General features: G+C 63.0%; 103 protein-coding genes, 1 tRNA gene, 1 other RNA gene and 1 pseudogene (2 of these 106 running past the window's edge). 49 read left to right on the forward strand and 57 right to left on the reverse strand.

From position 1 onward, the window contains the following. From NKI10_RS04610 to NKI10_RS04630, 5 genes are all read right to left on the reverse strand, one after another. Window positions 1-1007 carry the 5' portion of an imelysin family protein gene (locus NKI10_RS04610; protein ID WP_352858877.1) on the reverse strand. The gene continues 73 nt to the left of window position 1, outside the view, so the window shows 1007 of its 1080 coding nt (coding positions 1-1007); the start codon lies at window positions 1005-1007; its stop codon lies beyond the left edge, outside the window. Continuing rightward, entirely contained in the window at window positions 1007-2596 is a 1590-nt protein-coding gene (locus NKI10_RS04615; protein ID WP_352858879.1) for a di-heme oxidoreductase family protein, read from the reverse strand. Before NKI10_RS04615 ends, NKI10_RS04610 begins: the two co-directional genes overlap by 1 nt. A gap of 12 nt (window positions 2597-2608) precedes the next feature. Then, a complete protein-coding gene (gene bfr / locus NKI10_RS04620) occupies window positions 2609-3094 on the reverse strand; it encodes a bacterioferritin (protein WP_352858880.1) in 486 nt (161 codons plus the stop codon). Next, the gene (locus NKI10_RS04625) at window positions 3060-3371 is read right to left on the reverse strand and encodes a (2Fe-2S)-binding protein (protein WP_023669536.1); all 312 of its coding nucleotides are present in this window, start codon (window positions 3369-3371) and stop codon (window positions 3060-3062) included. The genes bfr and NKI10_RS04625 overlap by 35 nt, the downstream gene beginning before the upstream one ends. Window positions 3372-3483: 112 nt before the next feature. Next, window positions 3484-4776, reverse strand: a complete 1293-nt coding sequence (locus NKI10_RS04630; RefSeq protein ID WP_352858882.1) for an imelysin family protein — start codon at window positions 4774-4776, stop codon at window positions 3484-3486. A gap of 491 nt (window positions 4777-5267) precedes the next feature. On the opposite strand from NKI10_RS04630, the gene NKI10_RS04635 reads away from it, so the two are divergent. Next, complete coding sequence (locus NKI10_RS04635) at window positions 5268-6521, forward strand: NAD(P)/FAD-dependent oxidoreductase (RefSeq protein WP_352858884.1); 1254 nt, start codon at window positions 5268-5270, stop codon at window positions 6519-6521. 121 nt (window positions 6522-6642) lie between these two features. On the opposite strand, the gene NKI10_RS04640 is transcribed toward NKI10_RS04635, so the two are convergent. Then, the gene (locus tag NKI10_RS04640; protein WP_023703491.1) at window positions 6643-7920 is read right to left on the reverse strand and encodes a 4-aminobutyrate--2-oxoglutarate transaminase; all 1278 of its coding nucleotides are present in this window, start codon (window positions 7918-7920) and stop codon (window positions 6643-6645) included. 264 nt (window positions 7921-8184) lie between these two features. Here NKI10_RS04640 and NKI10_RS04645 point away from each other — a divergent pair, with 264 nt between their 5' ends. Beyond that, window positions 8185-8886: an efflux RND transporter permease subunit gene (locus NKI10_RS04645; protein ID WP_352858886.1), complete on the forward strand. Its 702-nt coding sequence runs from the start codon at window positions 8185-8187 to the stop codon at window positions 8884-8886. Here the strand turns inward: NKI10_RS04645 and NKI10_RS04650 are convergent. From NKI10_RS04650 to ffs, 12 genes are all read right to left on the reverse strand, one after another. Beyond that, entirely contained in the window at window positions 8883-9233 is a 351-nt protein-coding gene (locus tag NKI10_RS04650) for a hypothetical protein (protein ID WP_352858888.1), read from the reverse strand. The genes NKI10_RS04645 and NKI10_RS04650 overlap by 4 nt on opposite strands. Before the next feature lie 38 nt (window positions 9234-9271). Next, the gene (locus NKI10_RS04655) at window positions 9272-10021 is read right to left on the reverse strand and encodes an ABC transporter ATP-binding protein (RefSeq protein WP_352858890.1); all 750 of its coding nucleotides are present in this window, start codon (window positions 10019-10021) and stop codon (window positions 9272-9274) included. Beyond that, the gene (locus tag NKI10_RS04660) at window positions 10018-10854 is read right to left on the reverse strand and encodes an ABC transporter ATP-binding protein (RefSeq protein WP_023682023.1); all 837 of its coding nucleotides are present in this window, start codon (window positions 10852-10854) and stop codon (window positions 10018-10020) included. The genes NKI10_RS04655 and NKI10_RS04660 overlap by 4 nt, the downstream gene beginning before the upstream one ends. A 10-nt stretch (window positions 10855-10864) precedes the next feature. After that, window positions 10865-11785, reverse strand: coding sequence for a nickel transporter permease (gene nikC / locus NKI10_RS04665; RefSeq protein WP_023682024.1), 921 nt, complete (start codon window positions 11783-11785; stop codon window positions 10865-10867). Beyond that, window positions 11782-12849: an ABC transporter permease gene (locus NKI10_RS04670; protein WP_023669524.1), complete on the reverse strand. Its 1068-nt coding sequence runs from the start codon at window positions 12847-12849 to the stop codon at window positions 11782-11784. Before NKI10_RS04670 ends, nikC begins: the two co-directional genes overlap by 4 nt. Window positions 12850-12868: 19 nt before the next feature. Further along, on the reverse strand, window positions 12869-14512 hold the full coding sequence (locus NKI10_RS04675) for an ABC transporter substrate-binding protein (protein WP_352858892.1): 1644 nt from the start codon (window positions 14510-14512) through the stop codon (window positions 12869-12871). 265 nt (window positions 14513-14777) lie between these two features. Next, window positions 14778-16055 carry a lytic murein transglycosylase gene (locus NKI10_RS04680; RefSeq protein ID WP_352858894.1) on the reverse strand — a complete coding sequence of 426 codons (1278 nt, stop codon included), beginning with the start codon at window positions 16053-16055 and terminating at the stop codon, window positions 14778-14780. A 175-nt stretch (window positions 16056-16230) separates the two neighbouring features. Next, a complete protein-coding gene (recR, locus tag NKI10_RS04685) occupies window positions 16231-16836 on the reverse strand; it encodes a recombination mediator RecR (protein ID WP_023669521.1) in 606 nt (201 codons plus the stop codon). A gap of 97 nt (window positions 16837-16933) precedes the next feature. Then, window positions 16934-17902: a cell wall hydrolase gene (locus tag NKI10_RS04690; protein ID WP_023736155.1), complete on the reverse strand. Its 969-nt coding sequence runs from the start codon at window positions 17900-17902 to the stop codon at window positions 16934-16936. A gap of 218 nt (window positions 17903-18120) precedes the next feature. Then, window positions 18121-18444: a YbaB/EbfC family nucleoid-associated protein gene (locus NKI10_RS04695; RefSeq protein WP_023669519.1), complete on the reverse strand. Its 324-nt coding sequence runs from the start codon at window positions 18442-18444 to the stop codon at window positions 18121-18123. Window positions 18445-18475: 31 nt separating this feature from the next. Then, window positions 18476-20287: a DNA polymerase III subunit gamma/tau gene (locus NKI10_RS04700; protein ID WP_023703500.1), complete on the reverse strand. Its 1812-nt coding sequence runs from the start codon at window positions 20285-20287 to the stop codon at window positions 18476-18478. A 204-nt stretch (window positions 20288-20491) separates the two neighbouring features. Continuing rightward, window positions 20492-20588, reverse strand: an RNA gene (gene ffs / locus NKI10_RS04705) — signal recognition particle sRNA small type. A 157-nt stretch (window positions 20589-20745) separates the two neighbouring features. Between ffs and NKI10_RS04710 the strand changes: the two genes are divergently transcribed. The 3 genes from NKI10_RS04710 (at window position 20746) to NKI10_RS04720 (ending at window position 22523) form a co-directional block, all read left to right on the forward strand. Beyond that, a complete protein-coding gene (locus NKI10_RS04710) occupies window positions 20746-21165 on the forward strand; it encodes an HIT domain-containing protein (protein ID WP_023669517.1) in 420 nt (139 codons plus the stop codon). 35 nt (window positions 21166-21200) lie between these two features. After that, window positions 21201-22142: an NAD(+) diphosphatase gene (nudC, locus tag NKI10_RS04715; RefSeq protein WP_023751922.1), complete on the forward strand. Its 942-nt coding sequence runs from the start codon at window positions 21201-21203 to the stop codon at window positions 22140-22142. A gap of 75 nt (window positions 22143-22217) precedes the next feature. After that, window positions 22218-22523: a Dabb family protein gene (locus NKI10_RS04720; RefSeq protein ID WP_023669515.1), complete on the forward strand. Its 306-nt coding sequence runs from the start codon at window positions 22218-22220 to the stop codon at window positions 22521-22523. A 7-nt stretch (window positions 22524-22530) separates the two neighbouring features. Here NKI10_RS04720 and NKI10_RS04725 read toward each other — a convergent pair whose 3' ends face one another. Beyond that, the gene (locus NKI10_RS04725; protein ID WP_023682034.1) at window positions 22531-23394 is read right to left on the reverse strand and encodes a prephenate dehydratase; all 864 of its coding nucleotides are present in this window, start codon (window positions 23392-23394) and stop codon (window positions 22531-22533) included. 23 nt (window positions 23395-23417) lie between these two features. Beyond that, a complete protein-coding gene (locus NKI10_RS04730; protein ID WP_023669513.1) occupies window positions 23418-24143 on the reverse strand; it encodes a 3-deoxy-manno-octulosonate cytidylyltransferase in 726 nt (241 codons plus the stop codon). A 193-nt stretch (window positions 24144-24336) separates the two neighbouring features. On the opposite strand from NKI10_RS04730, the gene NKI10_RS04735 reads away from it, so the two are divergent. The 7 genes and pseudogenes from NKI10_RS04735 to NKI10_RS04765 all read left to right on the forward strand — a co-directional run bounded on the left by NKI10_RS04735 (window position 24337) and on the right by NKI10_RS04765 (window position 33897). Continuing rightward, entirely contained in the window at window positions 24337-25002 is a 666-nt protein-coding gene (locus NKI10_RS04735; RefSeq protein ID WP_023669512.1) for a c-type cytochrome, read from the forward strand. A gap of 151 nt (window positions 25003-25153) precedes the next feature. Further along, window positions 25154-27031, forward strand: coding sequence for an extracellular solute-binding protein (locus NKI10_RS04740; protein WP_023692606.1), 1878 nt, complete (start codon window positions 25154-25156; stop codon window positions 27029-27031). Beyond that, window positions 27031-28899, forward strand: a complete 1869-nt coding sequence (locus tag NKI10_RS04745; RefSeq protein WP_352858897.1) for an extracellular solute-binding protein — start codon at window positions 27031-27033, stop codon at window positions 28897-28899. Before NKI10_RS04740 ends, NKI10_RS04745 begins: the two co-directional genes overlap by 1 nt. A 174-nt stretch (window positions 28900-29073) precedes the next feature. Next, on the forward strand, window positions 29074-30171 hold the full coding sequence (locus tag NKI10_RS04750) for a microcin C ABC transporter permease YejB (RefSeq protein WP_023745250.1): 1098 nt from the start codon (window positions 29074-29076) through the stop codon (window positions 30169-30171). Then, on the forward strand, window positions 30171-31310 hold the full coding sequence (locus tag NKI10_RS04755; protein ID WP_352811565.1) for an ABC transporter permease: 1140 nt from the start codon (window positions 30171-30173) through the stop codon (window positions 31308-31310). Before NKI10_RS04750 ends, NKI10_RS04755 begins: the two co-directional genes overlap by 1 nt. Further along, window positions 31307-32935: an ABC transporter ATP-binding protein gene (locus NKI10_RS04760; RefSeq protein ID WP_352858899.1), complete on the forward strand. Its 1629-nt coding sequence runs from the start codon at window positions 31307-31309 to the stop codon at window positions 32933-32935. Before NKI10_RS04755 ends, NKI10_RS04760 begins: the two co-directional genes overlap by 4 nt. A gap of 19 nt (window positions 32936-32954) precedes the next feature. After that, window positions 32955-33897 (forward strand): annotated as a pseudogene (locus NKI10_RS04765) (2-hydroxyacid dehydrogenase). A 12-nt stretch (window positions 33898-33909) separates the two neighbouring features. Here the strand turns inward: NKI10_RS04765 and NKI10_RS04770 are convergent. Then, on the reverse strand, window positions 33910-34269 hold the full coding sequence (locus NKI10_RS04770) for a hypothetical protein (protein ID WP_352858901.1): 360 nt from the start codon (window positions 34267-34269) through the stop codon (window positions 33910-33912). A gap of 104 nt (window positions 34270-34373) precedes the next feature. Beyond that, on the reverse strand, window positions 34374-35306 hold the full coding sequence (locus NKI10_RS04775) for a class I SAM-dependent DNA methyltransferase (protein WP_023732464.1): 933 nt from the start codon (window positions 35304-35306) through the stop codon (window positions 34374-34376). Window positions 35307-35411: 105 nt separating this feature from the next. Between NKI10_RS04775 and NKI10_RS04780 the strand changes: the two genes are divergently transcribed. Continuing rightward, window positions 35412-36422, forward strand: coding sequence for a ligase-associated DNA damage response exonuclease (locus NKI10_RS04780; protein WP_352858903.1), 1011 nt, complete (start codon window positions 35412-35414; stop codon window positions 36420-36422). A gap of 244 nt (window positions 36423-36666) precedes the next feature. Further along, on the forward strand, window positions 36667-38265 hold the full coding sequence (locus NKI10_RS04785) for a cisplatin damage response ATP-dependent DNA ligase (RefSeq protein ID WP_352858905.1): 1599 nt from the start codon (window positions 36667-36669) through the stop codon (window positions 38263-38265). A gap of 7 nt (window positions 38266-38272) precedes the next feature. Here NKI10_RS04785 and NKI10_RS04790 read toward each other — a convergent pair whose 3' ends face one another. Continuing rightward, the gene (locus NKI10_RS04790) at window positions 38273-39514 is read right to left on the reverse strand and encodes a hypothetical protein (protein ID WP_352858907.1); all 1242 of its coding nucleotides are present in this window, start codon (window positions 39512-39514) and stop codon (window positions 38273-38275) included. 352 nt (window positions 39515-39866) lie between these two features. Between NKI10_RS04790 and NKI10_RS04795 the strand changes: the two genes are divergently transcribed. The 6 genes from NKI10_RS04795 to NKI10_RS04820 all read left to right on the forward strand — a co-directional run bounded on the left by NKI10_RS04795 (window position 39867) and on the right by NKI10_RS04820 (window position 45751). Beyond that, window positions 39867-39942 (forward strand) — tRNA-Thr (locus NKI10_RS04795). 491 nt (window positions 39943-40433) lie between these two features. Then, window positions 40434-40622, forward strand: coding sequence for a hypothetical protein (locus tag NKI10_RS04800; RefSeq protein ID WP_023682045.1), 189 nt, complete (start codon window positions 40434-40436; stop codon window positions 40620-40622). Next, on the forward strand, window positions 40622-41803 hold the full coding sequence (locus NKI10_RS04805) for an acyltransferase family protein (RefSeq protein WP_023669499.1): 1182 nt from the start codon (window positions 40622-40624) through the stop codon (window positions 41801-41803). Before NKI10_RS04800 ends, NKI10_RS04805 begins: the two co-directional genes overlap by 1 nt. After that, window positions 41800-42912, forward strand: a complete 1113-nt coding sequence (locus NKI10_RS04810; protein WP_023669498.1) for a glycosyltransferase family 2 protein — start codon at window positions 41800-41802, stop codon at window positions 42910-42912. Before NKI10_RS04805 ends, NKI10_RS04810 begins: the two co-directional genes overlap by 4 nt. Continuing rightward, window positions 42909-43955 carry a glycosyltransferase family 2 protein gene (locus NKI10_RS04815; RefSeq protein ID WP_023682048.1) on the forward strand — a complete coding sequence of 349 codons (1047 nt, stop codon included), beginning with the start codon at window positions 42909-42911 and terminating at the stop codon, window positions 43953-43955. The genes NKI10_RS04810 and NKI10_RS04815 overlap by 4 nt, the downstream gene beginning before the upstream one ends. Beyond that, entirely contained in the window at window positions 43955-45751 is a 1797-nt protein-coding gene (locus tag NKI10_RS04820; RefSeq protein ID WP_027049321.1) for an ABC transporter ATP-binding protein, read from the forward strand. The genes NKI10_RS04815 and NKI10_RS04820 overlap by 1 nt, the downstream gene beginning before the upstream one ends. Window positions 45752-45874: 123 nt before the next feature. Here NKI10_RS04820 and NKI10_RS04825 read toward each other — a convergent pair whose 3' ends face one another. Genes NKI10_RS04825 through NKI10_RS04845 form a run of 5 tightly spaced genes read right to left on the reverse strand, consistent with a single transcriptional unit; the run spans window position 45875 to window position 51114 of the window. Next, window positions 45875-46705, reverse strand: a complete 831-nt coding sequence (locus NKI10_RS04825) for a dipeptide ABC transporter ATP-binding protein (protein ID WP_023669495.1) — start codon at window positions 46703-46705, stop codon at window positions 45875-45877. Then, on the reverse strand, window positions 46705-47550 hold the full coding sequence (locus NKI10_RS04830) for an ABC transporter ATP-binding protein (RefSeq protein WP_023696764.1): 846 nt from the start codon (window positions 47548-47550) through the stop codon (window positions 46705-46707). Before NKI10_RS04830 ends, NKI10_RS04825 begins: the two co-directional genes overlap by 1 nt. Then, the gene (locus NKI10_RS04835; RefSeq protein ID WP_050485757.1) at window positions 47550-48434 is read right to left on the reverse strand and encodes an ABC transporter permease subunit; all 885 of its coding nucleotides are present in this window, start codon (window positions 48432-48434) and stop codon (window positions 47550-47552) included. The genes NKI10_RS04830 and NKI10_RS04835 overlap by 1 nt, the downstream gene beginning before the upstream one ends. A gap of 26 nt (window positions 48435-48460) precedes the next feature. After that, the gene (locus NKI10_RS04840; RefSeq protein ID WP_023669492.1) at window positions 48461-49468 is read right to left on the reverse strand and encodes an ABC transporter permease subunit; all 1008 of its coding nucleotides are present in this window, start codon (window positions 49466-49468) and stop codon (window positions 48461-48463) included. 47 nt (window positions 49469-49515) lie between these two features. Further along, a complete protein-coding gene (locus tag NKI10_RS04845) occupies window positions 49516-51114 on the reverse strand; it encodes an ABC transporter substrate-binding protein (protein WP_023669491.1) in 1599 nt (532 codons plus the stop codon). Window positions 51115-51589: 475 nt separating this feature from the next. On the opposite strand from NKI10_RS04845, the gene NKI10_RS04850 reads away from it, so the two are divergent. Together NKI10_RS04850 and NKI10_RS04855 are read left to right on the forward strand one after the other, a co-directional pair. Next, window positions 51590-53578, forward strand: coding sequence for a long-chain fatty acid--CoA ligase (locus NKI10_RS04850; protein ID WP_352858909.1), 1989 nt, complete (start codon window positions 51590-51592; stop codon window positions 53576-53578). A gap of 28 nt (window positions 53579-53606) precedes the next feature. Then, window positions 53607-54314, forward strand: a complete 708-nt coding sequence (locus NKI10_RS04855; protein WP_352858911.1) for a class I SAM-dependent methyltransferase — start codon at window positions 53607-53609, stop codon at window positions 54312-54314. Window positions 54315-54358: 44 nt separating this feature from the next. On the opposite strand, the gene NKI10_RS04860 is transcribed toward NKI10_RS04855, so the two are convergent. Beyond that, entirely contained in the window at window positions 54359-55399 is a 1041-nt protein-coding gene (locus NKI10_RS04860; RefSeq protein WP_352858913.1) for a LacI family DNA-binding transcriptional regulator, read from the reverse strand. Between the two features lie 181 nt (window positions 55400-55580). Between NKI10_RS04860 and NKI10_RS04865 the strand changes: the two genes are divergently transcribed. Both NKI10_RS04865 and NKI10_RS04870 read left to right on the forward strand, forming a co-directional pair. After that, window positions 55581-55910 (forward strand): MoaF-related domain-containing protein, encoded by a 330-nt coding sequence (locus tag NKI10_RS04865; protein WP_352858915.1) that lies wholly within the window; start codon window positions 55581-55583, stop codon window positions 55908-55910. Window positions 55911-55943: 33 nt separating this feature from the next. Next, complete coding sequence (locus tag NKI10_RS04870; RefSeq protein ID WP_352858917.1) at window positions 55944-56330, forward strand: hypothetical protein; 387 nt, start codon at window positions 55944-55946, stop codon at window positions 56328-56330. 135 nt (window positions 56331-56465) lie between these two features. Here NKI10_RS04870 and NKI10_RS04875 read toward each other — a convergent pair whose 3' ends face one another. Together NKI10_RS04875 and pgi are read right to left on the reverse strand one after the other, a co-directional pair. Continuing rightward, the gene (locus NKI10_RS04875; RefSeq protein ID WP_352858920.1) at window positions 56466-57197 is read right to left on the reverse strand and encodes an HAD family hydrolase; all 732 of its coding nucleotides are present in this window, start codon (window positions 57195-57197) and stop codon (window positions 56466-56468) included. After that, a complete protein-coding gene (gene pgi, locus NKI10_RS04880; RefSeq protein ID WP_502897531.1) occupies window positions 57194-58837 on the reverse strand; it encodes a glucose-6-phosphate isomerase in 1644 nt (547 codons plus the stop codon). The genes NKI10_RS04875 and pgi overlap by 4 nt, the downstream gene beginning before the upstream one ends. A 427-nt stretch (window positions 58838-59264) precedes the next feature. Here pgi and pdxR point away from each other — a divergent pair, with 427 nt between their 5' ends. Together pdxR and NKI10_RS04890 are read left to right on the forward strand one after the other, a co-directional pair. After that, the gene (gene pdxR, locus NKI10_RS04885) at window positions 59265-60758 is read left to right on the forward strand and encodes a MocR-like pyridoxine biosynthesis transcription factor PdxR (RefSeq protein WP_352858922.1); all 1494 of its coding nucleotides are present in this window, start codon (window positions 59265-59267) and stop codon (window positions 60756-60758) included. Between the two features lie 208 nt (window positions 60759-60966). Next, complete coding sequence (locus tag NKI10_RS04890) at window positions 60967-62571, forward strand: trimethylamine methyltransferase family protein (RefSeq protein ID WP_352858924.1); 1605 nt, start codon at window positions 60967-60969, stop codon at window positions 62569-62571. 17 nt (window positions 62572-62588) lie between these two features. Here the strand turns inward: NKI10_RS04890 and NKI10_RS04895 are convergent, their stop codons facing one another. From NKI10_RS04895 to NKI10_RS04905, 3 genes are all read right to left on the reverse strand, one after another. Beyond that, on the reverse strand, window positions 62589-62987 hold the full coding sequence (locus NKI10_RS04895) for a hypothetical protein (RefSeq protein WP_352858926.1): 399 nt from the start codon (window positions 62985-62987) through the stop codon (window positions 62589-62591). Between the two features lie 74 nt (window positions 62988-63061). Continuing rightward, a complete protein-coding gene (locus NKI10_RS04900) occupies window positions 63062-64543 on the reverse strand; it encodes a flavin monoamine oxidase family protein (RefSeq protein WP_352858928.1) in 1482 nt (493 codons plus the stop codon). 332 nt (window positions 64544-64875) lie between these two features. Continuing rightward, on the reverse strand, window positions 64876-66681 hold the full coding sequence (locus NKI10_RS04905) for an IlvD/Edd family dehydratase (RefSeq protein ID WP_023688786.1): 1806 nt from the start codon (window positions 66679-66681) through the stop codon (window positions 64876-64878). Window positions 66682-66824: 143 nt separating this feature from the next. Here NKI10_RS04905 and NKI10_RS04910 point away from each other — a divergent pair, with 143 nt between their 5' ends. Continuing rightward, on the forward strand, window positions 66825-67283 hold the full coding sequence (locus NKI10_RS04910; RefSeq protein ID WP_023692623.1) for an SRPBCC family protein: 459 nt from the start codon (window positions 66825-66827) through the stop codon (window positions 67281-67283). Window positions 67284-67442: 159 nt separating this feature from the next. Here the strand turns inward: NKI10_RS04910 and NKI10_RS04915 are convergent, their stop codons facing one another. The 3 genes from NKI10_RS04915 to NKI10_RS04925 form a co-directional block, all read right to left on the reverse strand. Next, window positions 67443-68633, reverse strand: a complete 1191-nt coding sequence (locus tag NKI10_RS04915; protein WP_023692624.1) for an Mrp/NBP35 family ATP-binding protein — start codon at window positions 68631-68633, stop codon at window positions 67443-67445. Between the two features lie 77 nt (window positions 68634-68710). Continuing rightward, window positions 68711-69715 carry an inorganic phosphate transporter gene (locus NKI10_RS04920; RefSeq protein WP_023688789.1) on the reverse strand — a complete coding sequence of 335 codons (1005 nt, stop codon included), beginning with the start codon at window positions 69713-69715 and terminating at the stop codon, window positions 68711-68713. A gap of 3 nt (window positions 69716-69718) precedes the next feature. After that, complete coding sequence (locus NKI10_RS04925; protein ID WP_023673429.1) at window positions 69719-70360, reverse strand: DUF47 domain-containing protein; 642 nt, start codon at window positions 70358-70360, stop codon at window positions 69719-69721. Window positions 70361-70518: 158 nt separating this feature from the next. On the opposite strand from NKI10_RS04925, the gene NKI10_RS04930 reads away from it, so the two are divergent. The 10 genes from NKI10_RS04930 to NKI10_RS04975 all read left to right on the forward strand — a co-directional run bounded on the left by NKI10_RS04930 (window position 70519) and on the right by NKI10_RS04975 (window position 81137). Beyond that, window positions 70519-71418 carry a LysR family transcriptional regulator gene (locus NKI10_RS04930; protein WP_023688790.1) on the forward strand — a complete coding sequence of 300 codons (900 nt, stop codon included), beginning with the start codon at window positions 70519-70521 and terminating at the stop codon, window positions 71416-71418. Window positions 71419-71612: 194 nt separating this feature from the next. Next, a complete protein-coding gene (locus tag NKI10_RS04935; protein WP_023688791.1) occupies window positions 71613-72092 on the forward strand; it encodes a formate dehydrogenase subunit gamma in 480 nt (159 codons plus the stop codon). Continuing rightward, a complete protein-coding gene (locus tag NKI10_RS04940; protein WP_023703520.1) occupies window positions 72089-73645 on the forward strand; it encodes a formate dehydrogenase beta subunit in 1557 nt (518 codons plus the stop codon). The genes NKI10_RS04935 and NKI10_RS04940 overlap by 4 nt, the downstream gene beginning before the upstream one ends. Window positions 73646-73655: 10 nt before the next feature. After that, the gene (gene fdhF / locus NKI10_RS04945) at window positions 73656-76568 is read left to right on the forward strand and encodes a formate dehydrogenase subunit alpha (protein WP_023673425.1); all 2913 of its coding nucleotides are present in this window, start codon (window positions 73656-73658) and stop codon (window positions 76566-76568) included. A 349-nt stretch (window positions 76569-76917) separates the two neighbouring features. Next, complete coding sequence (fdhD, locus tag NKI10_RS04950) at window positions 76918-77748, forward strand: formate dehydrogenase accessory sulfurtransferase FdhD (protein ID WP_023692627.1); 831 nt, start codon at window positions 76918-76920, stop codon at window positions 77746-77748. Next, a complete protein-coding gene (locus NKI10_RS04955; RefSeq protein WP_023688796.1) occupies window positions 77738-78052 on the forward strand; it encodes a formate dehydrogenase subunit delta in 315 nt (104 codons plus the stop codon). The genes fdhD and NKI10_RS04955 overlap by 11 nt, the downstream gene beginning before the upstream one ends. Window positions 78053-78186: 134 nt before the next feature. Then, window positions 78187-79740, forward strand: a complete 1554-nt coding sequence (locus tag NKI10_RS04960) for an alpha/beta fold hydrolase (RefSeq protein WP_352858933.1) — start codon at window positions 78187-78189, stop codon at window positions 79738-79740. 110 nt (window positions 79741-79850) lie between these two features. After that, on the forward strand, window positions 79851-80330 hold the full coding sequence (locus tag NKI10_RS04965; protein ID WP_023828556.1) for a carboxymuconolactone decarboxylase family protein: 480 nt from the start codon (window positions 79851-79853) through the stop codon (window positions 80328-80330). 74 nt (window positions 80331-80404) lie between these two features. Continuing rightward, window positions 80405-80767 carry a nuclear transport factor 2 family protein gene (locus NKI10_RS04970; RefSeq protein WP_023688799.1) on the forward strand — a complete coding sequence of 121 codons (363 nt, stop codon included), beginning with the start codon at window positions 80405-80407 and terminating at the stop codon, window positions 80765-80767. 55 nt (window positions 80768-80822) lie between these two features. Next, window positions 80823-81137 (forward strand): hypothetical protein, encoded by a 315-nt coding sequence (locus NKI10_RS04975; protein ID WP_023738143.1) that lies wholly within the window; start codon window positions 80823-80825, stop codon window positions 81135-81137. Between the two features lie 28 nt (window positions 81138-81165). On the opposite strand, the gene NKI10_RS04980 is transcribed toward NKI10_RS04975, so the two are convergent. The 10 genes from NKI10_RS04980 to NKI10_RS05025 all read right to left on the reverse strand — a co-directional run bounded on the left by NKI10_RS04980 (window position 81166) and on the right by NKI10_RS05025 (window position 90879). Beyond that, window positions 81166-81864, reverse strand: coding sequence for a DUF3592 domain-containing protein (locus NKI10_RS04980; protein ID WP_023755750.1), 699 nt, complete (start codon window positions 81862-81864; stop codon window positions 81166-81168). Window positions 81865-82017: 153 nt separating this feature from the next. After that, entirely contained in the window at window positions 82018-83445 is a 1428-nt protein-coding gene (locus NKI10_RS04985; protein WP_352858936.1) for a gamma-aminobutyraldehyde dehydrogenase, read from the reverse strand. Window positions 83446-83550: 105 nt separating this feature from the next. Next, entirely contained in the window at window positions 83551-84366 is an 816-nt protein-coding gene (locus NKI10_RS04990; protein WP_352858937.1) for an ABC transporter permease, read from the reverse strand. Next, window positions 84356-85321 (reverse strand): ABC transporter permease, encoded by a 966-nt coding sequence (locus tag NKI10_RS04995; protein WP_352858939.1) that lies wholly within the window; start codon window positions 85319-85321, stop codon window positions 84356-84358. The genes NKI10_RS04990 and NKI10_RS04995 overlap by 11 nt, the downstream gene beginning before the upstream one ends. A gap of 220 nt (window positions 85322-85541) precedes the next feature. Next, the gene (locus NKI10_RS05000) at window positions 85542-86540 is read right to left on the reverse strand and encodes an ABC transporter ATP-binding protein (protein ID WP_023831169.1); all 999 of its coding nucleotides are present in this window, start codon (window positions 86538-86540) and stop codon (window positions 85542-85544) included. 207 nt (window positions 86541-86747) lie between these two features. Beyond that, window positions 86748-87902, reverse strand: coding sequence for an ABC transporter substrate-binding protein (locus tag NKI10_RS05005; protein WP_023692632.1), 1155 nt, complete (start codon window positions 87900-87902; stop codon window positions 86748-86750). A gap of 210 nt (window positions 87903-88112) precedes the next feature. Continuing rightward, window positions 88113-89024 (reverse strand): LysR family transcriptional regulator, encoded by a 912-nt coding sequence (locus NKI10_RS05010; RefSeq protein ID WP_023673412.1) that lies wholly within the window; start codon window positions 89022-89024, stop codon window positions 88113-88115. Window positions 89025-89104: 80 nt separating this feature from the next. Further along, window positions 89105-89716: a DedA family protein gene (locus tag NKI10_RS05015; RefSeq protein WP_352858941.1), complete on the reverse strand. Its 612-nt coding sequence runs from the start codon at window positions 89714-89716 to the stop codon at window positions 89105-89107. A 55-nt stretch (window positions 89717-89771) separates the two neighbouring features. Beyond that, window positions 89772-89957: a hypothetical protein gene (locus NKI10_RS05020; RefSeq protein ID WP_156933986.1), complete on the reverse strand. Its 186-nt coding sequence runs from the start codon at window positions 89955-89957 to the stop codon at window positions 89772-89774. 157 nt (window positions 89958-90114) lie between these two features. After that, window positions 90115-90879 (reverse strand): DeoR/GlpR family DNA-binding transcription regulator, encoded by a 765-nt coding sequence (locus NKI10_RS05025; RefSeq protein ID WP_023685103.1) that lies wholly within the window; start codon window positions 90877-90879, stop codon window positions 90115-90117. A 420-nt stretch (window positions 90880-91299) separates the two neighbouring features. On the opposite strand from NKI10_RS05025, the gene NKI10_RS05030 reads away from it, so the two are divergent. Both NKI10_RS05030 and NKI10_RS05035 read left to right on the forward strand, forming a co-directional pair. After that, window positions 91300-92184 (forward strand): phosphotransferase, encoded by an 885-nt coding sequence (locus tag NKI10_RS05030; RefSeq protein WP_352763628.1) that lies wholly within the window; start codon window positions 91300-91302, stop codon window positions 92182-92184. Then, window positions 92181-94634 carry a GcvT family protein gene (locus NKI10_RS05035; protein WP_352858944.1) on the forward strand — a complete coding sequence of 818 codons (2454 nt, stop codon included), beginning with the start codon at window positions 92181-92183 and terminating at the stop codon, window positions 94632-94634. Before NKI10_RS05030 ends, NKI10_RS05035 begins: the two co-directional genes overlap by 4 nt. 12 nt (window positions 94635-94646) lie before the next feature. Here NKI10_RS05035 and NKI10_RS05040 read toward each other — a convergent pair whose 3' ends face one another. Further along, on the reverse strand, window positions 94647-95279 hold the full coding sequence (locus NKI10_RS05040; RefSeq protein WP_352858946.1) for a class I SAM-dependent DNA methyltransferase: 633 nt from the start codon (window positions 95277-95279) through the stop codon (window positions 94647-94649). A gap of 106 nt (window positions 95280-95385) precedes the next feature. Here NKI10_RS05040 and NKI10_RS05045 point away from each other — a divergent pair, with 106 nt between their 5' ends. Next, entirely contained in the window at window positions 95386-96288 is a 903-nt protein-coding gene (locus NKI10_RS05045) for a phosphotransferase (protein WP_352858947.1), read from the forward strand. A gap of 1 nt (window position 96289) precedes the next feature. Here NKI10_RS05045 and NKI10_RS05050 read toward each other — a convergent pair whose 3' ends face one another. Both NKI10_RS05050 and NKI10_RS05055 read right to left on the reverse strand, forming a co-directional pair. Further along, window positions 96290-97213: a DMT family transporter gene (locus NKI10_RS05050; RefSeq protein ID WP_352496895.1), complete on the reverse strand. Its 924-nt coding sequence runs from the start codon at window positions 97211-97213 to the stop codon at window positions 96290-96292. A 72-nt stretch (window positions 97214-97285) separates the two neighbouring features. After that, entirely contained in the window at window positions 97286-98566 is a 1281-nt protein-coding gene (locus NKI10_RS05055) for an amidohydrolase family protein (RefSeq protein WP_352858949.1), read from the reverse strand. A 175-nt stretch (window positions 98567-98741) separates the two neighbouring features. Between NKI10_RS05055 and NKI10_RS05060 the strand changes: the two genes are divergently transcribed. Beyond that, entirely contained in the window at window positions 98742-100499 is a 1758-nt protein-coding gene (locus tag NKI10_RS05060; RefSeq protein ID WP_352811522.1) for an ABC transporter ATP-binding protein, read from the forward strand. Between the two features lie 67 nt (window positions 100500-100566). Here the strand turns inward: NKI10_RS05060 and ilvD are convergent, their stop codons facing one another. Beyond that, window positions 100567-102411 (reverse strand): dihydroxy-acid dehydratase, encoded by a 1845-nt coding sequence (ilvD, locus tag NKI10_RS05065; RefSeq protein WP_352858951.1) that lies wholly within the window; start codon window positions 102409-102411, stop codon window positions 100567-100569. 270 nt (window positions 102412-102681) lie between these two features. Between ilvD and NKI10_RS05070 the strand changes: the two genes are divergently transcribed. Further along, window positions 102682-103152, forward strand: coding sequence for a VOC family protein (locus tag NKI10_RS05070; RefSeq protein WP_023743207.1), 471 nt, complete (start codon window positions 102682-102684; stop codon window positions 103150-103152). Window positions 103153-103331: 179 nt separating this feature from the next. Here the strand turns inward: NKI10_RS05070 and NKI10_RS05075 are convergent, their stop codons facing one another. Beyond that, window positions 103332-104924: a peptide chain release factor 3 gene (locus NKI10_RS05075; RefSeq protein ID WP_023755673.1), complete on the reverse strand. Its 1593-nt coding sequence runs from the start codon at window positions 104922-104924 to the stop codon at window positions 103332-103334. A 140-nt stretch (window positions 104925-105064) separates the two neighbouring features. On the opposite strand from NKI10_RS05075, the gene NKI10_RS05080 reads away from it, so the two are divergent. Continuing rightward, the gene (locus NKI10_RS05080) at window positions 105065-106138 is read left to right on the forward strand and encodes an NAD(P)/FAD-dependent oxidoreductase (RefSeq protein ID WP_352858953.1); all 1074 of its coding nucleotides are present in this window, start codon (window positions 105065-105067) and stop codon (window positions 106136-106138) included. Here NKI10_RS05080 and NKI10_RS05085 read toward each other — a convergent pair. The 4 genes from NKI10_RS05085 to NKI10_RS05100 all read right to left on the reverse strand — a co-directional run bounded on the left by NKI10_RS05085 (window position 106132) and on the right by NKI10_RS05100 (window position 108869). Then, complete coding sequence (locus NKI10_RS05085) at window positions 106132-107505, reverse strand: amidase (RefSeq protein WP_352858955.1); 1374 nt, start codon at window positions 107503-107505, stop codon at window positions 106132-106134. The genes NKI10_RS05080 and NKI10_RS05085 overlap by 7 nt on opposite strands. Before the next feature lie 45 nt (window positions 107506-107550). Beyond that, a complete protein-coding gene (locus NKI10_RS05090) occupies window positions 107551-107724 on the reverse strand; it encodes a hypothetical protein (RefSeq protein WP_352858957.1) in 174 nt (57 codons plus the stop codon). A gap of 80 nt (window positions 107725-107804) precedes the next feature. Further along, window positions 107805-108599, reverse strand: coding sequence for a class II glutamine amidotransferase (locus NKI10_RS05095; protein ID WP_352858959.1), 795 nt, complete (start codon window positions 108597-108599; stop codon window positions 107805-107807). Window positions 108600-108614: 15 nt separating this feature from the next. Then, a complete protein-coding gene (locus NKI10_RS05100; protein ID WP_023685117.1) occupies window positions 108615-108869 on the reverse strand; it encodes a DUF6356 family protein in 255 nt (84 codons plus the stop codon). A gap of 114 nt (window positions 108870-108983) precedes the next feature. Between NKI10_RS05100 and NKI10_RS05105 the strand changes: the two genes are divergently transcribed. The 6 genes from NKI10_RS05105 (at window position 108984) to NKI10_RS05130 (ending at window position 113571) form a co-directional block, all read left to right on the forward strand. Next, entirely contained in the window at window positions 108984-109454 is a 471-nt protein-coding gene (locus tag NKI10_RS05105; protein WP_352858960.1) for an Lrp/AsnC family transcriptional regulator, read from the forward strand. A gap of 85 nt (window positions 109455-109539) precedes the next feature. Continuing rightward, a complete protein-coding gene (dut, locus tag NKI10_RS05110; RefSeq protein ID WP_023698959.1) occupies window positions 109540-110025 on the forward strand; it encodes a dUTP diphosphatase in 486 nt (161 codons plus the stop codon). Then, a complete protein-coding gene (locus NKI10_RS05115) occupies window positions 110026-110685 on the forward strand; it encodes an HAD family hydrolase (RefSeq protein ID WP_352858963.1) in 660 nt (219 codons plus the stop codon). It begins immediately after the preceding gene. A gap of 176 nt (window positions 110686-110861) precedes the next feature. Continuing rightward, window positions 110862-111680 (forward strand): hypothetical protein, encoded by an 819-nt coding sequence (locus NKI10_RS05120; protein WP_352858964.1) that lies wholly within the window; start codon window positions 110862-110864, stop codon window positions 111678-111680. 76 nt (window positions 111681-111756) lie between these two features. Further along, window positions 111757-112560, forward strand: a complete 804-nt coding sequence (locus NKI10_RS05125) for an isocitrate lyase/PEP mutase family protein (RefSeq protein WP_352670767.1) — start codon at window positions 111757-111759, stop codon at window positions 112558-112560. Window positions 112561-112572: 12 nt separating this feature from the next. Then, window positions 112573-113571, forward strand: a complete 999-nt coding sequence (locus tag NKI10_RS05130; RefSeq protein ID WP_352858967.1) for a proline racemase family protein — start codon at window positions 112573-112575, stop codon at window positions 113569-113571. A 5-nt stretch (window positions 113572-113576) separates the two neighbouring features. Here NKI10_RS05130 and NKI10_RS05135 read toward each other — a convergent pair whose 3' ends face one another. Next, window positions 113577-114153: the 3' portion of a sulfate transporter family protein gene (locus NKI10_RS05135; protein ID WP_023692652.1), read on the reverse strand. 125 nt of this gene lie beyond the right edge of the window; the window shows 577 of its 702 coding nt (coding positions 126-702); the start codon falls outside the window, past its right edge — the gene reads right to left on this strand; it ends in the stop codon at window positions 113577-113579.

Genomic DNA, 114153 nt, shown 5'->3' on the forward strand with positions numbered 1-114153 from the left:
GACAGGCTGGAGGTGATCAGCGCGAAATGTTCGAGTTTTCCGCGCTCCGCGGGATCGGCGAGCGTCTTGTCGATCCGACCCTGGATGGATTTGGCAGTGGCAACGCCATTGATGAGCTGGATATGGATGGATTCCGCCATCCATCTGCTATCCTCGGGCAGCGCGTCGCCGAGCTTCGAGGCCTGGAACAGCGCATCAATGCCGGAGAGGTTGCCGGCTAATGAAAGGCCGGTGTTTTGCGAGCGCCAGTAGATCGCCTGCCTTGGCTTGTCAGCCTCCGGCTTGGCGCCGAAAAAACCTTTGAGGCGCACGTCGCGGACCATTTCCAGCTCGTTGATGAAGACGCCGACCAGTTCGGTCACCGCTTCGGTGCCGTCGCGGTAAAGCGCATTGTCGGGTCCGGGATTAGCCCACAAGGCTGCAAAACCGTCCGGTTTTTTCCAGGCCGCGTCGACATCGGCCGCCATGGTCTCGATGTTCTTGGCGACTGCCGCGCCATAGGCGCAGCGATAGGGCTCGTCCTTGCCGACGAGCGTCTCGGCGCCGTCGCCGTAAAGCACGAACTCAAGCGCCCCTAATCCCTGCATCGCGACACTCTTGCCCGCCAGCTGCGCCGGATCGGTGGCGGTCGGATCCTTGCCGGCCAGCGCCGCCTGCACCTGCTTCAGGCCGATGCTCTTTCGGTCCGGCCAGTAGAGCATGCGCTCCAGCCGGTTGTTCTCCTTGATTGGCCCGAAGCCGATGATTTCAGCCGACGACCAGGCTGCGACCGTGGCCGAGAATCCGGCATGCGCGGCATCGAGGTTGCCCTGCGACGGCGCCTGGCAGAGCGCGTCCATGGCCTTCGCCAAGGTGCCGGCATGGCCATGCAGGCTGGCATAGGCGGGGCGGACAAATCCGTCGATCGCTCTTTGGATCACGTCGGAGGCTTTCACCGAGGCCGATACCGGGGACGCACCGAACAGAGCCAATGGGAGGAGTAGAACAGGCAAAACCCGCTTGAGCATCAGAATGACTCCAGGAATTTGATGAGAGCATCGCGGTCGGCCGTATTGGCGGCGGCAAAGCGATCGCGCGCCTTCTGCCCCTCGCCGCCATGCCACAGGATCGCTTCGGCAAGCGTGCGCGCACGCCCGTCATGCAGGAAGAAAGCGTTGCCGTTGACGGTCTTTGTCAGGCCGATGCCCCATAGCGGCGGGGTGCGCCATTCACTGCCCGTGGCATCGCCCACCGCCTGGCCGTCGGCAAGGCCAGGCCCCATGTCGTGCAGCAGAAAGTCGGAATATGGCCAGATCAGTTGGAACGCCTGCGCCTTGTTCCCGCGCATGGTGACGAATTTCGGCGTATGGCAGGCAATGCAGCCCATCTCGTAGAACAGCTTCTTGCCGGCGAGCACGGCGGGTGCGCCGACATCGCGCCGCGCCGGCACCGCAAGGTTCTGCGAATAGAAGGTGACGAGGTCCATCACCGGTGGTGGCGCCTCGATCGGGCCAAGCCGCTTCTGCACGCCGTTCGGCATGTCGAGGCAGGCCTTTTCAGCCGCGGTGCAATCGCCCCAGTGACTGGGCTCTTCCGGCGTCGAAATGCCGATATCGCCGGCAAAGGCGTCCGCCGCCTGCTGGCGGATCGACGCGGTCTGGGCCTTCCAACCGAAGCGGCCAAGCGTCAGTTGCCCACTGCTGAGGTCACGCACCATGTTGGGCTTGCCGGAAATGCCGTCGCGGTCGCCGGGATCGGCATGGGCAAGGATGTCGGCCGGCGCGATCTGTTCGATCAGGCCAAGGCCGATCATTGGCGGCGTCAGGCGCGGCGACAGCGTGGTGCGCGGGTCAAGCGGGGCGTAGCCAAGCCCGTCGACCGAATAGCTCGGCTTGCGCAGCCAAACCACGCTGCCGTCGCCGAGCGTGACCTTTTCCTCGCGATAATGGACATACATGCGGCCTTCGCCCTTGAGGCCGGGCACCGCCAGTTCCTGCAACTGCGTGCCGTAGACCGGATCGGGGAAGTTCAGCACCTTGTGCGCGGCGATCTCGGCCTTTTCCTCGGCCGTGCTCGCATCGCGCGCCAGCCGCAGGAACATCGACGTGGTGCGGCTGTCGGCGGCCGGCGGGCGGCCGCGGCCATCCTTCAAATGGCAATTCTGGCAGGCGCGCTCGTTGAACAGGGGTCCGAGACCATCCGAGGCCTGGGTCGAGGATGGCGACGACACCCAGTTCTTGCGGAAAAGCGCATTGCCGAGCTTGAAATTGCCCTGTTCCTCGAAGGTGATGTTTTCAGAGGGTTGCGAGAAAGCGTCGCGGTCGACCTGCCTGCGCGACGTGCCGGCGCCGCCTTGCATCGTTTCGAAGGATTCGGGCTTGGAGAAATCCTGGGTTGGCCTGGTAACGGCAAGGACGCGGGACCGGTCCTTCGGCGTCAGGTCGGTGCGGCTCGTGGCGAGGCCGACCGGTTCCGACGATCCGGCCAGGGCCGGGGCCAAAATTGCCGCCAGGATTACACCCGAAAGCCCACGAAACGCCTGATATCCCAGGTTTTTAAGGCGCAGCGGGCCGTTAGCCCGCCGCACGCGGCGCAGAATATCTAGGGGGCGCCGCATTCCTGCATGGTCCTATTCCGCCTCGTCCGCCGATGCGGCGTTGAGCTGGCCGTATTTTTCCTCGCCGATAGAGGCAAGGAGGTCGAGCTGCGTCTCGAGGAAGTCGATGTGACCTTCCTCATCCGCCAGCAATTCCTCGAACAGCTTCATCGTCACGTAGTCGCCGGCTTCGTTGCAGATCTCGCGCGAACGCTTGTAGGCGGTGCGTGCGTCATATTCGCCGGCGAGATCGGATTCGAGCACTTCCTTGACGTTCTGGCCGATGCGCAACGGCGCCACGGACTGCAAATTGGGATGCCCTTCGAGGAAGATGATACGGGCCACCAGCCGGTCGGCATGGTGCATCTCCTCGACCGATTCGGCGCGTTCCTTCTTTGCCAACTTGGCGTATCCCCAGTCTTCCAGCAGGCGGAAATGCACCCAGTATTGATTGACGGCGCCAAGCTCCAGGAACAGAGCCTCGTTAAGCCGCTCGATGATCTGCGGTTCGCCTTTCATGGATTCTGCTCCCATATTGGACGCGCAGGCCTCTGACGCGATCCAGGTGTGAAACGATGTCCACGCCGCTCGCCTCCGAACGGGTGTGGTAATTTTCGGTGACCCGAATGATCGTTTCGACCACATTTGGGAAGCAGCCGCAACAGCGACCGCGCTTTTGCATCGTGTGATAGACCTTCGCCGGCACGATCAGCTGCCAGGGGTCCTGATCCAGCAGATCGACGATCGTCTGCTCAATCTCCTTTTCGGTGATGATGTTGCAATGGCAGATCAGCATGGATTGGCTCTGGCTGACGGCGCCCCTCCGCGCCGTTTGGCTGGTGGTACGTCTTAGTTGAGCATGACCTTTTCCGAAAACCGGCTTCCACTTTTCGGGGTCATGCTCGCGGCTACTTGAACACCTTGTCCGGTGCGTCGAGGCTGTCGGACCCCTCGAAGGCTATGTTGTTCAGCTTCAGCGCGCCGACGGCGCGTTCGATCGACTTGGTCTGGTCGACCAGCGCGTCGATTGCCGCTTGCACGGTAGCATTGCCTTCGGTGTTGCCCTCGGCGATCTGCTGGTCGTAGGCCTCGCCGGCCACTCCCCGCGCCTTGATCGCCTCCATCTTGGCGACCGAGACATCGAGCTTGTCGTACAGTTCCTTGTCGATCGCCGGATCGGCCGCCTTGACCATATCGTGCACCGACGGGCCTGAAACGACGGCGCCGTCGGTGCGCGTGTAGCTGGCGAGATAGGCGGCGCGGATGCCGATGGCGTCATAGAGATGCGAGTTGTAGGTATTATCCGAGAAGCAGTCGTGCTCCTCTTCGGGATCTTGCAGCAGCAGGCCGAGTTTCATGCGCTCCCCGGCCAGTTCGCCGTAGGACAGCGAGCCCATGCCGGTGAAGATCACCGAGATAGCGGTGTTCGGCTGGCGATCGACGAGGTTCTTGCGGGCGGCGCCGTCTTCCTTCCAGTTGCCGACCATCTCCTGCAGGTCGGAGACCAGAAGATCGCTGGCCGACTTCAGATACTCGGCCCGGCGATCGCAATTGCCGCCGGTGCAGTTCTTGAGGTCATAGTCGGTGTACGGACGCTCGCCGGCGCCCGGGCCGGTGCCGTGCAAATCCTGGCCCCAGAGCAGGAATTCGATGGCGTGATAGCCGGTGGCGACATTGGCCTCGATGCCGCCGGCCTCCTGCAGCGTGCCGGAGAGGAATTCCGGCGTCAGCCTGGAGGCGTCGACCTTCTTGCCGTTGATCTCGATTTCCTTGTTGGCGATGACATTGGCGGTGTAGAGCGCGTTGGCGTCGGACTCGGTGCCGTAGCTCTTGGCGACGTAGTCGATCAGCCCTTCGTCCAGCGGCCAGGAGTTCACCTTGCCTTCCCAGTCGTCGACGATCTTGTTGCCGAAGCGGTAGACCTCGGTCTGCTGGTAGGGCACGCGCGACGCCTTCCAGGCATCGCGGGCGGCATTCAGCGTGTCCGCCGACGGGTTGGCAAGCAGCGCGTCAATAGCCTTGTCGAGTGCCTGCGCCGTGGTCAGCGAATCCTCGTACTTGGCCAGCGCGATGTCGGAATAGGTCTTGATGACCGCCTTGGCATCGATCTCCGCCGCTTTGGCCGGCAGGATGAAAACCGCCGCCGTCAACATAGCCGTGGCACCGATCGCAGCCAGCCTGCCGCCATATCGCGCTGTCATCATCATTCTCCAGTTCAAAGGGAATTCGGTAAAAGGCGCGCGTGCCAAACGGTGCCAAGACATAGGCATGCCGTAGGTCACGACAGATGCCGCGCCGCTCTGCGGCTCACGGAAGAAAGACACCAAATGCCTCCAATCGAACGGGTTCAAGGCCCAAACATCAAAGGGATGCGCTGACGCGCGAGCCTCCATAAAACGATGGCGAGGCCGGAAGTCAACTGGTGAGCCTTAGAAAATTCAATTGAAACAACAGTTTAGAATTATTCTAAACTAGGACTGTCAACTTTAAATCGTATAGCCAGCAGCCAAGATGAGAGACGGCGCGATTGACAAGCGACCGTTCCGGGTGCGACCCGGACCGGGGCTCTTGCGACGGCGGCAGACAATCGCCATCTGGCGGAACGGCTCACAATCAAAGCATGATGTCGTCCGAAAACCGCTTCACACTTTCGGCATCATGCTCCAGATTTGAAACAGGAATTCGGTTTGCGATGAAGAACGGGGTCGTCATTCTCGGTGCGGGTCATGCGGGCGTGCAAGCGGCCGCCAGCCTGCGCGAGGAAGGCCATGACGGGCCTGTCGTACTGATCGGCGACGAAACCGATCTGCCCTATCACAAGCCACCGCTGTCGAAGACCTTCATCAAGGACGCCGATGCCAAGCCGCAACCCTTGCGCGGCGAGGCCTTTTACACCGGCAGCGCCATCGACTTCAGGCCGGGCGTCCGAATCGACAGCATCGATACGGCAGGCCGCAAGCTGGACATGGCAGGCGGCGGCGTGCTGCCGTTCGACCGGCTCATCCTGGCCACCGGTTCGCGGCCGCGGCTCCTGCCGCTGCCGGGCGCCGACCTCTCGGGCGTGCTGTCGCTGCGCTCGATCGCCGATGCGCGGCTGATCCGCCAGCTCAGCGCCCAAAGCGAAGACGTGGTCATCCTCGGCGGCGGCTTCATCGGGCTGGAGATCGCGGCTACGCTGAGGGCCGCCGGCCGCAACGTCACCCTGGTCGAGGCTGTCGACCGGCTGCTTGGCCGCGCCGTGGCGCCGGTGGTGGCGAGCCATGTCCGCCAACGGCTGGAGGCGATCGGCGTGCGTATCCTCACCGGCACCACCATTGCCAGGCTGGAAGGGGAAAACGGCCATGTCTGCGCTGCCATCACCTCCACCGGCGAAAGGCTGCCCGCGCGCATGGTCATCGTCGGCATCGGCGCCGTGCCGAATGTCGAACTTGCTCAGGCTGCCGGACTGACTGTCGCCAATGGCATCCGCGTCGACCAACAGATGCGCACCTCAGTGCCTGATATTCTGGCCATCGGCGACGCCGCTTCCTACCGCCACTGGTCGACCGGCGGCGACGTGCGGCTGGAATCGGTGCAGAACGCCACCGACCAGGCGCGGCTTGCCGCACGCACGATCACCGGCCATACGGACGCCTATTCGGCGGTGCCGTGGTTCTGGTCTGACATCGGCGACATGAAACTGCAGATGGTCGGGCTGACCTCGGGCGGCGACAGCCATGTCGTGCTGGGCGACCTCGCTGAGAACAAGTTCTCGATCTACCACTATGCTGGAAGCCGGCTGCTCGGCATCGAATCCGTCAACAGGCCGGGCGACCATATGCTGGGCCGCAAGATGCTCGGGGCCGGGTTTTCGCCGATGGCGCAGACTGTTGCGGAAGGGCCTGATGGGCTGAAGGCGGCGCTGGCCGCGTTCCAGCAGGATGAGCCGGCACGGGCTGCGGGCTAGACGCACTTACCCTCCCCCTTGTGGGGAGGGTCGCTGCGAAGCAGCGGGGTTGGGGTCGGCGCGAGGCCCCCACCCGGACCTGCGGTCCGACCTCCCCACAAGGGCGAGGTAGGGGTTTGCACTAGGCAGCGCAGACTTCGCGGATCGAGCTTTCCAGAATGTCGAGCGCCTCGTTCATGACATTGTCCTGGATGGTGATCGGAGCCAGGAAACGGATGACGTTGCCGTAGACGCCGCAGGTCAGCAGGATCAGCCCCTTGTCGAGCGCCTTCAGCCGGATCGCATTGGCGATCTCGGCCGACGGCAGGCCCTTCTTGACGTCGTTGAACTCGACCGCGTTCATGAAGCCGAGACCCCTGATGTCGACAATCTCGGGCACGTCGTCGCGGATCGACTGCAGCCGCTGCTTCAGCCGGGCGCCCAGCGTATTGGCGCGGTCGCACAGCTTTTCGTCCTCGATGACGTCAAGCACGGCGTGTGCTGCGGCGACACCGATCGGGCTGCCGCCATAGGTGCCGCCGAGCCCGCCAGGACCGGGCGCATCCATGATGTCGGCGCGGCCGGTGACCGCCGCCAGCGGGAAGCCGCCGGCCAGGCTTTTCGCCATGGTGGTAATGTCGGCCGCGACCTCATGATGATCCATGGCGAACATCTTGCCGGTGCGGGCAAAGCCGGTCTGCACCTCATCGGCGATCAGCAGCATGCCGTGCTGGTCGCAGAGCTTGCGCAGCGCCGTCAGGAATTCGCGCGGCGCGTCGTAGAAGCCGCCCTCGCCCTGGACCGGCTCGATGATGATGGCGGCAACGCGAGCCGGATCGACATCGGCCTTGAACAGTTTGTCGAGTGCGGCCAGCGAATCGGCTGTAGACACGCCGTGCAGCGGCACCGGAAACGGCGCGTGGTAGACGTCGCCCGGCATGGCGCCGAAGCCGACCTTGTAGGGCACGACCTTGCCGGTCAGCGCCATGCCCATGAAGGTGCGGCCGTGGAAGCCGCCGGCAAAGGCGATGACGGCTTGGCGGCCAGTGGCGTTGCGGGCGATCTTGATGGCGTTCTCGACGGCTTCAGCGCCCGTGGTGACGAAGATGGTCTTCTTCTCGAACTTGCCGGGCAGCATGCCGTTCAGCCGTTCGGCCAGCCGCACATAGCTCTCATAGGGCACGACCTGGTGGCAGGTATGGGTGAAGCGGTCGAGCTGTACCTTGACCGCCTCGATCACCCTGGGATGGCGGTGGCCGGTGTTGACGACGGCGATGCCCGAGGAGAAATCGATGTATCGGCGGCCTTCTACATCCCAGATCTCCGAATTCTCGGCGCGGTCGGCATAGATCTGCGTCGTCATGCCGACGCCGCGCGAGATCGACTGGTTCTTGCGCTCGGAAATGGCTGCGTTCTTCATTTCGTCCCTCATCGGGCCGACGCCCGTTCTCGTTAGATGAATGCCAAGGCCTCTTCTGACCTTATTTCACGTTTTCCTCAAGTTGGCACCGCCGCCGGGCGATTGGGCCTGTCGTCGATGCGGGCCACTTCGACAGACCGGGTCTTAACCAGCCGACCGATACACGTACGGGGCAGTCCGTGACAGCTCACCCGTCACCGGGAACGGCGAAGCGATCCCGCTCGCGGCAGTGGCGACTTCCGCTACGACCTCGAACAGCCGACGGTGTGGCGGCGCAACCGCATCCCGACGATCACCGTTCGCGCAGGCCTCGTTGGCGACGTGCTGCCGGCCACCGTGGTCAACGAATTGAAGCCGTCGGTCGACGCCTTCATCGCCAAACTGCCGCCCGCTATTCCGTTGCAACCGCCGGCTCGGTCGAAGAAAGCGCAAAAAGCCGCAGCGGTGGTGCCGCTGATGCTGTTCGTGATGGCGACCATCCTGATGATCCAGTTGCAAAGTTTTCAGCGCCTGTTCCTGGTGGTGGAGGTGGCGCCGCTTGGCCTGATCGGCGTGGTCGCGGCCCTGGTGCCGAGCGGCGCACCGCTCGGCTTCGTCGCCATTCTGGGCGTCCTGGCGCTGATCGGCATCCTGATCCGCAACTCGGTGATCCTGATCGTGCAGATCGAGGATCTGGTGGCCGAGGGCCAAGACCGCTGGGAAGCCGTGATCGAAGCGACCGAGCACCGCATGCGGCCGATCGCGCTGACGGCCGCGGCCGCCAGCCTGGGGCTGATCCCGATCGCGCGCGAAGTGTTCTGGGGCCCGATGGCCTACGCCATGATGGGCGGCATCATCGCCGGCACGGCGATCACGCTGCTGTTCCTGCCGGCGCTTTATGTGACGTGGTTCAGGATCAAGGAGCCTAAGCAGGGGGACGAACCATCTGTTCCGGAGAACGGCGAACTGGCGCAAGACCCCGCTTAAGGCTTTGCCGGATCATTCGTTATCGTTAGAGGGGGGCGCGATTTCGCTCGCTGCCATGGCGATGATTTTGAGGTCCGCCAAGCATGCCAGCCTTTTGGCAAGTCGGCCAATGCCAGGATGCTTTCATCCTGCTGCACCACCTCTTGCAGGCCAACGAGCATTATCTCGCGTTCATCCCAATCTCGAGAGTCGCTGCTATAGAATTGCCAACTGCCCCCTTCATCGTTGTAGTTCTCGTCATCGTCAGCTTCATGCACAACGTATGCGATCCAGTCGCCCCGTTTGAATATGCTCTTGTCCGATAGCACCGCGACATTGGGCGGATCTGCAAACTTCCATTCTTCCATGGAATTCCCCAAGCGATTATTCTGCGGAAGAAACTAGTTCACGCCGTCCGAACAAACCCCTCGCTCGCCCTAAGCAAATTGCGTGTGTAATCCTTCTCCACGCGGTGCCCGATCAGCTGGCCCGCTGTCAGGTTCTCCACCGCTTCGCCATTCTGCATCACCATCAGGCGCTCGCACATATGGGTGATGATGGCGAGGTCGTGGCTGACCATCAGGAAGGTCAGCTTGCGCCGACGGCGAACCTCTTCCAGCAGGTTGAGCACTTCCGCCTGCACCGAAGCGTCGAGCGCCGAGGTTGGTTCGTCGAGCAGCAGGATCGACGGTTCGAGGATGAGCGCCCGCGCGATCGCCACGCGCTGACGCTGACCGCCGGAGAGCTGGTGCGCGTAGCGGAAACGGAAACCGTTGCCTAATCCGACCTCGTCAAGGGCGCGCTGGATGCGTTGCTCGCCATCGGCAAAGCCGTGAATGGCGAGCGGTTCCTGTAGCAGGCGGTCTACGGTCTGGCGCGGGTGCAGCGAACCATACGGGTCCTGGAAGACCATCTGCACTTCGCGATAAAAAGCCTTGTCGCGGCGCGCTCCCAGCGTCTTGCCGTTGACCGTGATAGTGCCGGATTTGGCCGGCACCAGGCCGGCAATGGCTTTGAGCAGCGTCGACTTGCCGGAACCGCTCTCGCCGACCAGGCCGAAGGATTCGCCGGACTTCACCTCGAGGTTCGCCCCTTTCAGCGCGCGAAAACGGTCGAACACCACCTCCAGCCCTTCAATCGAAATGGCTGGCGTCATGCCGCCCACTCCGGCTTGCGGTCGAGCACCGGCAGCGGGTGGCGTTCGTAACCGATCCTGGGCATGCAGTTGAGCAGGCCGCGCGTGTAGGGATGCTGGGCGTCGCGCAGCTCCGACGCCTTGAGCTGCTCGACCACCTTGCCGGCATACATGACGATGACGCGGTCGCAGAAGGAGGCGACCAGCCGCAGATCGTGCGAGATGAAGATCAGGCCCATGCCGCGCTCACTGACCAAGCGGTCGAGGATGCCGAGCACATCGAGCTGCACGGTGACGTCGAGCGCCGAGGTCGGCTCGTCGGCGATCATCAGTTCCGGTCCGGCGATCAGCATCATTGCGATCATGGCGCGCTGGCCCATCCCGCCGGACACCTCGTGCGGATGCAGGTCGAAGACACGCGAGGGATCGCGGATCTGCACAGCTTCCAGCATGGCCAGCGCCCGCTCGCGCGCTTCGGCCTTGGAGACCTTTTCATGCGTGCGCAGCGTCTCGACGATCTGGCGGCCGATGCTCATCACGGGGTCGAGCGAATATTTCGGATCCTGCAGGATCATGGCGATGCGTTTGCCGCGCAGCGCCCGGCGCTGACGGGCCGGTATGGCCAGAAGGTCGATGCCGTCGAGGGCGAGCTTCTTGGCCGACACTAGCGCCTGCGGCGGCGTCAGGCCCATGATGGCGCGGCCGGTCTGCGACTTGCCGGAGCCGCTTTCGCCGACAATGCCCAGCCGCTCTCGGCCAAGCGAAAAAGTGACGCCGCGCACCGCCTGGATGAGGCCGGTCCGAGTCGGGAAGGTGACGCGCAGGTCGTCGACATCGAGAAGTGCACCGCTCATTGGTCACCACTCATTGGTCGCCACTCCGGGGATCGAGCGCATCGCGCAGGCCGTCGCCAAGCAGGTTGAAGCCGAGGCTGACGATGAGGATGGCGAAGCCCGGCGCGCCGGCCACCCACCATTGGTCGAGCACGAAGCGGCGGCCGGACGCGATCATGGTGCCCCATTCCGGCAGCGGCGGCTGGGCGCCCAGGCCGAGGAAGCCGAGGCCGGCGGCGGTGAGGATGATGCCGGCCATATCGAGCGTCACCCGGATGATCAGCGAAGAGATGCAGAGCGGCATGATGTGGCGCAGCACGATGCGGAACGGAGAGGCGCCCATCAATTGCACCGCCTTGATGTAATCCGAATTGCGCACGGTCATCGTCTCGGCCCGCGCAATTCGCGCGTAAGGCGGCCACGAGGTGATGGCGATGGCCAGCACCGCGTTTTCGATCCCGGGACCAAGGGCGGCGACAAAGGCCAGTGCCAGGATCAGCTTGGGAAAGGCGAGGAAGATGTCGGTAATGCGCATCAGAATGGCATCGGTCCAGCCGCCGGCATAGCCGGCGACGGTGCCGACCAAAAGGCCGATGGGGGCTGCGATGACGGCGACGAGAATGACGACATAGAGCGTCCAGCGCGAGCCGAAAAGAATGCGCGAATAGATATCGCGGCCGAGATCGTCGGTGCCGAACCAATGCGCCGCACTCGGCGCCAAAAGCCGGGCATTCTTGAGATCGCCGATGGTCGGCGAATAGGGCGCCAGCACATCGGCAAAGGCGGCGACCAGTAGCAGCGCGATGATGATGAGCAGGCCGAGAAACGCCAGCCGGTTGGCGGAAAAGCGCCGCCAGGCGACATAGGCGCGGCCGAGCCGTGCCTGCATGCGCGAGGCAGGCCGATCGCTGAGCAGCCAATCGCGGCGCGTTTGGATTGCTTCGGCGCTCATCCTGTCTTCGTCCTCGGATCGAGCACCTTGTAGAGAACATCGGACAGGAGATTGATGCCGATGAACACCGAACCGATGACGATGGTGCCGCCGAGCACGGCGTTCATGTCGGCGTTCTGCAGCGAATTGGTGATGTAGAGGCCGATGCCGGGCCAGGAGAACACCGTCTCTGTCAGCACCGAACCTTCGAGCAGCCCGGCATAGGACAGCGCGATCACCGTGACCATCGGCACCGCGGCGTTGCGCAGCGCATGGCCCCAGATGATTCGCGTTTCAGACAGGCCCTTGGCGCGCGCGGCGACGATGTATTCCTGCGACAGCTCATTCAGCATGAATGAGCGCGTCATTCGGCTGATATAGGCGAGCGAGAAATAGCCCAGCAGCCCTGCCGGCAGGATGATGTGGCGGTAAGCGTCGTAGAAGACATCCCACTGGCCCTGCAGCGCGGCGTCGAGCAGGTAGAAGCCGGTGATCGGTGTGAATGTGTACTCGTAGACGATGTCGAGGCGGCCGGGAAAAGCCACCCATTGGAGCTTGGCGTAGAACAGGACAAGCCCCAAAAGCCCGATCCAGAAGATAGGCACGGAATAGCCAATCAGGCCGACAATGCGAACGATCTGGTCGATGAGACTGCCGCGTTTTACCGCTGCCAGCACGCCGAGCGGCACGCCGATCAACGAGCCTATCAGAGTGCCCAAAGTCGCCAGTTCGATCGTTGCCGGAAAGGCACGGCGGATGTCGGTCATCACAGGATTGGTGGTCAGCACAGAGGTGCCGAAATCGCCGTTCAGCGCATGCTTGAGATAGATATAGAATTGCTCGATCAACGGCAGGTCGAGCCCCATCTCGCGGCGGGTGCGCTCGACGACATTGGCCGGTGCGCGGTCGCCGAGCACCGCCAGCACCGGATCAATCGGGATGACGCGGCCGATGAAAAAGGTCACCGCGAGGAGGCCGAGATAGGTGGTGACGGCGATGACCAGGAAGCGGCCGATGGCCAATAAAATAGCGACGGCGCGGGCGCTTCCCTGCCCCGCCGTCGCCTGGTTTTCAATCGCGCTCATCAGGGCGCGTCCGCCGGCGCTATTCCTTGGAGACCGGGCCGACGAAGTTGGTGTCGAAGCTCGGACCGAGGGCAAAGCCTTTCAGGTTTTTGCGCAGGCCTGCCACTTCCAACTGCTGGTGGATGATGACGAAGGGGCTGGTGTCGAGGATCGTCTTTTCAAGGCTCTTGTACATATCGGCGCGCTTGCCGGCATCCTTCTCCAGCAAGGCTGCTTCGGTCTGCTTTGTCAGGTCCGGGATGTCCCAGGCATTGCGCCAGGCCAGCGTCTTGGTCTTGCCTTCATCCGAATTGTCCGGGTTTGAGGCAAAGGTCTGGGCGTTGGAGTTCGGATCGAAATAGTCCTGGCCCCACTGGCCGATATAGATGTCATGATTGCGGGCGCGGTATTTGGTCAGCGTCTGCTTGCCGTCGCCGGGGATAATTTCCAGCTTGATGCCGGCCTGGCCAAGCGTCTGCTGGATCGATTCCGCCATGCCGGTGGTCGGCTGTCCCGTGCGTACATCCATGGTTACGCTGAAGCCGTCGGCCAGGCCGGCCTTGGTCAGCAGTTCTTTGGCCTTGGCGACGTCGAACTTGAACGGATTTTCGTCCAGTTCGCCCAGCACGCCCTTGGGCAGGAAGGTCTGGTGAATCTCGCCAATGCCCTTGAGGATGGTCGTGCTCAGCGCATCGTAGTCCACCAGATATTTGAACGCCTGGCGAACCTCGGGCTTGGCGAGGTTCGGATTCTTCTGGTTGAGACTGATGTAAAAGACCGTGCCCTTCGGCGCGCTGGTCGTGGTGAGATCGGCATTCTTGGCGATGGCGTCGAGATCGTTCGGCTCGAGGTTGCGGGCAACGTCGATGTCGCCTGCTTCGAGCGCCAGGCGCTGTGCCGAGCTTTCCTTCATGTTGCGGTAGATGACGCGGGCGAGCTTGGCCTTCTCGCCATTGTAATTGTCGTTGCGCTCCAGCACGACGACCTCATTGGCCCGCCATTCGCGCAGCTTGTAGGCGCCGGAGCCGGCATAACCGGTCTTCAGGAAGGCGTTGCCGAAATCGTTGTCCCATTTGTAGTCGGCACTCGGCGTCACCGCGGCGACATGTTCCTTGACCAGCTTTGCGTCGACGACCGAAGCGACCGTTGCCGACAGGCAGTTTAACACGAAGCTCGGCGCATAGGCCTTGTCGACGGTGAACTGGAAGGTGGTGTCGTCGACGGCCTTGGCCTTGTCGGCAACATTGTCGCCGCTGATGCCGAACTGGTTGATGATGAATGCCGGCGGCTTATCCAGCTTGATGGCGCGCTCGAAGGAATAGGCGACATCGGCGGCCGTCAGTGGATTGCCCGAAGCGAACTTTAGGCCGGGCTTGAGCTTGAACGTATAGACCAGGCCGTCGTCGGAGACGGTCCAGCTCTCGGCAAGGTCGCCCTTGACCTTGGAGGTGTCGCTGAGGTCGAGGCGGACCAGCAGATCATAGGTGTTGCCGGTGACTTCGGCGGTCGACAGTTCGAACGCCTCGCCCGGATCCATGGAGATGATGTCGTCGATGGCAAAACCTTCGACCAGCGTGTCGGCGGGGGTCGCGGCAAAGGCCGGCGCGACGCCAATGAGCAGAGCGGACATGGCAGCACCTGCGAGCCAGACGCGCGAACGTAGAGCAAACTTTTCCATCATCATGATTATTGTTCCCTGTTTTGTTGATTGTTGACCCCGAGTTCCCGGCTCAGGCTGCAGTAATCTTTTTCGCGGCCGGAGGACGACCGTTAGACCCCATACCGTGTTGATTTTTTTCCAGTTGGTCAACACCCTATCCGGCAGCCCTCCAACCGGCAACGGGCATTTTTGCGAGCCGGCATACTGGACCGGAATATGCTGTGCGCGTCGAAGCATGGGCGAGCCAATTGCAGCCGCCGATGGGGGAAAAATCTGGCTCTTTTCGGTGTTACTTGATGGCAGCAACCAGATCGGCGTCGGGGAAGCAGGTGGCGGGGCGGCCGTTCTTTTCCTGCCAGGAGCCGATCGAGCGGCGGGTCTTGAAGCCGGGCAGACCATCGGCGCTGCCGACATCGTAGCCCTTGGCCTCCAGCGCCCGTTGCAGCGCGGCGATGTCGGAACGATGCAGGCCGCCGACCGCACCCCAGATGCCGACGAAATCAGCATCGCCATGGGCGATGCGGTCAGCGCCATGGCCGATGAACAGGGCGTACAGGTCGCTGGTGTTGTACTGTTTCAGCACGTAGAAATTGGGCGTGGCGATGAAGGCCGGACCGCTGCGTCCGGCCGGCATCAAAAGGAACCCTTCCGCCTTCAGTTCGTTGGCCGGAAAGGCTTTGCCGCCGACGCGGCTGATTCCCATCGCCGCCCAGGCTGAGATCTTCTTGCCCTGGTCGGGACCTTCGAGCGAGCAGGAAACGCTTTCCGGCACCGTCACCTCGAAACCCCAGCCACGCCCCTTCACCCAGCCATAGTGGACGAGATAGTTGGCGATCGAGGCCAGCACGTCCGGCGTCGAATTCCAGATGTCCGGGTGCCCATCACCGTCGTAGTCGACGGCGTGCTTCAGGAACGAGGTCGGCATGAATTGCGGCTGGCCGAGCGCGCCGGCCCAGGACGATTTCATGGCGCCGATCGGCGCCAACCCATGCTCGACGATCTCGAGCGCCGCCAGCACCTCGGTGCGGAAGAAGTCCTTCCTGGTCGACATGAACGCCTTGGTGCCGAGAACCTCGAAGGCGTCGTAGGGCATTTTCGCCGCGCCGAAGCCGGTCTCGCGGCCCCAGATCGCCAACAGTATCTCGCCCGGGACACCGTAGCGCTTTTCGATCGCAACCAGCGTCCTGGCGTTGGCCGCCTCGCGCGTGCGCCCACCTGACGTGACGGCGCGCACCGTCTTTTCGGCGAAATAGGCGCCGGGCGAACCGAACTCCGCCTGATGCTGCTTCTGCGGCGTGTTGGGCTTTTCGCCGGGCAGAACGAGGTCGGGCAGTTTGAGGTTCGGCTTCACGCCGTCGAAAGCGGCGTCGAAGGTGGATTTGGAGATGCCTTTGGTCTGGGCTTCCGGCCAGAGATCGGTTTGCAGCCAGGCGCGGAACTGGTCGTCGATTTTGGCCGCGGAGGCGGGGGCTACAAAAAGCAGGGCAACAAGGGATGCGAGGAGCGCAACGAGCGCCAATCCGAAAGATCCGCGTTCTGTCGCGCCCCCCTCTGTCCTGCCGGACATCTCCCCCTCAAGGGGGGAGATTGGCTGTCGCTTCGGTTTTCGCCAACCACCAGCGTTGAAAGAAGAATGCCGCCCGAGAAGCTGCTGATCTCCCCCCTTGAGGGGGAGATGTCCGGCAGGACAGAGGGGGGCCCGAAGGAATGCTGTCATCTCCGGAGCATCCCCGCCAATTGCGTCAAAACGCCGTCCGCGATCGCAACGCGGCTGCCAGCGTACCCTCATCCAGATAATCAAGCTCGCCGCCAACCGGCACGCCATGGGCAAGTCGTGTCACCTTGACCTCGAAGCCCGACAACTGGTCGGTGAGATAATGCGCCGTCGTCTGGCCCTCGACGGTGGCGTTGACGGCGAGGATCACCTCCTTCACCTCGCCGCCGGCGACGCGGTCGACCAGCGAGCGGACATTGAGCTGGTCGGGGCCGATGCCGTCGAGCGGCGACAGCGTGCCGCCGAGCACGTGGTAGCGCACATTCATGGCCGCCGCCCGCTCCAGCGCCCAGAGGTCGGAGACATCCTCGACGACGATCAGCGTCGAGGCATCGCGGCGCGGATCGGTGCAGATCATGCAAGGGTCGGAGGTATCGACATTGCCGCAGGTCGTGCAGATGCGCACCTTGTCGGCGGCTTCAGCCATGGCGGCGGCGAGCGGCGACAAAAGCTGCTCCTTCTTCTTGATGAGGTGCAGTGCCGCACGCCTGGCCGAACGCGGCCCTAGTCCCGGGACCTTGGCCAGGAGCTGGATCAGGCGTTCGATCTCGGGACCGGCGATTCGCTTCGACATCGCACTGATCTAGGATTTTTCCGCGCGCTTTGAAACATGCCGCATACGCACCGAGCCCGCCATGCTACCATGGCGGGCTCGGAAACTGTTTTAGGCGTCAGTAGGCTGAGAGCGGCCGGGTTTGATCGACGATCATTGCGCCGATAGCGTCGGTGTTCTCAGGCGTCGACTGGAAGCCCATCGACGCTTCCTGCGTCGCCGATGGAACCGAGGTGATGTAGCGGGCGTTCAGCGTGCCGCCGAAACGCGAGGCATCCGGCTCGGCCATCGGCTCCTGCATCGCCACCTCCGTCTGCTTGGCGGCGACGCGGGCGCTCTTGGCGGGCGCCGCGGAAGCCGTCACATAGGTCTGCTCGGCCGGGGCACGTGTCGCCTTGGCTGCGCGAACCGCCGCGGCCTGCTTGGCAGGATCTGGACGGACAATGGTCTTCACCACCGGCTCGGCGTAGGCAACCTGCACCGGCGCTTCAGGCACAGGCGCGCGCGGCGTCCCCGAGGCAACCATGGTCGTGGATTCATCCGGCAGCGGCTGCCAGTTGCGGCCGCGCTTCTCGTAGAAGGCGTTGCCGCCGGCAACCATGGTGTAATGCATGTTCTTGTAGGGGAACCTCAGGCCGGCGGTGTGGAAGTACATCGTGTTCTTCAGCTTGGCCTTGCGCTCGCCCTTGAGCACCGCATCGGCGGCCTCCTCGACATCGGGCATCGCTTTCGAATTCATCGCCCGCGTCATCACGCCGGGCGCGAACTGGCCCGGTTCGCCAACCACTTGGCAAATGGTGCTGCCATGATTGCCGGAGCGCAGCCGGTTCATCACCACCGTGCCGACGGCGATCATGCCGTCACGGCTCGAGCGGTTGGACTCGAAGAACATCGCCCGCTCCAGGCATTCCTTCTCCTTCGGCGTGTTGCGGTAGGCGCGCGTCGAAAGGAAACTGGGCGTGATGGCGTCGGTCAGGCTGGCGACCGACAGGCCGTGCGAAGACGTGGTCTGGCTGCAACCGGCCAGGAACATAGGGGAGAAGATGATGCCGAGCAGAAGCGGCGTCTTCCATCGCGTCGCGATCAACAAAAATGCCTCATTGTCCAGATGCCAGCCCGCCCCGAGATGTGGCAAGAATGAGACTCTTAAAGGCAAAAAGATGGCTAAAGGATTAGCTTTCGTGCAGCATAGGTAAAACTTTATAAATGCCCGGATATGTCCGCGTGAGCAAAGCCGGAGAAAGTCTTAACAACAGCCCCCGCAGCCGATTTCCCTTCATAATCAATTAACTGGTTGGAGCCGGCTCAGAACGGCAATTTCATTCCGGGCGGGATCGGCAAGCCTGCCGTCAGCGCCTTGGTCTTCTCCTGCATAATCTGCTCGACCTTATTTTTGGCGTCATTGTGAGCGGCCAGCAGCAGGTCTTCGAGAATCTCGACCTCGTCCTCCTTGAACAGCGACGGATCGATCTTCAGCGACTTCATTTCGAACTTGCCGGTCAGCGTGACATTGACCAGCCCGCCGCCCGCCTGCCCGCTTGCTTCAATCGTCGCGATCTCGTCCTGCATGGCCTGGAACTTGGCCTGCATTTCCTTCGCCTTGCCCATCAGGCCGAGAAGATCTTTCATGGTCGGGTCCTTTGCGGATTCGTGGCTATGGTCAGGTTTCGTCGTCGTCGGACGGCGGCTCGACCGGCGCTTCGGCCTTGTCGGTGTCGACTTCCGGCGCGTCGGGAATGCGCACGTCGATGATCTTGGCGCCGGGAAAGCGCGCCAGGATGGCGGCCACCGCCGGATCGCTTTTCGCGTCGGAGAAAGCGGTCTCGCGCCTGGTCGATTCCATCTCGGCCAGCGTTTGGCCGCCCTCTTCCTTCGACAATGACACCAGCCAGTTGCGGCCGGTCCAGGCCCGCAGCTTCGTCGTCAAGTCGTTGAGCAGCATCTTGGGCGCATCGGCGGTCAGGCCGACGTCGATACGGCCGGGCTCGATGCGCACCAGGCGAATACAGCTCTTGACCAGCACCTTGAAGGCGATGTCACGCTGCGCGTCGGCAAGAGCGACAATATCGGCCAGCGATTTCAGCGGCGGCGATTGCGGCTCGACGACCGGCTGCGGAGGCGCGACAAAGGCGACCGGGGGCGCGTCGACCAATCGCATGGTTTGCGCACCGGCTGGCCCGGACGGCATCCGGGTCTGCGCTACCGCGCTGGCGCCGCCGCCATTGCCGGCATTTACCGGCGCACCATTCGGGCGTGAAACACCACCGGACGCCGGAGCGCCGCTCTCTAGAGATTTCAGCGCCTCGTCCAGCGTCGGCAGGTCGGCGGCATGCGCCAGCCGGATCAGCACCATCTCGCCGGCGCTGACCGGTCGGTTGGATGACTGCACCTCGGGAATGCCTTTCAAGAGCATCTGCCAGGTTCGCGACAGAACCTTGACCGACAGCGTGCTGGCGAAGTCGGCGCCGCGGCGGCGCTCATCCTCGGACAGGGAAGCGTCGTCGGCAGCCGTCGGCACGAAGCGCAGCCGGGTGACGAGGTGGTTGAATTCGGCCAGATCGGTCAGCACGGCAGTCGGATCGGCGCCGGTGTCGTACTGGTTGCGGAATTCGGCAAGGGCGGCCGCCACATCGCCTTTCATGACATGTTCGAACAGGTCGACGATGCGGGCGCGGTCGGCGAGACCCAGCATGGCGCGCACCGCTTCGGCGCTGACGGCGCCGCCGCCATGGGCGATTGCCTGGTCGAGGATGGAGAGCGAATCGCGGGCCGAGCCTTCGGCGGCGCGCGCGATCATCGCCAGCGCGTCGTCGTCGACCGATATGCCTTCCTTGCCGGCAATCGAGGAGAGGTGCGCGACCAGTGCGCCGGCATCGATGCGTCTCAGGTCGAAACGCTGGCAGCGCGACAGCACGGTGATCGGCACCTTGCGGATTTCGGTGGTGGCAAAGATGAATTTGACGTGCGGCGGCGGTTCTTCCAGCGTCTTCAACAGGCCGTTGAAGGCCTGGGTGGAGAGCATGTGCACTTCGTCGATGATGTAGACTTTGTAGCGCGCCGACACCGGGGCATAGCGCACGCGCTCGATAATGTCCCTGATGTCGTCGATGCCGGTATGCGACGCGGCGTCCATCTCGATGACGTCGACATGGCGGCCTTCCATGATCGCCTGGCAGTGCTCGCCCAGGAAGGCGAGGTCGACCGAGGGATGGTCGACCGTCGGCGTCTTGTAGTTGAGCGCCCGTGCCAGGATGCGCGCCGTCGTGGTCTTACCGACGCCGCGCACGCCGGTCAGCATCCAGGCCTGGGCGATGCGGCCTGTGGAGAAAGCGTTGGTCAAAGTGCGGACCATCGGCTCCTGGCCGATCAGTTCGGAGAAATTCGACGGACGATATTTGCGCGCCAGCACGCGATAGGCGACGGCCTTTTGCTTCTCCAGGTTTTCGGGGTCCGAATTTCCGGCTTCGCTCATTCGCCCGTAAAGCTCCAAAAGGCCGCGTCTCAGCGTAGCCGATTCCTGCTAGATCGTTTCACCGTTTTCTGAAACGGCAAACCGCTCTACCCTTTGCTTTAACGCAATTCCGGACGGGAAACCGCTCACACTTTCCCTGGAATTGCTCCAATAGTCTCGCCCGCGCTGCAATGCGTCGTCAATGTCGCGAGAGGGGCCGATGAGGTGGGAGGCTGGAACAATGACCCGTTCCGGGCTCGTTAGGGCTGCTTCCTTCCGGACCTGACCCGGTTGGCGAGTGGATCGTCCACCACCAACCTCCCGCGTTCCATATCGGCAATTCAGCGATCAAATGCAAGGGTGCATTGAGAATCGGATGCCCGTGAACTCCGCCGCTCAATGAATCGCTTGCAGCCCCCGTGCAGCCGCTCTAGCGTGATGAGTTTGGGAATAATGCGAGAAGCGCAAGGGAAACGCCAATGCTACCGGGCCTCAAGGCCGGATTCACGCTCGACTCCAGGCTGGAGGCGGATAGCGAGCAGCTGATGTGGCTCGGCCTGTGCGAGCTCAGGGTGATGAACGATAGCCGCTGGCCATGGCTGGTCCTGGTGCCGCAGCGGCCGGGGGCCGAAGAAATCCACGACATGACGCCGCTCGACCAGGCGATGTTGACCTTCGAAACCAACATGGTGGCGCAGGCGCTGAAAAGAACCACGAGCTGCACCAAGATCAACACCGGCGCGCTCGGCAACATCGTTCGGCAATTGCATGTCCACGTCATCGCCCGCTCGGAAGGCGATCCGGGCTGGCCGGGGCCGGTGTGGGGGCACGGCATGCGCGAGCCCTATGAGCGTTCAGGCATCCGCCAGTTTGCGCAACAGATCAAGGCGGCGCTATAAGCCGCCTGTGTCCATCCCTAGACGTTCGAGCTTCCATGACCCTTCGCCTTTTTGACGCGCCCTTGCGCGAACCGAGCCAGTTCGTCGGCTTCGCCGGAAACACGATTGATCGGCAATCCGAGAACCGCGCCGACGATTCCGTCGAAAGGGCGTTGGCCGATCCCTCGGCACGTCTTCTGCCGATGCATGGCGGACGGCTGTATCTGAAATTGCACGATGGCAGCTTCGACCCTTGGTTCGATCTGGCTGAGAGCCAGAAGCTGCAGCCATCACTCGCACAAGGCGTGCTGCTTGGCTTTGCCGAGAGCGGCCCGGTACTTGCCGTGCCGGTCGGCCTCGATCCCGAACAGCTGCCGGAGACCATGAAGGCGATCGATTATCGCTCGGTCTATATGCAGGGGCTGATCGACGAGGCGGCAGCGGGCGCGCTGGCGCAAGGCGCCGCCCTGCTTGCCTGGCATGCCACCCATCGCTTCTGCAGCAAATGCGGCCATGAATCGCAAATGCGGGCCGGCGGCTACAAGCGCCATTGCCCAAATTGCGGCACCGAGCACTTTCCACGCACCGATCCGGTGGCGATTATGCTGACGGCGACGCGGGAAAAATGCCTGCTCGGCCGCGGCCGGCATTTCGGGCCCGGCATGTACTCGGCGCTTGCCGGCTTCATCGAGCCGGGCGAGACGATCGAGGCGGCGGTGCGCCGCGAAACGCTGGAGGAAGCCGGCATCCGGCTCGGCCGCGTTGTCTACCATGCCAGCCAACCCTGGCCGTTCCCCTATTCGCTGATGATCGGCTGTTTCGGCGAACCGCTCAGTGACGACATCCAGGCCGATCTCAACGAGTTGGAAGATTGCCGCTGGTTTTTTCGCGACGAGGTGCGTTCCATGCTGGAGAGGACGCACAAGGACAATCTGGTCACGCCGCCGAAAGGCGCGATCGCGCATCATCTGATCCGCGCCTGGGTCGACAGCGAATAAGACTTGTTATTTTACGCAATTCCGGACGGAAAACCGCTTCACACTTTTCCTGGAATTGCTTAACGGGAGCAAAAAATGATCCGTCACACCGTGGTTTTCACCCTGAAGCACCCGCAGTACTCGCTGGAGGAAAAGCGGTTCCTCTCCGATGCCAAGCGCATTCTCAGCGCAATCAAGGGCGTCACCCATTTCGAGCCGCTGCGGCAAGTCAGCCCGAAGAACGACTATCACTTCGGCTTCTCGATGGAGTTCGTCGATCAGGCCGCCTACACCAGATATAACGAGCATCCCGACCACGTTGCCTTCGTGCGCGACCGCTGGATCCCGGAAGTCGAAACCTTCATGGAAATCGACTATGTGCCGCTGACCCTGCTGGTTTAGGGGAACCTTAGTCCGCGACCTTCCACTGCTCGCGCGACTCGCTGGCGGGATAGACACCCAGAATGCGCACTTCGCGCGAGAAGAAGCGCAGTTCGTCCAGCGCCAGCTTGACCAGTGGATCGTCGGGATGGCCCTCGATATCGGCGTAGAACAGCGTCGCGGTGAAGGCGCCCAACTGATAGCTCTCCAGCTTCGTCATGTTGACGCCGTTGGTGGCGAAACCGCCCATTGCCTTGTAGAGCGCAGCCGGCACGTTGCGGACACGGAACATGAAGGTCGTCATCATCTTGGTGTCGGCCGAGGGCCGTTCGGCCAATCGCTTGTCCTTGGTCAGCACGACAAAGCGGGTGACATTCGAATCCGTGTCCTCGACGTTCTTCTCGATGATGTCGAGGCCGTAGAGTTCTGCGGCTAGCGCCGGGGCGAGCGAGGCCATGGTGCGGTCCTTGAGCTCCGAGACCAGCTTCGCAGAGCCCGCCGTGTCGCCGGCGATCACCGGCTTCCAACCGTTCTTGCGGATGTATTTGCGGCACTGTCCCAGCGCATGGATATGGCTGTGCACGGTCTTGATCTCTTCGCGTTTGACGCCTGGCAGCACCATCAGCTGGAAGTGGATCGGCAGAAAATACTCGCCGACGATGTGGAGTTTCGATTCCGGCAAGAGATGATGAATGTCGGCGACGCGGCCGGCGATGGTGTTTTCGATCGGGATCATGGCGAGGTCGGCCTTGTTGGTCTCGACCGCGTTGAAGGCATCCTCGAAGGTGGGGCACGGCAACGGCTCCATCGAAGGGAACATGTTGCGGCTGGCGGTGTCGGAATTGGCGCCCGGTTCGCCTTGGAAGGCTATTCTGTTGGTCTTGTCAGGCATGCCGATATCTCAGGTTGAAGGTCTCAGGAAAGAATTTGTCGGGCGCGTTCGAGGTCTTCCGGCGTGTCGACGCCCAGCGGCAGCGATTGCACGATCTCGGCATCGATGCGCATACCGGCCTCCACCGCCCGCAACTGCTCCAGCCGCTCGCGCCGTTCGAGCGGCGAAGGTTTTAGCGCGACGAAGCGTTCGAGGGCTGAGCGCCGATAGGCGTAGAGGCCGACATGGTGATAGAGCGGCCCCTCGCCCCAGGGCGCGGTGGCGCGGGTGAAATAGAGCGCCTTCAGCCGTGTCGCCGACAACGGCGAACCGACGATCTTGACGACGTTGGGGTTGGCCTTTTCCTCGTCGCGGACGATCTCGACGCCGAGCGTGGCGATGTCGACCGCAGCGTCCTCGAACGGTTTCAGCGCCGCACCGATGATCTTGGGATCGATGGTCGGCAGGTCGCCCTGCACATTGACGATGGTTTCGACCTTGCGATCGGGGTCGAGGGCGGTCAGCGCCTCGAAGATACGGTCGGAACCGGATTCGTGGTCGGTGCGCGTCATCACCGCCTCGAAACCGTGCGCGCGCACCGCTTCGGCCACGTTGCGCGTGTCGGTTGCCACCACTACCCGGCCAAGCCCAGCCTCAGCGGCGCGGCGGGCGACATGGACGATCATCGGCGCGCCGGCTATGTCGGCCAGCGGCTTGCCCGGCAGGCGCGTCGAGGCCATGCGGGCCGGGATCAGGATGAGCGTGGACATCGAGGTTGCAAGGCGTTCGAAAGAGGATGGGGAAAGTGGCAAAAGGTCTCACTGGAAGCGCCCTTATAGGTGTTGCAACGCCCAAGCAAAAGACCTAGTTTCCGCCCGATTTGACCGGCTCGACGGGGTGGGTCACGATACCGACGGACGGAGTGGACGGAGAGGTCCGCCGGAAAAGGGAGCCCTGGGGCGTATGGATTCCAACGAAGTCAACAAACTGCTCGCCGGGTTGCTTGGAACCTGTTTCGTCGTCTTCTCGGTCGGTTTGGTGTCCGACGCCCTGTTTGCCTCGCCGGCGCCGGAAAAACCCGGCTTTGCCATCGAGGCGACGGAGCCTGCCGAAGGCGGCGCCGCCGGACCCGCAGCAGAGGCGAAGCCGATCGCCGACCTTTTGGCCACCGCCAATGTCGAGCAAGGTGCGGCCGTCTTTAAGAAATGCCAGGCCTGCCATTCCGGCGAAAAAGGCGGCCCCAACAAGGTCGGCCCGGATCTCTGGGACATCGTCGACCGCCCCGTCGCCGAGCATGAGGGCTTTGCCTATTCGGCCGGCATGAAGGAGTTTTCCAAGGGCGGCGCCGAGAAGTGGACCTATGACAATCTCAACCACTTCATCACCTCGCCGAAGAAATTCGTGAAGGGCACGGCGATGGGCTTTGCCGGCCTGCCGAAGGACGAGGACCGCGCCAACGTCATTGCCTATCTGCGCACGCTGTCGGATAGCCCGAAGCCGCTGCCGACGCCAGGTGCCGCCGCCGATGCAACGGCGCCGGCCAAGCCGGCCGAGGGTGCCGCTCCGGCCAAGCCGGCTGAAGGTGCAGCTCCCGCCCCTGCGACGCCGGCACCGGCGCCCGCCAAATAACCGAATTGTCATCTCCATGACCTCAAAAAAGCCGGGTTCAGCCCGGCTTTTTGTTAGGAAAATCGCATATGCGGCGACAAAGCCGCCGCATGGCGGTTTTCACCGGCGTCAAATCATTTAGGATTGCCGGGCATCGCGACGAGGAGAACGCATGACGGTTGGCCGAACGCTTCTGAGGTCCTTTCTGGTTGTGGGCGCCCTCGCAGGCGGCCTGCAGGCATCCTTCCCCCAGGAATGGCACACCACCTCTTCGCTGATCGGCCCCTCCAAATATGGCGAGAACTTCCAGCGCTACGATTATGTGAATCCGGATGCACCGAAGGGCGGTACCTACAATTCGGTCGTTTCCGGCACGTTCGACAGCTTCAATCCCTATATCGTTCAGGGATCGCCGGCGGCCGGCCTGCAGCCATTTGGCGGCGGCCTGCTCTACGACACGCTGATGGACCAGGCGACTGACGAAGGCAGCGTCAGCCACCCGCTCGTCGCCGATGCCTACAAGTACCCGACCGACTATTCCTCGGCCACCTACCGGCTCGACCCGCGGGCGAAATGGCATGACGGACAGCCGATCACAGTCGACGACGTGATCTGGTCGTTCCAGGTGCTGAAGGCCAACAGCCCGATGTACAGCCGCTATTTCGAAAACGTCACCGACGCCGTCGCTGTCTCGGACCGTGAGGTCGAGTTCCACTTCGACCAAAAGGGCAATCGCGAACTGCCCAAGATCCTCGGCGACCTTGTCGTGCTGCCCAAGCATTGGTGGGAAGGCACCGACGCCAATGGCAAGAAGCGCGACATCACCAAGGGGACGCTGGAGCCGCCGCTGGGCTCGGCTGCATACAAGATCGCCAGCTTCAAGGCGGGGTCGGAAATCGTCTGGCAGCGCGTCCCCGACTATTGGGGCGCCAAGCTGGCTGTGAAGATCGGTCGGGAGAATTTCGACACGCAGCACTTTACCTACATTCTTGACGACAACGCCTCCTGGGAGGCGTTCAAGAAAGGTGGCCTCGACGATATCAAGCCGGAAAACAGCTCGAAGCGCTGGGCGACATTTTATGATTTCGCGGCGATCAAGGCCGGCGATGTGATCAAGCAGGAGTTCAAGACCACCTCGCCCGAGCCGATGCAGGCTTTCATGCTCAACCAGAGACATAGGTTGTTTGCCGATCGTCTGGTCAGGGCCGCGCTCACCTACCCGTTCGATTTCGAATCGATGAACCGCACGCTGTTCTTCGGTTTCAACACTCGCACCCACAGCTATTTCCAGGGCACGGACCTAGCCTCTAGCGGCTTGCCGCAAGGCAAGGAATTGGAGATCCTGGAGAAGTACCGCGACAAGCTGCCGCCGGAAGTATTCACCCAGGAATTCAAGTTGCCGGTCTACGATTCGCCGCAGGCGGAGCGCAAATATCTGAAGCAGGCGGTCGACCTGTTCGCCCAGGCCGGCTGGGTGATCAAGGGCGGCAAGATGGTCAACGCCAAGACCGGCGAGCCATTCAAGTTTGAAATCCTAGGCTCGAATGAAACCGACCAGGTCATTTCCAGCCCCTGGATCGCCAATCTGCGCAAGATCGGCGTCGATGCGACACTGCGCATCGTCGACCCGAGCCAGTACACCAACCGCGTCAGAAATTTCGATTACGACGTCATCACAGGACAGCTCCAACAGTCGGAATCGCCCGGCAACGAGCAGCGCGATTTTTGGAGCTCCAAGTCCGCCGACACACCGGCATCGCGCAATTATTCCGGCATCAAGAACCCGGTCGTTGACGCCCTTGTCGACCGCATCATTTTTGCCACGGATCGCGATGACCTCGTCGCCACCACCCATGCGCTCGATCGCGTGCTGCTGTGGAATTACTATGTGGTGCCGCAATACTATCGCGCCGTTGTGTGGCTGGCTTACTGGAACAAGTTCGGCATCCCGGAAAAGCAGCCCGGCTACCGTGGCGCCGATATCGATTCCTGGTGGATCGATGCGGACAAGGAAAAGGCCCTGGCCGCCAAGTACAAGGGCAGCAATTGATGGCGGGGCTCCCTCGCCGCGATTTCCTGGCCCTCAGTGGCGCCGCGGCTGTTGCTGCGCTGCTGCCGGGCAAGGCTTTCGCCGCCAGCCCAACCGGCGTGAAACTGCATGGACTGTCGGCTTTCGGCGACCTCAAATACAAGCCGGACTTCACTCATTTCGACTATGTCAATGTCGATGCGCCGCAAGGTGGCGTCTTCAACTTCCTGCCGCGCAACTGGCTTGCCAACCAGACGCCGCTGACCTTCAACACGCTGAATTCGTTCGTCCCCAAAGGCGATTCGCCCCAGCGCACGGAGATGTGCTTCGATTCACTGATGGTGAGAGCCTACGACGAACCTGACGCCGTTTACGGGCTGATCGCTGACGGCGTGACGATTTCCGACGACCGCAACGACTTCACCTTCTCGCTGCGCCCGCAGGCCCGCTTCCATGACAGCACGCCATTGACCGCAGAGGATGCCGCCTTCACCTTCAAGCTGCTCAAGGACAAGGGGCACCCGTACTATTCCCTGCCGCTAACGCATCTGGATGACGGGATCGCCGTGGATGCCCACACGCTGCAGCTTAGGTTTTCCGGCAAGCAGACAAGCCGCACCATCCTCAACGTCGTCGAGTTCCCGGTCCTGTCGAAGGCGTTCTACACGACCAACCCGTTCGATTCCTCGCAGATGAACCCGCCGTTGGGGTCAGCCGCCTACAAGGTCGGTCGCTGGTCGGCAGGGGCCTGGATCGAATATGAGCGTGTGGCTGATTATTGGGGCAACGACCTGCCGGTCAATCGCGGCCAGAACAATTTTCAGCGGATTCGCGTTGAGTTCTATCAGGACCGTAGCGTTGCCTTCGAAGCGTTCAAGAAGGGAGAAATCCTCTACAGGGAGGAATTCACCTCGCGCGTCTGGGCGACCGGCTACGACTTCCCAGCCTTCACTGCCGGCAAGGTGGTGAAGCACGAATTCCCGGCCGAAACGGTGCCTTCGATGCAGGGCACCGCCGTCAACCAGCGGCGCGAGCAGTTTCGCGACTCGCGCGTGCGGCAGGCGATCGGGCTGTGCTTCGACTTCGAATGGACGCGGCGCAATTTCTTCTACGGTTCCTATGAGCGCTCGCAATCCTGCTTCGAGAAATCCGAATTTCGCGCCGAGGGCAGACCGTCGCCACAAGAATTGGCTCTTCTTGAGCCGCTGCGTGAGCAGATTCCCGCCGAGGCTTTTGGCGAAGCCGTGATCCAGGACGCGTCGAACGGCTCCGGCCGCGACCGGCAGTTGCTTGGCAAGGCGGCCAAGCTTCTGACCGAGGCCGGCTGGAAACGGTCCGGCAATTTCGTCGTGAACGACAAGGGTGGTCGGTTGTCCGCAGAGTTTCTTGTCGACGACGAAGTCTTCGAACAGGTCTACTCGCCCTGGGTCGAAAACATGAAGGCGGTCGGCATCGATGCCTCGATCCGGCTGGTGGATGCCGCGCAATATCAGCTGCGGCAGAATTCGTTCGACTACGACCTCGTCTCGGTCGCGGCCTCGTTTCCGGCGACGCCAACCCGTGATGACCTCGAAACCATTTTCCATTCGCGAGCAGCTACCGTATCGGGCTCTCGCAATCTGCCGGGAACGTCGAGCCCGGCCATCGACGCCCTGGTTGACGCCGCAGGTGCCGCCGAGGGTCGCGAAGGCCTGACAATTGCCATGCGCGCGCTCGACCGGGTCTTGCGTGCACGGAGGGATTGGATTCCAAGTTGGTTCCTGGCGAATCATCGAAGCGCCTATTGGGACATGTTCGGTTTTCCCGAGCGGAAACCCGATTTCGACTTCCCGGTCGAAGCGCTGTGGTGGGTCGACAAGGGCAAGGCGGCAAAAATTGGCAAAGGGTAGGCTGTTGCGCGGCACTTTACCCTCCCCCTCGTGGGGAGGGTCGGTGAGCACTTCGTGCGCAGCACGAATGGCGAACCGGGGTGGCGGTGTGACGGCGTACGCCGGATCGAGACTACCCCCACCCCGCCCCGCTTCGCGGATCGACCCTCCCCACAAGGGGGAGGGTGAAAGCTGATGGGCGCCTACATACTGCGCCGTATCCTACTGATGATACCGACCCTGTTCGGCATCATGGCGGTTGCTTTCGTCGTCACTCAATTCGCACCGGGTGGACCGGTCGAGCAGGTCATCGCCAGCCTGACCAACCAGGGCGGCAGCGACCGCCTCGGCAGCGGCGGTGGCGATGCAGGAGGCGGCGGCAATTTCGATGTGGCCGGTGACGTCGGCTCGAAGTATCGCGGCGCGCAAGGGCTCGATCCGGAATTCATCAAGAAGCTGGAAAAGCAATTCGGCTTCGACAAACCACCGCTCGAACGCTTCGTCATGATGCTGTGGAACTATGCCCGCTTCGATTTCGGCGACAGCTATTTCCGTGACATCTCGGTTCTTGACCTGATCCTGGAGAAGATGCCGGTGTCGATCTCGCTTGGGCTGTGGATCACGCTGTTGTCCTATCTGATCTCGATCCCCCTTGGCATCCGCAAAGCGGTCAAGGACGGCTCCGCCTTCGACGTCTGGACCAGCGGCGTGATCATCGTCGGCTATGCCATACCGGCCTTCCTGTTCGGCATATTGCTGATGGTGCTGTTCGCGGGCGGCTCCTTCTGGGACTGGTTCCCACTGCGCGGCATCGTCTCCGACAATTGGGACCAATTGTCGTGGCCCGACAAGATCGTCGATTATTTCTGGCACATGACCTTGCCGCTGACGGCGCTGGTGCTGTCGGCCTTCGCGACGACGACGCTGCTGACCAAGAACTCCTTCCTGGAAGAGATACGCAAACAGTATGTGGTGACGGCCCGTGCCAAGGGCCTGTCGGAGCGGCGGGTGCTTTACGGACATGTGTTCCGCAACGCAATGCTGATCGTCATTGCCGGCTTTCCAGCGGCCTTCATCTCGGCCTTCTTCACCGGCTCGCTTTTGATCGAGAACATCTTTTCCCTCGACGGTCTCGGGCTGCTCGGCTTCAGGTCCGTGTTGGCGCGCGACTATCCGGTCGTCTTCGCCAACCTCTATATATTTTCGCTGCTTGGCCTGTTCGTGACGCTGTTGTCCGACCTGATCTACACATGGGTCGATCCGCGCATCGATTTCGAGCGGAGAGACGTCTGATGACGCAGGCTGCAGCCGAGATCACACCGACAAGGATCGCCCGCCCCTGGCTGTCGCCGCTCAACAAGCGGCGCTGGCAGAACTTCAAGGCCAACCGGCGCGGCTACTGGTCGTTGTGGATATTCCTCGCTCTGTTCGTGCTGTCGCTGTTTGCCGAACTGATCGCCAACGACAGGCCGATCGTCGCCTACTACAAAGGTGAGATCCTATTTCCGGTGGCGGTCGCCTACCCCGAAGAAAAATTCGGCGGTTTCTACGCCGTCACCGACTATCGCGATCCGGTCATCCGCGACGAGATCAACGCCAATGGCTGGATGATCTGGCCGCCGATCCGCTATTCCTACCGCACCGTCAACAATGCGATCCCCGACGCCGCTCCGGCAAAACCATCATGGGAATATGACGCGCAGAAGCGATGCAGCCAGTATCCACAAGGTGCTGCCGATCCTGACTGCATTGTCGGCAACTGGAACTGGCTGGGCACTGACGACCAAGCGCGCGACGTGCTGGCGCGCATCATTTACGGGTTCAGGATTTCCGTGCTGTTCGGACTGATCCTGACCGCGGGCTCGTCGGTTATCGGCGTCGCGGCCGGCGCGCTGCAAGGCTATTTCGGCGGCTGGACCGACCTTCTCTTTCAACGCTTCATAGAAATCTGGTCGGCGATACCGCTGCTGTATCTGCTGCTGATCGTCGCCGCCATCCTGCCGCCGGGCTTCTTCATCCTGCTCGGGCTGATGCTGCTGTTCTCCTGGACGTCGCTTGTCAGCGTGGTGCGCGCCGAATTCCTGCGCGCACGCAACTTCGAATATGTCAACGCGGCCCGCGCGCTTGGTGTGTCCAACCGCACCATCATGCTGCGCCATCTTCTGCCTAATGCCATGGTGGCGACGCTGACCTTCATGCCTTTCCTGGTCAGCGCCTCGATCTCGACACTGACCTCGCTCGACTATCTCGGCTTCGGCCTGCCGCCCGGCACCGCGTCGCTCGGCGAACTGCTAAAACAGGCGCAGAGTAACCTCAATGCCCCCTGGCTCGGTATATCGGGCTTCATCGTCATCTCGCTGATGCTGTCGCTGTTGGTGTTCATCGGTGAAGCAACGCGCGATGCTTTCGACCCGCGCAAGGCGTTCCGATGAGCGAACTCCTGCTCTCCGTCCGCGATCTCAGCGTTGCCTTCACCCAAGGCGGCAACGAGTCGACCGCCGTCGACCACATCTCCTTCGATCTCGCCAGGGGCGAGACGGTGGCGCTTGTGGGCGAATCCGGTTCCGGCAAATCGGTCTCGGCGCTGTCGGTGCTGAAGCTTCTGCCCTACCCGACGGCCAGCCATCCCTCGGGCAAGATCCTGTTCCAGGGCGCCGACCTTTTGGCGATGAACGAAAAGCAGTTGCGCAGCGTGCGCGGCAACAAGATCACCATGATCTTCCAGGAGCCGATGACCTCGCTCAATCCGCTGCACACGATCGAGCAGCAGATCGTCGAGATCCTGGCGCTGCATCAGGGCATGGGCGACCGCCAGGCCAAGGCGCGCACGCTGGCGCTGCTCAACGAGGTCGGCATTCGCGAACCGGAAAAGCGGCTCGACGCCTATCCGCACCAATTGTCCGGCGGCCAGCGGCAGCGCGTCATGATCGCCATGGCGCTGGCCAACGAACCGGAACTGCTGATCGCCGACGAGCCGACGACGGCGCTCGACGTCACCGTGCAGGCGCAGATCCTCGAATTGCTGGCGGAGTTGAAGAGCCGTAAGGGCATGTCGATGCTGTTCATCACCCATGATCTCGGCATTGTCAAAAAGATCGCCGACCGCGTCTGCGTGATGACCAAAGGCAAGATCGTCGAGACCGGGCCGACCAGGGACATCTTCGCCAACCCGCAGCACGCTTATACCAAGCACCTCCTGGCCGCCGAGCCGAAGGGCAAGCCGCCGGCCGCCAACGATGCCGCCAAGCCGGTGATGACAGGCAAGAACATCAAGGTTTGGTTCCCGATCAAGAAGGGTTTCTTTCGCACCACCGTCGACAATGTGAAGGCAGTTGACGGCATCGACGTCACCGTGCGCGCCGGCCAGACCCTCGGCGTCGTCGGCGAATCCGGCTCCGGCAAGACGACGCTCGGGCTGGCGCTGGCGCGGATGATCTCATCGACCGGCACCATCCAGTTCAATGGCAGCGACATCAACCAGCTTTCCTTCAACGCCATGCGGCCGCTGCGCCGCGAGTTGCAGATCGTTTTCCAGGACCCGTTCGGCTCGCTCAGCCCGCGCATGTCGGTCTCGGAGATCATCGAGGAAGGCTTGAAGATCCACGAGCCGAAGCTGTCGCCCGATCAACGCGACGACAAGGTCGTCGCCGTGCTGAAGGAGGTCGGGCTCGATCCGGGGACCAGGAACCGCTATCCGCATGAATTCTCGGGCGGCCAGCGCCAGCGCGTCGCCATTGCGCGCGCCATGGTGCTCAATCCACGCTTCGTCATGCTGGACGAACCGACCTCGGCGCTCGACATGAGCGTGCAGGCGCAAGTGGTCGACCTCTTACGCAATCTGCAGGCCAGGCACGACCTTGCCTATCTGTTCATCAGCCACGATCTGAAAGTCATTCGCGCCCTTGCCAATGACGTCATCGTCATGCGCAATGGCAAGATCGTCGAAGCCGGCCCTTCCGAACAGATTTTCGAGCGGCCGCAGACCGACTATACGAAGGCGCTGATCTCGGCCGCGTTCAAGATCGAGACGGCGCCGGTCGGTATCGTCAGCGAATAACAGGGAATACAATCCGCAAATGGAAAAAGGCAAAATCCTGCTTGCCGTCACCGGCTTTCATCCGCAGCGCTGGCGCGAGCTGCTGTCGGCCGAGCGCGAAGTGGTGCTGGAGCCGGACGGCGCTTCGGATCCGTCGATCACCTATGCGGTGGTGTGGAAGCAGAAGCCGAACCTCTTGAAATCGCTGCCCAATCTACGCGCAATCTTCTCGATCGGCGCCGGCGTCGACCATATCTTCGCCGATCCCGGCCTGCCCGATGTGCCGATCGTCAAAGTGGTAGCCGACAACCTCACCCAATACATGACCGAATATGTCGTCTGGCGGGTGCTCGACCATCATCGCCAGGGCATGCTCTATCGTGCCCAGCAGCCGAAGAAGACCTGGCACGAACCGCCGCAGCGGCCGGCCGGCGACATCTCGGTCGGCATTATGGGGGCTCGGCAATCTCGGCCGCGCCGCGGCGTCGGTGCTGTTGTCGCTCGGCTTTGCCGTCAATGGCTGGTCGCGCAGCGACAAAGCCATGAAAGGCGTTGCGACCTATGCCGGAGAGGCCGGGCTGATCCCCTTCCTCAACGCCACCGACATACTGGTGGTGCTGCTGCCGCTGACGCCGGACACGCACGGCATCATCAATTACGGCGTGCTGAAGGAATTGCGCAAGCGCAACGGCCTCGGCGGCTCGGTGCTGATCAATGCCGGGCGCGGCCGGCTGCAGAAGGACGCCGACATCTTGCGCGCGCTGGACGACGGCACGCTGAAGGAGGCGAGCCTCGACGTGTTCGAGGTCGAGCCGCTGCCGAAGACCAGTCCGCTATGGAGTCACCCGAAAGTGTTCGTGACGCCGCACGCGGCGGCGACCTCCGACCCTGTCCACCTGGCACCGAGCATGTTGCGGCAGATGGATGCCTTCGAGCGCGGCGAAAAGCTTGATAACGTGGTCGACCGCAAGGCGGGGTACTGAGCAAGTTCAGGTTCAGCTCGGCAGACTGAACTTCTTCTGCTTGTTGGGCTTGCCGCAGTCGCGGCGGACGATCGAGCGGTTCATGGCGTCGATCTTGCCACTTGCCAGATCAGTATCGCGCTTGCTTTTGGAGCGCATATCCGGCGTGAACGGGCCGAAGCCCATCGCCGGATTGGAGAAGCTCGGCTTGGCGTCCGTCGACAGATGGTATTGCTGCGCCAGTTCGTTGCGTTGCGCCAGCAACTGGTCGCAAGGCACGTTGTCATATTGCAGCGACGATTGCACGTCCTGGTCCTGCCGCTCCGACATCGAACTGCCCATGCAGCCGGTCATTGCCAGGCAAGACACCAAGACCATCATGTTCCAGCGCATGTGTTCCTCCTCAATGCCTGCCGAGGGCTTTTCCCGGCTTGTATCCTACCTGATGCCGCGCCAGCCGCAAAAATCCTATTCACGTTTTCGAACAAGACGAGACATCAACCCTTGGACGAGGGCACCGCCAGCGCGGCAAGCCCGTCGACCGGCTGGCGGCGATCCCAGCGGATGACGGTCGGCTGCATCGACAGCACCGACAGGCCGTTTGCGGCAAGCACCCGCTCGACATAGGCTTGAGAATGGGCGTAGCGACGAGACGGCTGCAGCGCGAAACCGGCGTCGCCGCCCGCCCCGCCCTTGGCTGGCTTTTCGACGGAAAAGGCAAACAGGCCATTGGTGGCCAGAATGCCTGCGACGGTCTTCATCACGCGATCGAGCGCGCCGACATAGATGAACACGTCGGCCGCCACCACCAGATCGGCTTTCGGTCCGGCATAGGCGAAATCCTGCAGATCGGCCTTGGCGAGCAGATCGTAGACGCCTTTGGCGCGGGCCTTTTTCAGCATGGCGGCGGAGATGTCGTAGCCCTCCAGCCGTTCGGCGACCGGCCGCAGTTTCTCGCCCATCAGACCGGTGCCGCAACCAAGGTCGAGCGCCAGCGAAAAGCGGCCCGCCCTTGCCGCTCGAATGGCGCGATCGAGAAACTCCGGCAGCCGGTAGCCGAGCTTGCCGACCAGCGAATCTTCGAAAGTTTCGGCATAGTGGTCGAACAGCGTTTCGACGAAGGCGCTGGGTGGCGCCGCGGCAGCCGGCGCCTTGCCGATGAGTTGCAGCTTCAGCGCAGCGCCAAGGCGATCCGCCGGGTCGAGTTTCAGCGCCGTCGCCCAGGCTTGAGCCGCCACGTCGAGCCGCTCGGCCGTCTCCTGCATCTCGCCAAGACGGAACCAGCCCGCCGCCCATTGCGGCGCCAGTTCCAGCGCGCCGAGCAGCAGCTCCGCCGCTGCCGCGTGCTCGCCCGAGCCGAAAAGCATCTCGGCATAGTCGGCGCGACGGTCGGCGGTCAGGTCGCCGGACGAGATTTTCAGCGGTTGCATGGCGATGGCCCCGCCGGCTGATGCGGCCGGTGGCTGGCTGTAGGCCGAGTCAGCAGTCTCTTGCAACAGGCTTCCCGCGCTGGAATTAGCCACTATCTTGAGTGGATGCGCGCCAGCGAACTGCTTCATCCCCGGCCTGAAGGCCTTTATTGCCCATCCGGCGATTTCTTCATCGACCCGGTGCGGCCAGTCGACCGGGCGTTGATCACGCATGGCCATTCCGACCATGCCCGCTCCGGCCATCGTTCGGTGCTGGCGACGCAGCAGACGCTCGACATTATGGGGTTGCGTTATGGCGAGGATTTTGCCGGGACAACGCAAGCGGCCGTGCTTGGCGAAGCGATGGCGCTGAACGATGTCAGCGTCACCTTCCATCCGGCCGGCCATGTGCTGGGCTCGGCGCAGATCGCGGTCGAGCACAAGGGCAGGCGCATCGTCGCCTCCGGCGACTACAAGCGCCAGAAGGACGCGACCTGCGCACCGTTCGAACCGGTCCGATGCGATGTGTTCATCACCGAGGCGACCTTCGGCCTGCCGGTGTTTCACCATCCGCCCGACACAGAGGAGATCGCCCGGCTGCTCAAATCGGCGGCGCAGTTTCCCGAGCGATCGCATCTGGTCGGCGCCTATGCGCTGGGCAAGGCACAGCGGGTGATGCGGCTGCTGCGCGATGCCGGTTATGACAGGCCGATCTATATCCACGGCGCGCTGGCCAAGCTCAGCGAATATTACCAGAACCAGGGCATCGACCTCGGCACGCTGGAGCCGGCAACCGTCGACAGCGGCGGCAAGCAGGATTTCACCGGGGCCATCGTTGTCGGCCCGCCATCGGCCTTCGCCGACCGCTGGGCGCGGCGCTTTCCCGACCCGATCTCGTGCTTCGCCTCGGGCTGGATGCGCATCCGCCAGCGCGCCAAGCAAGGCGGCGTCGAACTGCCGCTGATCATTTCCGACCACGCCGACTGGGACGAACTGACCGCCACCGTCAAGGAGACGGGCGCCGGCGAAATCTGGGTGACGCATGGCCGCGAGGAAGCGCTGGTGCGCTGGTGCGAGCTGAAAGGCATCGCCGCCAGGCCACTGCACCTGGTGGGATATGAGGACGAGGGCGATTGATGGTGATTTTTGATCCAGAAATCGCCGGCGCGGCGATCCTTCCCACCCCCCTCTGGCCTGCCGGCCATCTCCCCCGCAAGGGGGGAGATCAGATGTCACCTCCGCTTTCGCCAATCGCCAACCTCGCAAGATGGGCGGCAAGATCAAGGCTGCCAATCTCCCCCCTTGCGGGGGAGATGTCCAGCAGGACAGAGGGGGGTGTGCCAGAGCGCAAACCTCTGCCGTCAACGCGGTCCTTGCATCCATGAACCGCTTTGCCGAGCTCCTCGACCGCCTGGTGCTGACGCCGTCGCGCAATGGCAAGCTGACGCTGCTCGTCGATTATTTCCGCAGCGTCGAGGACCCCGACCGCGGGCTGGCGCTGGCGGCTATCACCGGCGACCTCAACATTGCGGCGGTCAAGCCGGCGATGCTGCGCACGCTGGTCACCGAGCGCATGGATCCGGTGCTGTTCGGCTATTCCTACGACTATGTCGGCGACCTCGCTGAAACCGTGTCGCTGGTCTGGCCGCAAACGCCGGGACATATCCCCAACCGGGAGCCGACGCTTGGCGACGTCGTGACAAAGCTGCAGGCGGCGAGCCGCTCGGACGGACCCAGGGTGCTGGCCGGGCTGCTCGACAGCGCCGGCATTTCGGCGCGCTTTGCCATCATCAAGCTGGTCACCGGCGGCTTGCGCATCGGCGTTTCGGCGCGGCTGGCCAAACAGGCGCTGGCCGATTTCGGCAAGGTCGATGTCGCCGAGATCGAGGAGCTGTGGCACGGGCTGACGCCGCCCTATATCTCGCTGTTCGCGTGGCTGGAAGGCAAGGCCGAGAAGCCGAAGCGGACCGCACTTGCCCTGTTCAGTCCGGTGATGCTGTCGAACCCGGTCGGCGACGGCGACCTCGAAAAGCTCGATCCGGCCGCCTATGCCGCGGAATGGAAATGGGACGGCATCCGCGTTCAGGCGGTGTGCGAGGGCGGCGTGCGCCGGCTCTATTCGCGCACCGGCGACGATGTGTCCGGCGCATTCCCCGATCTCGCCCAGGCGATGAATTTTTCCGCCGCGCTCGACGGCGAATTGCTGGTCGGCGAGCCCGCGGCGACCGGCACGTTTTCGGACCTGCAACAGCGGCTCAATCGCAAGAGCGTGGCCCCGAAGATACAGCAGCAATACCCGGCCTTCATGCGCTGCTACGATGCGCTGCAGATCAACGGCGAAGATTTGCGCGCGCTACCTTTCCGCGAGCGGCGGGCCCGTCTTGAGGCCTTCATCACAACGCTGGACCCGCACCGTTTCGATCTGTCGCCATTCGTCGAATTCCGGGATTGGCAAACGCTGGAGGAACTGCGCCGCGCGCCGCCGCACCCGATTATCGAAGGCGTGATGCTGAAGCGCTGGGATTCGCCCTATCTCGCGGGACGGCCGAAAGGGCCGTGGTTCAAGTGGAAGCGCGATCCGCACACGGTCGATGCTGTGCTGATGTATGCGCAGCGCGGTCATGGCAAGCGGTCGAGCTTTTATTCCGACTATACGTTCGGCGTCTGGTCGGGGCCGGAAGGCGCGGAGGAATTGGTGCCGGTCGGCAAGGCCTATTTCGGCTTCACCGACGAGGAGTTGAAGCAGATCGACAAATTTGTCCGCGACAATACGGTCGAGCGTTTCGGCCCGGTGCGCTCGGTGCGCGCCGACCGCAGCCAAGGCCTGGTGCTGGAGGTGGCGTTCGAAGGTCTCAACCGTTCGACCCGCCACAAATCCGGCGTTGCGATGCGATTTCCCCGCATCTCACGGCTGCGCTGGGACAAGCCGACCGCCGAAGCCGACCGCATCGAGACGCTGCAGGCGCTGCTTGATCGCTAGGCGGCGCTTACGGTTCGATCGAGACGCGGATCTCGTAGATGTCGACCGCCTTGCCCTGCTTGTCGAAGTCGGAGTTGATGGCGATGCTGCCGGCGGCGCCCGGGGGCTTGTCGGGGAATTTCACGTCGAACAGATATTCGTTACGCTGCTGGCCGACCGCATAGCGCTTGCGGCCGCAATCGCCGAGATCGCCGAAATTGCAGTCGACGGAGATCTGCGTGTCCTTGCCGTCCTCGGCGCGGGCGACGATGTCGAACACGGCATGTTTGCCGGCAAGCTTCTCCAGCACGCCCTGCCCGACATCGAAGCTGATGGCCGAGCCGGAAGCACCGGAGCGGATGCGCAGGAAGGAGCCGGTGTCGTCCTGCACGACATCGGCCTTGGCGTCGGACGGGGTCGCCACATGCGTTGGATCGGTGGGTGTAAACACGTTGATCCAGTCGCGCGTCTGTTCGGCGACACCAGGCTGCTGCGGCGCGCCAGGCTGCTGCGGCTCAGTTGTATCGGCAGGCGGCGTGAAGTCGTCATCGTCGACGGTCGGCGGCGCTTCGGGCGGCGCCGTGTCGAGCTGCGCCGGCGTCTTGAAGACCCCGGTCTGCACGGCGAAATAGAGGCCGATGCCGGCGGCGGCGAGCAACGTCACGCCAAAGAAGATCGCCGTCAGCGGCAGGCGGCGGCCCCTTATCCGCCTTTCATCGCGGTCAGGCGCCACTTCCGCCGCGGCCTCGGCCGGCGCGGAATCGGCCATATCGATCGCCGGGGCGCCGGGCAGCGTGGCGTCAGGCATGATGTCGGGGACGACCGGCAGCACGCGCGAACGCGGCGCGTCGGATGCCTCGGGCTGAACCGGTCCATCAACGACGATCGCCGGCGACGGTCCGACCGCGACACCTGTCGGGGCATCGACCGCGGGCGCTTCGGCGGCGCCCTGTACGGCGTCTTGCGGCTGCGCAACGCGTTGCGTCAGCGCGGTATCTTGTGTCTGCGCAGCGCTCTGCGTCTGCGCAGCGCTCTGCGTCGGCGCGGCGACATCGGGGACCGCGGGCAGGAATTCGGATTCGATCTCGGCGATCTTTTCCTGCACCGCCTTGCGGCGCTTGATGGCGGCTTCCACCGTCACGCCGGGATTGGCCTGGAGCACGCGGTCGAGCGCCGCGAAAGCCGACCGATAGACCCTCTCGCGAAATGCCCGGTCCTCGGCGTTGCCTTTCTCGAAGGCGTTGCGGATCGCTTTTTCGATCGCGTCCAAGCGAATTTCCCCTGTCCGTTCGCTTACATTGCCATGATCGTTAGCCGCAGGCGACCAATCAATCAACGGGCGAGCGCCCGCATTCTGCCTTACAGGCCTGTTCAAGGCCCATTTCGATGCGTTTTGGCAATAAAATCAGTCCGTTTTGCCGCCTTGCCGGGCAGTTTGTGCGCAGTCCACCGCGACGTCTCCGCGTAGCCGAAAAAGCAAATGAGGCGGTGGCTCATTGCGCGCCAATGGAAAATGCCGGGACGAATTGCCGGATGCCGGCTCGAAATCGCGGTTGCCCATCTTGAATTAGCGGCCGGTTGAGTCTATCACCCAGCCGATCCTGGAACCTCGCGCTTCCCGGGCCGCTTTAGCTCAGTTGGTAGAGCACATCATTCGTAATGATGGGGTCAGGTGTTCGAGTCACCTAAGCGGCACCAGTTCTCCATCCGACGCAAGCGTGACGGCAGGTGCAAGGCTAATGCACGTCACTCCCTACGCCAACACCGGCACTTCCTGTCTGCCTCGTCGACGTGCGCCATATGGCCGCCGCCACAGGATTGCGTCGTCAGACGCTTGACCATCGACTATGCTGCATCGCGCAAGATCGACAGCCTAGAGAACCCGACAATACAAGCATAATTTATAAGATACAAAACCACTATCTTAGAATAATCTTCGTCAATTTTGACCTATATCAGACACTCCGGATTATAGTTGTGTAATTAAACGGTGCCTTTTCTGCCAGGTACTACTGCTCATGCAGCATTGCGGACGTGGAAAACCCTGAGCGACGCAACGCACTCGCAAATCATACGCATTTTTAGCACTAATTCACACAAATATTACAGCTCGATAGATATTTTGTATTGCACTGCACCATTGCCCGGTTGCACCATTTCTTGGGGGATTTGGTACTGGGAAGTGCGCCGTGGAGGATTCCGCCAAGTTGATCAGCTTGAATTTTTCGCTGGCCAGCACCGATTTCGAGGCTGCCCCGCGCACAAGGCGCGGGTTTGATGTTGTCGGCGCACTCTCGACGCTGGCAGGCCTCGACCTGAGGCCCGGAATGCAGGGCCGCTGGCTTCATCGGAGATTTCAGACCGGCGGAAATGGCTGATGGCGGTCGCGCGTGACAATCAGTTGGACGCTCTGCGCGCCATCGCTGTCACGATGGTTCTCTATTCCCATTTCCTTGCACCCAACGGGTCCTCCTTTTGGGGCCACATCGGGGTGCGGCTTTTTTTTGTGCTGAGCGGCTTCCTGATCACACGACTGCTGCTCGAAGCGCGCGCCGCGGCCGAATTCAAAGCCGGCCCTGCATTGAGTTCCTTCTACATCAGGCGCGCGCTGCGCATATTCCCGCCCTATTTCGCCGTGCTTGGGTTCGTCTGGCTGACCGATCTGGAGCAGTCCAGTGGATCGCTCGTCTGGCATGCGCTTTACCTGTCGAATTTTTGGTACGCGCTGCGCAACGAATGGACGCCCTGGCTACTCTGCCATTTCTGGAGCCTGAGCATCGAGGAGCAGTTCTATATCGCCTGGCCGCTGGTCGTGCTTCTCGCACCCCGCCGGCGGGTGGAAGCGATCACTATCGGCGTCATCCTGTTGTCGCTGGCCTATCGCTTCTACTGGCCGATCACCGCCACCCCGGCGCTAGCGCGCGACCTGCTGCCGCCAGCATCGATGGACGCGCTGGCGTTTGGTGCTTTGCTTGCCTGCCGGCGGACCAGAGGCGCCGGCCTGCCGCAATGGATGCGGCTAGGCTGGCCAGCCCTTGCGGCTGTCTTCCTGGCGATTGAGTGGCTTATCCCTGCGCCGGCCGATCCTATGCTGGAATGGGCCCGCTGGGCGTTGCTGCAGATCCTGCCCCTGGTGCCGCTGGTGGCCGTTGTCGCCGCCTGTTCAGCCGGCCTTGGCGGCGTCCTCGGCAGGGTTTTCGAACTGCCACCGCTGCTGTCACTGGGCCGCATCAGCTACGGCGTCTATCTTTACCATCCGATCCTTCTGTCGCTCGCCGTCAAGTCACAGCCCTGGATCCCGCTCAATGTCTCGGAGCAGGGGCCAGGGCGTTTCCTGGTCGCGAGCGCCGCCACGATCGCCGTCGCTTCGATCTCGTGGACGGCTTTCGAAAAGCCGCTCAACGGCCTCAAGCGCCGCTTCCCCTATGTAGCGCGCCGCCGCTCCCAGGCACGCTCTGGCGATGCCGGCTGGCTCGGCAGGGCGGCGGACGCCTATCCCGGCGGATCCCCCGATGGCCGCGCCGCACTCGAACTCCGGCGAACGGATGCGCAGAGATGACCACCGCGCCGCTCGTCTCCGTCCTGCTGCCGGTCTACAATGCCGGGCCTTATCTCACCGCTGCGCTGGAGAGCATTCTGCGGCAAGACTACGATCGCCTGGAGGTCATCGCTATCGATGACGGATCGACTGACAACTCGCTCGAGATTCTCGAACGATACCGCCGGGCAGACAATCGCGTTTCTGTCATCTCGCGTGAGAACCGCGGCCTCGTCGCCACCCTCAATGAAGGGCTACGACTGGCCCAGGGCGAGCTTGTTGCGCGAATGGATGCGGACGATGTCGCCTATCCCCGGCGCCTCTCGCGCCAGGTCGCACTGTTCGAGCGGCGGCCCGATCTCGGCTTCTGCGGCGCCTGCGTTGATACCTTGCTTCACGGCCGTATCGCCAAAGGCAGGCTAGACCCGGTGTTCCGGCTCGGCCGGCTCGACATATTGTCGATGTTCTTTACGATATTCTTACATCCGACGGTGATCTACAACAGGAATGTCATTGGGAACAACGATCTCTATTACGATCCCAAATATAGACATGCCGAGGATTTTGATCTCTTCAGACGGCTTGCCGGCCGTTTCCCGGCGACCATATTGCCCGATAGCCTGCTCGTCTATCGCATCCATGCGGGAAGCGTAACCATGCGGCATGCCAAGGAAATGCGCAGGACGCATTTGCGGATCGTGGCCGAAAATCTCGAGCGTGAGGGGCTTGCGGAAACCACAGCGGATCTGCGCGACATCGGCGAGGCCGTCTCTTTCGACACGGTTTCGCGCGCAGCCGATTTCATCCGTGCGCTCGAAGAGCGGATTTCCGAGCTGCCGACCGACACACGGCCAAGCTTCGAGGCAGGCGCGCTGAACCTGTTCTATTTCCTCTACCAACTCGTCGGCGACGAAGGAGAACCGCCGCTGACCCACGAATTGCTCACGCGGACGGCGAGATGGAATTTCATCCGGCGCCGCGAACAATATGCGCTGCGTCCCGGCGTCTGGGCGCCTTGGCTCAGCCTGCTCTCGATAAGGGCCGGAAAGCGGGCGGACGCGGTGGCCTACTTCTTCAAAACCACGCCGGCCGAAGCGGTGCTTGCGCGTTATCAGCGGGGACTGGTATGACCGACAGGCCCCACCCGCTCCTGCGCGATCACCAGTTTGCGAGTGCGCCGGTCCCGACATCTCCCCGATCGGAGCGGCCGTCGCTCGAGGTCAGTTTCATCGTCTGCACGCGCGACCGCGCCGCTGTGCTGGAGGCTTGCATAGCCTCGATCCAGGCCGCATGCCGGGTGCACGCCACCTTCGCGGCAGAGTTGGTGGTGGTCGATAATGGTTCACGGGACGGCACGTCAAAGCGGCTGGCCGCTATCGCCGAAACTTCCGACATCCCAGTCACAGCCGTCTCGGAGACTCGCCCCGGACTAGCCGCTGCCCGCAATGCCGGATTGGCGCGAGCGCGAGGCCGCGTGCTGGTCTTCGTCGACGACGACTGCAAGCTCGACCGCGACTATCTCCGCGACCTGGAGCGGCACTACCGGAGTGGCGAGAAGTGGCTGATCCGCGGCGGCCGGGTCGAACTCGGTGATGCCCGGGACCTGCCCTTCACCATAAAGCTCTGCGAGGCAAGCGAGCGGCTGACCCCGGCGGTCCACCCCGGCGGCTTCGTGCTCGGCTGCAACATGACCATGCACCGCGACGTCGCGGCCCGCATCGGGTCGTTCGACGAACGCTTCGGCGCTGGCGGCCCGCTACGCTCGGCTGAAGATACTGATTATCTCGTGCGGGCGATGCTGCTCGGCATGCCGGTCGAGTATGTGCCCGACATGACGGTCTTGCATCATCACGGCCGGCGAGACCGCAAATCGATCGACAGGCTGCACCGCGACTATAGCCTCGGTAATGGTGCGCTGTGCCTGAAACATGTCCGCCACGCCCCTTGGCTGCTTCGCCATGTCTATTGGTCCGCGCGGGCCGCGTTCAGGGAACTGGCGGGCCGTCCTCGCTTTGACCGCGACCTCGATCTGTCGCACTGGCCTATTGTCGTAATGAATCTGGCAGGTGCCGCCAGATTTGCGCTGCTCGTCATGATGGGATGGCCAAAACGGCTGCCGCTGCGCCACGACCGAGAAGCCAGCGAAGCCAATGCGGAGGCCAGAGCGCGATAATGTCACTGATTCCGTCAGCCCTGCCAATGCTGCGCCGCGCGCTTGGTGGCAGGCTGTTGCGGCTCGTTCCCGTCGTGGTGGGGCTCGGGCTTGCGGGCGCCGCGCTGGAAGGCCTCGGCATCGGTCTCATCATTCCGCTGCTCGGCATCATTATGGGACGTGGCGAAACATCAGGCATGGCCGGTTTCTCCGCCCTCCTCCAGCAGGTTGGAGCGGACCTCGGCGAGCGCCAGCGGCTGATCGCCATTTCGGCCGCGATCCTCGGTTCGATCGTACTGAAAAATGTCTTTGCCTTCGCCAACACTCTGCTGACCAGCTACATCTACGGCAAGGCAGGTTATTCGATCCGTAGCGCACTGTCGGAGCAGTTGCTCAGGGTCGGCTACCCCTTTTTCCTGCAGCAAAGCCCCGGGCGGCTGCTCAACATCATCTCCAACGAATCCTGGCGAGCATCCGACGCTATCCAGGCCCTGCTCGGCGCGATCGTCAGTGCCTCGGCCGCCGTCATCCTGCTCGCCTTCCTCCTGCTCCTCTCTTGGCAGATGACGCTGCTGGTGACTCTAGGGCTGGCGCTTGTCCAGCTGGCGCACGGGGTTTTGTCGTCCAATCTGAAGGCGCCGAGCCGCAGCGTCGTCTCGCGCAACAGCGCACTGGCGTCGCAGATGCTGCATCTGGTGCATGCCGGGCGCCTGATTCGCATCTTCGGGCAGGAGAACCGTGAAAAGGCGGTCTTCGCCAAAGCGTCCGACGGGGTGCGGCGGGCGGCTTTCGTGCTTTCAATCCGCCAGGGCGTCTTGCCGCCACTGACCGAGGTATTGCACGCGATGCTGTTCCTGGCGGTGGTGATCGGAGCCTGGCTGGCGAATGTAAGCTTCCCGCTGACCGTCGCCTTCCTCATCCTGCTCTACCGACTGCAGCCGCATATGCGGGCCTTGCAGATGTCCTGGAGTCAGTTGCAAGGCATGAGCGGCTCGCTGGAGGAGGTACAATGGCTGCTCGATCCTTCCGACAAGCCCGAGGCGCCGCAGGGCAGCCTGCCGTTCGACGGCTTGCGCCAAGGGATCAGCTTCGATGATGTGAGCTTCGCCTATTCCGGTCCCCTGTCAGGCCCCGACGCGCGCGAGGCGGTGCTGCATAAGGCGGTGTTCGACATCCGCAGCGGCCGCTCGACGGCGCTGATCGGCCGCTCGGGCGCCGGCAAGACGACGATCGTCAATCTCCTGTGCCGCTTCGTCAAACCCGACAGCGGCAGGATCCTCGTCGATGGGGCACCGCTCGATGAAGTGGACCCAAGCCAATGGCGGCGGAACATTGCCTTGGCCAGTCAGGAGCTGGAACTGGTCGATGGCACCATTTTTGAAAACATTATCTACGGCTACGACACGGCGTCGGCCAGCGACGCCATGCGCGCCGCAAGGCTGGCCGAGGCACATCAATTCATCGAGCACCTGCCGCAGGGCTACGCGACACTGGTCGGATACCGGGGCATCAACCTGTCAGCCGGACAAAGGCAAAGGATCGCCCTGGCGCGGGCGCTGGTGCGCGATCCCGATATTCTCATCCTCGACGAAGCCACCAGTGCGGTGGATGGGTTGTCAGAAGCCGCTATTGTCGAGACGCTGAAATCGCGGGCCGGCCGCCGCACCACCATTGTCATCAGTCATCATTACAGCACCATATCGTTCTGCGACGACGTGGTGATCTTGAGCCGCGGTCGGGTGAAAAAACAGGCCCCCTTCGCAACCCTGGCAATGCTCAGCATGGACGAGCTTTACCAGCACGGAGCGGGTGAGTGATGGGGCGCACCCCAACCTGCGACGCGGCTTGCGCCCGGCAGCTCGCAGATCGCGATCAATCCTGCCGGCAAACCACCGCCGCGACGCATTTCCGATTGTTCAAAAACAATTCTCGGTGAGAGGTCAGGCGGCCTTCTTCTTCGCCAGCCGCGCCTTGATCGAGGCGACGTCGGCGCGCGGCGTCGCGGCGAACAGCGTCCTGGTGTAGTTGTGCTTGGGGTCGGCGAAGACCTCCTCGCGCGAGCCGTATTCGACGGCTTCGCCGAAATACATCACCATCACATCGTCGGCGATGTAGCGCACGACCGACAGATCGTGGCTGATGAAGACATAGGTCAGCTGGAATTCGTCCTGCAGGTCGGCGAGCAGGTTGAGCACCTGCGCCTGCACCGAAAGATCGAGCGCGGAGACCGGTTCGTCAAGCACCAGCAGGCTCGGGTTCAGCATCAGCGCGCGGGCAATGGCGATGCGCTGGCGCTGGCCGCCCGAGAACATGTGAGGATAGCGATTGTAGTGCTCGGTTCCGAGGCCGACTTTCTTCAGCATCCTCATGGCGAGGTCGCGCCGCTCTTCGGCCGGCTTGTCGGTGTTGATGAGCAGCGGCTCGCCCAGCACATCGCCGATCTTTTGGCGCGGATTGAGCGATCCGTAAGGGTTCTGGAAGACGATCTGCACCTTGCGGCGCATCTCCCTGGTCAGGCCGTTCCTTGCGATGTCGACCTTGTTGCCGTCGATGAACAGTTCGCCCGACGTTGCCGGATCGATCAGCGTGATGATGCGCGCCAGCGTTGACTTGCCGCAGCCCGATTCACCGACGATGGCCAGCGTCTTGCCCTTGTCGACGCTGAACGAGACGCCCTTGACCGCATGCAAGGTGCGCGCGCCGCGAAACAGGCCGCCGCCGACGTGATAGTCGCGCACGATGTCCTTGCCTTCGACGACCTTGATGCTCATCAGACGCCCCCGGCAGCCGGTTCGAACAGCATGTCCGAGACGGTCGGCAGCCGGTCGCCGACGGCATTATCCGGCAGCGCCGACAACAGCGCGCGGGTGTAATTGCTCTTCGGCGATTCAAACAGCGACAGCACGTCGGCCTCTTCCATCTTGCGGCCCTTGTACTGGACGATGACGCGGTCGGCCGTCTCGGCGACCACGCCCATATTGTGGGTGATCATGATCAGGCCCATGCCGTATTTAACCTGCAGCGACACGAGCAGGTCGAGGATCTGCTTCTGGATGGTGACGTCGAGCGCGGTGGTCGGCTCGTCGGCGATCAGAAGCTTCGGATTGCAGGCGATGGCGATGGCGATCATCACGCGCTGGCACTGGCCGCCCGACATCTGGTGCGGAAACGAGTTCAGCCGTTCGGCCGGCTCGGCAATGCCGACCTGCGTCAGCAATTCGATGGCGCGCTCGCGACGCTGGGCCTTGTCCATGCCCATATGGAAGCGCAGCACCTCCTCGATCTGAAAGCCGACGGTGAAGCACGGATTGAGACTGGCCATCGGCTCCTGGAAGATCATCGACATGTCCTTGCCGACGATCTTGCGCCGGTCGGCCGGGCTCATCTTCAGGAGATCGCGGCCGTTGAAGCTCATCTCGTCGGCAGTGACCGTCGCCGTCCACGGCAACAGCCCCATCACAGCCAACATCGACACCGACTTGCCGGAGCCGGATTCGCCGACGATGGCCAGCACTTCACGTTCGTTCACATGGAGCGAGACGCCATCGACCGCGCGGAACGGGCCGGATGCGGTCTGGAACTCGACGACGAGATTGCGGATGTCGAGCAGCGCCATTACGACCTCCTCAGCTTCGGATCGAGCGCATCGCGCAGACCGTCGCCGATCAGGTTGATGGCAAGCACGGTGATGAGGATGGCCAGACCGGGGAAGGTCACCACCCACCAGGCGCGCAGGATGAATTCACGCGCCGAGGCGAGCATGGTTCCCCATTCCGGTGTCGGCGGCTGGGCGCCAAGGCCGAGAAAGCCGAGAGCGGCCGCCTCCAGGATGGCGTTGGAGAAGGACAGCGTGCCCTGGACGATCAGCGGCGCCAAGCAGTTGGGCAGGATGGTGCGCAGCATAAGCCTTATATGGCCGGCGCCGGCGACCTTGGCGGCGACCACATATTCGCGGCTCTTTTCGGCCATGACGGCAGCGCGCACCAGACGGGCAAAGTGGGGTTGCAGGACAAGCGCGATGGCCAGCATGGCGTTGAACAGGCCGGGGCCGAGGATGGTGACCAGAACCAGCGCCAAGAGCAGCGACGGGAAGGACAGGATCAGATCCATGACCCGCATGATCGCCACGTCGACCCAGCCCCGGAAATAGCCGGCCAAAAGGCCCAGCGTGATGCCGCCGACAAGCGCCAGCGTGACCACGACGGCGCCGATGAGCAGCGAGAAACGCGCGCCATAGAGCAGGCGCGAGAGCATGTCGCGGCCGACGGCGTCGGTGCCAAGCAGATATTCCATGCTGCCGCCTGCCTGCCAGGCCGGCGGACGCAGGAAAGCTGTCTTGTCCTGGATGTCGGGCGCATAGGGTGCCAGCAGCGGTGCAAAGAGCGCGGCCAGCACCAAAAGGATGAAGACGAACAGGCCGATGACGGCGCCGCGGTTTACCGAGAAATAGTGCCAGAAGGTCCTGAAGCCGGTCAGACGGTCAGGGTTGCCGGCGGCCATCGGGGCGATTTCGGTCGACTGGCTCATCACGCCGCCCTGATGCGCGGGTTGATGACGGCATAAAGCACGTCGACAATCAGGTTCACCGCCATGACGATAAGGGCGATCAACAGCAAGCCTGACTGCACGACGACATAGTCGCGCTTGGATATGGATTCGACCATCCACTTGCCGATGCCCGGCCAGGCGAAGATGGTTTCTGTGAGAATGGCGCCGGCGAGCAGGGTACTGACCTGCAGGCCGATGGTGGTGACCACCGGGATCAGCGCATTGCGCAGCGCATGCACGCCGATGACGCGGGACGACGACAGGCCCTTGGCGCGGGCGGTCCGCACATAGTCTTCGCCCAGCACTTCGAGCATGGCCGAGCGCGTCTGGCGCGCGATCACCGCCAGCGGGATGGTGCCGAGCACAATTGTCGGCAGCACCAGGTGACTCAATGCCGAGCGGAAAGCATCCCACTTGCCGTAGAGCAGGCTGTCGAGGGTCAAGAAGCCGGTGATCGGCTTGATAAAGAACTGAAGGCCGATGCGGCCTGAAACCGGGGTCCAGCCGAGATAGCCGGAGAAAAAGATGATCAGCAGCAGGCCCCACCAGAAGATCGGCATGGAATAGCCGACGAGGGCGGTGCCCATAAGCCCCTGGTCGAACCAGGAGCCGCGTTTGACCGCAGCAATGATGCCGGCCGGGATGGCCAGCACCATGGCGAAGATCATGGCGAAGACTGAGAGCTCGATGGTTGCCGGGAAGAGCGTCATGAAATCTTCGATGACCGGCCGCTTGGACGAAATCGACACGCCGAAATTACCGGTCGCGGCATCGCGAACATAATGCGCGTATTGCTGCCAGATCGGCAAATTGTAGCCGAACTGTTCCTTCAGTTCCGCGTAACGCTCGGGCGACACGCCATGCTCGCCGGCCATGGCAAGAATGGGATCGCCGGGCAGCAGCCTGACGAAAGCGAAGGCGCAGATGGTGATGCCGATCAGCGTCGGCAGCACCAAGACGATTTTGTTTAGGAGATATCGGAGCATCTTGAAAAGCGGGCGGCGCCTGATTGCGCGCCGCCCGCCTAACAGTTCTATTCGGCCTTGTCGACGCCGTCGAAGCGATGAATGCCGAGCGGGTCCATCATGAAGCCGCTGACATTCTTGCGCACGACTGCGTAGACTTGGCTGTGTGCCATGAGGAAGGCCGGAGCCTGCTTCTGGAAGACAACCTGCGCCTCTTCATAGAGCTTGGTGCGTTCGGCCTGGTCGCTGGTCTTCTTGGCCTTCTGGATCAGATCCTCGAAGTCCTTGTCGCACCAGCTGGAGTAGTTCGACACGCCGATGGCCGAGCAGGCGAACAGCGTGGCGAAGAAATTGTCCGGATCGCCATTGTCACCGGTCCAGCCGATCTGGAAGGCGCCCGGGCGCTCCTTCTTCTTGCCTTCTTCGCGGTACTTCGTCCACTCGTAGCTGACGATCTCCGCCTTGACGCCGACCTTGGCCCAGTCAGCCTGGATCAGTTCCGCGGCGCGCTGGAAGTTCGGGTTGTAGGGACGGACGCGGTCGGAGGCCCAAAGCTGGATCTCCTTCAATCCGGCATCGGCCAGCACCTTCTTGGCTGCTTCCGGATCATAGGCGTCGGACTTCACGTCCTTGTTCCACGACCACATGGTCGGCGGGATCAGGTTTACGGCCGGCGTGGCGCCGGCGTCCTGGAACAGCGACTTGATGAGCGATTCCCGATCGATCGCCTGGTTGAGCGCATGGCGCACTTCAGGCTTGTCGAGCGGCGGGATGGTGGTGTTGTAGCTCATATAGCCGATGTTGAGGCCAGCCTGATCCATCAGGGTCACGTCGGCGTTGGCCTTGATCGTGCCGATGTCGGCAGGATTCGGATAGGGCGCGATATCGCATTCGCCGGCGAGCACCTTCTGGATGCGGGCGGTGGCATCAGGCGTGATCGCGAAGACGAGATCGTCGATCTTTTCCTTGCCCTTGAAGTAGTCCGGGTTGGCCGCATAGCGGATGACCGAATCCAGCTGGTAGTCGACGAACTGGAACGGACCTGTACCGACCGGCTTGGTCGAGAAGTCGGCCATCTTGCCGTCTTTTTCCAGCTGGTCGGCATATTCCTTCGACACGATCGAGGCGAAGTCCATGCCGAGATTGGCCAGCATCGGCGCGTTCGGCTCGGTCAGCGTCAGCTTCACGGTCAGGTCATCGACCTTTTCCCACTTGGCGACGTATTTCGGCATGTCCATGCCGGTGTAGTAGTCCCAGGTCAGGTTCGGCAGGTACTTCTCGCCGTTCCAGGGGTTTTCCTTGTTGAACTGGCGATCGAACGAAAAGACGACGTCGTCGGCATTGAAATCACGCGTCGGCTTGAAGAAATCTGTCGTCTGGAACTTCACGCCCGGATGCAGGTGGAAAGTATAGACCAGGCCGTCGTCCGAAATCTCCCATTTGTCGGCGAGACCGGGCACAACTTCGGTGCCGCCATGCTTGAACTCGACCAGGCGCGAATAGACGGTGCGCGACGAGGCGTCGAAGTCGTTGCCGCCCGTCGTGGTACCCGGGTCGAAGTTGGCCGGCGAGGCCTCCGAGCAATAGACCAGCGTCTTGGCATTGGCCACACCGCCGAGGACGCTTGCAGCCAGCAACGCGGCTGCAAAAGTCAGTTTCTTTTTCATTGAGCACTCCCTGATGTTCTTCCAAGCCCCTCTATAGGCTCGCGAAGCGCGCATATAAGCACCGTTTTTCCGGCTTTGGAACACCCTGTTTGCCTACCCCACCGTAAGCAGAAAATATTTCTCGGTCTTTGACGAACTGCAGAAACAAATAGCAAAATCTGCTAATCACGGGATTGTTAACGACCGCATTTTTTCATTGATCGCAGCAATCGTAAGCCAAAAATCCACAAGCCTGGGTTTCGCCACCGACACGACAGGACGGCATTGCCGAGCCGGCGTCGCGGGAAGGATTTCGACGGCAAATCTTTGCCGTCCTGCCGCTGGGGCAAGACTTGCACGGCCGCCGATAGTCGCAATAGATAGATGACACGCTGGATTTTCCGGGATCCGCGACATCGCTGCAGCGGAGGACGCCTCACCACATCGAGGCGGCGCAGCATGGAGCAGGCAACAGAACGACTTAGGGAGGCTAGAGGTGGCGAAAGCAACAAAGTCAACGGCCCCGGCGAAAGCAAAAGCGGCGAAAGCTTCAAAACCGGCCGCCGCTGCCGCCAAGTCGAAAGCGCCACCGGCCAAAGCCACTCCCGCCGTCAAGCCAACGGCAACCTCGACGCCGGCGAAGGCAAGCGCCAAGCCGGCAGCGAAACCTGCGGTCAACCGCGCTGCGAAGACAGCACCCGCTGCAAAGCCCGCCCAGCCGCCAGCCGCCAAGACAGCCGCGGCGAAGCCCGCCTCGAAGCCGTCGACGGGCGTGGCCAAAAAACTGCCGAATACGCTGACGGCGCTTGCCGCGGGCTTGCCGGAAAAGCCATGGCTAAAAAGCTATTCGAAAGTCGTGCCGGCGGAGATCGGCGCCCTGCCCTACAGTTCGATCGGCGACTTCCTCGTCGGCGCCTGCAAGCAGTTTTCCGGCCAGCCGGCATACGTCTGCATGGGCAAGTCGATCTCCTATGCCGAACTCGAGCGGCAATCGGCCGCCTTCGGCGCCTATTTGCAATCGAAGGGCCTGCAGAAGGGCGAACGCGTGGCGCTGATGATGCCGAATGTGCTGCAATATCCGGTGGCGATGATGGCCGTGCTTCGCGCCGGCTATGTCGTGGTGAACATCAATCCGCTCTACACGCCACGCGAGCTCGAACATCAGCTCAAGGATTCCGGCGCGCAGGCGATCGTCATTCTGGAGAATTTCGCCAGCACCCTGGACGCGGTGATTGCCAGGACGGCGGTCAAGCATGTGGTGGTCGCGGCGATGGGCGACATGCTCGGCCTCAAGGGCACGATCGTCAACCTCGTCGTGCGCCGGGTGAAGAAGATGGTGCCGGCCTGGTCGCTGCCCGGCCATGTCAAGTTCAATGCGGCGGTGAAGGCCGGCGCCGGCATCGCCTTCAAGCCGGCCAAGATGGAAGCCAGCGACGTCGCCTTCCTGCAATATACAGGCGGCACCACGGGGATTTCCAAAGGTGCTGTGCTGCTGCACTCCAATGTGCTGTCCAATGTCGCGCAGAACACGCTATGGCTGCAGGACGCCTACGCGATCAAGCCGAAACCGGCGCATCTCAACTTCATCTGCGCGCTGCCGCTCTACCATATCTTCGCGCTGACGGTGAACGCGCTGATGGGCATGCAGCAGGGCGCCCAGAACGTGCTCGTTCCCAACCCGCGCGACATTCCCGGCTTCGTCAAGGAGCTGCAGAAATACCCGATGCACATTTTCCCAGGCCTCAACACGCTGTTCAACGCGCTGCTCAACAACGAGGATTTCCGCAAGCTCGACTTCAAGCCGCTGATCATGACGCTGGGTGGTGGCATGGCGGTACAGAAGGGGGTTGCCGAGCGCTGGAAGGCGCTGACCGGCAATTCGATCACCGAGGGCTACGGGCTGTCGGAGACCTCGCCGGTGGCCACCGCCAACAAGTTCAGCGACAGCAATTTCACCGGCACGATCGGCCTACCGCTGCCGTCGACCGAGATCGTCATCCGCGACGATGACGGCAACAACCTGCCGCTGGGCGAAGTCGGCGAGATCTGCATCCGCGGGCCACAAGTCATGGCCGGTTACTGGAACCGGCCGGACGAGACCGCCAAGGTGATGACCAAGGACGGCTTCTTCAAATCCGGCGACATGGGCTTCATGGACGAGCGCGGCTACACCAAGATCGTCGACCGCAAGAAGGACATGATCCTGGTCTCCGGCTTCAACGTCTATCCCAACGAACTCGAGGAAGTCGTCGCCCAGCATCCGGGCGTGCTCGAAGTGGCGGCGGTCGGCGTGCCGGACGAGCATTCGGGCGAAGTGCCGAAGCTGTTCATCGTCAAGAAGGATCCGGCGCTGACCGTTGAGGCAATCACTGCGTATTGTCGCGAGAACCTGACCGGCTACAAGCGGCCGAAATACATCGAGTTCAGGACCGAACTGCCGAAGACGCCGGTGGGCAAGATTTTGCGCCGGGCGCTGCGGGAATAGTTTGAACGGCGAGCCAAGCGACGGCGGGATGGCGGACGATAGTCGGCGTCCCGATGCAGTAGTGTTCATCAAGGCGAACCTGCGGCTTGCGCCCGTCCCCGCGCTTCCTGAAATCCAGCTCTATACGGCTCATCCCGGCAGCGGCCTGAGGCGGCTTGTCGAGTGGCGAGCTCATGGACCGGAAGACGGCAGCCAGACCGAGGAGCACGAAGCTGAGCCGCAGCCGCCCTACTGGGCCTATGCCTGGGCCGGCGGCGCCGTGCTGGCGCGCTATATACTCGACCATCCGCAAATCGTGGCCGGTCACCGCGTGCTCGACCTCGGCGCCGGCTCGGGCCTCGTCGGCATCGCCGCCGCCAAGGCCGGCGCCAGCGCGGTGATCGCGGCGGAGATCGATCGCAACGGCGTCGCCGCGATCGGCCTCAACGCGTTGGCCAACGGCGTCGAGATCACCATTGTCGACCAGGATATCACGACGGGCCCGCCGCCAGCGGTCGACCTCGTGCTTGCCGGCGACGTGTTCTACGGCCGCGAGGTTGCTCTGCGGATGATCCCGTTCCTCGACCGCTGCCTGGCAGCCGGCATCGAGGTGCTGGTCGGCGATCCCCGCCGCGCCGATCTGCCGCTGTCGCGGCTACGATTGCTCGCCGAATATCAGGTGCCGGATTTTGGCGACGCGAAGGGTGCTTCGACCAGGCCGAGCGGAGTGTTTTCGTTTGAAGCCGATGAGCGCTGAAGCGGCAACGCCCACCGTTGAATACCCGGTAAGGGTGATCCGGCCTAACCGCGCGGTCGGGTGGTCGAGCCGCGGACCAAGAGTTCGACCGGTATGATCACCTGGCTCGGGGGGGCGTTTGCAAATACCATCATTGCAGCAAGTCTCCCCTTCCTAACAATGTCTTGAGCCACTGTCGTGAGCGGAGGGGTGGTGCGCGAAGACTCCGCGGTACCATCGAAGCCGACGACCGACACGTGCTCGGGTACCTTGATATTGCGCCGACGCGCTTCGTCCAGGACGGTGATTGCCTGCCAATCCGACATAGTCAGGATCGCCGTTGCTTGCGGAACCTGGTCGAATACGACCTCTCCGGCCGAAGGATCACCTGGAGTCGTCTCGATGATCGGGACATTGTCAATGTCCAGACCGAACTCAGCCAACCCTTGGGCGAAGCCGAAAAGTCTCTCTTGATCAAGTTGAAAACCGGCAGAGATAGCGCGCGGGGAATTGCCAGGCAAATGGACGATGGGTGACCCCGATGTGCGCCGAATGGAAAGGATTGCAAAACGCCGATGTCCAAGAGCAGCCAGATGCCTGATGGCCGCCAGCGCCCCGCTCCTGCCGTCTATCCGGATAGAATTGACGTCCGGACCGGCATCGCTCTCGAGGATGACGAAGGGCAGCCGCCGGCGACGTAAAGACGCGATCAACTCGATGTCCGCGCTGTGGCCCAGAATGAAGCCGTCAACCAAGGCCTCTCGAATGGTGGAGGTGCGTGTCTCGTCCGTACCATTGACCAAACTCAATGTCGCTCCAGCCTCGTCACAAGCAAGCGCAACGCCAAGCACCAGCTCGCGCAGATATGGGCTCCTGATCATATCGGCAATGGCGTATGCGCCCGGGGGGATCAGGCCTATGGCGTTGAACTTGCCGTCGCGCAGCACGCGTCCCCTCGGGTCGGGGCCATCATAACCAAGCTGACGCGCCGCGGCCTGGACGCGCTGGCGCAGATCGGATCGCACCAGATCCGGATGGTTGAATACGTTGGAGACGGTGCCGCGGGAGACTCCAGCGAGCCGGCCGACATCGGCGAGCGTAGGCATTTTAGAAGCGTTCATTTCCCTCAGTTAGACAATTTTTTGGAGCGCTCCAAGTTTTTTCTTGACGCTAGGTCCAAAATGTTGGAACTTGCACTTGGAGCGTTCCAAAAATTGAAAGTAGCAGTTCGGCATCTGTGCCGAGCATCGGCCAAGCTAATTTCGAAAATCATCGAGGAGGATTAGGATGGCTACGACCAATGGTGCTCCGACCTCACTCGTCGGAAAGACTTTTGATTGCTTGTTCGGACAGTTTGTACCGAGGTTGACGGTCCTGTCGCCGACCGAATTGCGGGTGCAGGCGACGATCGGCGCTACAAAGATCGACGAGGTGGTTCAGAGCAGTCTGACCGGCGTTCGACCCGGACTTTTTATCATGAGTTGGACCGAGCAAGGCGGCAACTTCGTCGTGCAGGTTCAAGATCACGAGAACCAGATCGTTCATAACTATGCGCGACTGGCGGACGGGCAGCAGTTCTGCGCGCAAGGCACGATTCAACCGGTGACCACGGCGTGAGGACCGCCTGTGTATCCGAGAGGAGATGAAGCCATGGCCACGAACGTGATCGACCAGACCGACCCTACGCAGTGGGACCCAAAGCTTGACGCCGTGATCGCGGCGCCTGCAAACCACAAGGTATTGTTTGAGAATGACCGGCTTCGCGTGCTTGAGGTGATCCTCAAGCCCGACGAGGAAGAGCCGACACATCACCACCGCTGGCCTTCAGTATTCGTGTTCGATGAGGTGGAAGGCCCTATCCACGACTTCGCGCCGGATGGAACCATGATGCCGCCCAATCGAGATGTCGTCCAAGCGGTTCAGGCATGGGACGGTCAAGGGTGTCTTGTGGTGCATATGGCCCCCCAACCAGCGGGTCGCGTGCTCAACGCTTCGAGCAAGACCCTGCACGGTATCCGCGTCGAGATGAAGTCATAGCAGGCGTGATCCTGGCCAACGGAATCCGCGCACGCTGAACGTCCGCTTTTGAGGATTCAGGCCTTAAAGCTGCAGTCGGCCTGCGGCCTAAGAACGGACGTTCGGTACTTCGCGCTTCACCCCAGGCACTCCCCGTCAAACCGTCTCCTTGACCCGCGCCGACAGAAAGTCCGGCAGGTCGGCAACAGAATCGAGAACGACATCGGCGATCGAGGACAGCGATTCACGCGTGCCGGTGCCGGAGAGCACGCCGACCGCCAGGCCGCAGCCGCCAGCACGCGCCATCTCCAGGTCGTGGCGGTTGTCGCCGACCATGGCGATCTCGGACGCCTTCAACCCGGTCAGGTCGCAAAAGGCGACGATCGTGTCCGGCGCCGGTTTCGGATTGGCGACCGCGTCATAGCCATAGGCGGCGGTGAACAGCTGGGCGACGCCGAGCGTGACCATGGTCTTTTCGGCACCGGCAGTCGAATCGTTGGTGGCGACGCCGAGCCGGTAGGATCGCTTGTGCAGAGCCGTCAGCGCCGCGACGATGCCGGGCAGGGCCACCGCCATCGATGAGCCTTGCACCGAGGTGATCTCGTTGAAGCGGGCGACGGCCAGCATCTGGTCCTCGTCGGACAGGCGCGGGAACCACAGCTCGACGACATCCATGTTGGTGCCGGAGGCAAAGATTGAATCGGGCTTGAAACGCTTGCCGACGAAATCGAAGCCCGCCGCCGAAAGCAGCCTGTCGGCCTTCCAGCGATCGCCCTCGGCGGCGTCCATGGCCATGAAATCGGCAATGCCGAGCCATGTCGCGTTGAAATCGACAAGCGTGCCGTCCTTGTCGAACAAGATGCCCTTGATGTCGGCCGGATTTTTCATTGCGCCCCCCGCAGTTGCTGGATGCGCGCCACCAGCCCGGCGGTCGATGCGTCGCGCTTGGCGGCGCTCTCCTTGCCTTCCACGACTGGCAACAGGCCGGTCGCCAGCTCCTTGCCGAGCTCGACGCCCCATTGGTCGAAGGAATTGATGTTGAACAGAGTGCCTTCGACGAAGACTCGGTGCTCGTAAAGCGCGATCAGCCGGCCGAAGGTGCGCGGGTCGAGCTTGCGGTAGAGGATCGTCACCGAGGGGCGGTTGCCGGAGAAGACGCGGTGCGGGGCTATTCTGTCGACATCGGCCGGCTTCATGCCCTTGGCCAGCATCTGCGCGCGCGCCTCGTCCAGCGTGCGGCCCTTCATCAACGCTTCCGATTGGGCCAGGCAATTGGCAAGCAGTAGATCGTGCTGGTGCTTGAGATCAGGCTCATGGCCGACGGCAGCGGCAAGGAACTCGACCGGGATGAAATCGGTGCCCTGGTGCAGCAGCTGGAAGAAGGCGTGCTGGCCATTGGTGCCGGGCTCGCCCCAGACCAGCGGTCCGGTCGGCGTCGTCACCGGCGTGCCGTCGAGGGTGACGCCCTTGCCGTTCGATTCCATGTCGAGCTGCTGCAGATAGGCCGGCAACCTGGACAGTCGCTGGTCATAGGGGATGACGGCACGCGCCGGATAATCGCAGATCACGCGATGCCACCAGCCGACCAGCCCCAGCAGCGCCGGCAGGTTCTTCTGCAGGGCTGCGGTGCGGAAGTGCTCGTCCATCTCATGCGCGCCGCCTAGGAAGGCGCGGAAATTGCGCGGACCGATGGCGATCATCACCGGCAGACCGATGGCGCCCCACAGCGAATAGCGGCCGCCGACCCAGTCCCAGAAGCCGAACACGCGATCCGCTTCGATGCCGAACTTGGAAACCAGGTCGAGCGCGGTCGAGACGGCGGCGAAATGCTTGCCGACAGCTTCCTTGCCGAGCGCCTTCTGCACCCATTCGCGCGCCGTCTCGGCATTGGTCATCGTCTCGACCGTGGTGAAGGTCTTCGAGGCGATGATGAACAGGGTGGTTTCGGCCGACAGGCCCTTCAGCGTGTCGTGGATATGGGCGCCGTCGATGTTGGAGACGTAGTGCGCGCGCGGGCCGTCGTGATAGGGCGCCAGCGCCAGCGTCGCCATGGCCGGGCCGAGATCGGAGCCGCCAATGCCGATATTGACGATGTCGGTAATCTTCTTGCCGGTGGCGCCGGCGGCCTTGCCGGAACGAATGGCATCGGCAAAAGCGCCCATGGCGTCGAGCACGGACAGCACATCCGCCTTGACGTCCTGGCCATCGACCGTGACGCCCTTGCCCGAGAGGTTGCGAAGCGCCGTGTGCAGCACGGCGCGGTCCTCGGTGATGTTGATCTTCTTGCCGGAAAACATTGCGGCCCGGCGACCTTCGAGATCGGCGGCGGCGGCGAGCTTCTCGAGCAGTTCCATCGTGCGCTGGTCGACCGCGCATTTCGACCAGTCGAGCAAAAGGTCGCCGTCGCTGGCCGAAAACGTCTCGAAGCGCTTGGGGTCGGCGGCAAAAGCCTCGCGCATCGTGCCCGATGCTGCCGCGCGCGCAGCACGCAAGGCGACAAGCTGTTTGTCGAAGGAGGAATGATCCAATGCCGGCTCCTGATCGTTTTTCACGACATCTTATCAGACCGGATGTTTCCGGCGCGTGTCGTCGGGGTGATGTTATCGAGCCGAATTCCCCATGTTTCAATGCGTGGGGATGACGCAGTGCAGCATAGTGCGATCTGATGGAGCTACGACGCTGCGCGTCGCGCTGGATGATGTGATGGGAGTAGCGACGACGCTACGCGTCGCGCTGGGGATAATGAGGCGCGACGACGCTTCGCATCGCGCGGGCGTCCGCGCTGCGGGATGACGCAAGCGTCACCCGGGGATGCGACGACGCTGCGCGTCGCGCATAGATCACTGGCATAAATCCCAGCGATCAGAAAAATTGATTGGCGCAACCCCTTGTGCCACGGTTACCTTCCGCTGGTCCAGCCAAGCAAAAAAGACTGGCCATCGAGGAACACCTTCCATGCCACAGCGTAACGACACGGCCATATGGTCCGGCCTGTTCCGGATTTCGGCGGAATCGGGCCAGACCCTGCAGGCGCAAATCCGTCAGGCGATCGTCGCCGCCATTCTCGACCGGCAGATCGCCGCTTCGATGCCGCTTCCGTCCTGCCGCATCCTGGCTGAAAAACTCGGCGTCGCGCGCGGCACTGTGGTGCTGGCGTTCCAGCAATTGGTCGATCAGGGTTTCCTGGTGGCGCGCGAACGGCGCGGCCATTTCGTCAATCCGGATGTGCTGGCCACCCCCGCCAAGCCGCACCAGAAGGCGCCCGACCAGCAGAACGAGATCGACTGGAAGGCACGCCGGCAGATCGCCGCCAGCGATATGCCGCCACCGGCCAAGCACGATAACTGGATCAAGTCGTCCTACCCCTTCGTCTACGGCCAGTTCGACCCGGCGCTGTTCCCGACAGCCGAATGGCGTGAGTGCAACCGCATGGCGCTGGCCGTGCTCGAAATCCGCAACTGGGCCTCCGACATGGTCGATCGCGACGATCCGCTCTTGATCGAGCAGATCCAGGCGCGGCTGTTGCCGCGGCGCGGCATCTTCGCCAATCCGGACGAGATCATCGTCACGCTCGGCGCCCAGAACGCGCTCTATATGCTGGCGACACTGCTGATGACAAAGGGCTCCAAGGTCGCGATGGAAGACCCGGGATACCCCGACGCGCGCTCGATCTTCCGCCTGGCAGGCGCCGAAATCCAGCCGGTTCCGGTCGATCAGTCCGGCATCGTCACCTCGTCCATCCCCAACGATTCCGGCTTTGTCTTCGTCACCCCCAGCCACCATTGCCCGACCATGGTGCCGCTGTCGGCAGAGCGGCGGCAGGACCTTCTGGCGCGCGCCAACCGCCACAACCAGATCATCATCGAGGACGGCTATGACAGCCAGCTTCTCGACGAGGCGCCGCAGCAGGCGCTGAAGAGCCTCGATCGCTCGGGTCGCGTCGTCTATGTCGGCTCGATGTCGAAGACGCTGGCTCCGGGCCTGCGGCTTGGCTACATCGTCGCTTCGGCTGGACTAATCTCCGAGCTCAGGGCGCTGCGCCGCTTCATGCTCAGGCACCCGCCGGCCAACAACCAGCGCGCGGTCGCGCTGTTCCTGTCGCTCGGCCATCACGAGGCGCTGGTGCGGCGGCTGTCGTCGGCCTTCGACGAGCGGCGCAAGCGTCTGGTCCATGCGATTTCCGCATTCCTGCCGGAATGGCGCTCGACCGATTCGGCCGGCGGCACATCGCTCTGGCTGGAAGGCCCGCGCGGCACCGATTCACGTGGACTGGCCGAGGCCGCGGCCTCGCGCAGCGTCATCATCGAGCCGGGCGACCGCTTCTTCGATCGCACCGAAAAGCCGTCGCGTTTCATGCGCTTGGGCATTTCCTCGATCGCAGTGCAGCACATCGAGCCGGGTATTCGCGAGCTCGCGACCGCGGCCGGACGCAGGCCCGCTGCAGCCTGATTTGCCTGTGCCGGAGCTTTGAACAGCCCCGGCCCTTGGCATGATCACCAACATTCTGCATTAGCTCTCTGGCATATTCGGCTGCGTTGACTGGCCCATAGGCTGGGCCAATGGCAACGGCATAGTCGGCTGACAGAGGGACGAAGCAAGCCGACGGTGGACCAATCATCGCGTCGTGTTTCGCAAACTAAAGGTGGAGTGCCCCCCCATGTCAGTGGCTGTTGAGAAGCAGGATGCGGCTCCTAAGGATGCATCAGCCGACCAGCGTTCGCGCCGATCCGGCGGGCGCGAAGCGCGCCGCGCCATGCGGGCCGCACCGCTTGCCGACGATATCCGGCCGGTGCGCGCCGGCCTCGAAGGCGGCAGCTACGGGCCGCTCAACCAGAACGAACAGGAGCGCATCCATGAAGCGGTGCTGACGCTACTGGACACCGTCGGCTTCGCCAATGCCATTCCCTCCTGCATCGAGGCTCTGACCGGGGTCGGCGCCGTTTACGGCGACGACGGCCGCGTCCGTTTCCCACGTGGGCTTGTGATGGACACGATCAAGAAAGCGGCGAGGAATTTTACGCTGCACGGCCAGGACCCCAGGCATGACATGCTGATCCAGGGCAAGCGCGTGCATTACGGCACGGCGGGTGCGGCGGTGCATCTGGTCGATGTCGAAAAGCGCGAATACCGCGAGTCGCTGGTGCAGGACATTTACGACGCCGCCCGCCTCGTCGAAGGGCTCGACAACATCCATTTCTTCCAGCGGCCGATGGTGCCGCGCGACATTCCCGATCCGCTCGAAATGGACTTCAACACGCTCTACGCCTGCGTGATGGGCACGTCGAAGCATGTCGGCACCTCGTTCACGGTGCGCGAGAACGTGCAGCCGGCGCTGGAAATGCTTTATGCGATCGCCGGCGGCGAGGAGAATTTCCGCGCCCGGCCGTTCGTGTCGAACTCCAATTGCTTCGTCGTGCCGCCGATGAAGTTTGCCGAGGACGCCTGCGGCGTGCTCGAAGCCTGCGTCGAAGGCGGCATTCCGATCCTGCTTCTATCGGCCGGCCAAGCCGGCGCCACCGCTCCGGCGGCAATTGCCGGCGCTGTGGTGCAAGCGGTGGCCGAAGTGCTGGTCGGCCTCATCTACGTCAACGCCATCAAGCCCGGGCATCCGGCGATCTTCGGCACCTGGCCGTTCGTCTCCGACCTCAGGACCGGCGCCATGTCGGGCGGCTCGGCCGAGCAGGCAGTGTTGACTTCGGCCTGTGCGCAGATGGCGCAGTTCTACGATCTGCCGGGCGGTTCGGCCGCCGGCATGACGGATTCGAAACTGCCCGACATCCAGTCCGGCTATGAAAAGGGCATCACCGATGTGATGGCCGGTCTTGCCGGCCTCAATCTGGTCTATGAATCGGCGGGCATGCACGCCTCGCTGCTCGGCTTTTGCCTGGAGAGCCTGATCATAGACAATGACATGCTGGGCCACTGCCTGCGCTGCGTGCGGGGCATCGAAGTGACCGACGAAGCGCTGTCGATCGACACCATCACCGAAGTCTGCATGAATGGCCCAGGCCACTATCTCGGCAACGAGCAGACGCTGCGCCTGATGCAGACCGAGTATTTTTATCCGGCCGTCGGCGACCGCTTTTCGCCCAAGGAATGGAATGAGAAGGGCCGGCCCGACATCTTGCAGCGGGCGATCATCGAAAAGAAGCGCGTGCTTGCCGAGCGCTTCCCGCGCCATGTGCCGAAGCTGCTCGACGACAAATTGCGCGCCCGCTTCGGCGAGATGATCAAGCTGCCACGCAGCGGCATGGGCGGGTAAGCTTCACCTTCCGTAGGTCAGTCCGCACTTAACCCAAAGCGCTCGACCACTTCGGCGCTGATCAGCTTGCCATGCAGCGCCATCAACACGATCTGGGCATCCAGGCTGTCGCCGGTTTCAAGCGCAGCCTCGATGCGGCGCTCAGCGTCCAGCCGCCGCTCCGGCCCATTGGCCTGCTCGACGGTTTGTGGGCCCGCGATGCAATAGCCAAACAGCTGCGCCACGGACCGGTAGGCGTCCGGCGGCGGCTCGTCCGGCCAATAATCCTTCATCAAATTGACGATGGTGAGCTTTACCCCCTCAGGGACAAGCGCCGGATGCAGATCGGCGCCGCGCAGCGCGGTGTCGAGTTCCCGCAAATCGCCGGAGCGGCCGAACATGCCGAGGAAACCGATTGAAGAGCGCCGTTTAGTCACGTTGATACTTTCCGTCCGATAGCCGACCACTCATATGGGAATGTAGGATCGTTTTTCATCGCCTTTGCGGAGTCTCAGGCAAGCCAGGCGTCGAGCCCGAATTCCCGCTGCAACAGGTCTTCCGCACTTTCCAGCGCGCCCTCGATCCAGCCGTGATTGTTGGACCACGCTTCGCCACAGACATGAATGCCAGGAGCGAGCGTATGGCTCGCCAGTTTTATACCGGAGATATCTATGCCACGGTCCCATACATGCGACGCGCCGCCATAGGCCGGCGCACCCCAATCCTGCGCAAACCCGCCGATGGGTTTCGAGATGGCGCCGTGTTTGCCATGGACTTCGACCATCTGGCCGTGAAAGGCCTCCAGCGCGGAATGTCCCTCGGCCAAAACCGCAAAACCGTGGCGCCGAGCGAGCTCAGGCAGCAGTGAGCGCCAGAATACCATGTGCCTGCCATCGCAATAGGCCATGGCGACGCTCCGCCGAATCGTCGCGTCGCGCGCGTCCGCTTTTGTGAACTGCCATATCTGGCGAGCCGGCAGATCGGTCACGCTGTGGCCGGCCGCGATGCCGTTTCGAGCCCACCATGGGCTGGCATAGCAGGCGGCCAGCGTGAGCATCGGCCAGGGTTCCGGTGCCGGCAGATCGCTGGGCTGCTCGATGCCGGACTTTTCCAGCAGGGTCCGCAGGGGGCGGACCGGTAACGCCAGCACGACCTTGCGCGCCTCGACCGTCCCGCCCTGCCCCTCGACAGACAAGACCATCCCTTGCGCCGAGCGGGCGATGGCGGTCACGGTGTGATCGAGATGGACGGCGCCGCCGCTGACAGCGATCCGCCCGGCCATTCGCTCCGCAACCGGCTGGAACCCACCATCGGGGGAACAATAGGAGCGGCCGCCGCTCAGCTCGCCGAGCGCAAGCCTGAACGTCTCGGCGGCGTTGGGTCCGCGCAGGAGCAACGAATAGCCCACCGCGTCCTCGGCAAAAGCCATTTCCTCCGGGGTCATGACCGTCGCCAGCACATCCCAAGTCGCCCAATCCGCCAGCTTGCGGCCGCGATAAACGAAGCCTGCGGCGCCGTTCCATTCGGCGCTGCCGAAGGCCTCCGAACCCGGCAGGATCAGTGCTGCCGCCTTTCGCAGCAGGCGGGACGGGCCTTTTTCCTGCAGCCGACGCGTCACGTCATAGGCAAACAGGCGGCGCGGCGCAAAGCGCGATATAGCGGCGTAGGGCAGGCTCCTACCGCGCAGATGGAGCCGGTTGGCGCCGGTGACGACGTCCATACCCGACAGCTTTACATCCAGCGTCGCCATGAGTTTTTTGAGCAGCCGATGTTGCGGCATCAGCATCATCGCGCCGAGATCGATGCCGAAGTTCGGCTCTCCGGGAAATGAGACCGTGGAGGCCCGACCGCCGACGCGACCGGCGGATTCGAAAACAGCGATCCTTGCGGGCTTTTCACTTTGGGACAAGCGCCACGCCAGGAAGAGACCGGCCATGCCCGCGCCGACAATAGCAATGTCGACCGGGGCAATGTCGATTGGGCTAGGCGGCAAGGATACGCCCGTGGCGGAAAACCATCATCATGGACGACGCTCTGGACCCCTCTTGATTTCGTGTCAAAAAACCCGAAACTGACGAGGACTGCAATGTCATACTGACAGGTGGGATCAGTTGGCGTGCGAGCAGTGATCTAAAACGGGCAACGGGTCCTATGAAGAAACAGTATCACACACCAGTCATCCGCAAGGCAGGACGACTCTCCGGCATCACAGCCATCGCCGCTTCGTCCGGCCCGCCTCCACCCTGAGGCCGCCATCCAAACAAGCTTACGCCAAGGCTTTCATGCCGGCCCGATCAGGCCGGCATTTTCATATCAAGCGGGTGCTCAGTGGTTGTCCCTCGGCACGCCGCTGGTGTGCGCGACGTCCTGGTATTTCACCGCCGGCTTCAGCACCATGCCCTCCGAGAACTGGTCGACCATGGAGCGCTGGATCTCCTGCCATGGCGTCTGATGCTTGGGATAATGATAGCCGCCATCGACCTGCAGTTCGGCACGGCGGCGCGTGATTTCCTCGTCGGTGACGAGGATGTTGGCAGTGCCTTTCCGTAAATCGATGCGCACACGGTCGCCGGTCTTGAGCAGCGCCAGGCCGCCGCCAATGGCGGCCTCCGGCGAAGCGTTGAGGATAGACGGCGAGCCGGATGTGCCCGACTGGCGGCCATCGCCGATGCAGGCCAGCGCGTGAATGCCCTTCTTGATGAGATAGGCCGGCGGCTGCATGTTGACGACCTCGGCGCCGCCGGGATAGCCGATTGGGCCGGCGCCGCGCATGAACAGGATGGTGTGCTCGTCGATGCCTTGCGCCGGATCGTCGATGCGGGCGTGGTAGTCCTCGGGACCATCGAAGACCATGGCGTTGCCCTCGAAGGCTTCCGGGTCGTTCGGGTTGGAGAGATAGCGTTCGCGGAATTCCGGCGAGATGCCGCTCATCTTCATGATTGCGGAATCGAACAGATTGCCGCTGAGATTAATGAAGCCGGCATTGGCCTTCAGCGGCTCGGCGACGGTGCGGATGACGTCGGTGTTCTCGTTGGCGACATCCTTGCAATTGTCGCCGATCGATTTCCCGTTGACGGTCATCGCTTCGGGATAAGGCAGCAGCTTGGCCTTCATCAGTTCGGCCACCACAGCCGGCACGCCGCCGGCATGATGATAGTCCTCGCCGAGATATTCGCCCGATGGCTGCAGATTGACGATGAGCGGCACATGGAGGCCGACCGTCTGCCAGTCGTCATTGGTGAGCGGCACGCCGAGATGGCGGGCAATCGCGTTGAGGTGGATCGGCGCGTTGGTCGAGCCGCCAATCGCCGAATTGACGACAATGGCGTTCTCGAACGCCTTGCGCGTCATGATGTCGGATGGCTTCAGATCCTCATGCACCATCTCGACGATGCGCTTGCCCGTCTCATAGGAGATCTGGCCGCGCTCGCGGTAGGGTGCCGGAATGGCAGCCGAGCCCGGCAATTGCATGCCGAGCGCCTCGGCCAGCGAGTTCATCGTGGTGGCGGTGCCCATGGTGTTGCAATAGCCGGTCGACGGCGCCGATGAGGCGACGATGTCCATGAACTCGTCATAGTCGATCTCGCCGGCCGAGAGGCGCTGGCGCGATTCCCAGACGATGGTGCCCGATCCCGTGCGCTTGCCCTTGTGCCAGCCATTGAGCATCGGTCCGACCGAAAGTGCTATGGCCGGAATATTGACGGTGGCCGCCGCCATCAGCAGCGCCGGCGTGGTTTTGTCGCAGCCGATGGTCAGCACGACGCCGTCGAGCGGATAGCCGTAAAGCACTTCGACCAGGCCGAGATAGGCAAGGTTGCGGTCGAGTGCCGCGGTCGGGCGCTTGCCGGTCTCCTGGATCGGATGGCACGGGAATTCGAAGGGGATGCCGCCCATCGAGACGATGCCTTCGCGCACGCGCTTGGCGAGTTCGATATGATGGCGGTTGCATGGCGACAGATCCGAGCCGGTCTGGGCGATGCCGATCAGCGGCTTGCCAGACATCAGCTCGGCCCGCGTCAGGCCATAGTTCAGGTAGCGCTCGAGGTAGAGCGCGGTCATGCCTGGATTGTCGGGATTGTCGAACCACTCCTGCGAGCGAAATTTCTTCTTTCCGGTGGGGGCGCCTGCCATCATGGTCTCCGTATTTGTAAGACAAATCGATATGGCAACGCGCGGAAGCAGGCAAGAGGGCGCACCGTCGCAACCGGACTTTGGTGCGATAGACACAGACCAGACCGTGCGTTAGGCCTTCGAAGTCTGTCCGGGAGGTATCGATGGCTTTGGTGATCGAAGGCGAGGAACGCATTGCCGCCCCCCTGCAGAAAGTGTGGGACGCGCTGAACGATCCGAAGGTTTTGCAGGCGACCATTCCCGGCTGCCAGAACCTGGAGATGAAATCGCCGACCGAAATGGCAGCGACGGTGGTCCTGAAGATCGGACCGATCAAGGCGATATTCAACGGCGAGGTGACGTTGAAGAACCTGAAGCCGCCGCACTCCTACACCATCCAGGGCGAGGGCAAGGGCGGTATTGCCGGCTTCGCCAAGGGTGGCGCCGACGTGACGCTGACGGCGGACGGGCCGGATGCGACGGTCCTCAAATACGCGGCCAAAGCCGAAGTCGGCGGCAAGATCGCCCAACTCGGCAGCCGGCTCATCGAATCGACTTCGAAGAAGCTGGCCGGGCAGTTTTTTTCAAGCTTTGGTGAGAAGGTGGGTTCCCCTCCCCCTTGAGGGGAGGGTGCCTCGCGAAGCGAGGCGGGTGGGTCGCCTCAACCGCCTCAACCTGAGTTGAGCTGCCTCGACTTGTAAAGAAATAGCGTCGAGCGTGTCACCGCGGACCCCACCCGGCCCTTCGGGCCACCCTCCCCTCAAGGGGGAGGGATATCCGAGCTACTCGAACACGATGTTCGGCACCGCCGCTTCGGCCGCGCCGCGTTCTTCGTTGACCCGGTCCCAGACCTTCGAAGCAATGCCGCGATAGATCTTCGCCTCGGCGCTGTCTGGCTTCGACGCCACCACGGGCGAGCCTTCATCAGAACTTTCGCGAATGCCCATTTCCAGCGGCACTTCGCCGAGGAAGGTCACGCCGAGTCGCTCGGCCTCGCGCCGCGCCCCGCCATGGCCAAAGATGTCGTAGCGCTTGCCGGTATCGGGGGCTATGAAATAGCTCATGTTCTCGACGATGCCGAGCAGCGGCACGTCGACCTTCTTGAACATATTCAATCCCTTGCGGGCGTCGATCAGCGCCAGGTCCTGCGGCGTCGAGACGATGACGGCGCCGGCCAGCGGCACCTGCTGGGCCATAGTCAGCTGCGCGTCGCCGGTGCCGGGCGGCATGTCGACGACGAGCACGTCGAGGCGGCCCCATTCGACCTCGCGCAGCATCTGCGTCAGCGCCGACATCACCATCGGACCGCGCCAGATCATCGGCGTCTCCTCGTCGACGAGGAAGCCCATCGACATCACCTTAAGGCCGTAATTCTCCATCGGTTTCAGGATCTTGCCGTCGACGGTCTGCGGCCGGCCATGGATGTTGAGCAGCCTGGGCATGGACGGGCCATAAATATCGGCATCGAGCACGCCGACACGCAAACCGTTGGCGGCGAGGCCAAGCGCGATGTTGACGGCGGTGGTCGACTTGCCGACGCCGCCCTTGCCGGACGCCACCGCGATGATCGCCTCGATGCCGGGCACGCCGCGCTTGCCCGACCTTTCCGAGGCCGGGGCGTGCGGGGCTGGAGAGTGTGGAGCTGGGCGCGGCGCGGCTGGCGCAGCCGGGGGTGCCGGCCTGGGCGCGGGACGCGACGCAACCGGAGCCTCCATGCCGCCGCCCTTCTTCTCCGCCGTCAGCGCGACGACGGCGCCGGCGACACCAGGGATCGCCTTGACGACACGCTCGGCTGCGGCGCGCAGCGGCTCCATCTCCTGTGCACGGGCGGCGGGAACGGTGATCGAGAAAAACACTTTCGAATCGGCGATGAAAATCTCCGAAACCATGCCGAGGTCGACGATGTTGCCGGTGAAGTCCGGCCCGTTGACCGTCTTCAGACGCTCGGTGACGATTTCCTTGGTGACGGACATGCATTGTTTCCTAAGGCGTTTGGCTGCGGCTCAGATAGTGCAGATTGGCAGCGACTCCAAGCACCACAGTGTCCGCCTCACCTTGCCAGGCCAACCGCAAGGTAGGTGAGCGCCGAAATTGCAGCCGTGGCCGGCAAGGTGACGATCCAGGCGATGACGATGTTGCCGGCAATGCCCCAGCGCACGGCCGAGACGCGACGGGCAGCGCCGACACCGATGATGGCCCCGGTGATCGTATGGGTGGTCGACACGGGAACGCCAAGCCAGGTGGCGGCAAACAGGGTGATGGCGCCGCCGGTCTCGGCGCAGAAGCCCTGCATCGGGTTCAACCGGGTGATCTTCGAGCCCATCGTGTGGACGATGCGCCAGCCGCCGAACAAAGTGCCGAGCGCCAGTGCTGTCTGACAGGTGAGGACGACCCACAGCGGCACGTAGAACGTCCCGCCGAGCATACCTTGCGAATAGAGCAGCACGGCGATGATGCCCATGGTTTTCTGGGCGTCGTTGCCGCCGTGCCCTAGCGAATAAAGCGAGGCCGAAAAGAACTGCATGACGCGGAAAGTGCTGTCGACGGCGAACGGTGTCTGGCGCACGAACAGCCAGGAAACGGCCAGGATCAGGACCAGCGCCAGAACAAACCCTGTCGCCGGCGACACGACGATTGCGGCGACCGTCTTGCCAAGCCCGGTCCAGACGATGGCGCCGGGCCCAGCCTTTGCAACGCCGGCGCCGACGAGCCCGCCGATCAGGGCATGCGAACTGCTGGACGGGATGCCGGCAATCCAGGTGACGATGTTCCAGACGATGGCGCCGACGAGCGCCGAGAAGATCACCGCCGGCGTGACGATGCTGACGTCGACGATACCTTTTCCCACGGTTTCAGCCACGTGAAGGCCGAAGAACATGAAGGCGATGAAATTGAAGAAAGCCGCCCACAGGACCGCATATTGTGGTCTCAGCACGCGGGTGGAGACGATGGTGGCGATGGAGTTCGCCGCATCGTGCAGGCCGTTGAGAAAATCGAAAAACAGCGCGACGGCGACAAGGCCGATCAGCACGGGAAAGGCGATGGTGGCTTCCATTGCCTAAACGTTCTCGATGACGATGCCGCTGATCTCGTTGGCGACGTCCTCAAAGCGGTCGACCACCTTCTCCAGCTGGCCGTAGATCTCCGAGCCGATCAGGTAGGCCATCGGATCGCTGCGGCCATGCCGCTTGAACAGGTCCTTCAATCCCTGCTCATGCAGATCGTCGGCGCGGCTTTCGACGCGCATCACCTCTTCGGCGATGGCGTTGAGGCGTACCGTGTGCGTGCCGACCTTGCTGAGCAGCGGGATCGCTTCGGCAACCAGCCTGGAGGCGGCAACGATGACGCCGCCCATCTCCTGCATCAGCGGGTCGAATTCCTTCTTTTCGAACAGCTTCACCGTCTTGACGGTCTTGTGCATCATGTCGATGGCGTCATCCATCGACTGGATCAGGTCCTTGATGTCGCCGCGATCGAAGGGCGTGATGAAGGAACGCCGCACCGCCAGCAGCACTTCGGCCGTGATATGATCGGCCTCGTCCTCGAGATCGATGATCTTCTGGCACCAACGATCGATGTCCTTGCCCTGCAGGAGCTGCTCCAGCGCCTCGGCGCCGCCGACCACGGTGCGGGAATGCCGTTCAAAGAGGTCGAAGAAGCGATCTTCGCGCGGCAAAAGCTTGCGGAACCAGCCCAGCATGTCCGATCTCCTCGTATTCCATCCAACCACATAGCGCCGTGTTCGGCCGGGGGAAACAGCCAGCCGGCCCAAAGATGTGGATGCATGGCCAATTGCGGGTAGAGCTTGCGGCGAAAGGCAATTTCCCCGACCTTGCGCGCAACGAACGGACGGATGGTATGATCGACAAGCTCGAATTCTTCATCGCGCTGGCCAAGGAGGAGCATTTCGGCCGGGCGGCGGAAGCGTGCGGCGTCACGCAGCCGACCTTGTCGGCCGGGATCAAGCAGCTGGAGGGCCAGCTCGGCGTCATGCTGGTCAATCGCGGTTCGCGCTTTCAGGGGCTGACGCCGGAAGGCAAGCAGGTGCTGGTGTGGGCGCGTCGCATCGTCGGCGATTCCAGGACCATGCGCGAAGAGATGCGGGCGGCGCGACATGGCCTGTCCGGGCGTATCCGTATTGCCGCCATCCCAACCGCCCTCGCCATGGTGGCGCGGCTTACGACGCCATTTCGCGAGAAGCATCCGGGCGTCACCTTCTCTATCCTGTCGCGCACCTCGATCGAGGTGTTGTCGCTGCTCGGCAATTTCGACGTCGATGCCGGCATCACCTATCTCGACAACGAGCCTCTCGGACGGGTGACCAGCGTGCCGCTCTATGACGAGCGCTACCAGCTGATCACGGCGGTCGGAAATCCCTATTCGGATCGCGACAAAGTGACATGGGCCGAAATCAGCCAGCTGCCGCTCTGCTTGTTGACGCCGGACATGCAGAACCGCCGCATCATCGACCAGCATCTGGCCGAGGCCGGCGTGCAGGTGCGGCCGACACTGGAATCCAACTCGATGATCGTGCTGTTCTCCCACATACGGACAGGCAAATGGTCGTCGATCATGCCGCTCAACCTGGCGGAAACATTCGGTTTTTCCGAGCCGATCCGGGCCATTCCGATCGTCGAACCGGATGCCAGCCACACGGTCGGGCTGGTCGCCGCGCCGCGCGAACCGCACACGCCGCTGGTGCAGGCGCTGCTGGACGAGGCGATGGCGCTGGCAGACGATTTCCGCGCCAATCGCTGAGCTAGTCATAACTGGTCAATCGGCGCGATAGAAATTTTCTATCGTGCAACGAAACCGCTTTATTGATTTCAGAGGTTTTCTCTGATTTCTTAAGCACTTAGCGATTAAGCGGCGTAGGCATGTCGTTGTTCCAAAACCGCTTCATGCCTTTGGACGATTATATGCATCGATCGCTACGATAGGGAGGGCGCTGCGTGACGATGCAGCCTGCAAGTACCGAGATACAGTCGCGCACGGCGGCGATCATCCAGGAGTTGAAGGGCCTCGAAGGCCCCCTGCTGCCGATCCTGCACGAGATCCAGGAAGAATTTGGCCACGTGCCGCAGGACGCCGTGCCCGTCATCGCCGATGGGCTGAACCTGTCGAGGGCCGAAGTGCATGGCGTCGTGACCTTCTATCATGATTTCCGTGCCCGGCCGGCTGGCCGGCATGTGCTCAAGCTCTGCCAGGCGGAAGCCTGCCAGTCGATGGGTTCGGATGCGATCGCCGCAAAGGTCAAGCAGTTGTTGGGCATCGATTTCCATGAGACCACCCGCGACGGATCGGTTACACTTGAGCCTGTCTATTGCCTCGGTCTGTGCGCCTGTTCACCGTCGGCGATGCTGGATGGTGAGGTGATCGGGCGGCTCGATGACGAGAAGATCGAAGAGATCGTCGGGGAGGTACGCTCATGATCCCGCGCATCTACATTCCAGGTGACTCCGGCGCGCTGGCGCTCGGCGCCGAAAAGGTCGCCAAGGCTGTTCGTGCGGAACTGGCTGAACGGGGCGTCGAGGCCAAGATCGTCCGCAACGGCTCGCGCGGCGCCTATTTCCTCGAACCGATGGTCGAGGTCGCGACCGAAAAGGGCCGCGTCGCTTACGGGCCGGTCAAGCCATCGGACGTCAAGAGCCTGTTCGACAGCGGCTTTCTCACTGGCGGCCATCACAAGCGCTGGCTGGGCGCGCCCGACAAGATCCCGTTCCTGGCCAAACAGACGCGCCTGACGTTCGCGCGTTGCGGCATCAACGACCCGCTATCGCTCGACGCCTACAAGTCACTGGGCGGGCTGAGGGGCCTGCAGAACGCGGTGGCCATGGCGCCGCTCGACATCGTCAAACAGGTCACGGAATCGGGCTTGCGCGGCCGCGGCGGCGCCGGCTTCCCGACCGGCATCAAGTGGAAGACGGTGCTCGATACGACATCTGACCGCAAATACATCGTCTGCAATGCCGACGAGGGCGACAGCGCCACCTTTGCCGACCGCATGATCATGGAGGGCGACCCCTTCGTGCTCATCGAAGGCATGACGATTGCCGGCATCGCCACCGGCGCGACCAAGGGGTTCGTCTATATCCGCTCGGAATATCCGCATGCGGTGGCTGTCATGAACAAGGCTGTCGAGGTCGCCCGCAAGGCAGGCGTGCTCGGCGTCAGCGTGCTGGGTTCGCCCAACGCCTTCGACATGGAAATCCGCGTCGGCGCCGGCGCCTATGTCTGCGGCGAGGAAACTTCGCTGCTGAACAGCCTTGAAGGCAAGCGCGGCGTGGTGCGAGCCAAGCCACCGCTGCCGGCAATCCAGGGTCTGTTCGGCAAGCCGACGGTGATCAACAACGTCATCAGCCTAGCCTCCGTGCCCATCATCATGGACAAGGGTGCTGCCTTCTACAAGGATTTCGGCATGGGCCGCTCGCGCGGCACGATCCCGATACAGATCGCCGGCAACGTCAAGTTCGGCGGCCTGTTCGAGGCGGCGTTCGGCATGACGCTGGGCGAGATCGTCGACGATATCGGCGGCGGTACGGCCACAGGTCGCCCGGTGAAGGCGGTGCAGGTCGGCGGCCCGCTCGGCGCCTATTTCCCGCGCGGCCTGTTCGACACGCCGTTCGACTACGAAGAGTTCGCGAAGCGCGACGGGCTGATCGGCCATGCCGGCATCACCGTGTTCGACGACACGGCCGACATGCTGAAGCAGGCGCGCTTTGCCATGGAGTTCTGCGCCATCGAAAGCTGCGGCAAGTGCACGCCCTGCCGAATCGGCTCGATACGCGGGGTGGAGACCATCGACCGGCTTGCCGCCGGCATCGAGCCGGAGAAGAACCTGGCACTGGTCACCGATCTCTGCAACACGATGAAGTTCGGATCGCTCTGCGCGCTGGGCGGCTTCACGCCCTATCCGGTGATGAGCTCGATCACCCATTTCCCCGAAGATTTCAAGCCCGCGCCGGCGCGCGTGGCTGCTGAATAGGAGCTGGCAGATGAATATCAAGGCCGACTTCCCGACACTCATCGAAGAACTCGATTACGGAACCCCGGAATCGAAGGCGCAAAAGCAGGTTACGCTGATCGTCGACGGCCGCAGCATCAGCGTGCCGGAGGGTACGTCGATCATGCGCGCGGCGATGGAAGGCGGGGTCGAGATCCCAAAACTCTGCGCCACGGACATGCTGGACTCGTTCGGCTCCTGCCGCGTCTGCCTGGTCGAGATCGACGGGCGCGGCGGCACGCCGGCATCCTGCACGACGCCCGTCGGCGAAGGCATGGTGGTGCGCACGCAATCCGAGCGGCTCGACGCCATCCGCCGCGGTGTCATGGAGCTTTACGTCTCCGACCACCCGACCGGCTGGAACGAGAAGGCCGGCACCGGCGCCAGCGAGTTCGACGTTGTGGCGAAATCGGTCGGCCTGACCGAGAACCGCTTCGGCATCGAGGGCCGCAACCACGTCAAGCAGGAAAACGGCGTCGCGCCCGGCCATGGCTCGCTGGCGGTCGACTACATCGCCCGCGACGAGTCCAACCCATATTTCACCTATGATCCGGCGCAATGTATCGTGTGCTCGCGCTGCGTGCGGGCCTGTGAGGAGGTGCAGGGCACCTTCGCGCTGACGATCGAGGGCCGCGGTTTCGAATCGCGCATGGTCGCCGGCATGCACGAGGATTTCATCGCCTCCGAATGCGTATCCTGCGGCGCCTGCGTGCAGGCCTGTCCGACCGATGCGCTGCGTGAAAAGACCGTGCTTGAGAAAGGCATGCCCGAGCGCTCCGCCGTCACCACCTGCGCCTATTGCGGCGTCGGCTGCTCGTTCAAGGCCGAAGTGAAGGACGACGAAGTCATTCGCATGATGCCCTACAAGGACGGCAAGGCGAACCACGGCCACTCCTGCGTGAAGGGCCGTTTCGCCTATGGATATGCCACCCACAAGGACCGCATCCTGTCGCCTATGATCCGGGAAAAGGTCAGCGATCCCTGGCGCGAGGTGAGCTGGGAAGAGGCCATCGCCCATACGGCCAAGGAATTCCGCCGTATCCAGTATCAATACGGCCGCACCTCGATCGGCGGTATCACGTCCTCGCGCTGCACGAATGAAGAGACCTATCTCGTCCAGAAGCTGGTGCGCCAAGGCTTCCGCAACAACAATGTCGACACTTGCGCGCGCGTCTGCCACTCGCCGACCGGCTACGGCCTCGGCCAGACCTATGGCACCTCGGCCGGCACGCAGGATTTCGATTCCGTCGATTTCACCGATGTCGCCGTCATCATCGGCGCCAATCCGGCTTCCGCGCACCCGGTGTTCGCCTCGCGGCTGAAAAAGCGGTTGCGCCAGGGCGCCAAGCTGATCGTGCTCGATCCGCGCCGCACCGAAATGGTCAAGTCGGCGCATATCGAGGCCGACTATCACCTGCCGCTGAAGCCGGGCACCAACGTGGCGGTGCTGACGGCGCTGGCGCATGTCATCGTTACCGAAGGGCTTTTCGACGAAGCCTTCATCCGCGATCGCTGCGACTGGGCGGAGTTCCAGGATTGGGCTTCTTTCGTCGCCTTGCCGGAAAACAGCCCCGAAATCGTGGGCAAGCTGTCCGGCGTCGATCCCGAACTGATCCGAGGTGCTGCGCGGCTCTATGCCAAGGGCGGCAATGGCGCGATTTATTACGGCCTCGGCGTGACCGAACACAGCCAGGGTTCGACCACGGTTATGGCTATCGCCAACCTTGCCATGGCGACGGGCAATATCGGCCGTCCCGGCGTCGGCGTGAACCCGCTGCGCGGCCAGAACAACGTGCAGGGTTCCTGCGACATGGGCTCGTTCCCGCATGAACTGCCGGGCTACCGCCACATCTCCGGCGAGGCGGTGCGCGACATCTATGAGACGTTGTGGGGGGTGAAGCTCGACGACGAACCGGGCCTGCGCATTCCCAACATGCTGGATGCCGCCGTCGACGGCTCCTTCAAGGGCATCTACATCCAGGGCGAGGACATCCTGCAGTCGGACCCTGATACCAAGCATGTCGCGGCCGGCCTGGCGGCGATGGAATGCGTCGTCGTGCACGACCTGTTCCTCAACGAGACAGCGAACTACGCGCATGTCTTCCTGCCGGGCTCGACCTTCCTGGAAAAGGACGGCACCTTCACCAATGCCGAGCGCCGCATCAACATGGTGCGCAAGGTGCTGGAGCCGAAGGCGCGCTATGCCGACTGGGAAGCGACACAGGAGCTTGCCCGCGCGATCGGGCTGGATTGGAACTACCAGCATCCCTCCGAAATCATGGACGAGATCGCCAAAACGACGCCAAGCTTCGCCGGTGTCTCCTTCGATCTGCTCGACCGTGTCGGATCGGTGCAATGGCCCTGCAACGAGAAGGCGCCGCTCGGCACGCCGATCATGCATATCGACGGCTTCGTGCGCGGCAAGGGCAAGTTCATCCGCACAGAATATGTGGCGACCGACGAGCGGACCGGGCCGCGTTTCCCGTTGCTGCTGACCACCGGTCGCATCCTCAGCCAGTACAATGTCGGTGCACAGACAAGGCGCACCGAAAACGTCATGTGGCACTCGGAGGACCGGCTGGAGATCCATCCGCACGATGCCGAGAACCGCGGCCTGCGCGATGGCGACTGGGTGCGGCTGACCAGCCGTTCGGGTGAGACGACGCTGCGTGCGCTGATCACCGACCGGGTGTCGCCAGGTGTGGTCTACACGACCTTCCACCATCCCGACACGCAGGCCAACGTCATCACCACCGACTTCTCGGACTGGGCGACCAACTGCCCGGAGTACAAGGTGACCGCGGTGCAGGTCGGCGCCTCCAACGGGCCTTCGGACTGGCAGCGCGATTATAACGAGCAGGCCGAGCAGAGCCGCCGCATCGCAAAGCTGGAAGCGGCGGAGTAGTCTTGCCACGGCGTTCGACAATAAGAGCTTCAATCTTGACGGTTGGTCGACCCCTACTCCGTCAGGAAGGACGCGAGCTTATGCCGAATGGCGCCTTTCTTCTCCCTCCGGAGGGGGGAGAGGTGGCGCCGCGAAGCGGCGACGGAGTGGGGGAAGCCGGCCCCGCAACACGCAGCCGTCGAAAGTCGCGCACAACCCAAAGAGCAGGCAAACCGGCCTATCTGGCGAGCAGTCGACCCCCCGTCCGTCATGCTTCGCTTGACACCTCTCCCCCGGTCGACGGGGGAGAGGAAAGGCGCGAGCCTCCACAGCTACTGCTAAGGACGGACAGGGCAGAGGGGCGCGCCTCGTGACCCGAAAACGCCAAGCCACCACCCAAATCTCTCGCCTTGCCCACCGCGCCAGCGGCACGACATCGGCCAACCGCATGGTGCCGGAGGAGACGCCGGTGGCGTTCTCCTTTGCCGGCACCACCCATGCGGTGATGATGGCGAGCCCGGCCGATTTCGAGGATTTCGCGCTCGGCTTCTCTCTGACCGAAGGCATCATAGCCTTGCCTGACGAAATCGATGCGATCGAGGTCGAGGACCATGGCGCCGGCATCGATATCCAGATCCGGCTGAAGGACCAGGCCAATACGCGCTTCGAGACGCGGCGCCGGCGCTTGGCCGGGCCGGTTGGCTGCGGGCTGTGCGGCATCGAATCGATTGAGGAAGCGATGCGCTCGGTCGACAAGGTTGGTGCGTCCAAGCTTACGCTTGAAGCCGACGATATCACCCGTTCGGTAAAGCTTTTGTCCAAGGTGCAGCCTCTACATTCAGAAACCGGCGCCGTGCATGCAGCGGGCTTCTACATTCCCGGCAAAGGCATCGTCATGGCGCGCGAGGATGTCGGCCGGCACAATGCGCTGGACAAACTGGCCGGCGCGCTGGCCAAGGCCGGCATTGACGGTGCATCGGGCGCGGTGGTGGTGACATCACGCGTCTCGGTGGAGATGGTGCAGAAAACGGCGGCGATCGGCTCCGCCTTCATCATCGCCGTGTCGGCGCCGACAGCCCTTGCCATCCGCACCGCCGAAGAGGCCGGCATGACGCTGGTGGCGCTGGTGCGCGGCGACGATTTCGATGTTTTCACCCACCCGGAACGGGTGGTCTTGGGAGTTGCCCAGCATGTCGCATGACGAAGAACACATCACGAGCACCGGGGAAAAGCTGGTGCGCATGGCCAACCAGATCGCCGCCTTCTTCCATTCAAGGCCCCGCGAGGAAGGTGTGGCGGGCGTGGCCGAGCACATCAACAAGTTCTGGGAGCCCAGGATGCGCCGGCAGTTCTTCGAGATGCTGGACAGCGGCGGCGAAGGTTTTGACGAACTCGTCGTCGTGGCCTCGGCCAGGATCAAGCGGCCGAAGACCGAGGAGCAGGCCGATGTGAGCATCGGCTACGTCCAACCCACGGGTGCAGAGAGCGCCGCTCCCCAGAAATAGCCTCCCCCAGAAATGGCGGGCGAACACGGTTCGCCGCGGGCTATATTCCTGTCTTCTAAAGTTTGGCTGCCGCATCCGCCAGGCGTCTGCTATGGTCGGCGATCAGAAATCGTCTGGCCGGGCGGGATAGCAACGTGAGGCCGATCGAGACGCGATATGCCCTCAGCGGCGACGTGCGGATCGCCTATCAGGTGGTCGGCCAGGGATCGTTCGACCTGGTTTTCGTGCCCGGCTTCATCTCCAATCTCGACCTGCATTGGGAAGACGAGGGCTACGCCAGGCTCTTGAAACGGCTCTCGGCGTTCTCGCGGCTGATCCTGTTCGACAAGCGCGGCACCGGCCTGTCCGACCGCGTCGACCCACGCCACCTGCCCAGCCTCGAAACCCGCATGGACGATGTGCGCGCGGTGATGGATGCCACCGGCAGCGGCCGCGCGGCCTTGCTCGGCGCTTCGGAAGGCGCGCCGATGGCAATGTTGTTTGCCGCCACCTATCCGGAACGGACACGAGCGCTGGCGCTCTATGGCGGTTATGCGCATTTCCACAAATGGGTGATGTCGCCGGAGCGCCTCGAGGCCTTCATCGCGACGGCCGGCACGGAATGGGGCACGGGCGCCACACTGCCCAACTTCGCTCCCGGCCGGGTAGATGATGCGCATTTCACCCAGTGGTGGGCCCGCTTCGAGCGGCTGTCGGCCAGTCCGACGGCAGCGGCAGCCCTTGCCCGGATGAATGCCGGAATCGATGTGCGCGGCGTGCTTTCGGCGATCGGCGCACCGACACTGCTCATTCATCGCCGCAACGACGCGCGGGTCGACCCGGACGCCAGCCGCTTCCTGGCGAAAAACATCTCGAATGCGCGACTGGTCGAGGTCCCCGGGCGCGACCACCCGATCTGGACCGGCGATGTCGACCGGGTGGCGGACCTGATCGAGGAATTCCTGACCGGCGAGCGTGCCGTGGCCGAAGCGGAGCGCGTGCTTGCCGCTCTTCTGGCGACACGCATCTACGACACGGCGCGGGTTGGCGACCGCATGTGGAGCGAACGTAGCGAGCGCTTCCAGGAGAGCTGGCGGCAGCTGGTCGGCCGTCATGGCGGACGCGTCGCCGGCATCCATGGCGAATTGATGATCTCGCGCTTCGACGGGCCGGCGCGGGCCATACGCTGCGCGGCGGCACTGCGCGATGCGGCGCAACATATGGGCATTGCAAGCGCCCAGGGCGCCCATGTCGGTGAGGTCGAAATGCGCGGGCCGCCGGTGGGGCTGATGGCACGGGTGACGATGCAGATCGCCGCCCATGCCGGGCGCGGCGATATTCTGGCGTCGCGGCTGGCCGCCGATCTGGCGGCGGGGTCCGGCCTGCATTTCATCGATGCCGGGCGTGTCACGGTGGATGAGCTGGACGAGCCGCTGGCGCTGGTCCAGGCAACGTCGGAACAGCACCTGGAGCCGGCCTGCCGCCCCAAGGCGAAACCCGCCGAGCCGGCTCAACTGACGGCGCGCGAAAGCGAGGTGGTGATCCTGATCGCCGACGGCAAGAGCAATGCCGCGATCGCCGCCGAGCTGAGGCTCAGCGAGCATACGGTCAAGCGTCATGTCGCCAACATATTGCTGAAGCTCGATTTGCCGTCACGGGCGGCGGCAGCGGCATTTTCCGCCAGGCAGGCTGGCCCGGACGGGCCATAGGGACCATGGCGCTTTCGGGCGAAGCGGCCAGGTGGGGTCGAGGCGTACCAATTCTCTCCATGCAGGCCAGGCGGATGTCGCCGGGAAAGGCACTGCGAACGGAGGATGCAATGCTGAAGTCAAACAGGTCGATCAAATCGCTGGTGATAGCGGCAGGCGTTGGCGCGCTGTTCACGATCGCTCCCGCCAGGGCCGAGGATGCCTCGGCGGCCGCCGCCTACAAGGACATCGAGGCGACGCTCGGCTCGGTGCCGGACATGTTCAAGACGCTGCCCGATGTCGCCGTTGCCGGCGCCTGGGCCGAGATCAAGGGTGTGCAGCTCAACCCCAAGACCGCGCTCGACGGCAAGACCAAGGAACTGCTGGGGCTGGCCGTCGCCTCGCAGATCCCCTGCCAGTACTGCATCTATTTCCACACCGAGGCCGCCAAGCTCAACGGCGCGACCGATGAGGAGATCAAGGAGGCGATCGCGATGGCGGCCATCGTGCGTCACTGGTCGACGATGCTCAACGGCAGCCAGGTCAATTTCGCGACGTTCAAACAGCAGACCGACGGCGTGTTCGCAGCCGTCAAAGCCAAGTCGCAGTGAAATAAAATGCCGGGCGGTGCCGCCGGGCAGTGCTTGATCATCAACCGCCCGATCGACGGGCCATGGAGGAAGAAATGCTGACAAAGACGCAAAGCGTGGACGGCGCGGCGATCAAGAAAGCGATCGAAGGACGGGACGGCAGGATGCTGGCGAGCTTCTATGCCGACGACGCACTGGTGCGGGTGATCGACCGCAACAATCCGCCGAGCAAGCCGCGCGAGATCCGCGGCCGGGCGGCGATCAGCACGTTCTGGGACGACATCTGCAGCCGGGCGATGACCCACAAGGTCGACACCACCATCGCCGATGGCGACAATCTCGCCTTCACCCAGGCCTGCGCCTATCCGGACGGAACGAAAGTGTTCTGCGCGGCGATGCTGGAGCTGAAGAATGGGCGGATTGCACGACAGACCGTCGTGCAGGCCTGGGACGAGTAGTTGCACCGCGAAAAGATCAACCGCGGTTTGGGCCGCAAAACTGGAGGAGACAAAAATGTTCAGCGCCAGATGGCAGATCGACGCCAAGTTCGGGCACAAGCAGACCGTACTCGACCTGTTGAAGAAATGGGAACGCGAGATCGGCTCTCAGGTCGGCATTGCCGATCTCGAGTTCCAGATCATGACCGGTTCGGTCGGAGCTCGGGAAGCGACGGTCGAATCGCATCATCAGGTCGAAAGCCTTGCCCAGTTGGAGGGATTCTTCGCCAGGATCGGCAAGATCGACGCGCACGCCAAATGGGGCAAGGAGATGGAGCCCTACGTCGTTTCAGGCACCAGCCTTTGGAACATCTACCGCATCGTGGAGTAGCCGTGGCAGGTGCAGCAGTTTTCGGCCATCAGTTGCGGCGGCCGAAACTCGTCCGCTGCCCGGAAAACCGCCCTTCCCTGGCCAATCCGGCAGCCGCGACACGTGCCGGCTGATTGGGCAATGTGGCCTGCTTGGCCAGGGCCGCCGCTATCAAGGCGTCGGCCTGGCGCGCGCGCTGGTCCGCGCCGGCATCTCCGGCAGGGTTGCCCGCCACGGCGGAGGTCGACATCCGCCGGCGGGGTTTGAAAGCAAGATAGAGAAGCAACGCGCCGAGCAGTCCAGCCCCAATGACGATCGTCAAACGGGTGCCGGTCATGCCGGTGCGTTCGATCTGGGTGGGGTTGGCGGGGTTCTGGACGACGGTGAGCTTGTCGCCGACCTGCGGTTCGCGGGCACCGTTCTTGTTCAGCTCCATCGTGGCCTCGACGGCGTCGGCGCCGGTGCCGACGCGCAAGGTGCCGGTGAATTTCTGGGTCACCTTCCACTCTTTGTCAGCATGAACCGTCTTGAACGCATCCACCAGTTCGCACGGGATCGTGGCGGTGCTGACGGTCTTGTAGACAATCTTGTGGGTGGTCGATTCCATGTCGCATTCGACATTGACCGCGAGGATTTCAGCAGGCGCCTCGGGCCAGCCGCTCTTCTTGATCATGTCCTTGCCGCCGAACACAGCGATCAGCAGACAGAAGCCGGCAATGAGTACCAGCTTGATCTTGGTCGTGTTCATGCGCAAACCCCTCGCCGCGCGGTTTCCCGGCAAGAGGCTGCTCGTTCAGGTTGAATATTCAGTAAATCGTGAACTCCCGCCGTACCGCAAAAGTAACTCACGATTAATATACAGAAAACGCGGTGGCGAATATTTTAGAGATAGTGGCGGCCTCTACCCATGCGCCACCATCACATGACGAACGGCGGTATAATCCTCCAGCGCATAGAGAGACATGTCCTTGCCGTAGCCAGACTGCTTCAACCCGCCATGCGGCATCTCGTTGGTCAGCATGAAATGGGTGTTGATCCAGGTGCAGCCATATTGCAGACGGGCGGCCGTCGCCATGGCGCGCGAGACGTTCTTGGTCCACACCGAGGATGCCAGGCCGTAGTCGCTGTCATTGGCCCAGTTCACGGCTTCATCGATTTCGGAGAAGCGGGTGATGGAGACGACCGGACCGAACACTTCGCGGCGCACGATCTCGTCTTCCTGCAGCGCGCCGGCAACCACCGTCGGCTGGTAATAGAAGCCGGAGCCTTCGCCGGGCTTGCCGCCGGTGGTGATCTCGATGTGCTTCAGTTCCGAAGCGCGCTCGACGAAGCTCGAGACGCGATCGCGCTGGCGGCGCGAGATCAGCGGCCCGATTTCGTTTTCGGTGTCATCGGGCTGGTTGTATTTGATGGTCGAGACGGCAGAAGAGAGATCGGCGACGAGCTTGTCGTAGATCTTCTTGCCGGCATAGATGCGGCAAGCGGCTGTACAATCCTGCCCGGCATTGTAGTAGCCGAAAGCGCGCAGGCCGTTGACCACGGCGCCGAGGTCGGCGTCGTCGAAAACGATGACCGGCGCCTTGCCGCCGAGTTCCAGATGCGTGCGCTTGACCGACTTGGCGGCGGCCTGCAGCACCTTCTTGCCTGTGGCGACGTCGCCGGTGATCGAAATCATGTTGACCTTGGCGTGATTAATCAGCGTGTTGCCGACGCTGTCGCCGCGGCCGAGCACGACATTGACGACGCCCTCGGGCAGAACCTCGGCCAGGATCCTGGCCAGCTTCAGCGCCGTCAGCGGCGTCTGCTCCGACGGCTTGAAGACGACGGTGTTGCCGCCGGCAATGGCCGGCGCCAGCTTCCAGGCCATCATCATCAGTGGATAGTTCCACGGCGCGATGGAAGCGACGATGCCGATCGGGTCGCGCCGCACCATCGAGGTGTGGCCGGGCAGATATTCGCCGGCGACCACGCCCGGCATTGAACGTACCGCGCCGGCAAAGAAGCGATAGCAGTCGACGATCGCCGGGATTTCGTCATTGAGCACGGCGTTGATCGGCTTGCCGCAATTCAGCGCCTCGAGCGCCGCGAACTCCCGCGCGTTGGCCTCGATGCGGTCGGCGATCTTGAGGAGATAGCCGGAGCGCTGCGCCGGCGTTGTGCGTGACCACAAGACGAACGCTCGCTCGGCGGCAGTAACAGCCGCCTCGATCTGCGCCTGGCTGGCTTCAGGCAGGTTGAGAATGGTCGCCCCGGTCTTTGGATTCAGAATCGGCTCCTCGGTCTCGGTGCCGTTCTCGAAGCTCGAGCCGATCAGCATCTGGGTGTCCATGCAGGTTCTCCTCGGTCAGGAGCGAGTAGCGAATAGCGAGTAGCGAACAGGGCTGGTCGTGCAATCTCCCCTATTCGCTATTCGCTACTCCCTATTCGCTGTTCTTCATTTGCCCGAACCGGCGATCTGGTCGCCGTCGCGGGTCAGGTAATAGGCGGCAAGGATGGGCAGCAGCGTCACCAGCACCACGACCATGGCGACGACATTGGTGACCGGACGCTGGCGTGGGCGGATCAGCTCTTCCAGCATCCAGATCGGCACTGTCTGCTGCTGGCCGGCGGTGAAGGTGGTGACGATGACCTCGTCGAAGGAGAGCGCGAAGGCGAGCATCCCCCCGGCAAGCAGAGCGGTGGCGATGTTGGGCAGCACGACGTGCCGGAAGGTCTGGAAGCCGTCGGCGCCGAGATCCATCGAGGCCTCGATCATCGAGCCCGATGACCGGCGGAAACGGGCGACCGCATTGTTGTAGACGACGACAACGCAGAAGGTGGCGTGGCCGAGCACGATCGTCCAGAACGAGAACGGTATGTCGGCGAGCGAGAAGGCGGAGCGCAATGCGATGCCGGTGATGATGCCGGGCAGTGCGATCGGCAGGATGACGAGCAGCGAGATGGTCTCGCGGCCGAAGAATTTCGTCCGCGACACGGCGGCGGCGCACAGCGTGCCCAGGATCAAGGCAATCGCCGTCGAGATGACGGCGACGCGGACCGACAGCGACAGCGCCTGCCAGACATCAGGGCGGTTCCAGGTGACGGCAAACCATTGCGTGGTCAGCCCCGGCGGCGGCCAGACGAAGCTCTTCTCTTCCGTGGTGAAGGCATAGACGAAGATCAGCAGGATCGGCAGGTGCAGGAAGAGCAGGCCGCAAGCGGCTGCGATCTTGAGGCCGAGCGGGGCGGATTGCGAACCGTCAGAGCGCATCGAAGGCCCCCATGCGCTTGGCGCCCCAGAGATAGAAACCCATGATGACGATGGGCACGACGGTGAAGGCGGCGGCGAGCGGGATGTTGCCGGCTGTGCCCTGCTGCGAATAGACGGCCTGGCCGATAAACAGCCGCGACGTGCCGATGATCTGCGGGATGATGTAGTCGCCCAGCGTCAGCGAGAAGGTGAAGATCGAGCCGGCGACGATGCCGGGCAGCGCCAGCGGGAACAGCACGTTGCGGAAGGTCTGGCCCGGCGACGCCCCGAGATCGGAGGACGCCTCGACCAGATTGCCGGGCACGCGCTCCAACGCCGCCTGCACCGGCAGGATCATGAACGGCAGCCAGACATAGACGAAGGCGATGAAGGTTCCGGTGGCGGAGACCGACAGGGAATTGCCGCCGACGACCGGCAGCGACAGCCAGCCATCGAGCATCCAAAGCAGATGCAATTTGGCCAGCAGCCAGGTCAGAATGCCTTCCTTGGCGAGGATCAACTTCCAAGCGTAGATCTTGACGAGGTAGCTCGACCACAGCGGCAGCATGATTCCGAGATAAAACAGCGCCTTCCACCGGCCGCGGGCATAGCGCGCCGCGTAATAGGCAATGGGGAAGGCGATGACGGCGGAGGCCAGCGTGACCAGAACCGCCATCGTCACCGTGCGCAGGATGATGTCGAGATTGGCGGGCTGGAACAGGTCGCCATAGGTCTTCAGCGTGAACTCATGGTTGATGAGGCCGGAAAATTCGTCGATCGAGAAGAAGCTCTGCGCCAGAAGTGCGAACAGCGAACCGATATAGACGACGCCGAGCCACAGCACCGGCGGCGCCAACATGAGGAACAGCAGGAGTTGCGGCTTGCGCCAGAACAGGTCGGACAGCGCACCGCGCACGCCGCCGCTGCCGGGCAGGATGGCGGGGGCGGTGGTTGAGTCGAGCGCGGCGATGGTCATGGGGCGCTCGCGTGCTGAAGGAACCGTGAGAGGCAGCGTTCCTTCACACCCCCCTCTGTCCTGCCGGACATCTCCCCCTCAAGGGGGGAGATCAGCAGGTTCGCTGCCCCGCCAAATCCCCAACGTTGAAGATTGGCGAAACCGGGAGGAACAGCCAATCTCCCCCCTTGAGGGGGAGATGTCCGGCAGGACAGAGGGGGGTGCTTGGCGCAAACCTCAATCATGCCGGCTCGTCCATCAAATGCAAATGCTCGCGGTTGAAGGTCAGCACCACCGCTTCGCCTTCCGCCGGCAGTTTCGTGCCGGCCGGCACGATGGCGTGCAGCCTCAGGCCATCAGCGTCCAACGCCAGTTTTGTGGTAGCGCCGAGATAGTTGGTTCCGACCAGGCGCGCGGCAACCCCTTCGCCTTTCGCAATGCTGCCGATGCGGATGGATTCGGGACGCAGGCTGCCCCAGCGGTGCTCACCGGAATAGCGGTGGACGAAATCCGGCGGCAACACATTGGAGGAGCCGACGAAATCGGCGACGAAGCGTGTCCTGGGCCGCTGGTAGATTTCTTCCGGCGTGCCGATCTGCATGATCTTGCCGTCATTGAAGACGGCAACGCGGTCGGCCATCGACAGCGCTTCGCCCTGATCATGGGTGACGAAGACGAAGGTGATGCCGAGCGCCTTCTGCAGCGACTTCAGCTCTTCCTGCATGTTCTCGCGCAGCTTGAGGTCGAGCGCGCCGAGCGGCTCGTCGAGCAAAAGCACCTTGGGCTGGTTGACCAGCGCACGGGCCAGCGCGACGCGCTGGCGTTGGCCGCCGGAGAGCTGGCCGGGACGGCGGGCGCCATAGCCCGGCAGGCGCACCAGCGACAGCGCTTCTTCCGCCGCCTTCTGTCGTTGCGGCTTGGCGATGCCCTTGACCATCAGCCCGTAGCCGACATTGTCGAGCACGTTCAAATGCGGAAACAGCGCGTAGTCCTGGAACACGGTGTTGACGTTGCGGCGATAGGGCGGCACGCCCTCGGCGCGTTCGCCGAAGATCGAGATCGAGCCCGATGTCGGCTGCTCGAAGCCGGCGATGAGGCGCAGGCAGGTCGTCTTGCCTGACCCCGACGGACCGAGCATGGCGAAGAACTCGCCGGGCACGATGTCGAGATCGACCGCATCGACGGCGCGCACGCTGCCGAAATGGCGAGAGACTTTCTGGAAGGAAACGGCCGATGTCATGGGCTGTCCGTCTGTTGCCGGTTTGTGGTTCGTCGAAATAGCTCTTGCCGCCACCAATCAGGCCAGCGGGCACGGCACTTCACCTCCCCCTCGATGGGGGAGGTCGCGGCGAAGCCGCGGGTGGGGTGACTAGCACCGGACGTCAGCGTTGCCCCCACCCCGACGCTGCGCGTCGACCCTCCCCACAAGGGGGAGGGTTAAGGGAGCTCACCGCCCGCCGATGACGCCGATATAGTCGGACACCCAGCGGTAGTAGGGCACGCACTGGTCGTTCTGGGTGGCGCACTTCGAGACCGGCGTCTTCCAGAACTTGATCTTGTCGAAGTTCTCGTAGCCGTTGGTCTTGCAGCCTTCCTCGCCGAGCAGCTCGTTGCCCTTGCAGGCAGCGGGCACCACGGGGAGCGAGCCGAACCAGGCCGAGACATCGCCTTGCACCTTGGGCGACAGCGAATGCTCAAGCCACATATAGGCGCAGTTGGGATGCGCGGCGTCGGCCTCCATCATGGTGGTGTCGGCCCAGCCGGTGACGCCTTCTTCCGGCACGGTCGAGGCGACCGGCTTCTTGGCGGCAACCAGCGTGTTGACCTGGTAAGGCCACGAACCGGAAGCGACGACGCCTTCGTTCTGGAAGTCGTCGACCTGGATGGCGGCGTCATGCCAGTAGCGGCCGACCAGCGTCCGCTGAACACGCAGCAGCTCGAGCGCTGCCTTGTACTGGTCTTCGTTCAATTCGTACGGGTCCTTGATGCCGAGTTCCGGCTTGTGGAACATCAAATAGTTGGCGGCGTCGGCGATGTGGATCGGGCCGTCATAGGCCTGGACGCGGCCCTTGTTGGACTTGCCGTCCGGCAGGTTCATTTCCTCGAAGACGACGTTCCAGCTCTTGGGCGCTTCCTTGAAGACATCGGTGTTGTACATCAGGATGTTCGGGCCCCACTGATAGGGAACGCCGTAATGCACCTTGTCGACGGTGAACCAGGGCGCATCCTTCAGACGGTCGTCTACCGCCTTCCAGCTCGGGATGAGATCGGTGTTGATCGGCTGCACGCGCTTGCCGGCAACGAGGCGCAGCGATGCGTCACCCGAAGCGGTGACTAGATCGAACCCACCCTCATTCATCAGCGAGACCATCTCGTCGGAGGTGTTCGCGGTCTTGACGTTGACCTTGCAGCCGCTCTCCTTCTCGAAGGAGGTCACCCAGTCATAGCCCTTGTCGGTTTCGCCGCGCTCGATGTACCCCGGCCAGGCAACGATGCTGACCTCCCCTTCGCCCTTGCCAAGTTCCTTGACCTGGGCGACGGCCTGACCGGAAAAGGTCAGCGCGACCGTCAAGGCGGTGCACGTCTTCAGGAATGAATTCATCGTCAATCTCCCATTTTGGCGCCTGACTGCGAAGCGAGTCGCCGCCGCGGTCAGCCGCAGGCTGAAAAGCGTCAGTTCATCCGATGGCACGTTGCCGCTCTGATGGCGGCTTTCGTCCCTGACATGAAAGTGCTCGGAAAATTCCGGTTTCGCAAATTCATTTATCAGAAACGCGATATCGGTTTTTCCGATAGATAACCACGCACCCTATCAACGCTGCTGGCGTACCATACGCTGCGACTGGGCAAGGCCGATGAAGTCGCGCGACGCCTGCGGCAGACCGGAGCCGCGGCGCCAGACCATGCCGACCTGGACGACCGGCAGGGAACCCGAAATGTCGCGCGATTCGATGCGGTCGCCTTCCAGCGACCACGGCCGGTAGACTAGGTCGGGCAGCAACGCCACGCCCGCACCTGTGGCGACGAGGCTGCGAACGGCTTCGACCGAGCGGGTGCGAAAGGCGACATGCGGCCTGGCGCCGATCGCCGCCAGAAGCTTGCCGGTGTTCTCCTCGATCTCGTCGACGGTCAGCATGATCAGCGGCTCGCCGGCAATGTCGCCTATGCCGATAATGTCGGCGCTGGCCAGCTTGTGGCCGAGCGGGACCCACAGCCGGTAGGCCGAGACCTCGAGGATTTCCGACTGCAGCGCGGTGCGGTCGCGCAAATTGGAGGTGACCATGACGGCAATGTCGAGCTTGCCGCCGATCAGCAGATGTTCGAGATAGTCGCCATTGTCCTCGATGGCCGAGACATCGACGCCGGGATAGGCGCGGCGGTAGCGCGCCAGCAGATCGGACAGCACATAGCCCGCGACCAGCGAGGTGACGCCGAGCTGCAGGCGCCCGCCGGCCACCACCTGGTCGTCGGAAAAAGCGCGGCGCGCGTCGGAGACGTCGGCCAGGATCTTGGTCGCATGGCGCAGGAACTGGTGGCCTTTGTGGGTAATGTTGAGGCCACGCGGATGGCGCTCGAACAATTCGACGCCGAGATCGCTCTCCAGCTCCTTGATCGCCTCGGTGACCGAGGATTGCGAGATGGAGAGGTTTTGTGCGGCGCCCGACACCGTGCCTTGCTCGGCGACGGCAATGAAGAACTGCAGCTGGCGGATGGTGAAAGCCATGGCCGGACTAAACACCGGCGCGCCGGGGAAGGAAAGCCGAAGGCGGAGCTTATACCCATACGGCTTGAGGCGCCTCCTGGTCAGCCGAACCCGAGGCGCCGCCGGCAGGCAGGACCGTAGCGAAGCGCGAGCATAAACGCCGTCTCCAGCGCCAAAACGATGACGATGATGCGAAAGCCGATGGCATAGGAATCCTGGCCGCTGCCGCGCATAAGGTAGCCGGTGACGAGGAAGCCGGTGTTCCACAAAGTGGCGCCGAGCAGCGTCGCCGCCGCGAAGGGCAAGAGTGGAAGACGGAGCGCGCCGGCCGCGATCGGCAGATAGTTGCGAACCGTCGGGATGAACTGCGCCAGCAAGGAGACCCGGACATGATGGCGGCGGTAGGCCTGACCAAGCTTGCTGTAGGTCGCATAGCGCAAGCAGACATATTTGCCGAAACGCTCGACCAGCCTGTCGGCACGATCCAATCCAATCCTACGGCCCACACTATACCAGACAAGGCAGCCTGTGATGGCGGACAGCGTCGTCACCAGGAGCAGAATCGCCAGCCCCAGGAGATCGGAGGCTGCCGTCATGCCGAGGAACAGCAGCAGCACATGCGAGGGCGGCAGCGGCAGGATCTTTTCAGTGAAGGCGAGACAGCCGACACCAAGCAGGCCGAAGCCCAGGATCGCCGACAGTGGATCAGTCATGCGAAGCGCCAGTCATAGGTTTTGAGGTTCTTGATCCTGGACACCTTATACACCGTCATACACCGTCGCCGGCGGAAAGTTGCGGAATATCCGGCCAAGCCGGGTCCGCTTCCAGGTCGGAGCGCGCAAGCGTCCAGGAAAGACAAGGCATCGTTTGCAGCATGGTGGCCTCATTGCTGATGCGGGCGATTCGCCCGGCCCGCATTTCGACGAGGCGCTGTTTGCGGCTGCCAAGTTGCATGGACATTGCGAAGAGCGGGATGATTGAAAAACAATTTTTCACCAGAACGACATCTTATGCGGCCGGCGACGCGGCGCGCATGATGCACAACATCGCCTTCGTGGTATCGGGTGGCGGCATGGGCCGGGATCGCGGCGCGCCAGTCGCTGGTGTTTGGCTAGGCCGCAGCGATGCTGAGGCGCGCTCCAGCCTCGGCAAGTGCCGAGGCAATGTCGCGCGGCGGCGGCTGGTCGGTGGCGAGTTCGGAAAAACCGTCGAAGCCGCAGACCTGGACCAGACCCTGGCGACCGAACTTGGTGTGGTCGGTGATGACCAGCGAGCGCTGGCCGCGCGACAGCACCATGCGGGCGAACTCCGCCTCTTCCAGATCGTAGTCGGCAAGGCCTGCGGCGGCATCGACGGCGCCGATCGAAATCACCGCATGGCTGACCGAGAAGCGGCTGACGAAATCGATCGCCGAGGCGCCGAAGGCGGCCCCGGAATCGCTGCGCAATTCGCCCCCGGCCATATAGACCTTGTTGCCGTTGACGGTGGCCAGCGTGCGGGCGATATCGGACGAGTTGGTGACGACCGTCAGCCGCCGGTGGCCGAGCAGTTCGCGGGCCAGGAACGAGGTCGTGGTGCCGGTGTCCAGCATGACCGATTCACCGTCGCGAATGGTGGCAGCGACCATGCGGGCGATCAGCCGCTTGGCCTCGGCATTGTCGCGCATGCGCCGCTCGAAGGGCGCTTCGCCGGCCATCGACGGCAGGCCGATGGCGCCATGCATCTTGAGCACCGAGCCATTGCCGGTCAGTGGCTTGACATCCCGGCGCACCGTTTCAAGCGAAACCCCCAGCCGGTCGGCGAGGCTGGCAATGGTGACGGTGCCCTCTTCCTTGAGGAGGCGGAGGATTTCGCCATGCCGTTTCGAATGGATCATCTGACTTCCTCAATTTGCGGCCTGCCCGGTTTTAGGGCAATGCCGCCGTTTTTAAAGGAATTGCTCGTGGTTTCGGGCAAAACACCCAAAAAAAGTCACAACATTTCATTGACAGTTAGGTAGCACTGGCGTGACATTGACGGCGTGACAGCTTCGGAACTGCCACGGGAGGGTGATGGCAGAGCCGCAATTCACGGACCGGACCGTCTGGCCAGACCGTCTGGGTTTGAACTGGCACAAAAGTTTCTCAAATCCGCGGGGGCGGAGACCGGGTATCAAAACCTGGCCAGAGGGGCTCGTCGGTGCGGCGCGGGATAGGAGTTCCTGCGTCCCGCACCGACGAGATTTTTTGCGTTTCCCAACGCTCGTTGCGCGGCGCATGGCGCCCAAGAAAGCTCCGCAAAAGTCAGGGATGGTCCCGTGACTGCTGAAGACCGCATCCGGGCCTTGCCCTGCTGGAACGGCAACATCGACATTGCGCCGCTGCCGGGCGGCCTCAGCAACGCCAATTATCTGGTCAAGGACGCAGCCGGGCGGCATGTCGTGCGCTTCGGCCAGGACTATCCATTTCACCACGTCTTTCGCGACCGCGAGGTGATGACGGCCCGCGCGGCGCACGCCGCAGGCTTCGCGCCGGCGGTCCGCCATTCCGAACCCGGCATTATGGTCACGGAATTCCTCGGCGCGAAAACCTTTGTCGCCGAGGATGTGCGCGCCAATATCGGCCGCGTCGCAGCCCTTATGCGCGGGTTCCATCGCGAGATGCCCAATCACATCTCCGGCGCCGGCTTCATGTTCTGGGTCTTCCATGTCATCCGCGACTATGCGCGAACGCTGAGCGAAGGCGGCAGCCGCAAGCGGGACGAGCTGCCCAGGCTGCTGGCGCTGGCCGACGAACTGGAGCGGGCGCAGAAGCTGCTGCCGATCGTGTTCGGCCACAATGATCTTTTGCCGGCAAATATCCTCGACGATGGCGACAGGTTGTGGCTCATCGATTTCGAATATGCCGGTTTCAACACCGCTATGTTCGATCTTGCCGGCGTTGCCTCCAACGCCGAGATGAGCGACGCGGAGTCCTTCACTTTCCTCACGGCGTATTTCATGCGCGAGCCGGATGAGGCGATCCGCCGCTCGCACGCGGCCATGCAATGCGCCTCGCTGCTGCGCGAGGCGATGTGGAGCATGGTTTCCGAACTTTACCTCGACGCGCCCGGCATCGACTACGTCGCCTACACCGCGGAGAACCTGACGCGGCTCGACGGGGCGCTGGACAATTACCGCACGAAGTACGGGACACAGTCATGACATTGCCTACACATGCCGGCATCGTCGTCATCGGCGGCGGCATTATCGGCTGTTCGACGGCCTATCACCTGGCACGCGACCACAAGGCCGATGTCGTGCTGCTGGAACAGGGGAAGCTGACCTCGGGTTCGACCTGGCACGCGGCCGGGCTGGTCGGCCAGCTGCGCTCGTCCGCCTCGATCACCCGCGTGCTCAAATATTCGGTCGAGCTCTACAAGGGGCTGGAAGCCGAAACCGGGCTCGCTACCGGCTGGAAGATGACCGGGTGCCTCAGGCTTGCGACCAATGCCGACCGCTGGACCGAATATAAACGGCTGGCGACGACGGCCAGGAGCTTCGGCATGGACATGCAGTTGCTGTCGCCGGGGGAGGTCAAAAAGATGTGGCCGCTGCTGGAGACCGGCGACCTCGTCGGCGCCTCCTGGCTGCCGACCGATGGGCAGGCCAGCCCCTCCGACATCACGCAGTCGCTGGCCAAGGGCGCGCGCATGCATGGCGCCAAGCTGTTCGAGGACGTCCGCGTTACCGGCTTTGACATGACGGACGGGCACATCACCGCGGTGAAGACCAACAAGGGCGACATTGCTTGCGACAAGGTGGTGAACTGCGCCGGGCAATGGTCACGCCAGGTCGGCGCGATGGCCGGCATTTGCGTGCCGCTGCAACCGGTCAAGCACCAGTACATCATAACCGAGAAGATCGACGGGCTGGCGACCGACGCGCCGACGATCCGCGATCCCGACCGCCGCACCTATTTCAAGGAAGAGGTCGGCGGGCTGGTGATGGGCGGCTATGAGCCGAACCCGCAGGCCTGGGCGACCGGCCTGCCCGGCGGCGATGTCCCCGATGACTGGGAGTTCCGCCTGTTCGACGACGACTACGATCATTTCGAACAGCATATGAGCCAGGCGATCGCGCGCGTGCCGGCGCTGGAGACGGTCGGCGTCAAGCAGATGATCAACGGGCCGGAGAGTTTTACGCCGGACGGCAATTTCATCCTCGGTGTCGCGCCCGAATGCGCCAACATGTTCGTCGGCGCCGGCTTCAACGCCTTCGGCATCGCTTCCGGCGGCGGCGCCGGCTGGGTGCTGGCGCAATGGGTTGTCGATGGTGAAGCGCCGCTCGACCTTTGGGTGGTCGACATCAGGCGCTTTTCCAATTTGCACCGCGACCGGCAATGGGTCAGCGATCGCACGCTGGAAGCCTATGGCAAGCATTACACGATCGGCTTTCCGCATGAGGAGTACGTCTCGGGCCGGCCGCGCATCGTCTCGCCGCTCTACGAGCGGCTGAAAGCGCACCGCGCGGTGTTCGGCTCCAAGCTCGGCTGGGAACGGCCGAACTGGTTCGCGCCGCAGGGCGCCACATCCGAAGACATTTATTCCATGGGCCGGCAGAACTGGTTTGGCCCGGTCGGCGAGGAGCATCGCCATGTGCGCGAGAAAGTCGGCATCTTCGACCAGTCGTCCTTCGCCAAATACGAAATGACGGGTTCGGATGCGGCTAAGGCGCTGGACTGGATCTGCGCCAACGATGTCGCCAAGCCGGTGGGACGGCTGACCTACACGCAGCTTCTCAACACGCGCGGCGGCATCGAGGCCGATTTGACGGTGGCCAGGCTCGCCGAAGACAAATTCTACGTCGTGACCGGCACCGGCTTCCGCACGCATGATCTCTCCTGGATCGGCGACCATGTCGGCAAGGGTCTCGACGTGACGCTGAAAGATGTCACTGAGGATTTCGGCACGCTGTCACTGATGGGGCCGCGGGCCCGCGACGTTCTGGCTGCCGTGACCGATGCCGATGTCTCGAACGCCGCCTTCCCGTTCGGCCATATCGGCGAGATCACGACCGCCGGCCATACGGTTCGGGCGCTGCGCGTCACCTATGTCGGCGAGCTTGGTTGGGAATTGCATGTGCCGATCGCCGCCACCGGCGAGATTTTCGACACGCTGATGGCGGCAGGCAAGCCGCACGGCATCCGGCCGATCGGCTACCGGGCGCTGGAATCACTTCGGCTGGAGAAAGGCTACCGCGCCTGGGGCTCCGACATCACCCCCAACGACACGCCTCAGGAGGCCGGCCTCGGCTGGGCGGTGAAGCTGAGGAAGAACACCGATTTCGTCGGCCGGCGGGCGCTCGAAAAGATCAGCGGCGCCGACCTGAAGAAACGCTTTGCCGGCTTCACGGTCGACGATCCCGATATCGTGCTGGTCGGGCGCGAGACGATTTTGCGCAATGGCGAACCGGTCGGCTATCTCACCAGCGGCGGTTATGGCTACACGCTGGCTAAGAACATCGGCTATGGCTATGTCCGCAACGCCGATGGCGTCAGCGACGATTTTCTCAGCTCAGGGGACTATGAGCTGGTGGTCGCGATGGAACGGACGCCGGCCAACATTCATCTCGAACCGATGTACGATTCTTCGATGAGCAGGATCAAGGCGTAGACGAAACCTGGATTAGCTCACACGGAGTACAAGGCCGCGGCTGGGCACGGTGTCAGCCTCGCCCGGCATCGAAACATAAGGCGCAGTCTCCTCGGCACGAACGACCCTGACCTCAGCCTCGAGCGCAGCGATGCGATCGGCAAAGCCGGCGTTCCACAGCGTGTTCTTGATGGTCAGCACGATGACGCCACCGGGACGGCAGACGCGGATCAGTTCGTCCAGTCCCTCGGCGCCGACATGGCCGGAGGTGAAAACGCCGGCTGAGACGATGCCGGCATAGGCATTGTCGGCAAAGGGCAGTGGCCCGCCGAGCGCCAGGCAATGCAGCGCCGAATAGACGCCCTTTGCCGCCGCTTTAGATAGCATGCCTTGCGAAATATCGAGCGCTTCGACCTGGGGATAGCCGGTGATGGCCAGCCACTCGCCGATCAGCCCGGTGCCGGCCCCGGCATCGAGAAGCGGGGCCGCGCCGCGCGGCAGATGCCGTGCGAGCAGGGCCAGGCAGATCGTCGGATGACGGTAGCCGGCGGCTGACATATCGGCATCGTAGGTCTCCGACCAATTGTCATAGATCGCGGCGACGTCCTCGGGCCGTTGCGCTGAATAGGCGGCGCCAAGCCCGCCATGATCCTTGTTGCCCGCCATGGCTGTTTCTCCGCCAGCTCGCTGCTCACCCTCGATCGGATGATAGCCAAACGGCGAAAACTGTGGAACCGTTGTCGCAAGAAATAACACGCCAAGGGCAACAGGCATGGGGACCGACGAGGCACGCGCAACACTTGCGGCAATTCCGGCATTAGCGGGCTACGACGGACCGCTGGAGCGGCTGGGCGGGATGACCAATCTCGTCTTTCGGGCCGGCGATATCTGCCTGCGTATCCCCGGCAAAGGCACCGAGGAGTATATCAACCGCGCCAATGAAGCGGTGGCGGCGCGTGAGGCGGCCAAAGCGGGCGTCAGCCCCGAAGTGCTGCATGTCGACCCCGCGACAGGCGTGCTGGCGAGCCGCTTCGTTGCCGGCGCCGTGACGATGTCGCCGGAAAAGTTCAAGCTGCGCGCCGGCAGCCCGGCCCGCGCCGGCGAAGCCTTCCGCAAGCTGCACACGTCCGGTGCGGTATTTCCGTTCCGCTTCGAGCTGTTTGCGATGATCGACGACTATCTCAAGGTCTTATCGACCAAGGAAGTCGCCTTGCCGCCGGGCTACCACGACGTGGTGCGCGAATCCGACACCGTGCGTGCGTCCCTTGCCGCGCATAGACTGCCGCTTGCGGCCTGCCATTGCGATCCACTGTGCGAGAATTTTCTCGATACGGGCGAGCGGATGTGGATCGTCGACTGGGAATATTCGGGGATGAACGACCCGCTCTGGGACCTCGGCGACCTCTCGGTCGAAGGCCGGTTCGACACCGCGCAGGAGGAAGAGATGATGCGCGCCTATTTCGGCGGCGAGGCAAAACCGGCCGAGCGCGGCCGCGTCGTCACCTACAAGGCGATGTGCGACCTGTTGTGGACGCTCTGGGGCCTTATCCAGCTTGCCAACAACAACCCGGTCGAGGATTTCCGCGCCTATGCCGACGGCCGCTTCGCCCGTTGCAAGGCGCTGATGGAAACGCCTGAGTTTTCACGGCATCTGGCGGCGGTGCGCCAAGGTTAGGTCAATTCACGCCTTTCGGCACGTTCTCCGGCGGCACGACTGTTTCGACCACCTTCTGGCGGTGGAAGATGAACAGGCCGGCGAGCACGACGATGGCCGAGCCGATCAGGATGCGCGGTCCCGGCACGTCGCCGAAGAAGGCCAGGCCGAAGATCACCGCCCATAGAAGCAGGCTGTAGTGCAGCGGCGCCAGCGTCGAGGCAGGGGCCAGTTTCAGCGCCCTAGTAATCATCAGATGCGCGCTGCAGGAGACGATGCCGAGCAGGAGCATGGCGCCGAAATCGAGTGCCGAGGGCGTCTGCCAGGCGCCTATGGTCATCACGCCGCCGACCAGCAGCGTGCCGATAGTCTGCCAGGTGACCAGCGTTGTGTCGCTGGTGCCGCGCAGGCGGCGGCTGAGGATGATGGCGAAGGCGAAGGCAATGCTGCCGACCAGCGCGAACAGCGAGGACTGCGAGAACGCCGCCGAAGAGGGTTTCAAGATGATCAGCACGCCGCAGAAGCCGACCAGGATGGCGGCCCAGCGGCGCCAGCCGACCTTTTCGCCGAGCAGGAAATGCGACAGCGCCGCCACATAGATCGGCCCGGCCATGTAGAAGCTCATCACATCGGCCAGCGGCAGATAGACGACGGCCGCGTAAAACAAGGCTGTGTCCACCGTGGTCGCCAGCACGCGCAGAATCTGGAGGACCGGCCGCTCCATCCGGAACAGTCTGCCGGCGCCCTGGTTGGCGATCATCGGGCCGAGCACGATGAAGGCGCCGATCGATCGGATCAGCACCACCTGACCGACCGAGAAGCTGGCGACCAGCCATTTGCCCATCGCGTCGTTCAGCGCGAACATAAAGTCGCCGGCCAGCATCAAAAGGATGCCGGCCAAAAGCACGTTCCTGATGGTAAAGGTGCGGACGAGCGACTGGGCCATGCGGCTCCCTAGCTGCAAGCGGTCGCTTTGACGAGGCAAATCGGTAAGACCAGCGGCGGAAATCGGCTGTTTCTACGCAGTTTTGTGCCGCCGGTTCACCTGTCCGGGACGGCCGGCGATCGACAGCCGTGTCTCCTGTTTCGTGCGCTCGGCCACCACCTTGCCCCTGGCGACGACGCACAGCCGTTCGGCACGTAACCTCAAGGCTTCGATCGGGTTGCCGGCATCGAGGATAACGAAGCTGGCGCGCTTGCCCACGGCAAGGCCGAGATGATCGAGGCCCATGATGGCGGCGTTGACGTTGGTGACCATGTCGAAGCAGCGTGCCATGTCGGCAGGGCTCGACATCTGAGCGACGTGAAGCCCCATGAAGGCGACGTCGAGCATGTCGGCGGTGCCCAGCGAATACCAGGGGTCGAGAACGCAATCCTGGCCCCAACCGACCCGGATGCCGAGCGCCAGCATCTCCTTGACCCGGGTCATCCCGCGGCGTTTGGGAAACGTGTCGTGGCGGCCCTGCAGCATGATGTTGATCAACGGATTGGGGATCGCCGAGACACCGGCCTCGGCGATCAGCGGCAGCAGCTTGGAGACGTAATAATTGTCCATCGAGTGCATCGAGGTGAGGTGCGAGCCGGCCACCTTGCCCTGCAGGCCAAGGCGCTGCGTCTCATAGGCAAGCTGCTCGATGTGGCGCGACAGCGGATCGTCGGTCTCGTCGCAATGCAGGTCGACCATCAGCCCGCGCTTAGCCGCGATTTCGCACAATTCGGTCACCGAGCGCGTGCCGTCGGCCATGGTGCGTTCGAAATGCGGGATGCCGCCGACGATGTCGACGCCCATGTCGAGCGCGCGCAGCGTGTTCTGGCGCGCCGTCGGCGAACGGTAAAAGCCATCCTGCGGGAAAGCGACCAGTTGCAGATCGATATAGGGCGCGACAATCTTCTTGACGTCGAGCAGCGCCTCGACCGCCAGCAACCGGTCGTCGCAGACATCGACATGGGTGCGGATGGCGAGCAGGCCCATCGAGACCGCCCAGTCGCAATAGGCGAGCGCCCGCTCGTGAACCGCGTCATGCGTCAGGAGCGGCTTCAGCTCGCCCCATAGCGAAATGCCCTCCAGCAGCGTACCCGAAGCGTTGATGCGTGGAATGCCGTAGGACAGCGTCGCATCCATATGGAAATGCGGATCGACGAAGGGCGGCGAGATCAGATTGCCACGGGCGTCGATCGACGTGCCGGCGCTGACATGCAGTTCGGGCTCTATGGCGACGATCGTCTCGCCGATGATGCCGAGATCGGCGACGGTGCCGTCGGGCAGCGTTCCGCCGCGCACAACAAGGTCGAAATCCATCTGCCGTCATCTCCCTGAAGCTCGAACGCCGTAATCGTGGCGTAAAAGACACCTTGCCGCAGCCGTTTGCCTTCGCCGAAGCGAAAGGTTCCATCCAGCCACAACTCGCTCTATAAGCCGCCTTTCGCCCCGGTGGCGAATCCGAAATTCGTCAGTCAGGCATGGGATCTGCCATTTGTTTCGCTTCTTCCGTTCGACGGAAAACCAGCGCCTTATCGCAAGGCTTTTGCGGGAATCCTTTCACGCGCATAGATTTGGCTACGCTGCGGCCATTCTGTCGATGCTGGTGGTGGCGGCAACGACAGCAGCCAGCGCCTATATGCTGCGCGAAATCACCAATGAATTCGTGGTTTACAAGCGGATTGGGCAGGTCAATCTGATCGCGGCGGCGACCGGAGCGATCTTCATTCTCAAGGGCTTCGCAAACTTCATCCAGGCCTACTTCATGAGCAGGGTCGGCAATGCCATCATCGCCGACCGGCAGCGCAAGATCTATGACAGCATTCTGGCACAAGGCATCGAATTCTATCATTCGACCTCTTCGTCCGAACTGATTTCGCGCATGACGAACAATGCCCAGGCCGCGCGCAGCGTGCTCGACCAAATCGTCACGTCCTATGTTCGCGATCTGGTGACGCTGGCTGCGCTGGTGGGGGTGATGGTCTGGCAGCAGCCGGCGCTGTCCCTCATCTGTCTGGTGATCGGGCCGATCGCCATTTACGGCGTCAATCGTATCCTGAAGCGCGTCCGAAAAATTGCCTCGCAAGAATTCCGTTCGCTCGGCCAGATCGTGCAGGTGATGCAGGAAACGGCGATCGGCGTGCGCGTCGTCAAATCCTTCGGTCTCGAAGGCGCCATGCGCAAGCGCATGTACAAGGCCGTGTCGGACGTGGAGAGCCGCGCCAACAACATCGCCACGCTGGAGGCCGCCACCAGCCCGGTTATGGAAACGCTTGCGGGGCTGGCCATCGCTGGCGCCGTTTTTGTCAGCGGCTTCCTGGTTCTGGGCGGCGGCGGTCAGATGCCGGGCAACATCATGGCCTTCATCGCGGCGCTGCTGTTGGCCTATGAGCCGGCCAAGCGCCTGGCCCGCGTACGCATCTCGCTTGAAACCGGCATTGTCGGCGTGCGCATGATGTTCCAGCTCGCCGACCGGCCGCTGACGCTGGCCGAAAAGCCGGATGCAAAGCCGCTGCGGGCCGGGCCGGGCGAGATCCATTTCGACAATGTCAGCTTCGCGTACCCCGAAAGCGCGCCGGTGTTCGAGGGACTGGACCTGACGCTTGCCGCCGGCAAGATGACGGCGCTGGTCGGACCCTCGGGCAGCGGCAAGTCGACCATCCTCAACCTGATCATGCGCATGTACGACCCGCAGGTCGGCAAGGTGATGTTCGATGGCCAGGACATTTCTTGTGCCACGCTCACCTCGGTCAGGGAAAAGATCGCGTATGTCAGCCAGGACACGTTCCTGTTTGCCGGCACGATCATGCACAACATCAGGCTCGGGCGCGAGGGCGCCACCGACGAAGAAGTAATGGCCGCCGCAAGGGCCGCCAATGCACATGACTTCATCAGCGCCCAGGCGAAAGGCTACGACACGGATGTCGGCGAGAATGGCGCGCTGCTGTCAGGCGGCCAGCGCCAGCGCATCTCGATCGCACGCGCCATGCTGCGCAATGCCGAAATCCTGCTTCTGGACGAGGCGACCAGCGCGCTCGACGCCGAATCCGAGGCGCTTTTCCGCGACGCGCTGCAGCAGCTGACGGTCGGGCGCACCACCATCGTCATTGCCCACCGGCTGTCGACCGTGCACCAGGCCGACACGATCGTGGTGCTGGAGGCCGGCAAGGTGGTGGAAAGCGGCGCGCATCGCACGCTGCTCAACCAGGGCGGGCTGTATCAGAAGCTTTACGAATATCAGCTGATGCCGTGAGCTTTACCCTCCCCCTTGTGGGGAGGGTCGCTGCGCAGCAGCGGGGTGGGGGTCGGCGCCGCACCCCTCACTCCGGAACGTGCCTCACCGCGCCCTTGTCGGCGCTGGTGGCGAAGGCGGCGTAAGCGCGCAGCGCGGTCGTCACCTTGCGCTTGCGCTTTTCCTCGGGCTTCCAGGCCATGGCGCCCTTTGCCTCCATGGCCGCGCGGCGCGCATCTAGCTCGGCGTCACTGACCGCCAGACGTATGGTGCGGTTGGGGATGTCGATCTCGATCGTGTCGCCCTCTTGCACCAGCCCGATCAATCCGCCTTCGGCCGCCTCCGGTGAGGTATGGCCGATCGACAGGCCTGATGTGCCGCCGGAGAAGCGGCCGTCGGTGACCAGCGCGCAGGCTTTGCCGAGGCCTTTCGACTTCAGATAGCTCGTGGGATAGAGCATTTCCTGCATGCCGGGACCGCCGCGCGGTCCTTCATAGCGGATGACGACAACATCGCCGGCCTTGATCTCGTTGGACAGGATCGCCTTGACGGAGGCGTCCTGGCTTTCGAACACGCGGGCCGAGCCGGTGAACTTCAGGATCGATTCATCGACGCCCGCGGTCTTCACGATGCAGCCGTCGAGCGCCAGATTGCCTTTCAGCACGGCGAGGCCGCCGTCTTTCGAGAACGGCGTCTTGGCTGAGCGGATGACGCCCTTCTCGCGGTCGAGATCGAGCTCGTCCCAGCGGCGGTCCTGGCTGAAGGCGACCTGCGTCGGCACGCCCCCCGGAGCGGCGAGAAAGAAGTCGCGGACGCTCTGGCTCGAGGTGCGGGAGATGTCCCAGTGGTCGAGCGCTTCGCCGAGGCTCGCCGTATGCACCGTGGGCAGGTCGCGATTGAGCAGCCCGGCATTGTCGAGCTGGCCAAGGATGGCCATGATGCCGCCGGCGCGGTGGACGTCTTCCATATGCACGTCGGACTTGGCCGGTGCGACCTTGCATAGCACCGGAACCCGCCGTGACAGCCGGTCGATGTCTTCCATGGTGAAGTCGACTTCGCCCTCGTGCGCGGCGGCCAGGATATGCAGCACGGTGTTGGTCGAGCCTCCCATGGCGATGTCGAGCGTCATGGCGTTCTCGAAGGCGCCCTTGGAGGCGATGCTGCGCGGCAGTGCGGACTCATCATCCTGCTCGTAGTAGCGCTGGGCGAGATCGACGATGAGATGGCCGGCCTCGACGAACAGCCGCTTGCGGTCGGCGTGGGTTGCCAGGGTCGAGCCGTTGCCGGGTAGCGACAGGCCGAGCGCCTCGGTCAGGCAATTCATCGAATTGGCGGTGAACATGCCGGAGCACGAGCCGCAGGTCGGGCAGGCCGAGCGTTCGATGACCTTGACGTCCTCGTCGGAGATCTTGTCGTCGGCGGCGGCAACCATGGCGTCGACCAGGTCGAGCGCCTGTGTCTTGCCGGCGAGCACCACCTTGCCGGCTTCCATCGGCCCCCCGGAGACGAAGACGCTTGGGATATTGAGGCGCAAGGAGGCCATCAGCATGCCGGGCGTGATCTTGTCGCAATTGGAGATGCAGACCATGGCATCGGCGCAATGCGCGTTGACCATGTATTCGACCGAGTCCGCGATCAGCTCGCGCGACGGCAGCGAATAGAGCATGCCGTCATGGCCCATGGCGATGCCGTCATCGACGGCGATGGTGTTGAATTCCTTGGCGACGCCGCCGGCCTTCTCGATCTCGCGCGCCACCAGCTGGCCAAGGTCCTTCAGATGGACATGACCCGGCACGAACTGGGTGAAGGAATTGACCACCGCGATGATCGGCTTGCCGAAATCCGAGTCCTTCATGCCGGTGGCGCGCCACAGGCCGCGGGCGCCGGCCATGTTGCGGCCGTGGGTGGTGGTGCGGGAGCGATAGGCAGGCATGAATTTTCCTTGGCTGGCTGGCTGCGCTCAACGCGGAGCGTGGCGGCGCTGGATTTGGATCGCAGGGTTTATAGACCGGCAAGTATGGTCTGGCCACATTTTTGCAATGCGCCAGAGTCTCGCTGAAATCAGGGTTTCGAAAAAGATTGCCGGCCAGTGTCGGATCGCTAGCCCGGCATCCGTCCTTGGGACGACGGCAAGGGAATGGCACCATTTCTATAAGTCAGCCGCTTCACCTGTAACCGCAACCAAACACCCGAGGAGCATGACATGCAAAAGATCACCACCTGCCTGTGGTTCGACGGCCAGGCCGAAGAGGCGATGAATTTCTACGTTTCCATCTTCAAGAACTCGAAGGTACTGAGCGTGCTGCGTTGGCCCGAAGGCCATACCGATGCCGGCAAGGCGCTGGTAACCACGTTCGAACTCGACGGCGTGCAGTTCCAGGCGCTGAACGGCGGACCGCAATTCAAGTTCAACGAGGCGATGTCACAGTCGATCGACTGCAAGACGCAGGAAGAGGTCGACTATTTCTGGGACAAGCTCATCGAAGGCGGCGGCGAACCGTCGCAATGCAGCTGGCTGAAGGACAAGTTCGGCGTCTCCTGGCAAGTCGTGCCGGAGCAACTGCCGCGCCTGCTTCTGGATCCGGACCGGGCCAAGGCCGGGCGGGTGATGTCGGCGATGATGCAGATGAGCAAGATCGATATTGCCAAGATCGAGGAAGCTGCGGAGGGGTGAGAAGGGGTCCGCGTAGGGGACGAAAAGCCAATTGCTTGCCTTTCGAGCTTCGAACGCCGTGAGCCATGCGAAGGGCCGGCGCGGGTTGGAGCCAATTGACCCTTCAACGTCGGCGCTGCCCCTCATCCGCCCTTCGGGCAACCTTCTCCGCGTAAACGGGCAGAAGGAAAAGGGGCGCCTTACGCCGCCTTGTCGCGGACCTGGTAGTCCTTGACGGTTGCGAAGCGGATCGCCTTCCACCGTTCGGCTTCGTAGTTCAGCGAGAAGGCGTGCTGGGCCAGAAACACAGGGTCGTTGTCGAGGTCGCGGGCGATGTCGCCGCGATGCGCTTCGATGAAGCGAAGCGTTTCGGCCTTGTCGTCGGCAGAGATCCAGCGGCAGACCGAAAAGCGCGACATTTCGAATTCGACCGGCAGCGTGTATTCGAAATTCAGCCGCTCCTTCAAAACGTCGAGCTGCAACGCGCCGACAACGCCGACGATGGCCGGCGAGCCGTCTTCCGGCGAAAACAGCTGCACGACGCCTTCCTCGGCCATCTGGTGCAGCGCTTCCTTGAGTTTTTTCGCCTTCATCGCGTCGCCGAGGCGCACACGGCGCAGGATTTCCGGCGCGAAGTTAGGTACGCCGCGGAACAGTATCTCCTCGCCTTCGGTCAGCGTATCGCCGATACGCAGCGTGCCGTGGTTGGGAATGCCGACGACATCGCCGGCAAACGCTTCGTCGGCGGTGACGCGGGTGCGGGCAAAGAAGAACTGCGGCGCCGACAGGCTCATCGGCTTGCCGGTGCGCACCAGCTTGGCCTTCATGCCGCGCTCGAGCTTGCCCGAACAGACGCGCACGAAGGCGATGCGGTCGCGATGGTTGGGGTCCATATTGGCCTGGATCTTGAACACGAAGGACGTCATCTTCTCCTCCGTCGCCTCGACCTTGCGGGTGTCTGCCTCCTGCGCACGTGGCGGCGGGCCGAAGGCGCCAAGCGCCTCGATCAGGTCGCGCACGCCGTAATTGCGCAGCGCCGAGCCGAAATAGACCGGCGTCAGATGGCCCTCACGGAACGCGTCAATATCAAGAGGTCGGCAGGCCTCGCGCGCGAGTTCCAGCTCCTCGATGAAGGCTTCGCGCTCGTTTTCCGGCAGCAGGCCGGCGACGCGGTTGGAGTCGGGGCCGTTGACCGGCGTGCGGTCTTTCTCTGCATCGCCCCTGCGCACAGCGTTGAGCGCCAGGTGGTAGGTGCCGGCAAAAGTCTTGCCGCGGCCGATCGGCCAGGTGATGGGGGCAGTGTCCAGCGCCAGCTTCTGCTCGATCTCGTCCAAAATCTCGAAGGGGTCGCGGCTTTCGCGGTCCATCTTGTTGATGAAGGTGATGATGGGGATATCGCGCAGCCGGCAGACCTCGAACAGTTTCAGCGTGCGCGGCTCGATGCCCTTGGCGGCGTCGATGACCATGACGGCCGAGTCGACCGCCGAGAGCGTACGGTAGGTGTCGTCGGCGAAATCCTCGTGACCGGGCGTGTCGAGCAGGTTGAAGACATTGTCCTCATATTCGAAGGTCATCACCGAGGTGACGACCGAAATGCCGCGCTCGCGCTCGATCTTCATCCAGTCGGACCGGGTCTGGATGCGATCCTTCTTGGCCTTGACCTCGCCTGCAAGCTGGATGGCGCCGCCGAACAGCAGCAGCTTTTCGGTGAGCGTCGTCTTGCCGGCGTCGGGGTGGGCGATGATCGCGAAAGTGCGGCGGCGCGATACCGCCTGTTCGATGTCTTCAGCCAATTTCTGGAATCCTGCCTGTGGCCCGGGCTTCTAGCAGCGCATTGCTGGCCTGTCGACAGTTTCGGGCCGGCAGGCCTCGACCGTCCTTGAGCTTAACCCGCTGCGGTGGCATCAGAGGAGCCCATTCTGAGAGGTCCGGTATGATCCGCGCTAAGGAAGTCATCGTCATCGGCGCCGGCATTATCGGGGCGTCCATCGCCTGGCACCTGACCAAGGCCGGGGCGCGGGTGACTGTGATTTCCGATAGTGGTGCCGGCGGCGTCGCCACGCCAAACTCCTTTGCCTGGATCAACGCCAGCTGGGGCAATCCCGAAATCTATTTCCGGCTGCGCATCCGTGCGATGGCCGAATGGAAGCGGCTGGCAAACGAGCTGCCCGGCCTGCCGCTCGCCTGGTGCGGCGGGCTGTGCTGGGATCTGCCGGCCGACAGGCTCGAAGCCTACGCGGCTGAGCACGCTTCCTGGGGTTACGGCATCGAACGCGTCGACGCCGGGCGCGCAGCGCAAATCGAGCCCAATCTCGTCGAGCCGCCGGAATTCGCTGTCTATGTCGCGGAAGAAGGCGTGGCCGAACCGGTCGCAGCGGCCAAGGCGCTGCTGGCCGACGCAGAACGGCAAGGTGCGCGCGTTCTCTCCAGTTCTGTAACCGCACTTGTCCAGACCGATGGCAGGATTGCCGGTGTCGATACATCGCATGGGCTGATGCCAGCCGAAGAGGTGGTGATCGCAGCCGGTGTCGGGGCGCCCGATATTGCCGCTACCGTCGGCATCAAGCTGCCGATCGAGACGCCGCCCGGTCTGATCGTCCACTCGCAGCCCTACAAGAAGCTCCTCAACGGGCTGGTGCATGCCGAAAAGCTGCATATGCGCCAGACGGCGGAGGGCCGCATCATCGCCGGCTCGGATTTCGCGGGGAGCGATCCCGGTGAGAATCCCGACGCCACGGCGCGCGAGCTGTTTGCAGCAATGAAGGCGGCCTTGCGCGGCGCCGACGAACTGGAATTCGATTTCCACACGGTTGGCTACCGGCCGACGCCGATCGACGGCTTTCCGATCATCGGCCGCGCCGAGGGCGTCGGCGGCCTCTATGTCGCTGTCATGCATTCCGGCATAACGCTGGCGCCGGCGGTCGGGCTGTTCGCCACGCGCGAAATTCTCGACGGCGAGCGTGATCCGCTGCTGAGGCCTTATGGGTTGGGTCGGTTTGCTCAGTAGCCCGGCGGACGCTTGAAGCCGCCGGTCAGCGCTTCGATTGCCTTCCCGATGCCAAGCAGGCGCGATTCCGACCAGCGCTTGCCGACCAGTTGCAGGCCGATGGGCAGGCCGTCGCGGTCTTGCCCGCAGGGCAGCGAGAGTGCCGGATGGCCGGAATAATTGAAGACCGCGCCATAGGCCGGTAACATCCAATAGCTTTGCTCCTTGCCGTCGACTTCGATCGGCGTGCCGGGCTCACAATGCGCGAAGGCCGTGGTCATGGCGACCGGACACAGCAAGGCATCGCAGGTCTCGAAGAACCTGTCCCAGGCCAGGATCGAGCGGTCGCGGCGAGCGAGCGCCTCGAACCAATTGGTGATCGGCGTTGGCTGCTCCGGCGGTTCGGGCTGCGCTGCCTCCAGCATCATGCCGATCAGATCGCCGCCCTGCTCCAGATCGTCATGCAGATCGATCTCAGGCAAGTTCGCTTCTTCCACAATCACCCCTGCTGATTGCAACCGCTTGGCCAGGCTTTCGGCGGCGACAGCGATTTCGCCAGCCACCGGAAAGCCGGGGAAGGACGGCGCGACGGCGATGCGCAATGTCTTGAGGTCGAGCCTGGGCATGGCCTCTACGGGCACCGGCGCGAGGTCGGAGTCTGCTCCGTCCGGGCCGGCGATGATTTTGTAGATCAGCGCAAGATCCTCCACGCTGCGCGCCAGCGGGCCGAGGCAGGACATCAGCCGCACGCTACGCGCCGCGCCGTTCGGATCGGGGAAGGCGCCGGCCAGGGACACGCGGTGCTCGGTCGGTTTCAACCCGTAGACGCCGCAAAAAGCCGACGGCAGGCGGATCGAATCCTGCATGTCGGTGCCGACATCGAACGGCGTCATGCCGGTCGCCACCGCTGCCGCTGCGCCACCGCTGGACCCGCCTGACGTGCGCGATCGGTTCCACGGATTGCTGGTGCGACCGAACAGCGGATTGTCCGATTGCCAGTCGCCCAGCATCGTCGCGACATTGGTCTTTCCAATCAGGATGCCGCCTGCGGCTTTCAATCGGGAGACGACCGGGCTGTCCGATTTTGCCGTATGGTTGGCGAAAGGCGGGAAACCGACCGTGGTCTCCATGTCGGCCGTTTCGTGCGTATCCTTCAGGGTGAAGGGCACGCCATGCAGCGGGCCGAGCGCATCGCCATGCGCCAATGCCACGTCGGCGTTTTCAGCGCGCTCACGGGCGCCTTCGCGGTCGAGATTGACGATGGCGTTGACGGCCTCGTTGTGTCGGTCGATTTGGACCAGATGGGCGTCCAGAGCTTCGACGGCGGAGATCTTTCGCGCCGCGATTGCAGCGGCGAGATCTATGGTTGAGGAGAAGACGAGGTCCATGGTTGCTCCGGCTGCTGCCAAACGTATCGCGGTTTAAAACCAAGTTCAGCATTCGGAGATCATCGGCGCTTGATCAAAATTGCGCTTGCCGGTCGGTTGAGGTTGGCGCTCTACGGCGCCCCCTCTGTCCTGCCGGACATCTCCCCCATTTTGGGGGAGATTGGCAGCTTTGGCTTCGGCGCCTCTTTTTCTGCGTTGAAAATTGGCGAAGGCCGCCATGACCTCCAATCTCCCCCCTCGTGGGGGAGATGTCCGGCAGGACAGAGGGGGGCGCGAAGGAATGCGGCCTAGACTAGGGCCTAGACGACCAGTGCCAGCCTTGCCACAGCCGGCACGAACGGCCGAATGCTCATCCCATCGCCAGTGATCGTGACAAAACTCGCCGGCGGGATCGCCTGCCAGTCGCCGCCTTCGCGGTCGAAGGGTTCGGACACGATGCAACGACCGCCGTTGCGGAGCGAGGTGTAGAGCGTTGGCGCGTGGGCGTCGCTGGCGTAGCGCACGGCATAGAGCGCCTGCCCATCCGAGAACGCTGCGGTCAGTTTCAAGGCTGGCTCCAGACCGGCGCGGCGCGATGCCTCGATGACGCGAGCGGTGGCGCGCGATACTGCCCCTTGCGGGTCGCCAGCAAGACCCTCGTCGATCATCAGCAGGAAAAACAATTCGGAATCGGTGGTGCCCTCGCGCTGGTCGAAGACGGCGTCGCAGAGCGAGTTCTCCAGCGCGCGGCGGATCTTTTCGAAGCCGCCGATCTGGCCGTTGTGCATGAACGACCAGCTGCCGGAGATGAAGGGATGGCAGTTCATGCGGCTGGTGGCGCCGCCGGTCGACGCCCTGACATGGGCGAGGAACAGGCCGGATTTGATCTGCCGGCACAGGCTTTTCAGATTGGGATCCGACCAGGCCGGCAGGATGTCGCGGTAGAGGCCGGGCTCGGGCCGGTCGCCATACCAGGCAAGGCCGAAACCGTCGCCATTGGTCGGCGACTTGGCTTCCTGGGCGCAATGGCTCTGGGCAATCAGCGAGTGGCAAGGCGCGGTGACGACGTCTTCGAGGAAGACCGCTTCACCCAGATAGGCCGCCCATCGGCACATCGCTTCTAACCAATCCTAGGCGCGATCCAAGAGAGCCTGGGGCTCCTTGACCGCGTGCGAGCCTCTGTTGTGCGTCCGTTCATAGAGTTCGCGAACGATTCGGCTTGCCGTAGTTTCGAAGAGAAACGGCAAGAAAGCGTGAACGAGTGCCGCACCAGCGGCCATCAGGAGGCGCGAGCAGAACCAGGCGGCAAAGGCCATATGGCTGAAATAGGTCTCGCCCACCTTGGCCGGGTGAGAGGTGAACAGCTTCGAAAACAGCGTCGTCATGGTGATCCCTCCTGCCGGGATAAGCCCCGATGTGGGTATCCTGCCACGGGGTAAAGGTTCATCGGTCTCAATTTGTCCTTGTCTAACGCCGTGGTTCGGGACATTCATCCCAACATGGCGCTTGAATTTGATGAAATCGACCGAAGATTGCTGGCCGAGCTGCAACGCGACGGCACACTGTCGGTCGATCAGCTCTCCGAAAAAGTGTCGCTGTCGCGCAACGCCTGCTGGCGCCGGGTCAAGCGGCTGGAAGAGGACGGCGTCATCACCGGACGGGTGGCGCTGGTCGATGCCGACAAGCTCGGGCTCGGACTTTCGGTGTTCATCCTGATCCGCACCTCCAATCATGACCCGGGCTGGCTGCAGAAGTTCCGTGCGGCGGTGACCGGTTTTCCTGAGATCACCGGGGTCTATCGGATGTCCGGCGATCTCGACTACGTGCTGCGCGCCCGCGTCGCTGACATGAAGGCCTATGACCGGCTCTATCAGCGGCTGATCGCCAAGGTGGCGCTGTCGGACGTTTCGGCCTCCTTCGTCATGGAGGAGATCAAGGAGACGACCGTCGTTCCGGTGGAATTGCGCTAGGTCACACTGACGCCTGAAAGAAAGCCGTTGATAGGCCTGCGGACGCGTTGACCGAATCGCCGTTCGCGCCGATAGGATCGATTTTATGCGCGCAGCCTTCCAAAATTCCTCCGTCATTGGTCCCACTGTCGGCTTCGTCAGGTTGCCGCATGGAGATGGACTTCCCCTTCCCGCCTATGAAAGCACCGGCGCCGCCGGCATGGATCTGCGCGCCGCGGTGCCGGAAGACCGGCCGCTGCTGATCCTGCCTGGCAAGCGCGCCTTGGTGCCGACCGGTCTGATCCTGGAAATTCCCGAAGGAATGGAAGGCCAGGTGCGGCCGCGCTCCGGCCTTGCCTTCAAGCATGGGCTGACCGTCCTCAATTCACCAGGCACGGTCGACAGCGACTATCGCGGCGAGGTTAAGGTGCTGCTGGTCAACCTCGGCGACGAGGATTTCGCGGTGACGCGCGGCATGCGCATTGCCCAGATCGTCTTTGCCGCGGTGACGCAGGTGACGGTTGAGGAGCGCTCGCTGGCCGGCGCCACGACGCGCGGCGCGGGCGGGTTCGGATCGACCGGCACCGCCTGAATGAGCATACCGAAACTGGTCATCTTCGACTGCGACGGTATCCTGGTCGACACCGAGAACCTTGCCAACCGGCGGCTTGCCGAGTGGTTTGTTGCCGCCGGTTATCCCACCACATTCGAATATTGCCGCAAATATTTTTCCGGCCGCAGCATGGCTTCGGTGCAGAAGGAAATCGAAGAGACGACCACGGTGCGGCTCGGCGCCGATTTCGTCGATCGCTGGAATGCCGGCCTGCCCGATCTGTTTGCGCATGGCGTCGAGGCGGTCCCCTATGTGCGCGACTTCATCGAGGCGGTTCGCGCGGCCGGCATTCCCTATTGCGTCGCCACTTCTGCGCGTATCTCGAAGATGCACATCACGCTCGGCCAGACCGGGCTGCTGCCGCTGTTCGAGCATGCCATGTTCTCTTCGACCATGGTCAGCCGCGGCAAGCCGTTCCCGGACCTGTTCCTGCATGCGGCAAAGACCATGGGTTTTGCGCCGGCCGACTGCATCGTCATCGAGGACAGCGTTGCCGGCACGCAGGCCGGCATTGCCGCCGGCATGCGTGTCTATTCCTATCATGGCGATCCCTATTCCGACCGCGATGGCCTGGCCGGCGCCGGCGGCGTCCTGTTCGACGACATGCGCGAACTTGCCGGGCTGGTGCCGATCCACTGAAGCTGTGTTAGGTTCCGCGCGGCCAGCCTGAGGCGCCCATGCCAACGAACCTGCTTCGCTCCATCCTAAAGCGTTTCACCGTTTCATGGAAACGGCGAACCGCTCTATCTTCTTGTTTTGTTGCAATTTCCGGCCGGAAAACCGCACACACTTTTCCTGAAATTGCTCTAGCGCTTGTGCTGCTGCCGTGGCTTTGGACCGCAGCCGGCGCGCAAGCCGTCAGCTTCCCGGAATTCGGCAGCGCCATCCCCGGCCACATGGATGTGACCTATCTGGACCTCGCAAGGATGGTCATTCCCGGCCTCGCAGGTGACAGCAACGGTTTCTACCGGGGTGGATTGCCGATCGAGATGCGCCACATCGAGGGACGGGATGGCGGCGGTTCGCCGCCTGAGACATCGGGCCTCTCCAACGCCGGCGTGCTCGCCATCAAGGCCGGGGGCAAGGACCGGCTGGCGATGCTCTACGACCTCGGCGACTCTCCCGACAGCGCCGAAGGCTATGCCGTGCTGGCGCTCTACGACATCACAGACAAGCCGAAGCTGCTCGACGCCGTCAATGTCGCGCTCGACCGCGGCACCTATTTCCGTGAACCGGGCAAGCTTTCCGTTGGGCCGAACGATGACATCGTGATCACCATGAGCGCGCATTTCAATTCAAGCCAAAACTACGCGATCACGCCGCTGATCATGGTGCGCGACGACAAATTACAATTGATCGACATGATCTTCACCTTCGATGAGAACCTGTGCGCCTACAGCCGCAAGCAGGACGTTGCTTTCCAGACGATCGCTGACGGGCAGCCTTATGCCGCAGTCAAAGTGACGGTGACCGACGCCACGGTGCTCAACGGCGAGAGCTGCGAAGGCCAGCCGCCCAAGCCTGAAGCCCACGCAATTTCCGTTGCCTATCATTGGGACAAGAAGACGTTGCACTACGTCAAGGATTCCGACGCGCTGGACAGATTGGCAGGAGAGAACGCCAAACGCTTCTGAGCCAACCGCATTCGTTTGCCCGGTGCATTTCTGCACGATAGAATCTGCCGATATTCCGCATCTGAAGGGAGCACTCATGGACAAGGGCAAGATCTTTCGCGACCTGCACGCCTCGACCTTCGTCATGCCCAACCCCTGGGATGTCGGCACGACCAAGCTCCTGGCCTCCTTCGGCTTCAAGGCGCTGGCGACGACCAGCGCCGGTTTTGCCTTCTCGCGCGGCCTGCCCGATGGCGCAGTGACCTTCGAGGCGATGATCCACCATTGCCGCGAGCTGACGGCGGCAACCAGCCTGCCGGTGTCGGCCGATCTCGAGAAAGGCAAGGGCGACAGCGCGACGAGTGCCGCCGAGACGGTTTTTGCGGCCGAAGCGGCAGGTCTCGCCGGCTGCTCGATCGAGGACCATACCGGCGATCCCGACAAGCCCATCTATGAGTTTTCACACGCCGTCGAGCGCGTTGCAGCTGCTGCTGAAGCCGCACGGGCGCTCAAGCATGATTTCGTCTTCACCGCACGGGCCGAGAATTTCCTTTGGGGCAAACCGGATCTCGACGACACGATTAAGCGGCTGCAGGCCTTCGAAAAGGCCGGCGCCGATGTGCTCTATGCGCCCGGCCTCAAAGATGTCGAGACCATCCAGAAAGTCTGCTCGGCGGTGAGCAGGCCGGTCAATGTCATGGCACTCCCGGCCTTCACCATCGCCGACCTTGCCATGGCCGGGGTCAAGCGCATCTCGCTCGGTCCGTGGCTGACCAATTTCGCCTTCGGCATGCTGGAAACCGCAGCGCGCGAGATCCAGCAGGACGGCACGTTCGGCTTCACCCGGGCCGCCATGCCATTCGGCAAATTGCAGGCGCTGTTTTCCAAATCCTCAGGGTAGGGGTCCCGGCGCATGGCGCTCACCGTCGTCGACATGCACACCGGCGGTGAGCCGGTCAGGATCGTCACGGACGGCTATCCAGACATTCCCAAAGGCACGATCCTGGAAAAGCGTGCCTATGTGCGCGACCACCTCGACCATTTGCGCAAGCTGCTGATCTTCGAGCCGCGCGGCCACTACGACATGTATGGCGCGCTGCTGGTGGAGCCCGACCTGCCCGGCGCCGAGCTGGCCGTGCTGTTCATGCACAACGAGGGCTATTCGACGATGTGCGGCCACGCCATCATTGCGCTTGGCCGCTACGCCGTCGACGAAGGGCTGGTGGTCAAGCAGGAGCCAATCACCACCATCAACATCGAGGCGCCGTGCGGCATGGTCGTCGCTTCGGTGGAGGTCAAGGACGGCAAAGCGGGATCGGTGTCGTTCGAAAGCGTGCCGGCCTTTCTGTTTGCCCATGACCAACAAATCGAATTGGGGGGATACGGCAAGATTGCGTTCGACATCGCCTATGGCGGCGCCTTCTACGCGCTGGCCGACTGCCATCAATTCGGCCTGGAGTTCGGCCGCAGCCGGGTGCGCGATTTCGTCGACGCGGCAACCGCCCTGACCGAGCGGCTGAAGGCGGCGTTCCCTCTATCGCATCCCGACCATGCCGATCTCGCTTTCCTCTACGGCACCATCCTCACCGATGGACACGATGCATTCTCCGGCGAGGCAACAAAAAACATCTGCGTCTTTGCCGATGCCGAGGTCGACCGCTCGCCGACCGGCTCCGGCGTCACCGCGCGGCTGGCGGCAATGCATGCCAAGGGTGAGATCAACCCTGGTCAGGAGCGGTCCTTCGAAAGCATCGCCGGCTCGCGCTTTTCCGGAGCGGTGGCGCGCACGACCATGGCCGGCCCGCATGATGCGATCATCGCCCGCGTCGGCGGCCGCGCCTACTATTCGGGCCGGGCGGAATTCACCGTCGAGCCGGATGACGAATTGGGACGCGGTTTTCTTCTGCGTTGATAGGCCTATCGCCCGGCGCTCTCCCGCGCGCCGACCGCCTTGTGCAGATGCACCATCATGGCGGCGGCAAAGAGCGGCGTCAGCAGGTTGAGCAGGGGCACGGCGAGGAAGGCAGCGATGAGCAGCCCGGCCAGAAAGACGGTGCCGGCATATTTCCGGCGCAACGCCCTCGCCTCATCTTCCGGGCGGAAGCGCATGGCGGCGAATTCGAAGAATTCACGTCCGAGCAGATAGCCGTTGACGATGAAGAAGGCGGCGATGTTGACGCCTGGAACCAACAGAAGGAGCAAGGCGACGATGTTGCCCAGGATGACGACGCCGAAGAATTTCACCGACAACACGAGCGAGCGCAGCGCCGGCATGGCGCGTCCGACGGGATCGGCCGGATAGTCGGTGCGCTCGACCACTTCGGCGATGTCGTCGAGAAACAGGCCCGCCACGATTGCCGTCACCGGCGCGATCAGCAGCGCCATCCCGAAGGCAAGAGCGATGGCCGCGATAATGCCGCCCAGCCATCCGGCCCAGGACGGCAGGCCGGGCAACAAGGAGTGAACCCATGGCAGCGCCAGCCAATCGACAAGC

Origin of the sequence: Mesorhizobium sp. M0802 (genome assembly GCF_040320115.1) — a bacterium.
Lineage (GTDB): Bacteria > Pseudomonadota > Alphaproteobacteria > Rhizobiales > Rhizobiaceae > Mesorhizobium.

Coding starts and splice junctions, on each gene's coding strand:
- NKI10_RS04615 (WP_352858879.1), bottom strand. CDS start 2,596: ATGCGGCGCCCCCTAGATATTCTGCGCCGCGTGCGGCGGGCTAACGGC.
- bfr (WP_352858880.1), bottom strand. CDS start 3,094: ATGAAAGGCGAACCGCAGATCATCGAGCGGCTTAACGAGGCTCTGTTC.
- NKI10_RS04625 (WP_023669536.1), bottom strand. CDS start 3,371: ATGCTGATCTGCCATTGCAACATCATCACCGAAAAGGAGATTGAGCAG.
- NKI10_RS04630 (WP_352858882.1), bottom strand. CDS start 4,776: ATGACAGCGCGATATGGCGGCAGGCTGGCTGCGATCGGTGCCACGGCT.
- NKI10_RS04635 (WP_352858884.1), top strand. CDS start 5,268: ATGAAGAACGGGGTCGTCATTCTCGGTGCGGGTCATGCGGGCGTGCAA.
- NKI10_RS04640 (WP_023703491.1), bottom strand. CDS start 7,920: ATGAAGAACGCAGCCATTTCCGAGCGCAAGAACCAGTCGATCTCGCGC.
- NKI10_RS04650 (WP_352858888.1), bottom strand. CDS start 9,233: ATGGAAGAATGGAAGTTTGCAGATCCGCCCAATGTCGCGGTGCTATCG.
- NKI10_RS04655 (WP_352858890.1), bottom strand. CDS start 10,021: ATGACGCCAGCCATTTCGATTGAAGGGCTGGAGGTGGTGTTCGACCGT.
- NKI10_RS04660 (WP_023682023.1), bottom strand. CDS start 10,854: ATGAGCGGTGCACTTCTCGATGTCGACGACCTGCGCGTCACCTTCCCG.
- nikC (WP_023682024.1), bottom strand. CDS start 11,785: ATGAGCGCCGAAGCAATCCAAACGCGCCGCGATTGGCTGCTCAGCGAT.
- NKI10_RS04670 (WP_023669524.1), bottom strand. CDS start 12,849: ATGAGCGCGATTGAAAACCAGGCGACGGCGGGGCAGGGAAGCGCCCGC.
- NKI10_RS04675 (WP_352858892.1), bottom strand. CDS start 14,512: ATGATGATGGAAAAGTTTGCTCTACGTTCGCGCGTCTGGCTCGCAGGT.
- NKI10_RS04680 (WP_352858894.1), bottom strand. CDS start 16,055: ATGTCCGGCAGGACAGAGGGGGGCGCGACAGAACGCGGATCTTTCGGA.
- recR (WP_023669521.1), bottom strand. CDS start 16,836: ATGTCGAAGCGAATCGCCGGTCCCGAGATCGAACGCCTGATCCAGCTC.
- NKI10_RS04695 (WP_023669519.1), bottom strand. CDS start 18,444: ATGAAAGATCTTCTCGGCCTGATGGGCAAGGCGAAGGAAATGCAGGCC.
- NKI10_RS04700 (WP_023703500.1), bottom strand. CDS start 20,287: ATGAGCGAAGCCGGAAATTCGGACCCCGAAAACCTGGAGAAGCAAAAG.
- NKI10_RS04710 (WP_023669517.1), top strand. CDS start 20,746: ATGCTACCGGGCCTCAAGGCCGGATTCACGCTCGACTCCAGGCTGGAG.
- nudC (WP_023751922.1), top strand. CDS start 21,201: ATGACCCTTCGCCTTTTTGACGCGCCCTTGCGCGAACCGAGCCAGTTC.
- NKI10_RS04720 (WP_023669515.1), top strand. CDS start 22,218: ATGATCCGTCACACCGTGGTTTTCACCCTGAAGCACCCGCAGTACTCG.
- NKI10_RS04725 (WP_023682034.1), bottom strand. CDS start 23,394: ATGCCTGACAAGACCAACAGAATAGCCTTCCAAGGCGAACCGGGCGCC.
- NKI10_RS04730 (WP_023669513.1), bottom strand. CDS start 24,143: ATGTCCACGCTCATCCTGATCCCGGCCCGCATGGCCTCGACGCGCCTG.
- NKI10_RS04735 (WP_023669512.1), top strand. CDS start 24,337: ATGGATTCCAACGAAGTCAACAAACTGCTCGCCGGGTTGCTTGGAACC.
- NKI10_RS04740 (WP_023692606.1), top strand. CDS start 25,154: ATGACGGTTGGCCGAACGCTTCTGAGGTCCTTTCTGGTTGTGGGCGCC.
- NKI10_RS04745 (WP_352858897.1), top strand. CDS start 27,031: ATGGCGGGGCTCCCTCGCCGCGATTTCCTGGCCCTCAGTGGCGCCGCG.
- NKI10_RS04750 (WP_023745250.1), top strand. CDS start 29,074: ATGGGCGCCTACATACTGCGCCGTATCCTACTGATGATACCGACCCTG.
- NKI10_RS04755 (WP_352811565.1), top strand. CDS start 30,171: ATGACGCAGGCTGCAGCCGAGATCACACCGACAAGGATCGCCCGCCCC.
- NKI10_RS04760 (WP_352858899.1), top strand. CDS start 31,307: ATGAGCGAACTCCTGCTCTCCGTCCGCGATCTCAGCGTTGCCTTCACC.
- NKI10_RS04770 (WP_352858901.1), bottom strand. CDS start 34,269: ATGCGCTGGAACATGATGGTCTTGGTGTCTTGCCTGGCAATGACCGGC.
- NKI10_RS04775 (WP_023732464.1), bottom strand. CDS start 35,306: ATGCAACCGCTGAAAATCTCGTCCGGCGACCTGACCGCCGACCGTCGC.
- NKI10_RS04780 (WP_352858903.1), top strand. CDS start 35,412: ATGCGCGCCAGCGAACTGCTTCATCCCCGGCCTGAAGGCCTTTATTGC.
- NKI10_RS04785 (WP_352858905.1), top strand. CDS start 36,667: ATGAACCGCTTTGCCGAGCTCCTCGACCGCCTGGTGCTGACGCCGTCG.
- NKI10_RS04805 (WP_023669499.1), top strand. CDS start 40,622: ATGGCGGTCGCGCGTGACAATCAGTTGGACGCTCTGCGCGCCATCGCT.
- NKI10_RS04810 (WP_023669498.1), top strand. CDS start 41,800: ATGACCACCGCGCCGCTCGTCTCCGTCCTGCTGCCGGTCTACAATGCC.
- NKI10_RS04815 (WP_023682048.1), top strand. CDS start 42,909: ATGACCGACAGGCCCCACCCGCTCCTGCGCGATCACCAGTTTGCGAGT.
- NKI10_RS04820 (WP_027049321.1), top strand. CDS start 43,955: ATGTCACTGATTCCGTCAGCCCTGCCAATGCTGCGCCGCGCGCTTGGT.
- NKI10_RS04825 (WP_023669495.1), bottom strand. CDS start 46,705: ATGAGCATCAAGGTCGTCGAAGGCAAGGACATCGTGCGCGACTATCAC.
- NKI10_RS04830 (WP_023696764.1), bottom strand. CDS start 47,550: ATGGCGCTGCTCGACATCCGCAATCTCGTCGTCGAGTTCCAGACCGCA.
- NKI10_RS04835 (WP_050485757.1), bottom strand. CDS start 48,434: ATGGCCGCCGGCAACCCTGACCGTCTGACCGGCTTCAGGACCTTCTGG.
- NKI10_RS04840 (WP_023669492.1), bottom strand. CDS start 49,468: ATGCTCCGATATCTCCTAAACAAAATCGTCTTGGTGCTGCCGACGCTG.
- NKI10_RS04845 (WP_023669491.1), bottom strand. CDS start 51,114: ATGAAAAAGAAACTGACTTTTGCAGCCGCGTTGCTGGCTGCAAGCGTC.
- NKI10_RS04855 (WP_352858911.1), top strand. CDS start 53,607: ATGGCGGACGATAGTCGGCGTCCCGATGCAGTAGTGTTCATCAAGGCG.
- NKI10_RS04860 (WP_352858913.1), bottom strand. CDS start 55,399: ATGCCTACGCTCGCCGATGTCGGCCGGCTCGCTGGAGTCTCCCGCGGC.
- NKI10_RS04865 (WP_352858915.1), top strand. CDS start 55,581: ATGGCTACGACCAATGGTGCTCCGACCTCACTCGTCGGAAAGACTTTT.
- NKI10_RS04870 (WP_352858917.1), top strand. CDS start 55,944: ATGGCCACGAACGTGATCGACCAGACCGACCCTACGCAGTGGGACCCA.
- NKI10_RS04875 (WP_352858920.1), bottom strand. CDS start 57,197: ATGAAAAATCCGGCCGACATCAAGGGCATCTTGTTCGACAAGGACGGC.
- pdxR (WP_352858922.1), top strand. CDS start 59,265: ATGCCACAGCGTAACGACACGGCCATATGGTCCGGCCTGTTCCGGATT.
- NKI10_RS04890 (WP_352858924.1), top strand. CDS start 60,967: ATGTCAGTGGCTGTTGAGAAGCAGGATGCGGCTCCTAAGGATGCATCA.
- NKI10_RS04905 (WP_023688786.1), bottom strand. CDS start 66,681: ATGGCAGGCGCCCCCACCGGAAAGAAGAAATTTCGCTCGCAGGAGTGG.
- NKI10_RS04910 (WP_023692623.1), top strand. CDS start 66,825: ATGGCTTTGGTGATCGAAGGCGAGGAACGCATTGCCGCCCCCCTGCAG.
- NKI10_RS04915 (WP_023692624.1), bottom strand. CDS start 68,633: ATGTCCGTCACCAAGGAAATCGTCACCGAGCGTCTGAAGACGGTCAAC.
- NKI10_RS04920 (WP_023688789.1), bottom strand. CDS start 69,715: ATGGAAGCCACCATCGCCTTTCCCGTGCTGATCGGCCTTGTCGCCGTC.
- NKI10_RS04925 (WP_023673429.1), bottom strand. CDS start 70,360: ATGCTGGGCTGGTTCCGCAAGCTTTTGCCGCGCGAAGATCGCTTCTTC.
- NKI10_RS04930 (WP_023688790.1), top strand. CDS start 70,519: ATGATCGACAAGCTCGAATTCTTCATCGCGCTGGCCAAGGAGGAGCAT.
- NKI10_RS04940 (WP_023703520.1), top strand. CDS start 72,089: ATGATCCCGCGCATCTACATTCCAGGTGACTCCGGCGCGCTGGCGCTC.
- fdhF (WP_023673425.1), top strand. CDS start 73,656: ATGAATATCAAGGCCGACTTCCCGACACTCATCGAAGAACTCGATTAC.
- NKI10_RS04955 (WP_023688796.1), top strand. CDS start 77,738: ATGTCGCATGACGAAGAACACATCACGAGCACCGGGGAAAAGCTGGTG.
- NKI10_RS04965 (WP_023828556.1), top strand. CDS start 79,851: ATGCTGAAGTCAAACAGGTCGATCAAATCGCTGGTGATAGCGGCAGGC.
- NKI10_RS04970 (WP_023688799.1), top strand. CDS start 80,405: ATGCTGACAAAGACGCAAAGCGTGGACGGCGCGGCGATCAAGAAAGCG.
- NKI10_RS04975 (WP_023738143.1), top strand. CDS start 80,823: ATGTTCAGCGCCAGATGGCAGATCGACGCCAAGTTCGGGCACAAGCAG.
- NKI10_RS04980 (WP_023755750.1), bottom strand. CDS start 81,864: ATGAACACGACCAAGATCAAGCTGGTACTCATTGCCGGCTTCTGTCTG.
- NKI10_RS04985 (WP_352858936.1), bottom strand. CDS start 83,445: ATGGACACCCAGATGCTGATCGGCTCGAGCTTCGAGAACGGCACCGAG.
- NKI10_RS04990 (WP_352858937.1), bottom strand. CDS start 84,366: ATGCGCTCTGACGGTTCGCAATCCGCCCCGCTCGGCCTCAAGATCGCA.
- NKI10_RS04995 (WP_352858939.1), bottom strand. CDS start 85,321: ATGACCATCGCCGCGCTCGACTCAACCACCGCCCCCGCCATCCTGCCC.
- NKI10_RS05000 (WP_023831169.1), bottom strand. CDS start 86,540: ATGACATCGGCCGTTTCCTTCCAGAAAGTCTCTCGCCATTTCGGCAGC.
- NKI10_RS05005 (WP_023692632.1), bottom strand. CDS start 87,902: ATGAATTCATTCCTGAAGACGTGCACCGCCTTGACGGTCGCGCTGACC.
- NKI10_RS05010 (WP_023673412.1), bottom strand. CDS start 89,024: ATGGCTTTCACCATCCGCCAGCTGCAGTTCTTCATTGCCGTCGCCGAG.
- NKI10_RS05015 (WP_352858941.1), bottom strand. CDS start 89,716: ATGACTGATCCACTGTCGGCGATCCTGGGCTTCGGCCTGCTTGGTGTC.
- NKI10_RS05020 (WP_156933986.1), bottom strand. CDS start 89,957: ATGCAACTTGGCAGCCGCAAACAGCGCCTCGTCGAAATGCGGGCCGGG.
- NKI10_RS05025 (WP_023685103.1), bottom strand. CDS start 90,879: ATGATCCATTCGAAACGGCATGGCGAAATCCTCCGCCTCCTCAAGGAA.
- NKI10_RS05035 (WP_352858944.1), top strand. CDS start 92,181: ATGACATTGCCTACACATGCCGGCATCGTCGTCATCGGCGGCGGCATT.
- NKI10_RS05040 (WP_352858946.1), bottom strand. CDS start 95,279: ATGGCGGGCAACAAGGATCATGGCGGGCTTGGCGCCGCCTATTCAGCG.
- NKI10_RS05045 (WP_352858947.1), top strand. CDS start 95,386: ATGGGGACCGACGAGGCACGCGCAACACTTGCGGCAATTCCGGCATTA.
- NKI10_RS05050 (WP_352496895.1), bottom strand. CDS start 97,213: ATGGCCCAGTCGCTCGTCCGCACCTTTACCATCAGGAACGTGCTTTTG.
- NKI10_RS05055 (WP_352858949.1), bottom strand. CDS start 98,566: ATGGATTTCGACCTTGTTGTGCGCGGCGGAACGCTGCCCGACGGCACC.
- ilvD (WP_352858951.1), bottom strand. CDS start 102,411: ATGCCTGCCTATCGCTCCCGCACCACCACCCACGGCCGCAACATGGCC.
- NKI10_RS05070 (WP_023743207.1), top strand. CDS start 102,682: ATGCAAAAGATCACCACCTGCCTGTGGTTCGACGGCCAGGCCGAAGAG.
- NKI10_RS05080 (WP_352858953.1), top strand. CDS start 105,065: ATGATCCGCGCTAAGGAAGTCATCGTCATCGGCGCCGGCATTATCGGG.
- NKI10_RS05085 (WP_352858955.1), bottom strand. CDS start 107,505: ATGGACCTCGTCTTCTCCTCAACCATAGATCTCGCCGCTGCAATCGCG.
- NKI10_RS05090 (WP_352858957.1), bottom strand. CDS start 107,724: ATGGCGGCCTTCGCCAATTTTCAACGCAGAAAAAGAGGCGCCGAAGCC.
- NKI10_RS05095 (WP_352858959.1), bottom strand. CDS start 108,599: ATGTGCCGATGGGCGGCCTATCTGGGTGAAGCGGTCTTCCTCGAAGAC.
- NKI10_RS05100 (WP_023685117.1), bottom strand. CDS start 108,869: ATGACGACGCTGTTTTCGAAGCTGTTCACCTCTCACCCGGCCAAGGTG.
- NKI10_RS05105 (WP_352858960.1), top strand. CDS start 108,984: ATGGCGCTTGAATTTGATGAAATCGACCGAAGATTGCTGGCCGAGCTG.
- dut (WP_023698959.1), top strand. CDS start 109,540: ATGCGCGCAGCCTTCCAAAATTCCTCCGTCATTGGTCCCACTGTCGGC.
- NKI10_RS05115 (WP_352858963.1), top strand. CDS start 110,026: ATGAGCATACCGAAACTGGTCATCTTCGACTGCGACGGTATCCTGGTC.
- NKI10_RS05125 (WP_352670767.1), top strand. CDS start 111,757: ATGGACAAGGGCAAGATCTTTCGCGACCTGCACGCCTCGACCTTCGTC.
- NKI10_RS05130 (WP_352858967.1), top strand. CDS start 112,573: ATGGCGCTCACCGTCGTCGACATGCACACCGGCGGTGAGCCGGTCAGG.